A 91,590-nucleotide genomic window follows, 5' to 3' on the forward strand; every position below is an offset into this window, starting at 1 on the left:
CCAAGCGAACTCTCCAAGCCCCGGATGCAGCAATGCCCGACATTACCCTGACCGAACGCGCCGCCCACCGCATCAACGAGATCATGGCGTCGGAACCTTCCGGCTCGATGCTGAGAATCAGCGTCAACGGCGGCGGCTGTTCAGGTTTCCAGTATGCGTTCGACGTGGACCACGCGCGGCAGGAGGACGATCTTCTGGTCGAGCGCGACGGCGCGGCGGTCATCGTGGACCAGGTTTCGCTTCAATACATGGATGGATCGGTGATCGATTTCGTGGACGACCTCATCGGCCAGTCCTTCAAGATCGAGAACCCTCACGCCGTCGCTTCCTGCGGCTGCGGAACCTCATTCGCGCTCTAGTTTAGGCTTATCGGCCTAAACTTCTCTTTGCGTAAGGTGCGATTGATGCCAAAGGTAGGCGCCGCGCCTGCCTCAAGGAGAAGCCATGAGAACCCCATTCCGATCCAGCGTCTGCGCACTCGCCATTCTCGCTGGCATGGGGGGCCTCGCCTTCGAGCCGCCGCTGTTGCGGAATGTCACCAGTGAGTTTGGCTCGGGGCGCATCGCCATCGGCTCGGTTCGTGCTCCGCTCTGGAGCGCGGCCCTCGCGCAATCCGCCGACACCTTCACCCTTGAAAATGTAACCCTGGCCATCGGCTCAACTACTTACCGGGCGAAGCAGATCGGCTTCTCGGGCGTGTCGTCGCCCCGCGCCGATATCGAGGCCATTTTCGACGGGCAGGCGACGACACCGATGGCGGAGCGCCTCAAGCGCCTGAACGCAAAACAGATCGTCATTCCCGAACTCGTCGTCGAGCAGAAGCTCGCTGGCTTCGCGCAGCGCACGATTTACAGGAACATCGTCGCGTCCAACGTCACGCAAGGGCGCATCGCGACCATCGCAGCCGAAACGGCGATGCAGGAAATCACCCAGAAGAGCGGCGTCGACACGTTCACGCAGGGCCCCTCCACCATCGCTGAGCTGGACCTTGCCGCGATGGCGCGTCTCTATCTGGAAAAGGCCACCTCTCCGAACGAGCCGCTCACGAAGATCTACGGCGATTTCTCTATCAGCGACGCCGTCTTGACCGGAAGCAACGGTTCCGTTGCCAGGATCGCGAAGATCACCGGGCGGGACTTCACCGCGCGGCCCACGGAGGATTCCTGGTCGGGCACCCTTTCCCTTCTCACCGCACTGTCCGAGACGGACAAGGTGGCCAAGGAAGATCAGGGACGTCTTGCCTCATCGTTGGCGGATCTTCTGAGCGCCATGAATATCGGCTTCGTGGAAGCCTCGGGCATCGACATCACCGACCGCACCAAGGATGGCGGCAACGTCCGTATCAATCGCGCGGCCTATACAAGCGCGAGCAACGGCCAGCCGGCCGACATGCGCATCGAGGGTATGCTCTTCACCGCGGACGATGGTCAGGCCAAGATCGACACGATCAGCTTTACCGGCTTCTCATTTGAGCCGACGTTGAACGGATTGCGCGCCCTGCGCAGCAAGCCGCTTGAGGAATTCGACGCGACGACGTTGCGCAGTCTCGTGCCGACCATCGGCACCGTGCGCATCTCCGGCCTTGCCATCGAGGCGCGCGGCAAGGCGGAAAAGAATAAGAAGCCCGATCCCATCAAGGCCTCCGTCGAGGAAATTGAACTCACGGCGGACAAGCCGATGAACGGGGTCGCCACGAATGTGCGCTTCGGCATCAAGCACTACGCGATGGCGTTGCCGGCCGGGAGCAAGGAGGAAGGGATCAAGGATCTCCTCGACCTCGGCTACAAGGACATCGACCTCTCTTTTTTGATCTCGTCCGCCTGGGATGAGGCCCGCAACCAGATCGAAATCCGCGATCTTTTCTTCGACGGCAAGGACATCGGGCAGGTCTCCCTGCGAGGGACGCTCGGCAACGTATCGAAGGACGTGTTCCATGCGGATACCGCCGTCGCGAGCGTTGCGCTTCTGGCAGCGAAGGCGAAATCGGTGGAACTCTTCATCGAGAACAAGGGCCTCTTCGATCGTTACATCGCCAAGGAAGCCAAAGATCAGAAGACGAAGCCGGAGGCCGTGCGGCGCAACTACGGGATGGCGGCGGCGGTTCTCGTTCCCTCGCTGATCGGCAATTCCCAAAAGGCCCAACTCTTGAGCCAGACCATCGCGAAGTTCATCGCCAAGCCCGGACGTCTCACCATCAAGGCGCAGGCGAAGGACCCCGCCGGGCTCAGCGTGGTCGAACTGGCGGCACAGACGGAACCCGCCGCCGTTCTCGACAAGCTCGATATTTCCGCGAAGGCGGAGTGAGCGCCTTTAGATCATGCTCTAGGCGCTCTTTTCCACCAGCGCCTGCGCTTCCACCACTGCAATCGCCGTGATGTTCACGATGCCGCGCGCCGTCACCGACGGTGTGAGGATGTGCGCGGGCTTCGCAGGGCCGATGAGGATCGGGCCAACGGGGAGCGAATCCGCCAGGATCTTCGTGAACTGGAAGGCGATGTTCGCCGCATCAAGGTTCGGCATGATGAGGACGTTCGCTTCGCCCGTCAGGCGGGAGCCCGGATAGACGCGGTCGCGGATCATCTCGGACAGCGCCGCATCGGCCTGCATCTCGCCGTCGACTTCCAATTCAGGCGCGCGCTCGCGGATGATGGCGAGCGCCTCGCGCATCTTAACCGCCGAGCGCGTGTCCGCCGCGCCGAAATCGGCATGGGAGAGAAGCGCGATCTTGGGCGCGATGCCGAAGCGTTGCACATGGCTCGCGCAGGCAATCGTCATATCGGCGATCTGCTGCGCGTTCGGATCGAACTGCACATGCGTATCGGCGAGGAAGTACGCGCCCTTCGACGTGATGACGAGGGAGAGCGCCGCCATCTCGTGAACGCCGGGCGCGAGGCCGATGATGTCCTTGATGTGCTTCAGACGCGACTGGAAGCGTCCTTCGACGCCGCAGATCAGCGCATCCGCATCGCCGCGCCGCAGGGCCAGCGCACCGATGACGGTGCTGTTGGTGCGCACCAGCGTTTTCGCGGCATCGGGCGTGATGCCCTTGCGGCCCGCCGCCTCCACATAGGTCGCGACGTAGTCTCGGTAACGCGGATCGTCCTCGGGGTTGACGAGCTCGAAATGCTTGCCGATGGCGAGGGAAAGGCCGAACCGCTTGATGCGCGCCTCGACCACGTTCGGGCGGCCGATGAGAATGGGCTTGGCGATGCCTTCCTCGACGATGACCTGCACCGCGCGCAGAACGCGCTCTTCCTCGCCCTCGGCATAGATGACGCGCTTGGGGTCCGCCTTCGCCTTGGCCACCATCGGCTTCATGATGAAGCCGGAGCGGAAGACGAAGCGGGCGAGCGAGTCCGCATAAGCCTCGAGATCGTCCAGCGGGCGGGTGGCGACGCCTGAATCCATCGCGGCCTTCGCCACGGCGGGGGCAATGCGCAGGATCAGGCGCGGATCGAACGGGCTCGGGATCAGGGACTTGCGTCCGAACGGCAGCGCCTCGCCGCCATAGGCGCGGGCGACGACCTCGGACGGCGCTTCGCGGGCAAGGCTCGCAATCGCCTTCACGGCAGCGGCCTTCATCTCCTCGTTGATGGTGGTCGCGCCCACATCGAGCGCGCCGCGGAAGATGTAGGGGAAGCAAAGAACGTTGTTCACCTGGTTCGGGTAATCCGAACGGCCGGTGCAGATCATGGCGTCGGAACGGGCGGCCTCCGCCTCTTCCGGCATGATCTCAGGATAGGGGTTGGCCAGCGCGAGGATGAGCGGACGCGGCGCCATCTTCGTCACCATCTCGGGCTTCAGCACGCCGCCCGCCGAAAGGCCGAGGAACACGTCCGCATCCGGGATGACTTCCACCAGCGTGCGCGCGTCGGTCTTTTGCGCATAGACCGACTTCCAGCGGTCCATGAGCTTTTCGCGGCCCTCGTAGACGACGCCCTCGATATCCGTGACCCAGATGTTCTCGCGTTTGGCTCCAAGCGAAACCAGAAGGTTGAGGCAGGCGAGCGCCGCAGCTCCGGCCCCGGAGGTGACGATTTTCACATCGCCGATCTTCTTGCCGGCGAGTTCGAGCGCGTTAGTGACCGCCGCACCGACGATGATGGCGGTGCCGTGCTGGTCGTCATGGAAGACCGGGATGCCCATGCGAGCCTTCAGGCGCTCCTCCACCTCGAAGCATTCGGGGGCCTTGATATCCTCGAGGTTGATGCCGCCGAAGGTCGGCTCCAGCGCGGCGATGACCTCGACGAGCCTGTCGGCGTCCTTTTCCGCGATCTCGATATCGAAGACGTCGATGCCGGAGAATTTCTTGAAGAGGACGGCCTTGCCCTCCATCACCGGCTTTGAGGCCAGCGGGCCGATATCCCCGAGCCCCAGCACTGCCGTGCCGTTGGAAATGACGGCCACGAGGTTCTGGCGCGAGGTCAGATTCGCCGCCTCGGACGGATCGGCGGCAATGGCCTCGCAAGGGGCCGCCACGCCGGGGGAATAGGCCAGCGCCAGATCGCGCTGGTTACCAAGCGGCTTCGTGGGCTGGATCTCGAGCTTTCCTGGACGCGGGTAGCGATGATAGAAGAGCGCTCCCGATTTCAGATCCTGCGAGATGTTGTCAGCCATCCCAAACGCTCCTCTTTCCGCCCGTGTCGTTTATTTTACGAGGGCTCTTGTGCGCGCCCGGCCCTCTCTCGTCAACGGCCTTCCCGCTTGTGTGGTATGCGCGCCATGAGACTGAAGCACCGCTTGAAGAACTGGCGCAACCCTCACAACCAGACCCGGCTCCACCTGAGCCGGCTGGTTGAAAAGTATGGCTACGAGATCGGCGCTTTCAGCTATGGCCGCCCCAAGGTGCGGTTTCCGGAGGCCGGAAAGAAGCTCACTATCGGCCGTTTTTGCTCCTTCGCGGACAAGGTCGAGATCCTGCTCGGCGGCAACCATCGCGTGGATTGGGTGACGACCTACCCCTTTTCAGCCCTGCGCGAACTCTGGCCCTCGGCCCCCGAAAGCCATGACTACCATACGTCTCGCGGGGATGTGACGATCGGGCATGACGTGTGGCTGGGCTCAGGGGCCATGATCCTGTCGGGCGTCACCATCGGCCATGGGGCGGTCGTGGCGGCTCATGCGGTCGTGACCAGGGACGTGCCGCCTTACGCCATCGTGGGCGGGAATCCGGCCAGGATCATCCGTTACCGCTTCGATGAAACCACAATCGCCGCCTTGCTGGAAACGGCTTGGTGGGACTTGCCGCAGGAACAGGTGGCAGGCCTGATTCCGCTTCTGCAGAGCGGGCGTGTCGAAGAACTGATCGCCGCCGTCCGGGCGCTGCGGAAGGCTTGAGAGTCCTGTTCGGAACGGCGTTTCCGGAGCGCACTGGAACATCCTTCGAGACGCAGCCCTCGGCTGCTCCTCAGGATGAGGTGGGAGCTATGGCAAACTCCGGACCACCCAACCACGCAGCCTCACCCTGAGGAGGGCCGTCAGGCCCGTCTCGAAGGGCGAGGCGTCTCCAGTACGTGCTGGAACCTCCTTCGAGACGCAGCTGCGCCGCTCCTCAGGATGAGGGCTGCGCTGAGGCGATCAGGAGGATGATTGCGTTTCCAGACGCCCCCGGAGCGGGCGGCGGTTGAGCGCTCGTGCCTTCAGGCCGAGAGCCGGTTTCTCCACCGCGAACCATGACACAGCCGCCACAGCGAGAGTGATGACGAGCGAGGGGCCAAGCAGGACAAGGGCCGCCGCCGTCGGAAACAGCGCGTGGAGTGCCTGCTGGATCGGCCAGCCGTAGAGATACGTGCCATAGGACAGGTCGGCCTTGGGTTCCCAGGAGAACCGCGCAAGATCCGGCGTCATGGCGAGCCAGAGGATACCGTAGGCCGAACTTGTGAAAAGCAGCGCCTTGTATAGCGCCGTTCCGTGGGCGGACCATGTGATGACGGCAAGGGCCAGCACGAGCGGTCCGCACAGGCGCATGGTATCGCGCCACACATAGAGTGCTCCACCGATGGCGAAGATCAGCGGCAGGCGCAGCGCCGTCTCGATTCCTTTCGGCGCGTCGGGGCGCAGATGGTCGAGGGCGACGAGCGCGGCGAACAAGCCGATGACGAGGAGCGCCGCCGCGATCCGCGAACGCAGCAGGGTCATCAGGCCCAAAACAAAGACGCCGACATAGCACAGGACCTCGTATTTGAGTGTCCAGACAGTGCCCATCGGGAATTGAAGCGGGTTGTCCGCGAACACGCCGGGCAGTGCGATGTTGCTCTTGAAGCTCGTCAGCGTCGCGCTGATGAAACGCCACAAGCCCGCGCTGCCGAAGTAATCCCGCATGGGCAGGCTCGTTACGGCCGCGCCCAGCAGAAGTGCGACCGCGAGCGCGGCGACGATCAGCCCGGGCGCGATGCGCAAGGTGCGCGCGATCAGATAATCGCGCCAGCCGCGCCGGTCGAAACTCATGGTGACGAGAAAACCGGAAATGGCGAAGAAGCCGTTGACCGCATGTTCGCCCAGCGTGAACCCGGTCGAAGCGGCGAGCGGCTCGTCCGCGACGTTGCCCGACGTCACGCTGACCGCGTGCGAGACGACGACGGCGAGCGCCAGCAGCAGGCGGATGACGGTGAAATGATTGCGCTCCTGCGCCATCGCCGTGGAAACGGTGGGAGACATGGACCAGAGCGAACTCATGCCAGCCCCTCCTGTTCAAGAGCACTACGCCCACGCAGAAAAGCGAAGGCTCCCGCCGCCGAGCCGCCATAGCGCTCGATCAGGCCGCGCTGGAAAGTGAGCGCGACGCCAAGTGTCTTCAGGGCGTTGATGGCGAACATGCCGGGAGCCGGATTGGGAAGGCCGTATTTCCGGCTCACATAAGCCCGCGACCAAGCCTGATGCCAGCGGGACTTGAAGACACGTCCGGCCTTTGCCCCGCTCGACTTGCCGCGCGCATGGCGCACCGTGGCCTGCGGCACATAGATGAGCGCGGAGCCTGCATCTGCCACGCGGCGACAAAGGTCATCGTCCTCGTAGAACAGGAAGATGCTTTCATCGAACCCGCCGATGCGCAGAAAGAGATCGCGGCGGATGAGGAAACACGCGCCGGAGAAAAACGGCGCGCAGGCCTCGCCTTCTGGCAGAACGAGCTTGCCGTCGGGATTGGGGAGATAGGGCGAGAGCAGCGAGCGCGGTTGATAGAACACCCGCCCGTCCGGCTCGACGATGCGCGGCGCGAAGAGCCCCGCATCGGGATAGCGGCGCGCCGCATCGAGAAGGGCCGCAACGCTCCCCTCCCCGACGATGCAATCCGGGTTCACGATCAGGATGAACTCGCTTTGCGCCGCAAGCGCGCCGCGGTTGTTGGCGCGGCCATAGCCTTCGTTCTTCGCGCTGCGGACGACCTGCGCGCCGAAGCGCTCGGCCACCGTCACAGTGTCGTCCGTCGAGGCGTTGTCGACGACGATGACTGGCGCCCCTTCCGCCTTCAGAGCGCCGAGGCACTCCGGCAGCGCGTCGGCACTGTCGAAGGCCACGACGATGGCGGTGGTGGAGGTCATCGCGACGATGGCCTCACTTCTCCTGAACGTTCACGCGAATGTGCAGCTCGCGCAACTGCTTGGTCGTCGCCTCGGAGGGCGCGCCGAGCAGCAGGTCTTCCGCCTTCTGGTTCATGGGGAAGAGCGTGATTTCGCGCAGGTTCTGCGCACCGCAAAGCAGCATCACGATGCGATCCACGCCCGCTGCCATGCCGCCGTGGGGCGGCGCGCCGTACTGGAACGCGCGGTACATGCCGCCGAAGCGGTCCATCACTTCCTGCTCGCCGTAGCCTGCGATCTCGAAGGCCTTCACCATCCGGTCGGGGCGATGGTTACGGATCGAGCCCGAAGCCATCTCATAGCCGTTGCAGACCATGTCGTACTGGAAGGCCGTGATCTTGAGGATCTTGTCCTTGTCCGACGGATCAAGCGCCATGAAGGCGTCGTGATCCATGTTGCCCATGGAGAACGGGTTGTGGGAGAAGTCGATCTTCTTCTCGTCTTCATTCCACTCGTATTGCGGGAAGTCGACGATCCAGCAGAAGGCGTACTGGTCCTTGTTGCCAAGACCCAATTCGTCGCCGATGCGTATGCGCGCCTTGCCGGCCAGAGACGCCGCCTTGTCCTCGACGCCTGCCGAGAAGAACACCGCATCACCGGCCTTAATGCCGGCCTTCTCGCGAATGGCGGCCTGAGCGGCGTCCGGAATGAACTTGGCGATCGGGCCCTTGCCGACGATCTGACCACCCTCTTCCTCGAACACGATATAACCGAGGCCGGGCGCGCCTTCCGAGCGGGCCCAGTCGTTGAGCTTGTCGAAGAAGGAGCGCGGCTGCGTGGCAGCACCGGTCGCCGGAATGGCGCGCACGACGCCGCCGCCCTTCACCACGTTCTTGAACGCATTGAAGGTCACGTCCTCACGCTCGAACACCTCCGACACGTCAGCGATGATGAGCGGGTTGCGCAGGTCGGGCTTGTCCGAGCCGTATTTCAGCATCGACTCGAAATACGGGATGCGCGGGAACACGTCCGTCACCGGCTTGCCGTCCGCGAATTCCTTGAACGTGTCGCGGACCACGGGCTCCATCATCTGGAACACGTCTTCCTGCGTGACGAAGCTCATTTCCACGTCGAGTTGGTAGAACTCGCCCGGCAGGCGGTCGGCGCGCGGATCCTCGTCGCGGAAGCAGGGCGCGATCTGGAAGTACCGGTCGAAGCCGGACATCATGATGAGCTGCTTGAACTGCTGCGGAGCCTGCGGCAGCGCGTAGAACTTGCCGGGGTGGATGCGCGAGGGCACGAGGAAGTCGCGCGCGCCTTCCGGCGAGGACGCCGTCAGGATCGGCGTCGTGAATTCGAAGAAGCCGCCCGTCTTCATGCGGGTGCGCAAGGAATCGATGATCGCGCCGCGCTTCATGATGTTGTTGTGGAGCTTCTCGCGGCGGAGGTCGAGATACCGGTACTTGAGACGGGTCTCTTCCGGATATTCCTGATCGCCGAAAACCGGCATCGGCAATTCGTCCGCCGGGCCGAGCACCTCGATCTCGGTGATGTAGACCTCGATCAGGCCGGTGGGCAGTTCCGGGTTCTCGGTGCCGGCGGGGCGCTTGCGCACCTTGCCGTCCACACGGATCACCCACTCGGAACGCGCCGTCTCGGCCAGCTTGAAGGCCGGGGAATCCGGATCGATGACGCATTGCGTCATACCGTAATGATCGCGCAGGTCGATGAAGAGCACGCCGCCGTGATCGCGGATACGGTGGCACCAGCCGGACAGGCGGGTGATCTCGCCGACATCGGATTCGCGGAGCGCGCCGCAGGTGTGAGAGCGGTAACGGTGCATGGAGGCGGACATAATTCTCGGAGCCTGCTCGGGGATTCAGTGTTCCGCGCAACATTCATGGGAGGCCGGGGAAGTCAAGGCGGAAGGGTGAAATACGCCCCCTTTCACGGCCCGGAAGCGTGCACTTACGGGGGATTGATGCACTGCGGGAGTCGCATCGCCGCCCCGCTTCCGCTAAAACGGGGTCCATGAACCTGATTGCCACCACCGACGCCCTTGCCGACACCTGCGCCCGCCTTGCGGCCCACCCCTTCGTTACGGTCGATACCGAGTTTTTGCGGGAAACGACCTATTACCCGAAGTTGTGCCTGATCCAGATGGCGGGGCCGGATCCGGATGATGCCTATCTCATCGACCCCCTTTCGCCCGATCTCGACCTCGCGCCCTTCATGGCGCTGATGGCGAACGAACGCGTCACCAAGGTCTTCCACTCCGCCCGGCAGGATCTGGAAATCGTCTGGAATCTCGGAAAGATCCTGCCTCACCCGCTCTTCGACACCCAGGTCGCGGCGATGGTCTGCGGCTATGGCGACTCGGTCTCCTACGAGCAGTTGGTGAACGACCTCGCCAAGGCACGGGTCGACAAGTCCTCCCGCTTCACGGACTGGTCCCGCCGCCCGCTGACGGAGGCCCAGCTCGTCTATGCCCTGTCCGACGTCACCCATCTGGTGAAGGTGTACGAGGCGCTGATGGAGCAGTTGCAGGCCAATGGCCGCCTCGAATGGCTGGCCGAGGAAATGTCCGTCCTCACCTCCCCCGCGACCTATCAGGCCGACCCTGAGGGCGCCTGGAAACGCCTCGGCGGACGCCTGCGCAAGACCAAGGAAGTCGCGGTGTTGATGGAGATCGCCGCCTGGCGGGAGCGCGAGGCGCAAAGCCGGGACGTGCCGCGCGGGCGTATTCTCAAGGACGACGCCCTGATCGACGTCGCCGTTTCCGCACCCCGCAGCGTCGAGGCCCTAGGACGTCTGCGCTCGATCCCGAACGGCTTCGAGCGTTCCAAGACCGGCGGCGACATTCTGGAGGCCGTGGAGCGTGGCCTTGCCCGCGACCCCGCCAGCATTCCCATGCCCGAACGTCCCCGCGGACGCAGCGGCACGGGCGCGGTGGTCGATCTCCTCAAGGTGCTCCTGAAGGCCGTCGCCGAGAACGAGGGCGTTGCGCCCAAGATCATCGCCACCGTCGAGGAGCTGGAAGCTATCGCCGAAAGCGACACGGCGGACGTCCCTTCCCTCCACGGCTGGCGGCGTACGCTCTTCGGGGAAAAGGCGCTGGCGCTGAAGGGCGGACAGTTGAGCCTGGTGCTGGATCGCGGACGCGTGGCGCTGCGGGCGGTGGAATAATCGCTCCGAGCCCGTGTCGCCAAGCTTCTTCAGCTCAGCCCCCCCCCTCAGCCGCGCCAACCCTAGGGCCGCGACCGTCGCGGAATCCTTGATTTTGCCCTGTAAAATCATCGCATCGACCTCAGCGATGGGGAAGCTTCGGGAGATCATGTCCTGTTCCTCGTGCTCCCGCGCCATCTCGCCCAATTCCAGTCCCTCAGCCCAATAGATGTGATAGCCCTGCGTCGAGTAGCCGTAGCTATCGAAGAGGTGGCCGACATAGGCCATGCGATGGGCGATGAGACCCGTCTCTTCGCGCAGCTCTGCGCAGGCGAGATCAAGCGGGTCGATACCGGGCGATTGTTCCCATGAGCCTTGAGGCAGTTCCCAGTAACGTCCGCCGACAGGATAACGATACTGCTCCACGAGGTGGATCCTGCCGTCTTCCACCGGGACGATCACCGCGAAATCGGCTTTCTCGACGACGCCGTAGAGGCCACGAGAACCGTCGCGCCGGAGAATTTCATCCTCGCGCACGCGCATCCAGCGGTTCTCGTAGACGACCCGGCTGATTTTGGTCTTGATGTCCGACATGAAAAAGGGTCCTCGACGGAGAATCGAGAACCCAGATTCCGCGACAACATCGCATGTCGCAAGCGCAGGTTTGGCTAAGCGTTTACCGCCCGAAGATGCCCTTGAAGACCTGGGCGATGCGGTTGTGCTTCTTCTTGCGGTCGACGTCCGCCTGGCTCTTGACCCAGGCGATCTGAACCACCTTGCGCTCGCCGACAAAGGGACGATGGCCGTGCCAGGAATTGTCGGAACGCAGGAAGGCAAAGACCGTGCCCATGACGGGCGGCACTTCCATCGCATAGGGTTCAAAGTTCTCGCTGTCGTAGAGAACGCGCAGGCGGCCACCGTCATCGGTGCCCCAGTCGTCGTTCATGTAGACGAGCATGGTCATGACCTTGGAAGGGCCATCGGTGTGGATCGCGCCGTATTTCGGCTGCGAACGCTTCATGATCGTCGTCAGGCGCGGATATTGGTGCAGGTCCTGCCCGAATTTGCGGGAAAGCTCTTCCGTCAGTTCGGGGCCCTCAAGCTCTTCGATCAGCTTTTTGAAGCGGCCATGAAGATCGACTTCGTCCACGGTCAGGTAGCCCGGCTTCGTGATGTTGGGAAAATCACGGCGCAGGTCGTCGATGGCATCGGCCTTCAGGATGTTGGACCCGAGCAAGAAATCATAAGGATCGCTTGACCGTTTCGCGTTGCGGATGGCGTCGAGGTCGATGGTCGACATAGGTTCCCTCATGGCAGGTTCATATTCTCATTGCAGCGTATGGTAGCGCTTGGCGCGCAACTCAACTAGGGTCAATTTCAGCAAAGACAATGAGGTCGAATACGACAATAGTTGGACACCGTGGCCGTGGCCTTCTGCGATGGTAACGAGAATACGGACCTCAGACGATCTCAATCCGGGGCTCCAGATCGAGCAGTTTGCCAAGAGCCCTGACGCGCCCCACCAGCCGGTCGCTCGCCAGTTCCTTCAGATCGCCGGGCAATTGCAGCACGGCCTGCTGCCCCCGCGCGACGAGCGGGGTGCGGGGAAGGATTCCTTCCATCGCCACCGAAACCGGATAGGCGATGCGCATGAGCGCGGCGAGAATGCGCGCGCGCTCCATCAGCTTGATGCCCGCCAGCGTCTTGATGCGGGAGCTGACCTTGTCGGGCGAGAGCCCCTCGTGCCGGAAGAAGATCGAGAGCGCGAGATAGGCGCGGCCCGGATGGTCGATGCCGGAGAACGCGCCATAGGCGAGAAGGTTGAGGCTCTGCTCGCCGCGATAATCCGGATGCGCGCGCCATCCGATATCGGCGAGGAGGCAGGCCGCATGACGCAAGCGCTTGTCGTTCTCGGTTTCCGGCAGGCCGACGGTTTCGAAGAACCGGCAGGTCCAGTCCCACAACTCCTCGCCGTGGCGGGCGGAGCGCGAGCGCAGGAGATTGAGATCCCCCGCCGCCGAAAGCAGTGGATCGAGCGCGCGGGTTTCCGGGGCCAGCTTGTCGTAAAGCAGCCCTTCACGGACACCGAGCGCGGAGATCGCGACTTCCTTCGGCTGCCCGAGACGCAAAATCTCCTCCAGCACGATGGCGCCATAGGCGAGAAGCGGGCGGCGGGCTTCCGACACGCTCTCGATGTCCTTCAGCGTCCGCGCGTCCACGCGCTCGACCAGTTGCAGGAAGTCGAGGCCGTCATCGGGCTTGATGGTGTAGGCATGCATGACATGCAGCGGATAGTCGCGCGAGGCCTGGTGAAGCCGCGCCAGGGCGCGCCACGTTCCACCGACGGCATAGAAGGTTCGTCCGCGCAGATGTTCAAGTTGTTCGGTCTGGCGCTCGAGGGCGGCGCGAACGATCTTCTGCGCTTTCTTGAGAGAGCCGCCGCTAAGATCCTGCAGCGCAAGGCCGCCGAGGGGCATAGTGACGCCCTCCCCGACACTCGCCCCCTTCACGTCGACGAGTTCGAGACTGCCGCCGCCGAGATCGCCCACGAGGCCGTCCGGATCGTAGAAGCCGGAAACGACGCCATAGGCTGAAAATGCAGCCTCCTGCGCGCCGGAAAGCAGTTGGACCTTTTGCCCGCAGGCCGCCGCAGCGGCTTTCAGGAAGGCAGGCCCGTTCGTCGCATCACGGGCGGCTGCGGTCGCGAGGACGAAGACCTTCGACACGTCCATCGTTTCGCAAAGCACGCGAAACCGGGCGAGCGCCCGCAAGGCACGCTCGACGGCATCGTCGTCGAGCCGCCCCGTCGTCGCGACATGGCGGCCGAGGCCGCACAGCACCTTCTCGTTATAGATAGGCGTCGGCGCGCGCGTGATGCCCTCATAGGCCACCAGACGCACCGAGTTCGACCCGATGTCGATGATCGCAATCGGGCGGCCGACTTTAAGCCGCCCCTGTGCCTCGCGTGACGGCATCGCTTAACGCAGCCCCCGTTTCGCGAGCGCGCGCGGGCTCGATGTTTTCAGGGATTTGCCGCGGCCTGACAGGCTTGGATTGGTCATGAAGAACTTGTGTGCATTGAAGGGCTCTTCGCCCGGAGCGGAAACGATGCGCCGGCTCGTGCCGTTGGCCAGAAGCGTCCAGCTTTGTTCGTTGTCGAGGAGGTTGGCGAGCATGATCTGATCGAGGACCTGTTGATGCACAGTCGGATTCAGGATCGGCAACAGGGATTCGACCCGGCGTTCCAGATTGCGGGGCATGAGGTCGGCCGAGGAAATATAGACGTGAGCCTTAGGGTTTGGCAGGCCCTGCCCGTTGCCGAAGGCATAGATGCGGGTGTGTTCGAGGAAGCGCCCGACAATCGACTTCACGCGGATGTTCTCGGACAATCCCTTGATGCCGGGCCGCAGGCAGCAGATGCCGCGCACCACGAGATCGATCTGCACTCCCGCCGCGCTCGCGTCGTAGAGCGCATCGATGATGCTCGGATCGACAAGGGAATTGCACTTGAGCCAGATCGCGCCCGAGCGCCCAGCCTTGGCGTGTGCGATTTCCTCATCGATATGCTGCAACAGGCGCTTCTTCAGCGTCAGCGGAGACACCGCCATGCGCTCCATTTCCGCAGGCTCCGCGTAACCGGTGACGAAATTGAAGATACGCGAAATGTCGCGCCCGATCGCAGGATCGGCGGTGAAGAAGGAAAGATCCGTATAGATGCGCGCGGTGATCGGGTGGTAGTTGCCCGTGCCGACATGGCAATAGGTGATGAGCTGCCCGCCTTCGCGCCGCACGACCATCGAGAGCTTGGCGTGCGTCTTCAGTTCGATGAAGCCGAACACGACCTGTGCGCCGGCACGCTCCAGATTGCGCGCCCAGAAGATGTTGGCTTCCTCGTCGAAGCGGGCTTTGAGCTCAACGAGCGCGGTGACGGACTTGCCCGCCTCCGCTGCCTCGGCAAGAGCAGCAACGATGGGTGAATCCGGCGAGGTCCGGTAAAGCGTCTGCTTGATCGCCACCACGTTCGGATCGCGCGCGGCCTGGCGCAGAAACTGCACCACCACATCGAAGGACTCATACGGGTGGTGGACGATGAGATCCTTCTGCCGGATGGCGGCGAAGCAATCGCCGCTGTGCTCGCGGATGCGCTCCGGAAAGCGCGGAATATACGGCTTGAACTTGAGGTCCGGCCTCTCCAGTCCGACAAGCTGCGACAGGTCGTTCAAGGCCAGCATGCCTTCGACGACGAAGAGCTCGGTCTCGAAGGCGATTTCGGATTCCTCGGCGACGAACTGGCGCAGGTCCTCCGGCATCGCGGCCTCGACCTCGAGGCGGATCACGCTGCCGCGCCGGCGCTGCTTGAGCGCGGTTTCGAACAGACGCACGAGGTCTTCCGCCTCTTCCTCCACTTCGAGATCGGAATCGCGGATGACGCGGAAGGCGCCCTGCCCCTGCACGCTGTAGCCAGGGAAGAGACGGCCCGTGTAGAGCACAATCACCTGCTCGAGCGCGATGAAACGCGTCGCGCCGGTCTCGGCGAGATCGGGCAGGCGGATGAACCGCTCGACCTTCGAAGGCAGGCGGATCAGCGCGTTCAGCACCTTTCCGTCGCTCTGCCGCGCGAGCTTGAGGGCGATGGACAATCCGAGATTGGGAATGAACGGGAACGGGTGCGCCGGGTCGATGGCAAGCGGCGTCAGCACGGGGAAGACGTGGCTGAGGAAATAATCCTCCAGCCACACGGCCTCGGCCTTTGCGAGATCGGGCCCGTCCACGAGGACGATGCCCTCTTCCAGAAGAACGTCCTTCAGGTCGTGCCAGCGCCGCTGCTGATCGGAAGCGAGGCTCGAGACCTCGGCCGCGATCTTCACCAGCTGCTCCTGCGGGGACAGTCCGTCCTGCGACAGGGTGCCGACATTGGAGCGGACCTGGCCACGCAGACCCGCCACGCGAACCATGAAGAACTCGTCAAGGTTCGCCGCGGAGATGGAAAGAAAGCGCAGTTGCTCCAGAAGAGGGTGGTTCGTGTTCGACGCCTCTTCCAGCACACGCCTGTTGAACTGGAGCCAGGACAGTTCGCGATTCACGAAACGCTGCGGGAATTGCCGCAGGGCCGCGCCGTCGAGATCGATATCCGGCGGGGCCTTGGGCTGCGGCGCATCGCTGACGATCTCGACGTCCTCCAGGATCAGCTCCTTCACCACGACCTCGCCCTCCGCCTTTTTGCGCGGTTTCCGCTTTGCCTTGGATTTGACGACGGTTTCACGACGTTTCGACGACGGTGTCTTCACTCGATCTCTTCCGTATCCTGCGCGGAGCCGAGGATTTCGGCGGCGATGGCGCGGGAGACGCGCCGTCCACGGCTCAAGGCCTCCTTGTCCAAAGCCGCGACGAATTCGGCGGCCTTCGACAGGGATCGCTCGATCCTGAGGGCAATGTAGTCCACAACCGTCGTGTCGACCACGAGCTGGCGGTCGACAAAGAGCTTCACGAGAACCGCCTTCAAAAGCGCATCGTCTGGCGGATCAAGAACGGCGGTCGGCGCGAGGCGCAGGCGCGAGAGCAGATCGGGCGTTTTGAGCCCCCACCCGTCCGGCGACGTCTCACAGGTGATGAGGATGAAGGCCTTGCGCTCCCGGGCGAGGTTGAGCAGGTGGAACAGGGCCGCCTCGTCGAGTTCGGCCCGGTCGGCATCCTCGATGGCGAGAGCGCCGTTGGAGACAAGGTGAGGAACCTTGTCCCCCGTGACCTCGAAGGCATCGACGCTCCAGGCATGAGCGCCCGTCGCCCAGATCGCGGCGAGATGGCTTTTACCACTGCCGCGCGGGCCTTTCAGGATCAGGATGTTGTCAGGCCAGTCGGGCCACCGTTCGATCAAGCCATAGGCCAGTTCGTTGGAGGGGCTGACGAGGAAATCTTCCCGCTCGAACCGGGTTTCCACCGGCAGGTCGAGGGCGAGCTGCTTGGGGGCCTCACGCATCGAGATCGGCCTTGCGGTTTGTTCCGCGATAGAGCGGGCTCGAAAGATATTCCTTCAGGGCGTAGCGGGCGACAACGCCGATGGACGCCGCCAGCGGCACGGCGAGAAGAAGCCCGACGAACCCGAACAGGGTGCCGAAAGCCAAGAGCGCGAACATCAGCCACACCGGATGCAGGCCGACGGATTCCCCGACGAGCTTCGGGGAGAGGATGTTGCCTTCGACGAACTGGCCGAACACGAAAATGGCGAGCGTCGCCAGGATCCATGTCCAGTCCGGCCAGAACTGGACGATGGCGACACCGACGGACAGGATCAGGCCGGTGAGCGAGCCGACATAGGGGATGAAGCTCAACAGCCCCGAACCCATGCCGATCAGCACGCCGAAATTGAGCCCCACCACGCTCAGGCCCACGGCGTAGAACGTGCCGAGGATCAGGCACACCATCGCCTGCCCGCGCACGAAGCCGGCAATGGCGCGGTCGATGTCGCGGAAGATGGCGCGGATCGTGTCCCGCTGCTTCATGGGGAGCCAGGAATCCACCGTGCTCACCATGCGGTCCCAATCCACCAGCATGTAGAAAGCCACCACCGGCGTGACGACGAGAAGGGACATGATGCTCACCAGCGCCCGTCCGCCGGACAGGAGCGACTGGAAGACCCCGCCGAGCCATTGCAGGCCCTGGGAAACCAGATTGCCGACAGAGGTCTTGATTTCGGACAGGGCGCTCGATCCCCCGAGCCGCTCCAGAAGCGGCCCGCCCTCCTGGATCGCCAGTTGCTGCAGGCGGTCGACATAGCCGGGCAACTTTTCCACGAAAGCCTCGACCTGCTGCGCGACCAGCGGAATGAGAACGACGAGGGTAACGATGAAGAGGAGGACGAAGATAACGAGGATGAGGATGCTCGCCCCCAGCCGCCCGATGCCGATCCGCTGCAGCCGGTCCGCCAGCGGGTCGAGGAGATAGGCCAGTGCGAAACCCGCGACGAAAGGCAGAAGGATCTCGCGCAGGGTGGCCAGGAAAAACACCGTGACCGCCAGCGCGAGGCCCCAGAATACGAGCTGCCTTTGAAGCGACATCCGGCTTCTACCCCTAAGAAAAGCGAATTCAGGCCGCCATATGCCGCAGCCAGTCTCCGAGATAGGCACCGGCGGAGACGACGGTCAAGGCGGCCACGATGAACATGGCGATATCCTCAAGTCCTCCAAGGTTTATTCCGAAGGCGTTTGTCGCAAGAGCAAAGGCTGCAAAGGCGATCTGACCGACGGTGTTGAGCTTGCTCACAATGAGGGGCCTGATTTCCACCGGACGCCCCATGACCCAGGACAGGAGCACGGCGGAGACGATCATCGCATCCCGCGACACCACGACGATGGCGAGCCAACTCGGGATAGCCCCTACGATGGCCAGCGTCACATAGATCGAGACCAGAAGACCCTTGTCAGCAAGGGGGTCAATATAGGCCCCGAACTCGCTCTGCATGTTGAAGCGCCGGGCAATGAAGCCATCCACGGCGTCCGAGACGCCGGCCACGACGAAAAGGATGAAGGCGGAAACCCACCTCCCCTGCATGATCATGACGAGCACGATAGGCACGATGATGAGGCGGCCGATGGTGATGATGTTCGGAATGGTCATCCGGGCGATGATGGCCGCTCGCGCGGCGGAGTTCAATCACCCGGGTCTGGCGGGTGGGGATAATGCAGCCCCTTCTCGGCCATCCACGTCCCCCGGGGCTTAAGAGGCGGATCCCCGGGCGACGTGGAAGGGTCGCTCATGACGCTCGGCCATTCACACTCTGAACGTCTGGATCAGATTCCCATGGTGCATGAGGTTGAAGTCTGGATCGGCGAGCTTGACGAATTCTGCAAAGGACGGCGACTTCGAGAAATCGTCCAGGGCCTGAAGCGCCAGCTCCATCGTTTCCCATTCGACCACATCGATCCATACATCGCTCTTGTCGTCGTAATAGGTGCTCCGGGTCTTGAAGCCCGGCGCCGTGCGCAGGAACTCGTTCAGGCCGAGCGCCACGCGCTTGGCATCCTCGAAGCTAACGTCCTTGCGGAAGCGATAGAGGGGGATCTCGAAAGCCATTCTCGTTTCTCCTGTTAATCCAGGCTTGACTGCCTGGGCAGGGATGGACATGCCCGCCCCCTCCTGACAGTTTCCGTCAGGAGCAACCAGATATCCTCATCTCATGCGCGTCGTTCGCCTGTTCCAGATTCTCGACCGGTTGCGGGGTCTCCGCACGCCGAAGAGCGCCGAAGACCTCGCCGCGGAGCTGGGCGTCTCCATGCGCACGATCTACCGCGACATGGGAGTGCTGCAGGACCTGGGCGCTCCCATCGAGGGGCAGGCGGGCGTCGGCTACATGTTGCGCAAGGGCTTTTTCCTGCCGCCGCTCATGTTCGATGAGGACGAGCTCGAGGCCATCATCCTCGGCACCCGCATGGTCGCGGCCCGCGCCGATCCCGATTTGGCCGAGGCAGGCCATCGGGCCGCCGCCAAGATCGCGCAGGTGCTGCGTGGCGATGCGAAGCGCACACCCGACGAGGTGCCACTCAACGTGGCAAAACGCCGAAGCGATACCGCAGCAGACGAAGCCGGCGTGCTGCGTCTCCTGCGCCACGCCATCCGGAACCGGCGCGTCGTCAAAGCAGTCTATTGCGACCTTCAGGACCAGATCACCGAACGCCGGCTGCGCCCCGTGGGGCTGACAGCCTTCGACCTCCTCTGGCTGCTGACCGCCTGGTGCGAGGAGCGACAGGATTTCAGAAATTTCCGGCTCGAACGCTTCCGGAGCGTGACGGAGACCGAGGAGCGTTTCGCTCCCGAACCAGGCAAGCGCTTCGAGGATTTTCTCAAGCTCCTTCCTCCATGACGATACGGCTCGAGAGGGAACGCAAAAACCCTTGCCTCCCGCCCTCTCTCGCCTTACTCCCCAACGCAAGACGAGGTGTGCCATGACCGAGAAGAAGACGAACGGCCTGACTTATGCCCAAGCGGGCGTCGACATCGACGCGGGCAACGACATGGTCGACCAGATCAAGCCCCTGGTGCGATCCACCCGCCGCCCCGGCGCGGATGCGGAGATCGGCGGTTTCGGTGGCCTTTTCGACCTCAAGGCTGCAGGCTTCAAGGACCCGATCCTCGTCGCTGCCAATGACGGGGTGGGCACCAAAGTCAAGATCGCCATCGATACCGGCATTCATGACACCATCGGCATCGATCTCGTCGCCATGTGCGTGAACGACATCATCGTTCAGGGGGCCGAGCCCCTGCTGTTTCTTGACTATTTCGCCACCGGCAAGCTCTCGCCGGAGGTGGGCGTGCATATCGTCAAGGGCATTGCGGAAGGCTGCCGCCTCGCCGGTTGCGCGCTGATCGGCGGCGAGACCGCCGAAATGCCGGGCCTCTACGCCAAGGGCGATTATGACCTCGCGGGCTTTGCGGTGGGCGCTGCCGAGCGCGGGACGCTCCTGCCGAAGGCGGTGAAGGCGGGCGACGTCCTCATCGGCCTGCCCTCCTCCGGCGTTCATTCCAACGGATTTTCGCTCGTGCGCCGCGTTGTCGAGCGCTCCGGCCTCGCCTGGACGGATGCCGCTCCCTTCGCGACGGGCAAGACTCTCGGCGAGGCTCTTCTGGAGCCGACGCGGATCTACGTGAAGTCGCTTCTCGCCACGCTGAAGGCGACGGACGGCATCAACGCTCTCTGCCACATCACGGGCGGCGGCTTTCCGGACAATATTCCGCGCGTTCTGTCCGACGGCATCGGCGTGCGGCTCGATCTCGACGCGATCCCCGTCCCGCCCGTCTTCGGCTGGCTCAGCCGGACCGGCGGCGTGGTGGAAAGCGAAATGCTGCGCACCTTCAATTGCGGCATTGGCATGATCGTCTTCGCCGCCGCCGACAAGGCGGACGAGGTGATGAAGCAGCTTCAGAACGCGGGCGAAAAGCCGATCCGCATCGGCGAGGCTATCACCCATGACGGCGGCGAGCAGGTCCAGACCTCGGGACGTTTGAAACTCTGATGACCCGCCGCCGCATCGCCATTCTGATTTCCGGACGCGGATCGAACATGACCTCGCTTATCGAGGCCGCCCGCGCCCCGGATTTTCCGGGTGAGATCGCCCTCGTTCTGTCCAATCGCCCGGGCGTGGCAGGATTGGCGCGAGCTCAGGAAGCCGGGATCGCCACGCTCGCCATCGACCACAAGGTCTTTTCTCGTCGCGAGGGCTTCGAGGAAGAACTGGACCACGCCCTTCGCGATCACGCCATCGACATCATCTGCCTCGCGGGCTTCATGCGCGTGCTCACGCCGTGGTTCGTGGAGCGCTGGACGGGCCGGATGATCAACATCCACCCCTCTCTCCTGCCGCTCTTCCGTGGCGTCCACACGCACCAGCGGGCACTCGCCGAAGGCGTGCTCGTGCACGGCTGCACGGTGCATTTCGTGGTGCCGGAACTCGACGCGGGCCCGATCATCGCCCAGGCCGCCGTGCCGGTGGTGCCGGGCGATACGGAAGAAACCCTCGCCGCGCGCGTGCTGGCGCAGGAGCACATCATCTACCCGCAGGCCCTGCGCATGATCTGCGACGGTCACGCGCGGCTGGAAGGTGACCGCACGGTTTTCGCAAAAGGCTGGAACGCGGGCGGCGCGCTGCGCTCTCCGGCTTGAGCCCCCCAAAAAGCACATGGCCGGGACGAGCCCGGCCATGACTTCATGTAATCGTCGTGACGCTCAGATCGTCGGGCGCTGGAGCTTGCAGGCGTCGATGGCGCTGAGCGCCTTGGTGCGGGCTCCGTCATCGAACACGCCGGTATCGCGATAGGTCTGCACTTCCTCGGTGCTGAGCGAGCGCATGGTGCGTCCCGCATAGCAATCGCACTTGCGCCCGAAGGAGGCCTCATCAGCACTCTGGATCTTGGCCTGCGTGACGGCGCAGGCACGGCGCACGCGGGCCGTCAGCTCGCTCATGCTCTCCGTCTTCAGCGCGGGGTCCACTTGATACATCGTCGGCGTATTGGAGGCCGAGGCGAGAGCGACGGTTGCGGAGGCCGCAACGGCGAAAGCGGCCAGCGCCGCGCGGATGACGGAAGTCATGGAAACGCTCCAAGCAAGAAGAAAAGCATACAAGCTTTAAGGATAGGCTCGGTCCACGCCGGTCAAGGGCCCGGGTTGAAACAGGCTTAAGGCTTAAGTAACGGCGGGCTCTTCCTTGACCAGCGCCACGCGATTGTCGTGGAAGGCCGCGCCGCCGTAAGGCGCGACCTGATCCGCCCCGGTCAGCGTATTGATGCCCCGGCCGAAGGGATGGGCCGCATTCGGCCAGATCGATTCCGCGATCAGCACACCCCGCCGCACACCGTCATAGTGGCGGGCGCGCAGGAAGACCTCGCCGCGCGCATTCGCCAGCTTCACCCAATCGCCATCCGCGATGCCGTGCGGCTCGGCATCCAGCGGGTGGATCATCACCTCCGGCCTTCCCTCCTTCGCCTGAGATGTCGGGGTTTCCGTGAAGGTGGAATTGAGGAAATTGCGCGCGGGACTCGTGGCGAGACGGAAGGGGTAATCCGGCGTCGCCTCCTCGATCACGCCCCAATGGTCAGGCAGCGCCGGAATATCGGCCCACGGCCCCATCGGCCCATCGTTCTTGGAAGGAACCTTCGTCCAGTCCGGCCTGAAACGGAACTTGCCGTCCTTGTAGCCGAAGCCGTCGAGATAATGCGCCTCGCGGAAAGAGGGCTGCGCGTCGATATGGACCTGTTCTTCCAGATTCTCGATGGTGCCCCAGCCGGAATTCTGCAGCGTCCAGTCGATGATCTCGCGCGGCTCCATCTCGAAGCCGCGATGCTGCGCACCCACGCGCCGCGCGAGCTCGCGCACCACCTCATGGTTGGAACGGCATTCCCCGGGCGGCTCGACGAGCTTCAATCCGAGTTGGAAATATTGATGCCCGCCGCCCTGATAGAAGTCGTCATGCTCCATGAACATGGTCGCGGGCAGAACGATGTCCGCCATCAGTGCGGTTTCTGTCATGAACTGCTCGTGGACGCACACGAACAGATCCTCGCGGGCAAAGCCTGCCTTCACCAGCTCCTGCTCGGGCGCTACGGAGACAGGGTTGGTGTTCTGGATCAGCATCGCCGTCACCGGCCCGCCATGGCGCAGGGCTTGCGGCTCCCCAGTCAGCACGCGCCCGATCTGCGATTGATCGAGCTGGCGGATCGCGGGGTCGCGCACGTCGAGCCCTTCGATCAGCGTCTTGTTCCAATGATAGATCGCGCCGTTGTTGTGGAAAGCGCCGCCGCCTTCATATTGCCAGCACCCCGTCACCGCCGCGATGCAGGAGGCCGCGTGCATGTTGATCGCGCCGTTGCGCTGACGGCCAAAACCGTAGCCGAGGCGGAAATACGTGCGTTTCGTCTCGCCTACGAGTTTTGCGAAAGCCTCGATCTCTTCCACCGAAAGGCCCGTGATCGCGGCGGCCCAGGCGGGATCGCGGGTGCGCAGATGCGCTTCCAGATCGCGCGGGCAATCGGTGTAGCGCTCGAGATAATCCCAATCCGCATAACCATCGCGGAACAGAACATGCATGACGGCGCAGGCGAGCGCGCCGTCGGTGCCCGGCTTCACGAGAAGCGCCATGTCGGCCTGCTTCATCGTGGCGTTCATGTAGATGTCGATGGCGACGATCTTCGCGCCGCGTTCCTTGCGGGCGCGGGCGGCGTGCGTCATCACGTTGACCTGCGTGTGAACAGGGTTCGTGCCCCAGATCACCACGCAATCCGACAGCGCCATCTCGCGCGGATCAGGGCCCGCGAGCTTGCCCGTGCCGGCGATGTAGCCGGTCCAGGCCATCGTGGTGCAGATCGTCGAATACTGGCCGGAATAGTTCTTCACGTTGCGCAGGCGGTTGATGCCGTCACGCATCACGAAGCCCATCGTGCCCGCATAGTAGTAGGGCCAGACGGACCCGGCGCCGAAATCCTGCTCGGCCTCCAGAAATTTCCGCGCCACGATGTCGAGCGCCTCATCCCAGGAGATGCGCTCGAACTGGCCCGACCCTTTCGGGCCGATGCGGCGCAGCGGATGGAGGAGCCGGTCGGGATGATGAATCCGCTCCGCATAACGCGCCACTTTCGCGCAGATGACGCCCGCCGTGTAGCGGTTCGACTGCGCACCGTGCACGCGCCCGATGGTCTTGCCCTCGATCACCTCGACATTGAGCGAGCACGAGGATGGACAATCGTGCGGGCACACGGAAGGGCGATGTTCGATGCGGGGGGCCTGATTCATGGCCGGCATGATGGGGGAGAGGCCGGAAAATGAAAAGGCCGCCCGGAGGCGGCCTTAGGAAGCAGTCGGCAAAGACAGCCTGCCTTAGCCGACGATCTCGTTGCCCGAGAAGAACTGGGCGATCTCGATCTTGGCGTTCTCGGCGCTGTCGGAGCCGTGAACCGAGTTTTCGCCGATGGACTTGGCGTAGAGCTTGCGGATCGTGCCTTCCGCGGCGCTCTCGGGGTTCGTGGCGCCCATCACCTCACGGTAGCGGGCAATGGCGTTGTCGCCCTGGAGAACCTGCACGACGACCGGGCCGGAAACCATGAAATCGACGAGTTCGCCGAAGAAGGGGCGCTCCTTGTGGACCGCGTAGAAGGTCTCGGCCTCGCGGCGGGTCATGAGAATGCGCTTCTGCGCCACGATGCGCAGGCCGGCCTTCTCGATGACGGCATTGACGGCGCCGGTCAGGTTACGCTCGGTCGCGTCGGGCTTGATGATGGAGAAGGTGCGCTCGATAGCCATGAGAAACTCGCTGTTTTGCGGGAAAATTCGTTGAAAGTGGCGCGCTTATAGCGGTGGGGCCGCTAGGCCTCAAGGCTTTTCGGGACACGCGGTTAAAGGCCGTGTTGGAAAGAGCCGCCATCTCCCCTACTTTGTTACGCGACCGGCCCATTGAAGAGGCCGGCATCGGGAGTGAAAGATGAAATCTGCCAGCCTCTTGGCTCTCGCGGCCCCTTTGGCCGCCCTGAGCTTTTTCGTAGCGTCCCCCTCGGCCCAAGCGCAGTCAGCGGACCCCAGCGGAACCTATTTGAGCGAAAGCGGCGAAACCCGCGTGAAGATCGCCAAATGCGGGCCGGTCTATTGCGGCACCATTCTCAGCGTCTCAGGGGAGCCCAAGGACGTGAACAACGCCGATCCAACCTTAAGGTCCCGCAATCTCGTCGGCATCCAGATGATCTCCGACATCGAGCCCGCCGGGGAAGGGTTTTCGGGCCAGCTCTACAATTACAAGGACGGCAAGACCTATACCGGCAAGATGAGCTTTCAGGGCCAGGCCATGAAGCTCTCCGGCTGCGTCTTCGGGGGACTGATCTGCAAGACGCAGACCTGGTCGAAGGTGAATTGAGGAAAGCGGCTCAGCCCCAGTCACCGCGCCCTTGGGCATAGGCGGCCATCGACGCCGCCAAATGCTGGAACATGGCATGAATTCGCCGGCTTGCGCGCAAGTCCCTGTGCATTGCGATCCAGGTTTCCATGCTGGGGCGGAATGCTTCCGGGAACAGATGCACCAGATCCGGCTCCCGCCGGGCTATGCCGATCTGGCAGATGCCGATACCAAACCCTGCGCGGATGGCCGCGAGTTGAGCAAGGTGGCTGTCCGCCCGCAGCGAGAAACGGTCGCGGCGCAGGATTGTCCCGAGCTCGCGAATGTCGTCGATGCTGACCTCTTCCTGATCGAAGCCGATCAGGGCATGCCCTTCCAGATCATTAAAGGTCTGCGGATATCCCCTCGCGTCGAGATAGCGTCTGTGGGCATGAAAGCCGAGACCGATGCCGCCGACGCTCCGGACCAGCAGGGAGCCCTGGCTCGGGCGAGCCATGCGGATCGCGATGTCGGCATCGCGGCGGAGAAGATCCTCCATCCGGTTGGACAGGGACAATTCTATTGAAACCTCGGGATGGCTTTGTGCGAAAGCCGTCAAAATGGGCGGCAGCACCTCCACGCCGATCACCTCGCTCGCCGTGATCCTCACCGCGCCTCGCATTTCACCAGCGTTGCCAGATGCCGTTCGCACAAGAGCCTGCGCGGCGGATGACATGGCTTCCACGTGGGGCAAAATCCCCCGCGCGGCATCGGTCGGCATCAGACCACGCTGAGAACGGGTAAAAAGCGGCTTGCCGAGCGTCGTCTCCAGCCGATCGATATGATGTCCGATGGTCGGCTGGGTGAGTCCAAGGCTGCGTGCGGCGGCGGAAAGGCTACCCTCGCGCATGACGGCGAGAAAGGAACGGCAGAATTCCCAATCCAGTGTATCGAGCATCATAAATTTCTTTATAACTATCTAAAATATTATAGCAATTTTCTTTAGCCTCACACCAACCGATAACTCCCTCCGCGATTAATGGAGGTTCCCATGACGGATGAACGGATGGCGCTGGTTATCGGTGCGACTGGCGGTATCGGAGGTGAGGCTGCGCGGGCACTGCTGCGTCATGGATGGCGGGTCCGAGCCCTCACCCGCAGGCCAGAGGACGCCGTGCGGCGTTTCGCGTCGCTGGGAGCGATCGAATGGGTCAGGGGCGATGCCCTGGATCGGGAGAGCGTGATTGCAGCAGCCGATGGCGTGCAACTGATCGTCCACGCAGCCAACCCGCCGCAATATCGTGATTGGCCAAAGCTGGTCCTGCCCATGTTGAACAACTCGATTGCGGCAGCAGAGGCGTCAGGCGCGCGAATCTTTCTGCCGGGCACGGTCTATAACTTCTCTGCCGACAGCCACACCTTGCTCACGGAAGCCACGCCCCAAACGGCAACGACCCGTAAGGGCAAGATCCGCATCGACATGGAAGACGCACTGAAAGCGGCCAGCGCGCGTGGTGTTCGCACGCTCATCATCCGGGCGGGCGATTTTTTCGGTCCACATACGGGAAATAGCTGGTTCTCTCAGGGACTGATCCAGCCCGGAAAGCCCGTCCGTTCAATCACCGACCCGGGCCGGCCCGGCGTTGGGCATGCGTGGGCCTACCTGCCCGACGTGGGCGAAACCCTCGCGCGGATCATGGAACGTGAAAACTCCCTGTCCGACTTCGAGGTGTTTCACTTCGGCGGACATTGGTGCGACACCGGCAATGAATTCGCGGAAGTCATCGGGCGCGTGACCGGCAACCCGAAGCTCCCTGTCCGCAGACTTCCGTGGCTTGCCGTCGGCGCGGCGTCGTTCTTTGTGCCGCTGATGCGGGAATTGTGGGAGATGCGCTACCTGTGGCGCGTTCCGGTGCGGCTCGACAACCGCAAGCTCCTTGCCTTCCTTGGCCACGAACCGCACACGCCCCTGGACGAGGCGATCCGCACGTCATTGGCCGGGCTCGGCTGCCTGCCGGATCGCAGTGCCGCGCCGCTCGGCATGGAGACACCTAGACACACGTCTTAGGAGAACCCCTCTCGACCTGAAGTTGAAGCAATGTTACGCCCCTGCAAAACTAAGTGGCGTAATATGCGTAAATCCATTCTGATCCTGTTCTTGAGTCTGCTCTGTCTGCCCGCGCAGGCCGCAGAATGCTCCGCGCCCATGCGCGAGCGTTGGTCGTCGACCATCGGAGAGGTCCTCGATATCGCACGGCAACTCATGCGCGCGCGGGATATGGGAGAGGCTTACGACATGGCCGGCATTTGCCGGGCGAAAAAGAGAATGCCGACCCTGGTGGCGACCGCCAACGAGTATTTTCCCGCGTGCGACCCTATGAGCGCTCCTCGGGAGCTTGCGGGCATTCAGCGGCTGGAGACCACTATGGCCCGCTTCGACTGCTCGAAATTTCAGGAAGTGTCTGAGAGCAGAAAGAAGAAATAGCCTTTTCCTGACGGGACGATCCCGGACCGGGGAACGGTCCGGGGCAATTGCCGGGATCTTATCGCGCCTTCTGGCCGAACAGCATGGCCCGAACCGCCGGGTCCTGCATATCGGTCGACCCACGGCTTTCAGCGTTGACTTCAAGGCCTCGCTGCACGGCCGGGCGCGCAAGGACGCGCTCGAGCCAGGCCTTCACGTTCGGGAAATCCTCGATGTTCTGGCCCTGGCGCTCCCAGAGCTTCGCCCAGCCGACGATGGCCATGTCGGCGATGGAATATTCGCCCGCCACGAAATCCCGATCGGCGAGACGTTTGTTCAGCACGCCGTAGAGGCGGTTCGTCTCGTTGGTGTAGCGCTCGATGGCGTAAGGCACCTTTTCCGGCGCATAGATGCGGAAATGATGGGTCTGGCCGAGCATGGGGCCGAAGCCGCCCATCTGCCAGAACAGCCATTGCTCAACCTCGACGCGCTGGCGTTCGTCCTGCGGGTAGAACTTGCCCGTCTTGCGTCCGAGATATTGCAGGATCGCCCCGGATTCGAAGACCGAGATCGGCTTGCCGTCCGGCCCGTTCGGATCGACGATGGCGGGCATCTTGTTGTTCGGGGAAATCGCCAGGAATTCCGGCGTGAACTGGTCGCCCTTGCCGATGTTCACGAGGTGAACCGCGTAGGGAAGCCCGCATTCCTCGAGCATGATGGAAATCTTCCATCCGTTCGGGGTCGGCCAATAGTAAAGGTCGATGGGCTGTTGCGTTGAAGCCGCCATGAAAAACCTCTCAACGTTCGGGCGTCGAAGTTAGGACATAAGAGCGACAGGAACACTACTCCAGAGCCTGAATGCGGTGGATAGGACGCATGGCTCCCGAGACTCCCTTGCATGTTTCACTATTTCAGAATGGAATGCGCCGAAGCCTCGAGTTCGCAGGCGCATGGGAGTTTTCATGACGAACCGCATCCTTCAGACCATCCTTGCCGCGACGGCGGCAATTGCTCTCGCCGGACCCGCAATGGCGGAAACCAAGCCGAAGAAGGAGCCGACCGCCGGCCAGCTCGCCGCCCGCGAGCGCATGAACAAGTGCAGCGCCGAGTGGAAGGACGCCAAGGCCGGCGGCAAGGTCGCCAAGGATGCGAAGTGGCCGAAGTTCTGGAGCGAGTGCAACACGCGCCTGAAGGCCGGCAAGGCCTAAGCGGCATTTCCAGCATCACGCATTCAAGCCCGGTCGGCGGTAGCGCCGGTCGGGCTTTTTCGTCAGAGCTTCTTCTTGAAGCCCTCGTGACTGCGCGAGAAGCCGATGCGCTCGTAGAAGCGGTGGGCGTCCTTGCGGGTCTTGTTGGACGTGAGTTCCAGCATCGCCGCGCCGCGCTGGCGCGCCACCTCTTCCGCATGAGCCATCATGCGCGCGCCGATGCCCTGCGAGCGTTCGCTGGCGCGGACCTTCACGCTCTCCACCTTCACCCGCAACGCGCCGCGCCCCGTGAGGTTGGGAATGAAGGTGAGCTGGAACGTGCCGACGACTACGCCCTCCGCCACCGCCACGAACAACAGATTATCGGGGCTCGCGCCGATGGCGGCGAAAGCCTTCTCGTATGCGGGCACGTTCGCGGGCGTCCAGGCATCGCCATGGGCGCCCAGTTCATCTTCCTCATGCAGTCGGATGATCGCTTCGAGATCGTCCCTGCCCGCCCGCCGCATGAGAAGCGCCGCCATGTCTTTTTCCTCTGTTGCTCTTCGCGATACGGATGAGTTCGGCGTCGCGGACTTGCCGGCTGTCAGAATGTCTTGTCGAACCGGATTTCCGACGTGTTGGAAATATCGCCGATCTCGCGCGAACCTTCGGCGCGCACGTAGCCGAGACGCTCATAGAGCCGGTGCGCATCGGTGAAGCGCGTGTCCGACCAGAAGAGCATGCGATGCGCACCCCGCGCTTTCGCGTAATCCTCGACAAGGCGCACAAGCGCGACGCCGAGCCCCTTGCGGCGCTGGTCGGGGCGCACATAGAGCCGATGCAGCTCCCCCGCGCCCTCTTCGGGAAAGTCCACCGCCGCGCAGGCGCAGATGCGGCCCCGCTCATCCTCCAGCACCCAGAACGCCCCGCCCCTTCCGGCGAACGACGATCCGGGTTCGCGCAAATCGCGCAGGTCGTCATGCGGGTCGACGAAGCAGCCCGGATATTCCGCGAAGCACAGCGCGAAGAGACCGAACAGGTCCTGCGCATCGCTGTCGGCGGCAGGGCGCATGGGAAGAGAGGGGGACGCGTTCATCAGGCCTGTTTTCCTTCGGTATCCATCTCCGCAATCTTGCGTTCGAGCATGTCGCGCATGAGGCGATAGGCGGGCGGGGAGAGATGAATGCCGTCAATCGTCGCGCCCGCTTTCGCGTTGCGGTCGGGCGTGCTCAAGGCGCCATGCAGATCGATGACGCCATGTCCGTGATGGGTTGCGATCTGCACGACCTCGCGGGCTAGCGCGTGCATGGCCTCGCCCGAATAATAGCCCGTCAGGCGCTTGCCCTGCTCCACCGGCGGCGGCGTGATCGCGATCAGCCGCACGCCTGACGCCGAGAAGAGCCGCACGGTTTTCTCATAGAGCGTTGCGACGGTCGCGAGATATTCCTCGCCGCGTCCCTGCTTGGCATCGTTCGTGCCCACAAGAAGGGCCGCGAGGCGGGGCTTCGCGACGGTGAGCAGACGCTCGACCTTCGGCTCGAGCGCCTCCGTCCAGATGCCGGAATAGCCTGCATTGACGACGGCGTGGGAGCCGACGCTGTTCCAGTAAAAACCTTCGACGATGGAATCGCCGATGAAGAGCAGGCTCTCGGGACCCGCCACGCCGATATGCGATCCGATGACGATGTCGCGGATCAGCCAATGCGATGCGAAGGGATTGGGTTGCGCGTTCACCGGCATTTGGAGCTATCCGTTCCGCCCTCGTTCAAGCAAGAGCAAAATCAACCGCTGAGGCAGCGTGCAGAAGCGTGGAATCGAAGACAGGAAGATCAATATCCTCCTGACCGATGAGCATCGTGATTTCCGTGCATCCCATGATCACGCCGTCCGCGCCGTTCTCACGCCGCAGGCGCTCGATTTCGGTCAGATACGCGCTTTTGGAGGCGTCATTGACGATACCCTTGCACAGCTCGTCGTAGATCACATTGTGAACGAGGTCGCGGCCCGCGTCATCGGGAATGACGACATCGAGTCCGAAATTTCGGCGCAACCGTTCCTTGTAGAAATCCTGCTCCATCGTGAAACGCGTCGCGAGAAGAACGGGGCGCTTGACCTGTGCGCCAACCACGGCCCTCGCCGTCGCATCGGCGATGTGAAGAAGGGGGATACCCGTCGCGGCCTGCACGTCATCGGCCATGCGGTGCATGGTGTTCGTGCAGATCAGAAAAGCGTCCGCCCCGCCCTGTTCGAGCCGCTTCGCCGCATCGATCATCAGAGCAGCGGCCCCTTGCCAGTCGCCCGCGTGCTGACGCTCGGCAATCTGCGCAAAATCGAAGGACCAGAGCAACAACGATGCGGAGTGAAGACCACCGAGGCGCTTGCGCGTCATCTCGTTGATATGGCGATAGTAGAGCGCGGTGCTTTCCCAGCTCATTCCGCCTATCAGACCAAGCGTCTTCATTCCGTCTCCTCAGCGAGGCCCCACAATGAAATCGGCGCGCATGACGGCGTCGATATGAACGAAAGGGCCGCGCGCATAAATTGCGCCACGGCCCTTTCGCAATCCAGCGAAATCCTCACTCGATTCCGAGCTTGGACTTCAAAAGATCGTTCACGGCCTGCGGGTTGGCCTTGCCACCGGTGGACTTCATGACCTGACCGACGAACCAGCCGAGCAAAGTGGGCTTCGCCTTCGCCTGCTCCACCTTGTCCGGGTTGGCGGCGATGATTTCGTCGATGGCCTTTTCGATGGCCCCTGTATCGGTGACCTGCTTCATGCCGCGCGCTTCCACGATCTGGCGCGGATCGCCGCCCTCGTTGAAGACGATCTCGAACAGGTCCTTGGCGATCTTGCCGGAGATCACGCCCTCGCCGATGAGGTCGACAATCGCGCCGAGCTGCGCGGCGGAAACGGGCGAGGTCGCGATATCCTTGCCTTCCTTGTTCAGGCGGCCGAACAACTCGTTGATGACCCAGTTCGCTGCGGCCTTGCCGTCACGGCCCTTGGCGACTTCCTCGAAGAAATCGGCGGAAGAGCGCTCGGCGACGAGCACGCCCGCATCATAGGTCGACAGGCCGTAAGTGGAAACGAAGCGTGCCTTCTTGGCGTCCGGCAGTTCCGGCAAATCCTTCGCCAGCACGTCCACATAAGCCTGGTCGAATTCCAACGGCAGCAGGTCCGGATCGGGGAAGTAGCGATAATCGTGCGCCTCTTCCTTCGAGCGCATGGAACGCGTCTCGCCCTTGCCGGGATCGAACAGGCGCGTTTCCTGATCGATGGAGCCGCCATCCTCGATGATACCGATCTGACGGCGCGCCTCGTACTCGATGGCCTGGCCGATGAAGCGGATGGAGTTGACGTTCTTGATCTCGCAGCGCGTGCCGAGCGGCTCGCCGGGGCGGCGCACGGAGACGTTCACGTCCGCGCGCAGGTTGCCCTTTTCCATGTCGCCGTCGCAGGTGCCGAGATAGCGCAGGATCGTGCGCAGCTTCGTCACGTAGGCCTTCGCCTCTTCCGACGAGCGCAGATCGGGCCGCGAGACAATTTCCATCAGCGCGACGCCGGAGCGGTTGAGGTCCACGAAGCTCATGGTGGGGTGAAGGTCGTGGATCGACTTGCCCGCGTCCTGCTCCAGATGCAGGCGCTCGATGCCGACGGTGATGGTCTCCGTGTCGGAGACATCGACGATCACCTCGCCCTCGCCCACGATGGGGCTCTTGAACTGGCTGATCTGGTAGCCCTGCGGCAGATCCGGGTAGAAATAGTTCTTCCGGTCGAACACGCTGCGGTGGTTGATCTGCGCCTTCAGGCCGAGGCCCGTGCGGATGGCCTGGCGGACGCATTCCTCGTTGATGACAGGAAGCATACCGGGCATCGCCGCATCTACGAGCGAAACGTGGCTGTTCGGATCGCCGCCGAAGGCGGTGGAAGCGCCGGAAAACAGCTTCGCCTGGCTGGTCACCTGGGCGTGGATTTCCATGCCGATGACAATTTCCCAATCGCCTGTCGCGCCCTTGATGAGCTTCTTCGGATTGACCGGAGCGTTCATGCCGCCTCGCGCCTCAAAATGTCGTTGTTCCATGACCGGAGTAAGTGCCATCGCCCGCCCCGGTCAACCCCTTTCAACCTGAATGAATGTTCAGACAAGGGAGAAATCAGGGCAGTATTTTTCAGTAATATTTTCCATCGTTGAGGCTATCCAGTCACGCTTTCATGAAACCGCTCTGGATGTGAAGCGTTTATCTCATGTTCGCAAGTTAAGAAAGTCAACAATGCCGACGGACCGCGACCCGAATATCTATGACAAAGACCGTTATATATCCGATCCAGACAGCCGTGGATCCAACACACTCGCCTATATGATTGGCGGACTTGTGATTGCCCTCGGCCTTCTTGCTTTTCTTTTCTATGGCGGGAGCAATCGTGAAGTGACCACGACCGGCAGCACCACAGCGCCGTCTCAAACCGCTCCGACGGTTCCAATGCCGAACAAACCTCTGGCTCCGCCGGCCTCGCCCCTGAGCCCGCCGGCCTCCCCGGCCAACCCCACGGCTCCCCAATAGATTGAGGCAAGCTTTCTTCACAAAAGGGCCCGGACTGGAACCGGGCCCTTTTGCGCATCTCTGCGTCGTCTCAGATTCAATCCCCCAACACTTCGGTCGCCGCCGAAACGTTCTGGGCTGCAAGGCGCGGGGAAGCGGCGTAGGATCGGGGCATGACGACACTCGTTTCAGGCATCGTGCTCGCGGAAATCGCCGCTTCCATCGGGGATGTCTCCCGCGCCAACATTCTCTCCGCGCTGATGGATGGGCGTGCGCTCACCGCAAGCGAACTGGCGTGGCACGCCAATGTCAGCGCGCAGACCGCGAGCGGCCACCTCGCGAAACTGGTTGAGACGTCGCTGCTCGCTGTCGAGAAGCAGGGCCGTCACCGCTATTATCGTCTGGCCTCGCCGGAGGTCGCGCACGCCATCGAAGCCCTGATGGCCGTGGCCTCCGCTGGACCCAAGCGCTACCGCCCCGTCGGCCCCAAGGATACGGCGTTGCGCAACGCGCGTACTTGCTACGATCACCTTGCCGGGCGTCTCGGCATCGCCGTCACGGATGCCCTGACTTCCAGGAACTACGTCGTCCTCTCGGATAGCGCGGGCGCCGTCACCGAGGCCGGCCACCGATTTCTCTGCGACATGGGAATCGATCTGGCGGAACCGGGCCACAAGCGCGCCCTGTGCCGAACCTGCCTCGACTGGAGCGAGCGCCGCCCCCATCTTGCCGGGCGTCTCGGAGCGGCATTGTGCACACACATGTTCGAGCGGGGGTGGATCGAGCGCATCAAGGACACGCGCGCGCTCAAGGTGACGGCCCTCGGGAAGAATGAGCTCAAGGAGTTCTTCGGCATCGAGGAACAAATCGATGCCGGCCTGAGGTAGGTCGGCATCGATCCAGAGCTGCCGATCAGCCCGCTGTCTTGGCCAGTCCGTCGAGTTTGAGCCGGAGCGAGTCGATAGTGGGCTTGGCCACTTCCGCCACGCCCGGGGTTGCCAGAACCCTGTTGAAGAGCTCGTCCAGCTGTGGGCGATTATTGACGATCACTGTCACGAACGCCGCCTTGCTGCCAGCGGGAAGCTGGATGGCGAGGTTGTTGACCCGGTCGAGCTGGGTCGCGGCGTCCTGAAGCTTCGGCAAGGCAAGCCTTGCCGAATCCACATCGGTCATGCCCGCAAGGGTCTGGCGCAGGGTACCGACGGTAGTCTGGACCGTCGATCCGAGATCCACCGAACCGACGATGAGGCTCGGCGGCGTCACGGATTGGGTCGTGGTCGGGATTTGTGCGGTCTGGGTCGTTCGGGTCTGCTGCGCCACCTCGGTCGTGGGGCGGGAGAAGTACCACCAGCCCAAAGCGAGCAGGGCTATCGCAGGAAGGGCCCAGGCCCACGCCGGCGTGCCGGAGGCGGCGGGCCGCTTGATGGTTCGATCGACGGTTTCGTAGCTCATCGGACGGGCTGCGGTTTTGGCGGCTTGCCCTGCGGCGGCCCCGAGGCCGGAGAGCAGTCCCGTTCCGCTCAGGAGGTCGGAGAAGCCTGAAGGCAACGCGCGGGCAATATCGGCCTTCTGGGAGGTCAGCAGTTGCGACAGGCCGGATGAATCAAGCCCCGATGCATTCTTCTGCTGTCCGAGCACGCCCATGACGATAGGGGTCAAAAGGCCGAGCAAGGCCCCTCCCGTTCCCGAGCCGAGCCCGGCAAACTTACCGACAGCGGTTTCAAGCGCCGAAGCGGAGCTGCCGCCCAAAAGGGAGGATAACATGCCGCTCCCGCTTTCGATCAGGTTCTTCTGGCCGGATCCGCCGATCATGTCGGCGATCATGTTGAGGCCTCCCGGCTGCTGGGAGACTGCGTCGAACAGCCTTCGCGAGCCATCCGGCGTGGAGGCGACACCGGTCAGGCTGGCCAGGATGCCGGGCACAGCGGCGGTAAGTGCCTTTCCGATTTGGGTTTTATCGATCCCGAGTGCGGAGGAAATTCTGGCGATGACGTCAGGGGTCAGGAATTGCGTCACCAGCGAAACGAGATTGGTGTTCATTGAGGGCACTCCCGTGTGTCGAGAGTTTCCACGGGATTCATGAGCTGAATCGTGGAAACACGAATTGATTGCCCCCGCCTTCTGCCGACCGGCATTGCAGAAACGATGGTGCGGGAAATTCGGTTCCTCATTCCCTCCAATTGGTCACGCCCATACGCGCAAGGACGCCCGGCCCTCGCAGGAGAGCGCGGGAGTTATGAAACACCTTGGCTGAGGAAAGATTCGGGCCTATCGCCCCGAGAGCCGCCGCGCGGCATAGCCCGCGCTTGCCCAGATGACGGCCGCAACGGTCCTGATCGGCAGGAGCGTCGGCGCATCCGCGCCGATGGGGGCGATCCACGGCAACCCGGTGTTGTGGATCAGCCATGAGGTCACGACGGACACGGCCAACGCCGCGATAGCCGCGATGAAGACCTTGCCGAATTGCGTCGCTCGCCACCCGAGCCAGATCGCCACGGCGATCAGGACAGGGTCGAACGCGCCGAGAAGCCAGACGTGAAGCGGGACGGAAGGAGCCGCCACCCTTACCACCAGGCCTTCGGCAGGCTGATGCGGCCGGCGGCGTTCTCAATCACCTGACCGACGGCGAAAAGCGTCTCCTCGTCGAAGGCGCGGCCGATGAGCTGGAGGCCGAGGGGCAGACCCTGTGAGTCGAGACCGGCGGGCACCGCGAGGCCGGGAAGGCCCGCCATGTTCACGGTCACCGTGAAGATGTCGTTGAGATACATCTCCACCGGATCGCCCGAGCCCTTCTCACCGATGCCGAAGGCGGCGGACGGCGTTGCGGGGGTGAGGATGGCGTGGACGCCCGACGCATAAACCTTCTCGAAGTCCTGCTTGATGAGCGTGCGGATCTTCTGCGCGCGGACGTAGTAGGCGTCGTAATAGCCCGCCGAGAGCACGTAGGTGCCGATCATGATGCGGCGCTTGACCTCGCGGCCGAAGCCTTCGGCGCGGGTTTTCTCGTACATGTCCGCGATGTCCTTACCCGGAACGCGCAGGCCGTAGCGCACGCCGTCGTAACGGGCGAGGTTCGAGGAAGCTTCCGCAGGCGCGACGATGTAGTAAGCCGGAAGCGCGTATTTCGTGTGCGGCAGCGAAACATCAACGATTTCGGCGCCGGCCTCACGCAGCCACTGGATGCCCTGCTCCCAGAGCTTCTCGATCTCAGGCGCCATGCCATCGACGCGGTATTCCTTCGGAATGCCGATCTTCAGGCCCTTCACGCCACGCGAGACGGCAGCCTCGAAATCCGGCACCGGCAGATCGACGCAGGTCGTGTCCTTGGCGTCCGGACCGGACATGGAGCGCAGCATGATCGCGGCATCGCGCACGGTGCGGGCAATCGGCCCGGCCTGATCGAGGGACGAGGCGAAGGCCACCGTGCCCCAGCGGGAGCAACGGCCATAAGTCGGCTTGATGCCGACGGTGCCGGTGAAGGCTGCAGGCTGACGGATGGAGCCGCCCGTGTCCGTCGCCGTCGCGCCAAGGCACAGATGCGCCGCGACAGCCGCCGCCGAGCCGCCCGAGGAGCCGCCGGGAACGAGGTGCGCGCCCTCGACGGCGCCCGATGCGCCAGCGCCCACATTCGAACCCTGACGTCGCCAGGGCGACACAACCGGGCCGAAGGCGCTGGTTTCGTTGGACGAGCCCATCGCGAACTCGTCCATGTTGAGCTTGCCGAGCATCACCGCGCCGTCGTTCCAGAGGTTCTGGGTGACGGTCGACTCATAGGATGGCTTGAAGGTCTTGAGGATGTTGGAGCCGGCGGTGGACACAACGTCCTTGGTGCAGAACAGGTCCTTGATGCCAAGGGGAATGCCTTCCAGCGGACGCGCCTCGCCCTTGGCGATCTTCTCGTCGGAGGCCTTGGCCATGGCGAGCGCCTGTTCCGGCGTCTCCAGCACATAGGCGTTGAGCGCCCTCGCCTTCTCGATGGCCGCGATGTGGGCCTTAGCGATCTCGGTCGCGGAGAAGGTCTTGGCCTTCAGGCCGTCGCGGGCCTCAGTAAGGGTGAGATGGGTGAGTTCGGTCACGGGCTTGATCTTTCAATCAGCGTCTTGGCCGGGCGGTCCCGGCCATCCACGCCTTGTTCCTGACGGGATGGTGAGGCTCGAGGCTACTCGACCACCTTAGGCACGACGAAGAAGTGATCCTCCGTCACGGGGGCGTTGCGGACGATATCGTCGACGATCCCGCCATCGGTGACGCCGTCCTGGCGCTTCTTCATCGCCATCGGGGTCACGGACGTCATGGGTTCCACGCCGTCCACATTCACTTCGTTGAGTTGCTCGACGAAGGAGAGAATGGCGTTCAGTTCGCCCTGAAGGTGGGGAACGTCCTGCTCCGTCACTGCAATGCGTGCCAGCCGCGCGATGCGCCGGACCGTGTTCTGATCGACCGACATGGATGGCCAACCCCTTTTGTGTGCGTTTCGGCGGCTATAACACCCGGCCGCCTCAAGGGGCAATGTCGGAGTGTCACGGTTTCTCAATCCTCATCCTGAGGAGCCGCGCCAGCGGCGTCTCGAAGGAGGTTCCAGCGCGCACTGAAGACGCCTCGCCCTTCGAGACGGCCTGACGGCCTCCTCAGGGTGAGGCTATTTAAAAGTCACGCTTCCCTCAAATCCTCACGCCGACCGTCTTATGCGGCACGATGACCTGCGTGCCCTTGCCGTCGAGGGCCGCAACGAAGCGGTCGGCGTTGGGCAGAATCATCGGGAATGAGCCGTAGTGGCAGGGAATGGCCGCCTTGAGCTTGAAGTACCGCTGCACGGCGAGCGCGGCGACCTCCGGCCCCATCGTGAAGCGGTCGCCGATGGGGACCAGCGCCACGTCGGGCTGATGGATCTCGGCGATCAGGCCCATGTCCCCGAAGATGTCCGTGTCGCCCATGTGGTAGACCGTCGGCTCGCCGGGAGCCTTGACGATAATGCCGTTGGCGCTGCCGAGGGGAAAGTTCACCCCCATTTCCACGAGGCCCGCCGAATGGTCGGCCCTGACCAGCGTGACGCTGAAGCCGCCCTGCTCCGTGGTGCCGCCGGTGTTCATGGGGTCGAACTTCTCGAGCCCCTGCGAGGCGAAATACATGCACAGGTCGAAATTCGTGACGACGGTCGCGCCGGTCTTCTTGGCGATGTCGAGGGTATCGCCCACATGATCGCCGTGGCCGTGGGTGACGAGGATATGCGTCACGCCTTCGGTGGCCTTGTCCCTGCTGCCCTCGAAGGCGGGATTTCCGGTGAAGAAGGGATCGATCAGCACGACCTTGTCGGCGAAATCGAGCCTGAACGCGGAATGGCCGAACCAGGTGATCTTCATGCGCGGATCCTCGAGCTTGGGTTGAGGTCACAAATGGGGTGACCGGCGGGCGTGACTATATGCAGAACCGGAAAAGGCCGCAGGGATCAAGTCTCATCCCCTCTCTGGATCTTTCGCCGCCGTTCTGGCACTTCACAGATCCGGGAGGCGGATGCGCCAGGCTTCGAATCGTTGCCGTGCGAGGAGAGTTGGACCAGCCTCCTTTCAAAGAAACATCGCCTGAGCGCTCCCGAGGCGACCTCGCATCGAGGAAGTGGGGAACGAGGAGGCCTGTTCCATGACCGCCAAGGACAACGAATTGCTCAAGCTGATCGAGCAATTGCCGCCGAGGGCGCGCCTGATAGGCGTCGATCTCGGCACCAAGACCATCGGCCTCGCCTTGTCCGACATCGAGCGGCGGATCGCGACACCACTGGAGACGATCAAGCGCGTCAAGTTCACGCCGGATGCGCAGCGCATCAAGGAGCTGATCGAGCAGCACGACGTGGGCGGGCTCGTCATCGGCCTGCCGCTGAACATGGACGGCACGGAGGGCCCGCGCTCGCAGGCGACGCGGGCCTTCGCGCGCAACCTCGCCCCGCTGATTTCAAGACCGATCATGTTCTGGGACGAGCGCCTGTCCACGGTGGCCGTGACCCGCACCTTGCTCGACGCGGACACCTCTCGCGCCAAGCGCGCGGAGGCGGTGGACAAGATGGCGGCGGCCTACATCCTGCAGGGCGCGCTCGACCGTTATGAGCGGCTATGCGCCGAGCAGGAGGAATTATCCGACGAGTTCCTGACCGATACGGATGTGGAAACGCCGCCCACAGGCGGCGCTCTCGATCTCTAAGGGCGTTCCAAAAAGAAACGGCGGGTCGAAACCCGCCGTCTGAAGCTTAGAAGCCGTGCGTCTTGTTCCAGGTGCGGACGCGCTCTTTCTGGATTTCCTTCTGATTACGGCGGTAATCCTTCACGTAATCCTTGGCCGCTTCCTTGTCATAGTAGTAGCCGGGCGGCGGCGGAGCGCGGCGATAGCCATAGCGCGGCGGCGGGCCGTAATAGGCCGGCGGGGGTGGCGGCGGATAATAGGCGCGCGGCGGCGGGCCGTAATAGACCGGCGGAGGCGGCGGCGGCTCGTCGTCGAAGAACAGGAACTGAACGTCCTGGACAACCGGTCCCCATCCCGCCGAACCGGCGGCGGAAACGGGCGCGGCCTGAGCGCCGAGGCTCGCGAAGGTGAGCCCCGCGGCAACGGTGCCGGCAATCCACATGCCAAGTTTCATTTCGTCGTCTCCTCGCGCGAATCATGAGGTCATGACCGCGAATTGTGGATTTGTAGCTACACCAGCACTGTTGAACGAGTGATGAATTAATTGTTCAGGTTGGTCGGCAAAAAACCCTCCCCGGAGGCCGCGCACCCTAGAAGCCGTTGGCCTTGTTCCAGGCGCGGATCTGCTCCTTCTGGATCTCTTTCTGCGTCTCGCGGTAGTCCTTGACTGCCTCCTTCGCCGCCTCCTTGTCGTAGTAATAGAGGGACGGCGGCGGCGGATGATAGACGTACCGGCGTGGAGCCGGTCGGCGCTCCTCCTCTTCATCCTGGTAGACGATGTATTGTGCCCTCTGTGACGATCCTCCTGAAGAGATGGCTTCGACCGGAATAGTCCTGGGCTGCGCGCAAGCTGTCAGGAGTGTTCCAGCGGCGAAAGCGCAGGCAAGCAAGACCTCTTGCTTCATGGTCTTCTCTTTATGTGTTCTTGTCTTTTCGTGCGATCAAAGCCGCTCACGGCCTCGCAACGCTTTTCCGTTACGACTACGTCGTTGAACCGCGCATGAATCGAGCATTCATGAAAGCGTGAGCCGGAATGAAAAGCCCGAAGATTTAGAGAGGTCTGTCACATCCCCCAGTAGTACGGCATTCGCCAGTAATCGTGCAGCTCGCGCTCCCGCTCCCGGTCGGACCAGTCGTAGTCCCGCCCCGTGTCACGATAGAAGTCCGGAGCGCCGCTCAATTCCTCCTCGGTGATGTCGGTGCGATAGCCGCCGAGGCTGGTGTCGTATTTCAGCTTGGCCCAGGGGATGGTGTAGGCCTCCTCCCCAAGCCCGAGAAAGCCCCCGAAGGTCATGACCGCATAAGCGACCTTGCCCGTTTCCTTCTCGATCATCAGCCGGTCGACGGTTCCGATCTTGTGGCCATTCGGATCAAAGACCTTCGTGCCCTCGACACGGTCGCTGTCGATCAAAGGATTTGCCGAGACGGATTGACTCGCTGCCAGCGTTGCCATTGCCCAATCTCCTCTCACTGTGTGCCCGGGAGAAGCGCGTGAATGGCAGAGGGTTCCCGACATGCGGCACTAAGTTTTTCGCGGCACGGCACCCCAAAAGCAAAGAAGGCCCCGTTCCAACGGGGCCTTCCTGATACGCATCCGGAGATCAGTGCTTCATATCCTTGTGCTCACTCCCACCGGGGCTTCCCATCCCTTCCACGGCGAATTGCACCTGCACCGTACCCGCCTTCTCAAAAGTGAGCGTGCCCTGGAATGCCTCGCCCTCCTTGATGGGCTTTTTCAGGTCCATGAGCATGAGGTGGTAAGAGCCGGGCTTGAATGTGACGGAGCCCTTGGCCGGGACAGCGATGCCGTTCGGCAAATGGCGCATGGTCATCGTGCCGTTGTTCACCGCCATTTCGTGGATCTCGGTGCGCCCTGCGATTTCAGCGCTCACCGCGATCAGGCGATCTTCCGTATCGCCCTCATTCTTGATGGTGAGATAGCCGCCGCCGACCTGCGCGCCGGCGGGCGTGGCCCGTGACCAGGGATGCTTGATCTCGAGGGATCCGACTTTGAACTCGTGCGCCAGTGCGCCCTGCGCGGCCACGAGGAGGAATGCGCCGGCAAGGGCGGCACGGGAGAGAGACTTGTTGAACATGGTTTGCTCCGCATGAGCAGGTGCCTTGCGTTTCGAAACGCGCAGCACCGGAAAAGAATGATTGGTTGAGAATGTCCGGCCCCGGCATGGCGGCAGGACGATAGCGGCCTTAGCCCCTCAACGGCGGAGCGCGCGGATTGCCCGGCGTACGGAAAGAGATCGCGACGACCTGATGATCCCGCACGGGGATCGCGGCGGCGGACGCGACGATGGGAAGATCGAGAAACGTGACGAACTGAGGCGGTGGCGCAAGCGCCGAGCCGAACATGCCGCAGCCGAGAATGCAGCAATTGGGAAGATGCGTCTTTCCCGAAGACGCATCCCCATCCTGTTGGGCCACAGGGTTGGTGAGGCAGAGAACGGCGTGGGCATCGCCCGTCTGCAAGGGGGCGGCCGCACTTCCAAGCGTCAGGCCGACGAGCAGCGTCTGGACGGCAATAAGATAGGCCGCGGCAACCGCGACCCATGACGCCCATCCCTTTTTGCGCTGCGCTGCCACGCCGTGCGCCCCTTTTCGTGTTTCGTCATAGAAGAGGACTGTCGCATACCGGCATCGCCAGCTTTTCTCAAGCGTCCGCGCCGCGCTGCGTCACACAGGACAAGATGCCTCACCCTGCCACTGTGAGCCTGCATCGTCATTGACCTTTTGCCCATGGGCCCATTTCATGGGGGCTTAACGTTCCGGCGATCATTCAGGAGGGCGGGCAGCCGCTGAGAACCTCATGGTGGCAACGCGACTGAAGAAAGATCATCGGAACGCCAAGCGCCCGCCCTTCGAGTGCATCGCCCTGCTGCTTCAGGGTGGCGGCGCGCTCGGCGCTTATCAGGGCGGCGTTTATGAAGCCCTCACGGAAGCGAACCTCCATCCCGATTGGGTCACCGGTATTTCCATCGGCGCGGTGAACGCGGCAATCATCGCGGGCAATGCGCCCTCTGAGCGGGTCGCCAACCTGCGCAAGTTCTGGGAGACGGTGAGCGACCAGCCGGAACTCGACCCGTTCACGGAAACCTGGCACAGCATCTTTCAGGGCGACACGGCGCGCACCGCGGTCAACCAGTTCAACGCGGCGACGGCCCTGCTCAAGGGCGTGCCGGGCTTTTTCGAGCCGCGTGTCCCCTCCCCCTGGCTGGTGCCGCCCGGCTCGCCCAACGCGACGAGCTATTACGATACGAGCATTCTCAGGAGCACGCTCGAGTCGCTCGTCGATTTCGACCGCATCAATCGGGATGAAAATACGCGGCTGGCGCTCGGCACGGTCAACGTGCGCACAGGCAACTTCGTTTACTTCGACAGCCACACGCACAACATCGGGCCTCAGCATGTCATGGCGAGCGGAGCCCTTCCGCCGGGGTTTCCGGCTGTCGAGATCGACGGCGAGTTCTTTTGGGATGGCGGCCTGGTTTCCAACACGCCGCTGCAATGGGTGACGCAGGTCAGCGGCTCGCGCCTCGACACCCTCGTCTTCCAGGTCGATTTGTGGAACGCGCGTGGAGAGATCCCGCGTGATCTCGGCGAGGTCGCCGTGCGGCAAAAGGAAATTCAGTTCTCCAGCCGCACACGCGCCAACACGGACGAATTCAAGCGATTGCAGCAGCTTCGCGTTGCTCTCGCCAGCCTTCTGGAACAACTGCCGCCGGAACTCGCCACGAGCGACGAGGCTAGGCTCCTGCGCCCTGCCGCCGACAGGAAGGTCTACAACATCGTTCACCTCATCTACCGCTCACGCCAATACGAGCGGCAGTTCAAGGATTACGAGTTTTCACGCCTCAGCATGGAGGAGCACTGGCGCGCGGGCTACAACGATGCGGTGCGTACGCTGCGCCATCCTGAAATCTTCGAACGCCCGAGCACGCACGACGGCGTCGCGACGTTCGATTGCGCGCAGAGCGGTGTGGACTGACGGTTTAGCGCGTCGCCCCTTGAACACGAACGACGGCGCGCAACGGGCCGTACTCCATCTGGGTGCGGGCATCGATGCTCAAGCGCCCGTCTGCGCCGATGCGCGTGCTGTCGCCGGATCGCGACCGGGCGCTTCCCGTCACCACATCGGACCGGATGCGCCCTGAAATCCGGACGCAGGTTCTGGTCCCCTCCACGGCGATGAAACCCGGCATGCACGTATGCGAAATGCCGGGAGGTGCGGAAGTCCCATCACGCGGCGAGGCTCCGGCAGCGCCCGGCACAGCCATGAGGAGCAGCGCAGGAAAGGCCCAACCCAGCTTCATCGTCCATGCTCCGTCTCGGCCAATGGGATGGCCTCAAAGCCCAATTTAAACCAACGCGACCCGTTGTCTAATGCTGCGGGAGGATTAGTTCCCGTTTAGCATCCGGGCAATGCGGCATGTGGGGAGAAGGACATGAAGCGGATTTCAGGCGCTCTGGCCATCGCGTTCCTGCTCTCGGCGCAGTGCCTGCCCGCCTCGGCGCAAAACGCTTCCGCCGGTGCCTTCGGATCGATGTCCCCGGGCGCTTACGGCAACGGCGGCGGTGGGCAAAGCGACTTCCAAACGGTCCGGGAAAGCATGGTCAAGAAGATGCGGGACGGCACTTATGCCGATCTCGTTCGGCAGGGCCAGGAAAACATGGATGCCTTTGTGCGCCTGAAAGAACGCGAGGCCGCCCGGCGCTAGAACATCCCCGATAACCTGCCCCTAAACTTTCCCGCTACTCAAACGCCATGATAGCGCTGCGTCTTCTCACAAGAGTAGCGAGCGCTGTCTTTTTTGCAGTTCAAGTTACCGATGACAAGCCAAAGACTAATATACTCATTGTTAAATTGCGGTTGACATAATCATCATTCCAAGTTGATCTCCCAAGACATAACGGGCTCGCCCTCGTCTTAGGGAATAGTTGGAGTTCAGCCGATGACGTTTGCGAAGCGCCTTCTCGTCGGTTCCGCCCTCGGCCTTGCCGCAGCGGCTGGAGCGCAAGCTGCGGACCTTCCTGCCAAGAGTGCCCTCCCGGTCGAATATGTCCGCGTCTGCTCGGCCTATGGCTCGGGCTTTTTTTATGTTCCTGGGACGGATAGCTGCCTGAAGATCGGCGGCCGCGTGCGGGCGGAAATGCTTTATGTCGATCCCCTCACCCGTGCGGATGACACGCTCGGCTTCAGGGTTCGCGGGCGCATCCAGCTCGATAACCGCACCGCCACCGCCTATGGCCTGCTGCGGGCCTTCGTGCGGTTCGAGATCACCCGCGTTTCAGGCCTGCCATTCGGACAGTTGGGAACGATTTCTACAACCCCTGCGGTTGCCCAGGCCTATGTGCAATTCGCCGGCCTCACCGCCGGTCAGGTGACGTCATTCTTCTCAAATCCTGACCTGCCTGTGGTCCATATGGGCACCATTCGCTACGACGACGCGCCTGATGTGGCGCTGCTGGCCTACACCTATTCGTTCGGCAACGGCCTCTCGGCCTCTCTCTCGGTCGAGGATGGTCTTGGCCGGCGGCAGCTCAACTCGTTCACGCCCATCGCAACCACCGCCGCGCTCACCCCTGCCGGGCAAATGCTTCCGGATGTGGTAGCCAACCTTCGTTATGCCGGCACATGGGGTTCTGTCCAACTCGCGGGCGCTCTCCATCAGATCCGCGATGACGGCGTGGCAAACTCCACAGTCAACGGAGTCTTCGTCCCCGGCCGCCCCTTTGCCGGCACCGAGTACGGATACGCCGTCGGAGTCCAGGGCAGCGTGAATCTGCCGATGATCGCTCCCAGCGATTCCGCCTGGTATGCCCTGACCTATGTGGATGGCGCGCTGAGCTATCTCGGCTTCGGCACCTACAACGCGAGCCGCTTTGGTGCGGGCCTCGTGAGCACCCCCGCCGTCGATGTCTTCGTCAATCCGCTGACGAACGAGATCAGCAAGGCGAAGGGCTATTCCATCGCGGGTGGTTTCAACCATTATTGGACGCCGACATTCCGCTCCAGCGTCTTCGGTTCCTACGCGCGCGTCGAGTACTCCAACGGCGCAACGGCCATCGGCCCCTTGGGCAATGTCACCGGCCTTCCGGATTTCTCCGAGTGGCGCCTCGGCGCCAGCACGTTCTGGATGCCGGTTAGCGGCTTCGCGGCCGGCGCGGAAGTCATTTACATCAACGCCAATCCGCAAGGGCGCATTCTCACCACGCAGGCAGGGGCCGCCGGGTCTCTGACACGCCTGATCGGCGCCGACTCCGCCATCGAAGGCCGCCTGCGTTTGCAACGGGATTTTTGATACGAAAACGGGGCGCTCGAACGCCCCCTCAATTCCAAAGGCCGTATTCTTCCCAGCGGGCTTCCGGAATCTCGTCACCGGCTGTGTATTCGAAAGAGAGCGCCGATTTCTGGTCCGGCGTCAGCGTGCATTTGAATTCCATCCGGTACCAGCGCCCGTTCTCGCGGAACGCGCCGCCTTTGCCTTCCACGGTGCCCCCTTCGATGTCGGGGTTTTCCATCGCATCGACAATCACCCTGTCGACCTTGCTGAACTGAGCGCTGCGCCGAAGCTCCTGGGCGGCCTTGATGTCACACACCTGCATCATCCGCGTCGTGGGCTCGAGACGATCGAGCCCGCGCTCCATCCGGGGGCCGGACGCCAGGGCTGGCACGATAAGGGCAAGGGAGGCGGCAATGCCAGAAACCAACCGCACCGCGAACAACAACGGACTTCTCCTGAGAACATGCGGGAATCAAAGACTTAAAACGAGAGATCCCTGCTGCCGGACCGTGGCCAGATCATGGCTGAGACAGCCTTTCGATGTCCGTTGCAGCCGCGATACGCGAGTTGTATGTGAAGAGGCATGTCTGGCGCGGCGACCGCACGTCGCCGCTTTCTCAAGAAGAACAGCTTTTCAATGAGAATATTCGTCATTGTTTCAGCGGCCATATTGGCGGCCCTGGTCGGCGGAATAGCCGCCTTTTCATCTCACACCGACGACCGCTACTGGCCTTCCGCGATTACGCGTCTGAACCACAGTCTCGCTGGCAAGCCTTTCTTGTTCATCGCGCATGCCGGAGGTGGATACGACAATCTTTCATACACGGAATCGCTGGACGCCCTGGGAAGATCTTATGAAAACGGCTTCCGCTTCTTCGAGCTCGACTTCATGCGGACCAGCGACAGGCAGATCGTCTGCATCCACGATTGGCGAAACGGCCTCCTGAGCTTTGAGGAGTTCAACCGCCGCAAGTACGACAAGAACAATCCCCTGATGCGGCTCAACAACTGCGATGTAGCCTCGCTGGGTGAGTTTCTCGCGAAACACCAGGACGCTTCGCTCATCCTCGATACCAAGGAAAAAGACGCGCCTGCGGTGTTCTTCGAAATCACATCGCGCCTCCAATCCGAGCATGGCATCCAGACGAACCGCATCATCCCTCAGGCCTACAGCCTTCAGGAAACGCGGCTCTATCGCGCAGCCGGGTTTCCGAACATCATCTACACCATCTACAAGGCGCGTAACGCAGAGGATGTTTCGGCCGCATGCGATCTTGGCGGCGTTGCAATAACGGCCCCGATCGAATGGATTTTGGGAAAGCGCCTCCTGTCCGACTCGAAGACCAACCCCTTTTCAGCCCTGGGCGACAGGTGCCCGGTTTTCGTTCATCCGGTCAGCAAGAAGGAAGACGTGGCAAGGGCCCTTGAAAAGGTTCCGCAAATCCAGGGGGTCTACACCCACTTCCTGCGCCCGCAACTTCCGACGGCTCCTTGAGCGGAAGCGGCTTTCAGAACGGTTGAAGCAGTTGGAAAGCCCCCGCGCGGCCCAAGGCCTTGCGCGGGAAGCCCGGAAATGAATATTCTCCTCATCGGCGCGTTTGGAGAAAAAATTCCCCATCATGAGCGTTCTTAAAAAAGAACATTTTGATTGACGAGGCGATCAAAAACGCGCTATCCAGTAACAGTTCCGAAACGCCGACAGGCTGATCGGTTCCGCGGTGATTTGAAGTGTACAGCTTGCGCCGCGTCATCAAACGCTAAAGCGTCACGAAGCGCCCATGCGCCTCGTGATCCGCAGTCAAGGATTGCCGATCATGATCGTCATCGAAGCCTCCTCCTCCCTGCTTCGCCGAACCCGCCGCGCGCGGGCAAGCCGCGACTGTTGTCGCTTCTGAGAACGAAAACTCACGTCCCGTTTCAGATCATCGGCTTTACCGGCTCAAGACCCGGCAGCAGGAGAATTGCGCCATGACAACGCGCACCGCCACACACGCCATTGAAATCGACGATGTCATCGCAGGCATCGCCGTCGCCACAAGAGGCGGCTTCCGCTTCTTCGCGGCGGAAGCACCCTTCCGCCCCCTCGATCAGGAGGTCTTCCTCTCCATCGCCCACGTCAATCAGGCCGTACGCGCAAGGCTTACGGCCCCCCATCACTAGAGGTCGCTCGTGTCTCTTCGAAACACGACCAGCCTCTAGCTTCTGATCATGCTCTCGTCACGACCTCAAGAAAGTGCTCGACTGATGTCTCTCCTTCATTCCAACCTGCGAAAAGCTCTTCTCGGCTCTCTCGCCATTGCCGCGACATTCGGTTTGTCCGGCGTTGCGCAGGCCGCCAAGGACCAACTGGTCATCGGCGCCACGCAATATCCCTCGAACCTCAATCCCAATCACGAAGCGATCACCTCGAAGGATTACATCCTGGGCTTCGTGTTCCGTCAGGCGACGGCCTTCAATGGAGACGGCAAGAACGTCTGCCTGATCTGCACCGAGCTGCCGACCATCGAGAACGGGCTTGCGAAGATCGAAACCCGTGACGACGGCTCGAAAGGCCTCGCGATCACCTTCAAGATTCAACCCAAGGCCGCCTGGGGCGATGGCGTTCCGGTCACCGCGAAGGACGTTCTGTTCACCTGGAATCTGGGTCGCCAGAAGGAAGCCGGCTTCCTAAGCCTCGATGCCTATGCGCGCTACGAGAAGATCGATGTCGTGGACGACAAGACGGTCATCCTCCACACCAAGACCGTGCGCAGCGACTACAACGAGTTCGGCCGCTTCCGCATCCTGCCGGAGCATATCGAAGGCCCCATCGTGAAGAGCGTGGGCGTTGCGGAATACCCCAAGAACACGGCGTACAACCGCGCATCGACGACACCCGGTCTCTATAACGGCCCGTACCTCATCAAGGAGGTTCAGTCCGGCGCAGCGGTCGTTCTGGAGCCGAACCCCCATTGGTATGGCAAGGCTCCGTATTTCAAGCGCATCACCATCCGCACCATCGAGAACTCCGCCGCGCTGCAGGCCAATGTTCTCTCCGGCGATGTCGATTTCGCGCCTGGCGATGGCGTGGGTCTGACGACCGACCAGGTGATCGAGCTGGAGAAGTCGAGCAAGGGCAAGTTCGATTTCATCTACAAGCCCGGCTACAGCTACGAGCACATCGACTTGCAGAAGAACAACCCGATCCTGCAGGACAAGCGCGTTCGCCAGGCTCTCCTTTACTCCATCAACCGCAAGGCGCTCACGGACAAGCTGTTCGAGGGCAAGGAGCCTGTCGCGGATAACTTCCTCGCCCCCATCAGCCCGCTCTACAACAAGGACGTTTCGAAGTTCGCCTTCGATCCCAAGAAAGCGGCGGCGCTCCTTGATGAAGCCGGCTGGAAGGTCGGTGCGGACAAGGTCCGCGTGAATGCACAGGGTCAGCGCCTCTCGCTCGATTTCGGCACGACGGCGGGCAACAAGGTGCGCGAGCTTGTGCAGCAGGTGCTGCAGAGCCAATGGCGCGATGTCGGCGTCGAAGTCGTCATCAAGAACGAGCCCGCGCGCACGTTCTTCGGCGAGACGGCCCGCAAGCGTACTTATGGCGGCCTTGCCCTCTATGCCTGGACCAGCGATCCGGACGAGCCGCCGGTGCGCAACCTGCACACCAGCGCCATTCCGGTCGAGGCCAACAACTGGGCCGGCAACAACATCGCCGCCTTCTCCAATGCGGAGTTCGACGCCGCGCTCGACAAGATCCTCGTGGAACTGGACCCCGCCGCCCGCAAGAAGCTGTGGGCCGATCTCCAGCGCATCTATGTCGAAGAGCTGCCCGTTCTCCCGCTCTTCTTCCGCGTCCAACCCTTTGCGCTGCCGAAGTGGCTGAAGGGCGTCGAGCCGACCGGAAGCGGCGTGAGCACCCACTGGGCCGAAAACTGGCATGCGATCTGATCGCCTCGATGAAGCGCCTGGGCAGGACCTGCCCAGGCTCTCCGTTCCCCCTGTTCTCGAAGTCGACGGCCTGACCGTCGACTTTCCGTCTCCGCATGGCGGCAAGCGCGTGGTCGATGGCATCAGCTACTCGATCGCGCGCGGCCGCACGCTTGGGGTGGTGGGCGAGAGCGGCTGCGGCAAGTCGATGACGGCCCTCGCCCTTCTGGGGCTTGTTCCGTCTTCAGGCCGCATGACGGGCCGCATCACGCTCAATGGCCGCAGCTTGTCCGATCTCTCCGCGAAGGATTGGCCGGATGTGCGGGGGCAACGCATCGCGCTCGTCTTTCAGGAGCCGATGACCGCGCTCAACCCCGCCATGCGCATCGGCGACCAGATCGCCGAGGTTCTGACAATCCACGAAGGCTTGCGAAAGACCGAGGCGCGGGAACGCGCCATCGAGCAACTGCGCCTTGTCGGCATTCCCTCCGCCGCGGAGCGCGCGAAGGCCTATCCGCACCAGCTCTCCGGCGGCATGCGCCAGCGCGCGGTGATCGCGATGGCCCTTGCCTGCCGCCCGGACGTACTCATCGCAGACGAGCCGACGACCGCGCTCGATGTGACGATCCAAGCGCAGATCCTGGAATTGATGCAGCAATTGCAGGATGAGATCGGCATGGCCGTGCAATTCATCAGCCACAACCTCGCCGTTGTTTCCGAGATCGCCGACGACGTCATCGTCATGTACGCGGGCCAGATCGTCGAGCGCGCGAGTTCTGCCGATCTGTTCGCGGAGCCCTTGCATCCCTACACGCAAGGGCTGATCGAAACGCTGCCGGAGATCGGGCGTGCTCAGGATGAGTTGCCGGTGATCGCGGGCACCGTGCCGAGCCATTACCATGACATCCCGGGCTGCCGCTTCGCCGGACGTTGCCCGAAGGCCGACGCCTCTTGCCGCGCCGTTGCACCGGCGCTACGGCCTGTCCGACTGGGCCGCGAAGTGGCCTGCCACAAGGTTTCGTGATGCCGGCACTTCTCTCCGTTGACGGGCTCAACGTTTCATTCCCCCTCGACAGCCACAGCCTGCTGCCGGGGCGGCGGCGTGTGGTCCACGCAGTGCAGGACGTGCGTTTCGAGATCGCCGTCGGCGAGACGCTTGCCCTCGTCGGCGAAAGCGGTTGCGGCAAGACGACGGTGGGGCGCGCGATTGCCGGTCTCGGCAAGGTGCCGAAGGGCATCGTTCGCCTGCGCGGTGAATACCTGTCCGACCTGCCGCGCGCGCAACGCCGCGCCGCGCGTCAGGCGATCCAGATGGTCTTTCAGGACCCGTTCTCATCCCTCGATCCCCGCATGACCGTGCGCCAGATCCTGCAGGAGCCGCTCGACATCAACGGCATTGGCACCGCGCAGGAGCGCAACGCCCGCGTTGCGGATCTTCTCGGCCAGGTCGGCCTGCCAGCGGACGCGCTTGAGCGCTACCCGCACGAGTTCTCCGGCGGCCAGCGTCAGCGGATCGCCATTGCGCGGGCTCTCGCACCGAACCCTGCGCTGATCGTCGCCGACGAGCCGCTCTCGGCCCTCGACGTTTCTATCCAGAGCCAAACACTCAATCTTCTGCAGAAGCTCAAACGCGAGCGGGGCTTGAGCTATCTGTTCATCAGCCACGATCTGGCGAGCGTCTATCACCTCGCGGATCGCGTCGCCGTCATGTATCTCGGGCGTCTGGTGGAACTGGCGGACCGCGACACGCTCTTCGCCTCACCGCGCCATCCCTATACGCAGGGGCTTCTGGCAGCCGTGCCGCGCATCGGCCAGGGTCGCCGCCGCAGAACGCTGATCGAAGGGGATCTTCCAAGCCCCCTCGCCTTGCCGTCCGGATGCGCCTTCCATCCGCGATGCCCTCTCGCGAAGGACATCTGTCGGCAGAAGCGCCCCGAGATGAAACCGCTCGCATCGAGCCCCGCCCAATCCGTCGCCTGCCACTTCGCCGAGGAGAGCGCCGCGTGACTCTCTACCTGCTTCGCCGGTTGTTCGGCATGGCGCTGGTTCTTTTGGCCATGTCGTTCGTTGTCTACGGCCTCATCGGCCTGATGCCGGGAGACCCGATTGACCTCATGGTCATGTCGAACCCGGGCATGACCGCAGCCGATGCGGACCGCCTCCGCGCACTGCACGGGCTCGACCAACCGCTCATCATCCGCTACTGGCGCTGGCTCACGGCGGCGTTGAGCGGCGATTTCGGCTTCTCCCGCGTCTATGCCCGCCCCACTCTCGAAATCATCGGCCCGGCTTTGTGGCAGACGACGAAACTTGTCTCGCTCACATTGGTCATCGGCAGCCTTCTCTCGGTGCTCCTCGGCGTTGCGGCCGCAATACGCCCGCGCGGAAAGTTCGACACCATCGTAAGCTTCTTCAGCTTCGCCGGCATCTCGCTGCCGACGTTCTGGCTGGCGCTCATTCTCATCCTCGTCTTCGCCGTGCGGCTCGGATGGCTGCCTGCCAGCGGCATGGGTCCATCCGACCCGAGCAGCCTGTGGGATTCCTTGCGCTATCTCGTTCTTCCCGTCTCGACCCTCGTCATCGCGAATGTCGGCGGGCTGACGCGCTTTGCGCGCTCATCGATGATCGAGACGCTAAGGATGGACTTCATCCGCACCGCCCGCGCGAAAGGCGCGCGCAGCGCGCGCGTGGTCTGGCGTCACGCATTGCCCAACGCGCTGACCTCTGTCGTCACCATCATCGGCCTGAATTTCGGCACGCTGCTTTCCGGCGCGCTGGTGACGGAAACCATGTTCGCGCAGCGCGGCCTCGGCAAGACGATCTACGACGCCGTGCTCGGCAACGATTTCAACCTCGCCCTCGTGGCGTTGCTGTTCGCGACCTTCGCGACGCTTCTGGGCAACCTTCTGGCAGACCTCGCCTATGCGTGGCTCGATCCGAGAGTTTCTGTGACATGACGACGGCAACCCTCACAAGAGCATCGTCATCCCCCTGGCGGCTGCGCTGGCGGCGGTTCTACCGCAACAAGGCCGCTTTGAGCGGGCTGATCGTCCTTGGCCTCCTCATCGTGTTCTCGCTCCTCGCCGCGCCGCTGGAGAGTTTTCTTGAGATCGACGCCAACAATGCGGACCTCCTCTCCCGCTTCGACCCGCCTTCCGCACAGCATTGGCTGGGTAACGACGAACTTGGGCGCGATGTGCTGGTTCGCCTGATGTATGGCGGGCAGGTCTCGCTCGCCGTGGGCTTCGCAGCGACGCTCCTCGGTGCGATGTTCGGTGTCACTGTCGGCCTTCTCGCAGGCTATTTCGGCGGACGCACCGATGCGGTTCTCATGCGCCTCACCGATGGCGTGATCGCGCTGCCGCTGCTCCCCCTTCTCATCATTCTCGCGGCCATCGACCTCACCAAGCTCGGCTTCTCGACGGATTTCGCGCGCTCGGGCGCCGCGAGCTTCTACCGTATCGTCCTCATCATCGCCCTCGTCGACTGGACGCGCATCGCGCGCATCGTCCGGGCTTCGACCCTGAGCGTGCGCGAGCGGGAATTCATTCTCGCCGCACGAGTCTCGGGAGCGGGAACGACGCGCATTCTTGTGCGGAACGTGCTGCCCAACGTGATCGCGCCCATCATCGTCGCGTGCAGTCAGGTGCTCGGCAGCGTCATCCTCTTCGAGGCCGTCCTGAGCTTCCTCGGCTTCGGCATCGTGCCGCCGACGCCAAGCTGGGGCAACATGCTCAACAACGCCCAGGAACTGGTGACGACCGCCCCCGCGCTCGCCATCTACCCCGGCCTCCTGATCTTCATCACCGTCGTCGCGGTCAATTTCGTCGGAGACGGCCTTCAGGACGCGTTCGACCCGCGGGCGAATTGATGGGTCGATTGGCGTTAAAGTTTCAGTTGTTTGATACGAGTGCTCTTCATAGGCAACTCGAACATAGCGCCTCCCTCAACTCTTTCGGCGAGTGCCTCCATGCCCTCCCATAGAGCCAAGATCCGCTCCGCCTGCTTGATGAAGGGCGCCTTGTAGAGACCTTTGGATAGGAAAAATCCGATCAGGCGAGAGCTTCGAAAGATGGTGTACTCTGCCTTGTTGCGAGTGATGCGCCGGTCACCAGAGATTATAACCCAACGCCCCTCTCTATTGAGCACAGTGATCCACTCCGGATCCTTGACGCCAGCACTAAACCGTTCACGAAGATGAATGATTTCGTGCTGTCCTATGAACAGCGCATTTAGAGCTCTAGCGAGCGGAGGTGGCAAGTTTTCGTCAACGAGAACTTTCACGCGGCGCGCAGATATTCTTCAAACCTCATCGCGTCCCGGACGACACCAACCGGAACCTCGTAGAGGTGTGCCACTCGATCAACTGAGCCCTCGGCCTCGACCGCATCTGCAAGAACAACAGTTGGAACGCCGTAGTCCGCAACAATGGGCTGACCAAATGATCTCTGCGGGTCAATAACGACGGTATCCTTACCGTTGAATGGCCGCCAACGGGTCACAGCATCGTCTTCAATGTCGAGATCTTTGAAGGTGCGCTCGATTGTGACCTTGAACACATATTGGCGCTGCTTCAGATCAAGTAACTCTGTCTCACCCGTCGTGAGCAAACTATCCAGGAATACTGTGCGACCGTCGGTCTTGAACCGGCGAGTTGAGAAAGGCCTCTCGTCCTTCACGCACTCCCTCGCATAGTCGAGGCAGTGTCGGATCGTTTTGAGCCCGAGCCCAGCCTCGATAAAGGCATTCACGAATCGAAGTTCGATGAGATCGCGGAAGCCGAGTTCAAGATGATCGTCGAATGTGGGGAGTTCTGGCGTCCAGAGCGGAGGCATTCGCCCCCCCTTATAAGCATACCCTCCAAGCCAACGGTTGATATTGCGACCGGGCACTTTAAGCAGGCGCGCGGCCTCCGGGACGGTATAGTAACCGACCCCGAGCGGGACGTTCTGAGCAGAAGCATTCGCACGCGTAGCCATGTCTGAATAAGTACCTGACGGTTGTCCGAAACGCTAGAGGCTTGCAATGAGATCACGAAGCTTCGTCGCTCGAAGTTATCAAAACTTGAGCGTTAGACTTCTAAGATAATCAAGTAGCGGACTTAATAAGTTGAATTCTTGGCTGGGGGACCTGGATTCGAACCAGGACTAGCGGAGTCAGAGTCCGCGGTTCTACCGTTAAACTATCCCCCATCGAAGATGCTGATTTTGCTCGCCTTTTTGGGTTTCTTTCGCGAAACCGCAGGGGCAAAACCGTCCCGAACCTTCGTGGTGGGCGCTGAATATGACCTTTTTCGGCCCCGGTCAACAGGATCGACGATGAGATTTTCACTTCTGGCCTCCAGCGGAGTGGAAAGCTGCCGCTGGAGGGCATAACATCGCGCCCGGACCGGCTGCGCCCCTTCGAGACAGCGCGCGGCGAGGCAGGATGCGATGCACTTGCAGCAAGGAATGGGCGAACGCCGAACCTTCGCCAACCGCTACGCCATCTCAGTGAGGCGGGTCGTCGCTTCCGAGCGGACAGAAACCGCCGACATGCAACTGGGAATCACCCTCACCTTCGTCGCGGGGGCGATCAATGCGGGCGGGTTTCTGGCGGTGGGGCAATACACTTCGCACATGTCGGGAATTTTCTCCGCAATGGCGGACAATCTGGCGCTTGGCGCTTTCGGGCTCGTCGTCCTCGGCCTTGGGGCGTTCGTGCCGTTCATCGTCGGCGCGGCCTGTTCGGCGATGCTCATCAACTGGGGCCGCCGCCAGCGGAGGGGGAGCCAATACGCCCTGCCCCTGACTCTCGAAGCCGTCCTGCTCCTGTGCTTCGGCATCTTCGGCGTGATTTTTCGTCCAACACCGGAGTCGGGCCTCGCGGCCGTGCCGCTGCTCACCTTCATCATGGGATTGCAGAACGCCACCGTCACGAAAATCTCCGGCGCGCGGATGCGCACCACGCACATCACCGGCATCGTCACCGATATCGGCATCGAGCTTGGAAAACTGTTCTACTGGAACCGCCTCGCATCCGAGCCGGAGCGGCCCGCCGTGATGGCCGACAGGCGCAAGCTGCGCCTGCTGTCGTCGCTCCTCGGTTCCTTTTTCGCAGGCGGCGTCCTCGGTGCGCTCGGCTTCAAGTATATCGGCTTCCTGGCATGCGTGCCGCTTGCCCTGCTTCTGCTGGCGCTTGTCCTGCCGTCGCTGGCGCAGGACATGAAGCCGCAACGATAGCGCCGGGCGGTTTTTCGAAGCCGCGAAAGACTGGACGGATCCTCCCCGCGCCACAGATGAGGTTAAACGACAGCCCGCCCGGCTGCCCTCACGTTTGACTTTCAGCGGAAAAGGTTCACGTCATGGCGAAGACGATGCAAAAGAGTGCAACGGCTCAGAAGGTGCAATACAGCCAGCCCTGGCTGCACCAGCGCGGCGAGACCATTCAGGCGTTCGGCACCGTGCGGCAGTTCCCGATCGGCCTGTCATATGAGACACGGCTCTATTCCTGCCAGCGCCTCAACCAGATCCTGGCGGACACGCAAATCCTGCACGCGCTCTACAAGAAGCATCACTGGCTCATGCGCGGCCCGAGCTTCTATCAGCTGCATCTTCTGCTCGACAAACATGCGGATGAACAGATCGCCCTCGTGGACGAAATCGCGGAGCGCATTCAGACCCTCGGCGGCATCGCTGTCGGCGATCCGCGCCATGTGGCGGAATTCACGCGCATTCCCCGCGCACCCGATGGATGCGAGGAAGTGCCCGCAATGCTCTCGCGCCTTCTGGAGGCGCATGAGCTGATCCTGATCGATGCGCACGACGCCGCCTCGAAGGTGAACGAATACGGCGACGACGGCAGCAACGACCTGATCGTGTCAAACGTCATCCGCACCGGCGAGTTGCAGGCCTGGTTCCTCGCAGAGCATCTCGTCGACACGCCGCTCGTCCATGCGTGACGGGAAACGGAAGCGCGGAGCGTTCATGCTCCGCGCTTGAAGACTTTCGCTCGGTTAAAAACGATTCCGTGTCACGGATAATGCGTCACTGGCGGGGAAGGTTGCTTCAAGCGCCTCGTCAAGTAATGCATCGACATGCTTCTTCTTTGCGCCATTCCCCCGTCTCTTGACGGGAGGCGATTTCTTTCCGGGTTTCTTGCCGGCTTTCTTGGCGACCTTTTTAGCTGCTTTCCCGGCAGCGGCCTTTTGCGGCGCCTCAGCCTGCGCCACCGTGAAGGTCACGTCCCTCTTCGCCTTGTCATAGCTGCAGACAACGCGGTTGCCCTCCTTGATGGAGCCTTGCAGCATCTCTTTCGCGAGCTTGGTCTCGATGAGCTGGCGGATCTGCCGGCGCAGTTCGCGCGCGCCGAATTCAGGCTGATAGCCTGTCTCGGCCAGGTGTTCGAGAACGCTGTCGTCAAAGACGAGATCCACGTCCTGCCCCTGTGCCGTCTTGCGGACCCGCTCGAGCTGCATACCGACGATGGTCTTGATCTGCGTCTTGTCGAGCGCGTGGAAAATAATGATCTCATCGATGCGATTCAGGAACTCCGGACGGAAGTGGGAGCGCAGAACGCCCATCACGCCCTCGCGCATGCCCTCCGTGGGATGCGTGGTGAAACCGGGAGCCTGACGCCCGCCCATGATGACGTCTGAAGCGAGGTTGCTGGTCGCGATGATCAGGGTGTTGGTGAAATCGACCACCCGCCCCTTGCCGTCCGTCAGTCGGCCGTCGTCGAAGACCTGCAAAAGAACGTTGTAGACATCCGCGTGAGCCTTCTCGATCTCATCGAGCAGCACAACGCTGTAGGGCCTGCGCCGCACGCGCTCGGTCAGTTGCCCGCCTTCCTCATAACCCACATAGCCGGGCGGCGCGCCGATGAGCCGCGCAACGGAGTGGCGCTCCATGTACTCGCTCATGTCGAGCCGGACGATGGCGTCCTCATCTCCGAAGACGACCTCCGCGAGCGCCTTGGCGAGCTCCGTCTTGCCGACGCCCGTGGGGCCGAGGAACATGAAGGTGGCGATGGGCTTGCGGCCCTCCTGTAATCCTGCGCGCGCCAGCCTGATGGCGTCGCTGACGGCGCGGATGGCCTCCTCCTGCCCGATGACGCGCTGGTGAAGCCGCTCCTCCATCCGCAGGAGCTTCGACTTTTCCTCTTCCGTCAGTTCGGTGACGGGAATGCCGGTGAGCTTTGAGACGATTTCCGCGATGTGCTCCGCCGTGACTTCCGCCGTGCTCGATCCGATTTTCTGCTTCCACGCGTCGGTGGCAGCAGTCAATTCCTTGGTCTTCGCGGCAAGCTGCTCATCGAACTCCTTGGCGCGGTCAAACCTTTTCCGCGAAGTCGCATAAGCCTGCTCGCGCCTGAGTTGCGCAATCTCGGATTCGAGCTCCTGAATCTCCACCGGGCGGGAGGTGATGGACAGGTGCACGCGCGCCGCTGCCTGATCGATCAGGTCGATGGCCTTGTCGGGCAGGAAACGGCCCGTCACGTATCGGTCGGACAATTCCGCCGCCGCGACGAAGGCCTGATCCTGAATGGTCACCTTGTGGTGCACCTCGAGTCTATCTCTCAACCCGCGCAGAATGTTCACTGTCTGCTCAACGGTAGGTTCCGAGACGAAGACCGGCTGGAAACGACGCTCAAGGGCTGCGTCCTTCTCGATATATTTCTGATACTCGTTCAGCGTCGTCGCGCCGATCAGGTTCATCTCGCCGCGCGCCATCGCGGGCTTGAACACGTTCGCGACATCGAGGCCGCCCTCGCCGCCGCCCTGCCCCGCGCCGACGATGGTGTGAACCTCATCGATGAAGAGAACGAGCCCCTCCTTCTGCTCGGCGATCTCGTCCATCACCTGCTTCACACGCTCTTCGAACTCGCCGCGATATTTCGACCCCGCGACAAGGGAGTTCACGTTGAGCTCGATGAGACGCTTGTCGCGCAGCACCTCGGGCACATCCCGGTTCACGATGCGCTGCGCGAGCCCTTCGACAATGGCGGTCTTGCCGACGCCGGGTTCGCCGATCAGAACGGGGTTGTTCTTCTTGCGCCGGGCCAGCACCTCGATGGTGGTCTCCACCTCCTTGGAGCGCCCGATCACGGGATCGAGCTTGCCTTCGCGGGCGAGCCTGGTGAGATCGCGGCTGAACTTGTCGAGCTGCGGCGTGTTGGTGGGAATTTCGACGCGCCCCTCCTCCGCGCCCTTGCCGACGATGCGCAGCGTCTGCTGGCGCAAGGCCTGCGGCGTCAGGCCATATTTGGCAAGGAGATTGCCGGCGAAACTGTCCGGAACTTCCGCAAGGCCGAGCAGAAGATGTTCCGGCCCAACATAACTGTGCCCCAATTCGCGGGAGGCGATGAAGCCGCGGTCGAGCGCGCTTTTCACGCGCGGAGAAACCGCGATCTGCTCTTCACTCGAGGGCTCGGCCCCCTCTCCTTTCGTTGCATTCTGGTCGATATAGGCGCGCAGCTCATCCGGCGAGACCTTGAACTGCTGCAGAATCGTCTGCACCGCATCGCTCTCGGGCAACTCATAGAGCAGGTGCTCGGTATCCACGACGCGCTTGCCGAACTGCACGGCGCGCTCAGCCGCACGTTGCAGAATCTCTTTCGATTGCTCGCTGAAATGCTGTTCGAGATTGAGCGCCTCGCGCTCCTGCGCAGGGCCGCGCCGCGCCGAACCGCGCGGGATCGGAGGCACCTCATTCTGCGCGCCGAAAAAGTCGTCAAACAATCCGCCGCGAAAGAGCGATTCAAGCGGGGAGAGTGCCCTCTGGTGGCGGCTGAGTTGGGCATAATGATAATCGCAGACATCCAGTTGCTTGCGCTGTCCATTTTGGATGACGGTCACACGGACCGAAGCCGGACGGACCCCACAGATTTCGCACAAATGTTGCGCCATCGCTCATCCTCCATGCCGCAGCGAAGCGGGCACACGCCCACGCTCCTTGCATCGTGGAGAAGAGATCTATGGCTGACCGCCCTGCCGACAACCTCAGGCCACGGATAGCCATGCTCTTTGACCTGCGGCGTTATGATGCCGCGCCGCTTGCCGCCTTGCCGTGCACATCGCGCGCGAGCGCAAGCCACGCGCGCGCCGCGTGAGAGAGATAAGCGCCGCGCCGCCACACAAGCGCCATGTGCCAATCCGTTTCCGGCTCATCGAGTAGCAATCGTCGAACGGATGGGTGCGCGCGCTGTTCAGCGATCATGCGCGGCAGAAACGCAACACCGAGCCCCGCCGCGACAAGTTCGACGATGAAGTCGATCTGCCCGCTGCGCGCCGCCACATCCGGCGCAAATCCACGCCGCTCGCAGGCATCGAGAATGACCTTGTTCAACGCAAAACCGGATTCGAAGAGGATGAACGGAATATGCGCCAGATCGGCAAGGCTGATTTTCCTGCCCTTGGCGACAGGATGCCCGGACGGGAGGAGCGCCATCAACGGCTCCCGACGCACGGCCTGCGCCTCGAACTCGTCGGAGACCGGCAGGAGCGACCCGGCGAAATCAATTTCGCCTGCGAGCAGGATCTCTTCCTGCCTCTTGCTGCCATGTTCGACAAGGCGGATCTCGATGCCGGGATAGCGGCTGCGATACACGGCGAAGAGCGGCGCGAACAACGTGCTGCTGCCGAGCGGCGGAAGCCCGAGCCTGAGGACGCCGCGCTTCAACCCTCTCAATTCATCGAGTTCGGCAATCAGGTCGTCGCGCTCGGCGAGGATCGCCAGCGCGCGGCGATAGACGATCTCCCCCGCCGCCGTCATCTCGCTGCGGTGGCCGATGCGGTCGAGCAACGGCACGCCGAGTTCGTCCTCGAGCTGTTTGACAGCCTTGCTGACGGTCGGCTGCGTCGCGAATACGGCCTTGGCCGCCTGAGAGAAACCGCCCTGGCGGACCACCTCGACGAAGGCGCGGAGCGTGCGGAGTTCCATGTCTATTCCATATCAGAATTGATTGAATTCGATCAATTCATTTTCCACATGCCGCAACGCACCATAAGTTAAGGGCGTTCCCGGAACTTTCCAGGAATTCAGGAGCTTTCCATGAGCATCCGCGCCCGCAAGATACCGGTTCTGATCCGCTTTGCCCTGCACCACAGCCGGGTTCTGCAGATTGCCGTCATCATCGGGTTCTGGGCCCTGGGCGAAGGTCTGGTCCGTCGGTTCGACCTGCCGGTGCCCGGCGGGATCATCGGCATGGTGCTGGTCCTGGCGCTTCTCGCCAGCGGCGTCATCAGCCCCTTGAGCATGCGGCGCGGCGCTTATTGGCTGCTTGCGGAGATGCTGCTGTTCTTCGTGCCCGCCGTCATGGCGGTGCTCGATCATCATGAATTCGTCGGGCTGCTCGGCCTCAAGCTCCTCGCGGTGATCGTCATTGGCACGGGCCTTGTCATGGGCGGCACCGCATTGACGGTCGATCTGTGTTATCGCTGGCAGGTGCGCCATGCCCTTCACTGAAGCGACGGCGCTTGCAGTCTTCTGGTCCGCCGCCACCATCGTGTTTTACATCGGCGCGCGCACGCTCCACCGGCTTCGCCCGTGCTGGTGGCTCTCGCCCCTGATCGTGACGCCGACGGCGCTGCTTATCCTCGCCCTAACCCTGCACACCGGATACCGCGATTACATTCGCGGCACGCATTGGCTGGTGGCCCTGCTCGGCCCTGTCACCGTTGCATTCGCCCTGCCCATCTATGAGCAGCGCGCGTTGATCCGCCGTCAATGGCCCGTGCTTCTCATCGGGGTTCTGGTCGGCAGCGGCATCGCCATGACGACAGCCTGGGCGCTCGCGAGTGTTCTCGGATTGTCGGACAGCCTGCGCCTGAGCCTCATGCCGCGTTCTGTCACGACGCCCTTCGCCATGGCCGTGTCGAGCGACATCGGCGGCCTGCCGGATCTCACTGCCCTCTTCGTCGTTCTCACCGGCGTGTGCGGCGCGGCTCTCGGCGATGCCATGCTGAAATGGCTCCCGCTGCGCTCCAGCCTCGCGCGCGGCGCTCTCTTCGGCATGGGCGCGCACGGCGCGGGCGTCGCCAAGGCGCACCAGATCGGCTCAGAGGAAGGATCGATTGCAGGCCTCGTGATGGTGCTCGCAGGGCTGTTCAACGTCCTCGTCGCTCCGCTCCTCTCCTATTGCCTGCGAGCCTTCGCATAAAAAAACACCCGCCTTGCGATGGGTGCCCTCATATCGAAATCGAGACCGCTCAGTACCACCAGGGCCCAGGGCCCCAGGCGCCCCAGTAGTTCCAGCCCGTATCCTGCATCATGGTCGCCGCGATGAGGTTCTTGTCGGCGATGCGCTGCTGGAACGCCATCTGCTGGTAAGCCTGATAGGCGTTCTGGTCCCCATAATAGATGCACTGGCAGATGGTCGGATCGGCGTAGAGATAGATGACCTGGCTGCCTTGCGTCTTCATGACGAACTTGTGCGGCGGCAGCGCCTTGAGCGCGTTGACCTTGTCCTGGCTGTCGACCGTTTTGACCTTGAACCCCGCCGCAGCCAGCATGTTCACCGTGTTCTCGGTCGCCGTGACACACGCGGCGAGGGAGAAGGCAGCCGCGAGAGCGACACCGACGAGCGCTGATTTCGACATGATGCGAGCCTTTCCGATGGTAATGGGTCGCGCGCCGCAAGCCGGCTAACGGAGGCCTCCGATGGCTCCCGGAAGAACATCGTTTCCGAAGCGGCCGTCCGAGATGCCGGGCCTTTGGTAAATCTGTGCTCTCACGTAGTCCGCCTCCCCGGTCTGGACGCCCGAAGACATGCAGGCGCCGAGATTGAAAGCGATACCGACAATCACCAGACAGGTCAGTTTTTGAAACATGGTCTCTCGCCCCTTCGCTGATCCCGGTGCGATAGCCTGCGCACCGGGCACCCGTTTTCATATCTAACGCTCAAGCTGCGTTGGGAAATAGGCACCTCCCAATGCGCTCATGCGACCGGCCTGGAACCGGAGAAAGCGAGAGGTCTCCCACACCTTTCTCCTGAGATCACCGACACCGGACTTGCATCGGCTCGAAATTCCGGAAGAAACCGCTAAAGTCGCATCGCGACGCGGGGGAGACTTAAGGGGCATGGCGGCATCGGGAATGTTGAGGGCATCTGCTGCGGTGACGGCGCTTTGCGTTTTAAGCGCATGCGCCCTCGTTCCGCGCGCTCCCTACACCGAGACCGAGGGAACAAGCGCCACCCTGCCGGGCCTGCCGCAAGTGCGGAGATGGGCCGACTCTCCTTACCTCGCGAAGGACGCAAAGGTCTTAGCGCAGAAGATCGGCAGGAATTTCAACTATCTCGCCCTTTCGGGCGGCGGCGGAGATGGCGCCTACGGCGCCGGCGTTCTGAACGGATGGACGGCCGCGGGCACCCGTCCTCAATTCGACCTTGTCTCCGGCGTGAGCACGGGCGCGCTGATCGCTCCCTTCGCCTTTCTGGGGCCCGCTTACGATGAAATCCTGCGGGACTTGTATACGAGCGGCTATGCGGAAAGTCTGATCGAGTCCCCCAACATCTTCAATGTGTTTTTCAGTTCTGGCCTTTTCGGCAACGAGCGCCTTCTGACCCTCGTCACACGTTACATTACCGACGATCTCATCGCGAAAGTCGCGGAGGAGCACCGCAAGGGCCGCCGCCTCGTCGTCGTGACGACCAATCTCGATGCGCAACGCCCCGTGCTCTGGGACATGGGCACGATTGCCTCCGCAAAGGCTCATGCGCTGTTTCGCGAAGTCATGACAGCATCCGCCAGCGTTCCGGGCGTGTTTCAGCCGATGCTGATTGATGTTTCGGCGAACGGTCGGGCCTTCCAGGAAATGCACGTCGACGGAGGGCTGACCTCGAACATCTTCACGATCCCGCAGCATCTTCTGGTGCGTGACCCGCACCTGCCGGGGCAAAGGCAGCGCGGCTCCATATACGTACTGATGAACGGCAAGATCGAACCGTCTTTCATCGTCGTCGAAAACAGCACGGCCCAGATCGCGGGCCGCGCGATCTCGACGATGACCCAGGCCCAAAGCCGCTCGACCCTGCATGCCACCGCCGACTTCGCACAGCGCAACGGCTTCCGTTTCAACATCACCGCCATCGACAGCGACATGCCGGATGGCGGGGCGACAGGCTTCGAAACCCAGTACATGCGAAAGCTCTACGAATACGGATACGCTAAGGGAGCATCCCAGGCCCTGTGGAGCCGGAGCGTCCCCCTCGCCGCGGCGAACACTGCCGGCGAGTGAAGGAAGGCGCGCCGGTTCGAGAGACCTGCGCCTCGCCGATAAGCCCCGTCAATCGCAACACGAGCGCGATTCGAGCAGGGCTGCGCCTGCCCGTGAAGACGAAAATCCGCCAGTTTGACGCGTTTCCAGGAAGCGCCTCTTAGCCCGCCTCGTCAGCACAGAGTGCCAGTGACGAGCCCTCGACACCGGCTCCAGCCGCTGCCGCCTCAAGCGCAATCAACGCAAGCTCCAAAGCAAGATATTGCAGTTTAAAAATACTAAAAACTGTTCTTTGTAAAAATTCTAAACTTATCGCCGTCGATGATCTTTTTTAGATCAATTATCAATTACTATAGCGCGACTCGACATCAACTTAAAACAACAATATGAAACCCCCGCTTTCCTGAGGGAGTGAACGGCAATGCGCTCATGCGCTGCGGCCGGGGAGCCAGGGCCTCAGCGCGAACGCGACACTCCGGCGCCGGGGACGGCGCCACGACAGCAACAGTTTCAGATTTGAAGGCACGGATTAAAGCCATGACTGCGAAGGGCACGATCACGATCACTCCGGTATCGACCGGCGGCGACTTCAACGACTTCCTTGCGAACTATTTCACTTCGGCGGCGGCCTTCAAATTCTACGGTGGCACCGATTATCTCGGCACCACGCTGATCAGCGGCGAGCAGATCGTTTTCTCCATCGGCGACAAGCTGCTGATCCTTCAGGCAAGCGAAGGCGAGCTGAAGTACAACCCCACGGCGTCTCACACCCTCTCGGGTACGGCGACGACGGTCATTCTGGCCAACAAGGGCTCCGCGACGGTTGACGAGACGACCGGCCTTCTCACCGGCTACGAAACCCTCGCCACAATCGACGGCGTTTCTATCTCCGGCACCGCCGGCGACGCCACGAGCCTGCTGCAACAGACTTTCACAGGTCTTCGCGCCGGCAACATGTCGGTCCTCACGAACGAGATCCGCAACTACGCGGCGATCTTCAACGGCGCGGCCGGCGACGACATCACCCGCGGCTACGGGTTCGACGACATCATCGACGGCGGCGAGGGAGCGGACACCATCGTCTATACCGGCAAGCGCGAGAATTACGACATCGTCCACAATGCCGATGGCACCTTCACGGTGACGGATCTGCGCCTCGCCACCGAGCTCAATCAGGGCAAGGACACGGTCAAGAACGTCGAGACGTTCCAGTTCTCCGACGGCGCCGTCGACGCGGCGGACGCCGCCGGCGCAGGCGTCAAGCAGATCGTCATCGACGCTTCCGGCGCGACGGCGGGGATGGACTTCGAGGCCTTCATCCGTGGCGGCTTCATTCCTGCGGGCGCCGCGCGCACCATGCCCGTCTTCGACAATGGCGGCACATTCTCCGGAAAGGAGATGTTCATCGGATACGGAGCCGATGCGGCATCGAAATACGTTTTCGCCCACGGCAACCTGCAATATGCGTTTTCCACCCACACCGTCGCCGGCTTGATGAACACCATCGAATACGGCACGCGGGGCAGCGGCTCTTTTGACTCGAACGGCTATTTCGTCGGCGGCAACGCTGAATTGCGGATCACCGGACTTGATCTTTCGAACCCGGTGCCGGGCAACGCCACCGAAGAGGCCGAGATCGAGCTCAACGGCGCGGTCCACAACTTCGCCGTCGCCTACATGGCGGGCGCGGCAGCCGACGTTACGCGCCTCAACACCTATGCCAACGCGCTCGATGCTTACGCACAGCACTTCATCGGTTCGGCGTTCAACGATGTCTATGCCGGCACGAGCCATGACGACACCATCGAGGGTGGCGGCGGCGACGACGTATTCATCGCCTCCGGCGGTGACGATATCGTGGACGGCGGCGCCGACAACGACCGCATCTATTTCTCCGGCGGCATCGCGAACTACACCCTGACCAAGCTGGCCAGCGGCGATGTGACCGTCGTGGACACGCGGACAGGCGCTGTCTCCACCCTGAAGAACATGGAATCCGCCCGCTTCGGGGACCGTAAGGTGGACCTCGCGACGATGGAGGAATCCGTCCTTAACGCAGCGCCGGAAAACCTGCAGCTGATCGGCCATACCGTCACCGAGAATGCGGTTGCCGGCACGCCGGTCGGCGAGTTGTCGGCCACCGATCCTGAAGGAGCCGCGGTGTCCTTCTCCCTTTCCGATGACGCGGGCGGCCTGTTCGAGATCGTGAACAACCAGCTCCTCGTGAAGGGGCCCATCGACTACGAGAAGGCGAAGACCCTCTCCATCACGGTCGTCGCGAAGGATGCCGATGGTGAGCAAAGCTCCAAGACTTTCGCCATCACGGTCAACGATGTGAACGAAGCTCCCACCGCTCTGACACTGTCGAAGACCAGCATTTCCGAGAACGCCGCCATCGGCGCGCGCATCGGAACAGTCTCGTCCGTCGACCCGGAGGGGCAGCAGGTTTCCCTCTCGCTCGCAAGCAATCCAGGAAAGCTGTTCAAGCTCGTCGGCGACAAGCTCGTTCTCGCCAAGAGCCTGAACTACGACAAGGCCCAGAGCCACACGGTGACGCTGCAGGCCAAGGATGCCCATGGCCAGATCTCGACGCAGCAGATCACCATCAACGTGATCGACGTCGCCAAGACCACCCTCGGCACCGACGGGAACGACGTCCTGAACGGCAAGGCCGGTGTCGAGATCTTCAAGGGCGGTGCTGGCAGGGACAAGCTCTACGGCGGTGCTGGCGGCGACAAGCTCTACGGCGGCGCGGATGCTGATACCTTCATCTTCAAGTCGATCAAGGACAGCACCGTCGCTTCCTCGGGGCGCGACACGATCTACGACTTCTCGCGCAAACAAGGGGACAAGATCGACCTGCGCACCATCGACGCCAACACGACGGCCTCGGGCAACCAAGCCTTCAAGTTCATCGCCAAGAAGGACTTCTCCTTGAACGCGGGCGAGCTTCGCTACGAGAAGATCAAGGGCGGGCTGATTGTCCATGGCGATGTGAACGGCGACGGCGTTGCCGATTTCAGCATCCACCTGAAGAGCATCGCCTCTCTCGCGAAGGGTGACTTCTACCTCTGAGACGAGGGACTTCCACGCCGATCCCGGGGGCTTTTCTGCCCCCGGGCCTTTCCATTTCAGGACCTCAGCAGAACTCGCACCGTGCCGACCACACGCTTTCTTGGAACAACCGCGATCCTCACCGCTGCTCTTCTTGCGACCGACCCCGTTTGGGCACAGGCCACCGCACCGAATGGCGAGGCGGAGAGCACTCCCATCGTGCTCGACCAGATCACGGTGACGGCGACCAAGGCGGGCGAGAATGTCTATGAATCGCTGTCCCCCTCGAGCGTGCTCACGCGCGACGAATTGCAGAGCCAGGTTCAGCCGAGTTCCGTCTCCGACGTGCTGCGCCTCATCCCCGGCGTCACGACCCAGGTCGGCGCAGGCGATTCAGGGACCGGCGTCAACATTCGCGGCCTGCAGGATTTCGGCCGCGTCAACGTGCTGGTGGACGGCGCGCGGCAGAACTTCCAGCGTCAGGGCCATGCCGCTAACGGCACCTTCTACTTCGACCCGGAGATGATGAAATCCGTCGATGTCACGCGCGGCCCGGTCTCTTCGATCTACGGCTCCGGGGCCATCGGCGGCGTGGCGAGTTTCACCACCCTCGACGCCGACGACGTGATCGGCGAAGGCCGGCTGATCGGCGCGCGCCTGAAGACCGGATTCGAGACCAACGGCAGCACGCCGGTCCTGCACGGTGAGGTCGCGACAAAGCAGGGAGCCTTCGACATTCTCGGAGCCGCCACATGGCGCTCTGCGGGCGACTACACCTCCGGCGACGGAAGAGTGGTGAGAGACACGGCGCAGGATCTGCTCTCCGGCCTGTTCAAGAGCCGCATCCGGCCTGCGGACGATCAGGAACTCACGCTCTCGGCCCTGCGCATCCGCAACACGTTCGACGGCGGCCTTTCCACAAATTACCACACGGACGCTATCGCGGACACTTACACCGCAGGCTATCGCTGGACGCCGGTTTCGGACCTCTGGAACCTGAGTGCCAAGGTCTATTTCACCGGCACGGACGTGAAGCAGACCGTAAACGACGGGATTTTCGCCGGGGCGACGAAATCCTTTCGCATCGGCACTACGGGCTTCGACCTCTTCAACACCTCGCGCCTGACGACGGGCGCGTTCTCACATGAAATCACCTATGGCGGCGATTTCTTCGAGGACAACGTCAAGACCCGCGACTCTTTTGGCACGAGCGACCAGCTCACCCCATCCGGCACGCGCCTCGCTTATGGAACCTACCTCCAGGACAAGGTGAGATATTCCACCTGGCTCGAGGTGATCGGTGGCCTGCGCTACGATTCCTACCGCCTTTCCGGAAGCGGAATCGAGAATGACGGCCAGCGCGTTTCGCCAAAGTTCACCGTCGGCGTCACGCCATGGGATCCCATCACCTTCTATGGCACCTACGCAGAAGGTTATCGTGCGCCGTCCCTCAACGAGACCTTGATCGACGGCTTCCATCCGCCGCCGGTCAGCGCCGGGCGGTTCTTTCCCAACCCCGACCTCAAGCCCGAAGTTGCCCACACCGTCGAAGCAGGGACGAACCTGCGGTTCAACGGGCTCTTGCAGGACACCGACAGGCTACGCCTGAAGCTCGGCGTGTTCCGCAACACTGTCGACGATTATATCGAGCAGGTCTTCACGCCCTTCCCCATTCCCGGCGGCTATCAATACCAGAACATCGCGAAGGCGAAGCTGCACGGCTTCGAGGCGGAGGGGATCTACGACGCCGGCACGGTCTTCCTCGGCCTCGGCGGGCAGATCATGGAAGGCAAGAACGCCATCACCGGCGATCCGCTGAACAAGGTTCCACCGAACCGCCTCACGACGACGCTCGGCTTCCGGCTCTTCGAAGAAAGGCTCGAACTGGGTACCCGCGTCACTTGGGTTGCGGAAAAGAAGAACGCCGCCGCCCTCGGTTTCATCGGGGAGCCTTACACGCTCGTGGACCTCTTCGCGGATTGGAACGTGAGCGAGAACGTCAAGGCAGGTCTCGTGATCGAAAACCTTTTTGACGTCCAATACACGCAATACCTCAACGCCCAGCCAAGCCCCGGCCTCAATGCGAAGGCCGCCCTCACCGTCAAACTCTACTGAAGTTTCGCGAAGGAGATTTTCATGGCCATCACCATCAAGCTGACCGCGACCGAAGCGTATTCGAAGGGCGTCAACGTCAACCAATATCTGGTGAACTATTTCGCCGATTTCGCGTTCGAGGGCTGGCCCTACATTCTGGGTGGCGGCAGCACCTACAAGGGCAATCAGCTCGTCCTGCTCGACAACCTCACCGGACGAAGCACCAAGACGATCGTCCTCGACGGCTCCAATTTCGAATATTACTTCGCAAGCCACATCATGACCGGCACGCTCAAGAGCCTCAAGCTCGCGACGCTGGGCGACAGTTTCGTTTCGTCCTCCAACTCTTTCACGCAGGACGCTTCTGGCCGCATCGTCAACTATGCCGCCCCCGTCGAGATCTCAGGGCTCTCGGTCACCGGCACGTCGGCAGGCGGCCTCTTTCACGAGCTTGTTTCCTCGCTCATGGGCGGCGTAAGCGACGGATCGCGCGGGGCTGACCCGTCTGTTCTCAAAGGCATTCTCTCTAGTCAGGCCCAAAGCCTCATCGGCTCGAAGGGCGCCGATACGTATACCGGCACGAAATACAACGACACTGTCCGCGGCAACGGTGGAAACGATACCCTGAACGGAGGCGCGGGAACGGATACCGCCGTCTATTCCGGCCGCAAGAGCGATTATACGATCACGAGATACACCAGTGGCACGATCAAGGTCGTCGACAAACGCTCAGGTGCTCCGGACGGCAGCGACACGTTGAAGAGCATCGAGAAGCTCAAATTCTCGGATGGAATGCTCGACCCTTCGTCCCTCCCCAGTGTCTCCTCGATCAGGACGATGACCGGCAACGACGGTAACGACGTTCTGAACGGCTCGTCCTCCGCGGATCTCATCAAGGGGCTGGCGGGCAAGGACAAGATTTATGGCGGACGCGGCGGCGACAGGCTCTATGGCGGCGCGGATGCTGACACCTTCGTCTTCAAGTCGATCAAGGACAGCACCGTCGCGTCCTCGGGGCGAGACACGATCTATGATTTTTCACGCAAGCAAGGGGACAAGATCGACCTGCGCACCATCGACGCCAACACGACGGCTTCGGGCAATCAGGCCTTCAAGTTCATCGGCACGAATGATTTCTCCCTGAAAGCGGGCGAGCTTCGCTACGAGAAGGCTTCCGGCGGCGTCACCATCCACGGCGACGTGAACGGCGACGGCGTTTCCGATTTCAGCGTCTACCTGAAAAGCATCGCCTCTCTCGTGAAGGGCGACTTCTACCTCTGACGGAAAACGCCGCGTATCAATGAACCAGCGCACGAACACCCCCGAAGCCGAGACGATGGAAGAGCCCTTCGTGGCGCTTCACACGGAGAGTCTCGACGCCAGACGGTTGCTCGATCTTCTCGACCAGTTGAACGAAACCACCGTCGCCAAGGCGTGGATGCAGTTCATGGTCGCGCGGGCGTATTTCGCCCTGACCGACAACCGCAATGTCAGTCGCGCCGACAAGACGCGCATTCTCAAGATGCTGGCGCGCAGCGCCGGCATCAGCACAACGCGCCTTCACGCCCTGCTCAATCAATATTTCTACGCCCGCTCCATCGACGCCTTTCTGCCCATGACGGAGAACGATGGACGCCGTGTCGATCCCCGCGTCGAGGAGATCATCGCGGAAGAGATCGAGCGCGCGCAAGGCGCGCCTCAACCGCAGACCAGAGTCGCGCTCATGGCGCAGATCCGGCAGCGGTGTCAGGAGGAGGGTCTCAATCCTCCCGCACGGAATACGATCTTAATGCGCATCAGGCTGTCTTTGCTATGACTTGTATCTGACGATTCTCGGCAGAATCGACCGCATCGCCGGGGCTGCTGCGTCAGAAGATCAGAGGAGGGGCTTGTGGCCGAACTGGAATTCGAGTTGTCAAAGCGCGTTCTTCGTTGGTCCTATGCCGCACTGGCGGCGAGCGTTCTTGTGGCCTCGTATTTGACACTTGGCTAAGGCAAAGACCGCCAACGCCTCCAGCCTGTCTGAACCTACCTGACGGGCAACTTGATCCGCGCCACGAACAGGAAAGCCGCCCGCTTCGCTCTTTAGGGCGCTTGAACAGTGACGCTCCGCCTCCCCTGATACACTCTTACAAAAGCAACCCGAGGCTTGAGGCCGAGGTGGAAATCGTCTCTTCTTTCTGGAATATCGTCGGCACTGTTTCAAAGTTTGCCGCGCACATTCTGGAGGAGACCGCCTGACGATGACCTGGATCGAAGCTCTCGGATGGTTCGGCGCCGTTCTTGCCATCACCGGCAGCGCGATGAGAACAATCATCCCGTTGCGTTGCGTCGGCATCATCGCGAATGTTGTATCATTTACCTACAACCTCGCGCTCGGCCTTTATCCGGGCATGATCGTCAACATGATCCTGCTGCCGCTCAACAGCATGCGCCTCATCCAGATGCTGCGCCTCATCCGCAAGGTGAAGCACGCATCCCAGAGCGATCTATCGATGGATTGGCTCAAGCCCTTCATGGCGAAGCGCAACGTGAAAGCCGGCGAGATCCTGTTTCACAAGGACGATGAAGCCGATTGCATGTTCTACACCCTGAGCGGCCAGTTCCGGCTGCGCCAGCTCGGGATCGACGTTCCGCCGGGGCGCGTGGTCGGCGAGATGGGTTTTCTGTCGCCGGACAACAAGCGCACCCAAACCCTGGAATGCATCGAGAGCGGCGAGGTCCTCAGCATCACCTACAACCAGGTTAGGCAACTCTACTTCCAGAACCCCGAATTCGGCTTCTACTTCCTGCGGCTGACCACGGAACGCATGTTCGCGAACATGGAAAGGCTGGAGGCCGAGCTCTCGCAATTGCGCGCGGGCAGCGAAGAGACGCACACCAGCGAGGCTCCCGAGACCGACAGGGAGAACGTGCCCGTCACAGTTTAGAACTAGTCTAAATAATTGAATTGATTACGTTTTTTCTTGACCAGCCCCTCTCCTCATGCTTTTTGCGCGGCATCGTCGGGCGGCCTTGACCCGCTGCGGCTCAAACTCAAGCAGGAGGCAAGATGTCGGTTCGCACACTCGTCAATCGTTTCGTTCTCGGAGCCCTCGGGTCGACGGCCCTGATCGCTGCCGGCGCGCCCGCTTCGGCGCAGGGCGTCGTCAACGTCTATACGAATCGTGAGCCCGGCCTCTACTCGGCCACTCTCGACGACTTCACCAAGGCGACCGGTATCAAGGTCAACGCCATCTTTTCCGAGCAGGGCCTTTCCGAACGCATCAAGGCGGAAGGCGAGAACAGCCCCGCCGACGTTCTGATTACCGTCGATATCGGCCGCCTGCAGGAAGCGCTCGACCTCGGCATCACGCAGCCTCTCAAGTCGCAGGCGCTGGAAGCCGCGATCCCCGCGCAGCTGCGCGATCCGGAAGGTCGCTGGTTCGCGCTCTCCATGCGCGCCCGTGCAGTCTACGCCTCGAAGGATCGCGTAAAGGACACGGCGATCACCTATGAGGATCTCGCCGACCCGAAGTGGAAGGGTAAGCTCTGCACCCGCTCCTTCCAGCACCAGTACAACCTCGCGCTCACCGCCGCGATGATCATCAAGAACGGCGAGGCCAAGACCGAGGAATGGCTCAAGGGCATCAAGGCCAACCTCGCCAAGAAGCCCTCCGGCGGCGACCGCGACGTGGCGAAGGACATCATGGCCGGCGTTTGCGATATCGGCCTCGGCAACACCTATTACGTGGGCCTGATGACCAACGGCACGAACCCGGACCAGAAGAAGTGGGCCGAGGCGATCCACGTCATTCTGCCGACGTTCCAGAACGGCGGCACGCACGTCAACGTTTCCGGCATCGCGCTCATGAAGCACGCGCCGAACAAGGCGAATGCCGTGAAGCTCATGGAATACATGACCTCGCCCGAGGCGCAGCACGTCTTCGCGGATGTGAACTACGAGTATCCGGTGCGCGCGGGCGTCGCCGTCAATCCGCTCGTGAAGTCCTTCGGTGACCTGAAGCGCGATACGATGTCGATGTCGGATATCGGAAAGGCCCGCGCCAAGGCGAGCGAGCTCGTCGACAAGGTTGGCGTGGACCGCTAACCCTCTCGCGAGGATAGGATCGAGGATAGGACACGGTGCAGCACATGATGAGGATCGCCTTCACATGAGCACGCTCGCCGTGTCCTCACACCTCTCTCTGACCGCCATTCGGCGCGCCTGCAACGGCGCGCCGCTCTGGTCTCTGGCGGTTGTGTTTTTCGTTGCCTGCATCGTGCTGGCTCCCCTCGCCTCGCTGGTAAGCATCGCGCTGAGCGGCGATCCGGCCCAATTGCCGGGCCTCGTTTCGGATGTTCTGCCGTCGGCGTTGTTCGACACAGGCGTTCTTCTCGCAGGGGTAGCGATCCTTGCCGGCTCCATCGGCATCGGCACCGCCTGGCTCGTGACGGCGCATCGTTTTCCCGGCCGCAACGCGCTTGCCTGGCTTCTGCCGCTGCCACTTGCGGTGCCGACCTACATCACCGCCTATATCTACGTCGAAATCTTCGATGCCGCCGGGCCGCTACAAATAGCGCTGCGCGGCCTGATGGGCTGGAAATCCCGCGCGGATTACTGGTTTCCCGAGATCCGCTCCCTCTCGGGCTGCATTCTCGTCATGTCCTTCGTGCTCTACCCTTATGTCTACATCGCCGCCCGCACGATGTTCCTGACGCAAGGGGCGAACATGATCGAGGTGGCGCGCACATTGGGCGCGGGGCGCTTCCGGCTGTTCAGCGTCATCGCCGTTCCCCTCGCCCGCCCCGCGCTTGCCGTCGGCCTCTCGCTCGCGCTCCTCGAAGCGCTGAACGATATCGGCGCGGCGGAATATCTTGGCGTGCGCACGCTCACCGTCTCCGTCTTCACGACATGGCTCAACCGCAACAACCTCGCGGGCGCGGCGCAGATCGCCTGCGTGATGCTCGCCATCGTGATCGTGCTCATCATGATCGAGCGGCGCGGGCGCAAGGACCGGCGCTATGCGCTCTCGACCCGCCGCCCGCGCGTCACGCAGCCGATGCCGCTTCCGCCCATCGGGCGCTGGATCGCCACGCTGTTCTGCGCCCTGCCCGTCATGATGGGTTTCGTGCTGCCTCTGAGTTTCCTGCTGCGTGAGGTTCTGCGGCGCGATCTTTCGAGCCAGATCGATGCCGCTTTCATCGATCATCTCTTCACGACGCTCGGTCTTTCGATTGCCGCGACAGTGACCGTTCTCGCCCTCGCGGTCGTCGTTGTCACGGCGTCTCGTCTTGCGAAAACGCGCTTCACGAAAACCGCGCAAGGCATCACCGGCATCGGCTATGCGGTGCCGGGAACCGTGCTCGCCCTCGGCTTGCTCACGCCGCTCGTGACAGTCGACAACTGGATCGGCTCGGCGTGGCGCGCATTCACTGGCGTTCCGCTCGGCCTGATTCTCCTCGGTTCGGTCGCTGGCATCGTGATCGCCTACACCATCCGCTTCCTGCCAATTGCCACCGGCTCCCTGTCCGCGGGCCTCGAGCGCATTTCATCGAACCTCGAGGATGCCGGGCGCATTCTCGGCGCGCGGCCACGCGAACTGGTGCTGAACGTCCAATTGCCGCTGCTGCGCCCAGCCCTGGCCAGCGCGGCGCTGCTCGTCTTCGTGGATTGCATCAAGGAATTGTCGGCGACGCTGCTTTTACGCCCCCTCAACACGGAGACGCTGGCGACGCTGGTCTATGGCAACGCATCGCGCGGGGCTTTCGAGGACGGCTCGTTCGCCGCCCTCGTCATCGTTCTTGTCGGGCTCCTGCCCGTCATTCAGCTCGTGCGGAGCGCCGAGGTGCGGCGCAAGGCCGCGCCCTCGACAGGTTCCGACGCCTCATCGACTCAAGCCGCCGACTGACGGCCCTCGCCCAGCGCCACGCGGAAATCGGCTTCCGTCTTGGCCTTGATCTCTTCGAGCGTCACGCCATCGGCGAGCTCGATGAGGGTGAGGCCCGTGCCGCCCTTCTTGTCGATGGAGAAGACGCCAAGATCGGTGATGACTATGTCGACGACGCCCGCGCCGGTCAGGGGCAGGTTGCACGTCTTGAGCAGCTTCGGCTCGTCCTTGGCGGTGTGTTCCATGACCACGACGACGCGCTTGACGCCCGCCACGAGGTCCATGGCCCCGCCCATGCCCTTCACCATCTTGCCGGGGATCATCCAGTTGGCGAGATCGCCCTTCTGGTCCACCTGCATGGCGCCGAGGATCGACAGGTCGATGTGGCCGCCACGGATCATCGCGAAGGAATCCGCCGACGAGAAATAGCTCGTGGTGGGCAACTGCGTGATCGTCTGCTTGCCGGCATTGATGAGGTCCGGATCTTCCTCGCCCTCGAACGGGAACGGGCCCATGCCGAGCATGCCGTTCTCCGACTGGAGCTGCACGTCCATGCCTTCCGGAATGAAGTTCGAAACGAGCGTCGGGATGCCGATGCCGAGATTCACGTAATAACCGTCGCGCAGTTCCTTGGCGGCGCGGGCGGCCATCTGTTCACGGGTCCAAGCCATGTTCTTCTCCCTTATGCCGCCGCCCGAGGACGGGTGGTGCGCTGCTCGATGCGCTTGATCGGGTTCGCCACATGCACGAGGCGTTTGACGAAAATGCCGGGGGTGTGGATGCAATCCGGGTCGATCTCGCCCGGCTGAACCAGGTGCTCGACTTCCGCGACGGTGATCTTCGCGGCGGTCGCCATCATCGGGTTAAAGTTGCGGGCGGTCTTGCGGTAGACGAGGTTACCCTCCGTATCGCCCTTGAAGGCGTGGACGATGGCGATATCCGCGAAAAGGCCGCGTTCCATGACGTATTTCTCGCCGTCGAACTCGCGCACTTCCTTGCCGTCGGCGATGATGGTGCCGACGCCGGTCTTGGTGAAAAAGGCCGGGATGCCCGCGCCGCCGGCCCGGATGCGCTCCGCCAGCGTTCCTTGCGGGTTGAATTCCAGCTCGAGCTCGCCCGAGAGGTACTGCTGGGCGAACAGCTTGTTCTCGCCCACGTAGGACGAGATCATCTTCTTGATCTGGCGGGTTTCGAGAAGGCGGCCGAGGCCCACGCCGTCGACGCCGGCGTTGTTGGAGATGAAGGTCAGGTCCTTCGCCCCCGAATCACGAATCGCCTCGATCAGGGTCTCGGGAATGCCGCACAGGCCGAAACCGCCGGCCATAATGGTCATCCCGTCCTTCACGAGCCCAGCGAGCGCAGCGCGCGCATCAGCATGAACCTTATTCATAAATCCTCCGAGAATTTCCTCAGCATGTCGCCCAAGGGCGTGATCGGGCGCACCCTGCATGGCGGCCTCAATTTAGACAATCCCTTCGTATGGATATATGCAGGTTCCCGCATATGGCCGGTTTCCCTCCCGGAAACCTGCACTAGTTTTTATTCCTCACCTGCGACGTTCCAAGGACAACCGGTCCGAATCCCGATCAGCTCATGTCTCGCCGCGCCGTTCTCACCATCGCTTTGATCGCGCTCGCGCTCCTAGGGGCCGCGGCCTTTCCCTGGACTTTGTCCAGCGACAGCCTCTCGGCGGCGCTCACGCGGCATCTGGAGAGGGATTACGGCCTGTCCTTCCAGGTCAACGGGCGCAGTACCTTCGCGCTCCTGCCGACCCCGCGGGTCAAGTTCGAGGATGTGGCCTTGAAATCGGCCGACGGGCGGACCCAGGTGCAAGGCGGTTATCTGCGCGGCGAATTGCGGGTGCTGCCCCTGATGTTCGGGCAGATCGAGCTGTCGGAGATCGCCCTCAGCGACACCCGCATCACGGCCCCGTTCGAACAATTGCGATCCCTCGACTGGGCGCGCGGGACTGAGGACCGCAAGGGCGCGGAACGTCCGGTGCGGGCCAAGCGCCTGATTTTGACCGGCTCCTCCGTGCAATGGTCGGATTTTCCCAGCGCCCGACTCGACCGCGTGAATCTCGTGGTCAGCTGGCACGGCGGCCAGGAGGAGCTGGCCATCGCGGGCTCCGCCGCATGGCGGGGGGAAGACATTGAAATCGGTGAGGTTTCCTTCACCCCGGCCCTGCTCGCAGCGGACGCGGCCAGCCCCTTCACGGTGAAATTGAAGTCCCTTTCCGGCAGGGTGGCCGTGACGGGCGAGGCGCAGCTCGGCGCAGATCCGCGCCTTTCCGGCAAGGGCACGTTCGACGCCCGGTCGATCCGCGACTTTGCGCGCTGGAGCGGCGTCAGTCTCCCCTTGAGCCCCCTGACGGGGGCTCTTTCCATTGCCGGCGAGTTCTCGGCCAACAAGCGCCGGCTCTCCTGGCCCTCCGTGGCGGTGACGCTGGGGGATGATCGCCTCGACGGCACGCTTTCCCTCCGCCTCGACAGCGACAGGCCCGTCATCGCGGGCACTTTGGCAGCCGACAAGCTGGACCTGTCTGATTTCTTCGCACCCTTCATCCAGACCCGGACCCTCTCGGGAGCCTGGAACGACGATACGCTGAACCTGACCCGGATGACGGCGGGCGATCTAGATATCCGTCTGTCGGCCACATCCGCGAAGCTCGGATTTCTCACTCTCGGCGACATGGCGGCGAGCATCCTGGTGAAGCCCGGCCAGATCGAGGCGTCGCTTGGCCGCGCGAGCTTTCATGACGGGTCCCTGAAAGGCCGCCTTTCCCTCAATCAGGTCGAGGGCAAGCCGGACCTCAAGGGACAGGCCGCTTTCGACCGGATCGACATCGCCGCGTTCCTGTCCGCCGTGGGAGAGCCGCGCTGGATCACCGGTCAGGCGGGAGGACAGATCCAGATCGAAGCGACAGGCGGCACGGTTTCCGAACTCGTGCGCTCGAGCCACGGCCGCACGTCGGTTTCCGTCAAGCGTGGTGAACTGATCGGGATCGGCCTCAACGATGCCCTCAAGCGGATCGAGAAACGCCCCCTCGCCGCCTCCCTCGATTGGCGCGGCGGTAGAACCGCCTTCGATCTCGCACAGGTCAACCTGAACATCGTCTCCGGCACGGGCGAGATCGTCGAAGGCCGGCTGACGGCTCCCGAAGTGCATGCGGCGCTGCAGGGCGCGGTTTCCCTGGCCGATAGAACGCTGGACGTGAAGGCGCTCGTCGATTCCGCGACGCCCAACCCGAACACGTCACCGCTGATCGTGTTCGACGTGGATGGCGGGTGGGATACGGTGAGGATCACACCGGACGTGAAATCGCTGATCCAGCGCTCGGGCGCGGCAAAGCCCCTCTTCGGGCCGGAGCGCGCCACTCAGGCGGCGCCGACCCCGTAAAGCACTCGCGCTCTGGCATGGTCCGGGGAACGCCCCTCGGACATGTCCAGAAAGTATTCGATCTGCCATTTCTGCGTCTGCAACGCCTGCCGGCTCGTCGGCTTGTCCCAGGGCGGGTAAACGCGGATGCCCCGCTTGCCGCCCTCACCTTCCCGCGCGACGATATCCCGCTCGCACAAGACGGATTTCGGAAACACAAACTGCCCCCAGAGCCGGTCGTGCCGACAACTGACGATAAAGAAATCGACCGGGTCCGACATGTCGAAGGGCTGGATCGGGCCGCGCCCGATCCGCTTCCACAACGTTACGAACTGCCCAACCTTCGTGGGCGTGATTTTGGAAATCCGGAACTGCACGGCCAAGTCGCTGAGCCCGAACGCGCACGCGCCATATTCGGCACTCTCGGGTTGCATGATCGGTGCCGAGCATGAAAGCCCGTTCGGCTCGTAGACAAGCCGCTCGGCGGCGATGAGATCTTGAGGGATCTCACGCCCTAACGGATCCAACGTTTGCATGAATGATCGGCCCGGAATTTTCAGAGAGCGTTTCTCTCGGCGCGCGCCAGCGAGCGCTTGCTGAGGATGGTGGCGATGGTCACGCCTATGGTCACGATGCCGATGAGGATCGCGGACGCGGCGTTCACCTCCGGCGAGAGGCCGAGACGCACCTGGCTGTAGATCTTGATCGGCAGGGTCGTCGCACCGGGCCCGGTGTTGAAGCTCGCGATCACGAGGTCGTCAAGCGACAAGGTGAAGGCCAGGAGGAAGCCCGCGGCAATCGCAGGGGAGATCAGCGGCAGCGTCACGGCGAAGAAAGTCTTGAGCGGCGGCGCGCCGAGATCCATCGCGGCTTCTTCCAGCGAGCGGTCGAAGGTCAAGAGCCGCGCCTGCACCACCACGGTCACGAAGCACATGGTCAGCGTCGTGTGCGCCAGCGTGATCGTCCAGAAACCACGGTCGAAGCCAATGGCGACGAAGAACAACAACAGCGACAGGCCGGTGATGACTTCCGGCATCACCATCGGCGCATAGACCATGCCGGTAAAGAGCGTGCGCCCTGTAAAACGCCCGTAGCGCGTCAGCGCGAGAGCGGCGAGCGTGCCGAGCACGGTCGCAAGCGACGCGGAGAGGAACGCGATCCGCACCGTCACCCAGGCAGCATCCATCAGCGCTTCATTGCGGAAGAGCGCCCCATACCACTGCGTCGAGAACCCGCCCCACACAGTCACGAGACGTGACGCGTTGAAGGAATAGACCACGAGCAAGAGGATCGGCAGGTAGAGGAACGCGAAGCCGAGAGCCAGCGACGTGACGTTGAAGAGGCTAAGACGGTTCTTCATCGCTGCGTCTCCAGCCGCCGCGCTTCCACATCGCGATAGATCACGATCGGGACGACGAGGATGATGAGCAAGAGGATCGCCACGGCCGAAGCCAACGGCCAATCGCGGTTCGAGAAGAACTCGCTCCACAATTGACGGCCGATCATCAGCGTCTCGGAGCCGCCGAGCAGGTCTGGGATCACGAACTCGCCGACCGCCGGGATGAAGCAGAGAAGCGAACCGGCGATGACGCCCGGCATGGCGAGCGGCACGGTGATGGCCCAGAACGCACGCCAGGGCGGGCAGCCGAGATCGAGCGCCGCCTCGATCAGCGTGTTGTCCATCCGTTCGAGCGAGGCATAGAGCGGCAGCACCATGAAGGGCAGATAGGCATAGACGATGCCGATATAGACCGCCGCTTCCGTGTTGAGGATGATGATGGGATCATGGATCAGGCCGATACCCATCAGGGCTTGATTGAGCAGCCCCTCCGGCTTCAGGATCGCGACCCACGCATAGATGCGGATGAGGAAGCTCGTCCAGAACGGCAGGATGATGAGCGCGATCAGAAGCGGCCTGTGCCGCACGGGCGCGCGCGCCATCGCATAGGCGATGGGAAAGCCGACGATCAGGAGAAGCAATGTCGAGATGCCGGCGATCCGCACGGACGAGAGCGTCGCATCGAGATAGATGCCGTCCTCGACCAGCATTTCGAAGTTCTCGAGATCGAGTTTCCCGAAGAAGCCGCCGATATCGCTCCAATCGAAGACAGGCGTATAGGGCGGCTGCGCGACCACGGGATCGGAGAGGCTGATCTTCAGGACGATCAGGAACGGCACCAAGAAGAGGACGACGAGCCATAAAAACGGCACCGCCGGCACCACACCCGACACCAGCCTTTTCGTGAGCGAGCGCGCCATCGTCATTCCGCCAGGATGACCGCCGCGTCGGGAGCGAAGGTCAGGTGGACCTCCTCATCCCAATCGATGGGGTTCTCGACGAAGCGCGAGGCATTGGCGCGCGACACGCGCAGGATCTCGCCGGAAGCGAGCTTGACGCGATAGACCGTCCAATCGCCCAGATAGCCGATGTCCCACACCTCGCCGGTGACGGCGTTCTGCGTGCCGGGAGCGGCGGCGCCACGGCGGATCACCATCTTCTCCGGGCGGATCGCGATGGCGACAGCCTGGCCCGCGTGAAGCACCTCATCTGGATCGTCGATGGTCAGCGGCGTCGGAGAGGCAGCGGTTTCGACCCGCCACAGGCCGTTCTCCTGCCCGATGACCTTGCCTTCGAGGATGTTCACGTCGCCGACGAACTCCGCGATGAAGCGGGTCTTCGGCTGCTCGTAGATCTCGCCCGGCGTCGCGACTTGTGCAATGCGCCCGTGGTCCATGACCGCGATGCGGTCGGCCATCGTCATCGCCTCTTCCTGATCGTGCGTGACGACGACGAAGGTCATGCCGAGTTCGTGCTGGATGTCCATCAGCTCGAACTGGGTTTCCTCGCGCAGCTTCTTGTCGAGCGCGCCGAGGGGCTCGTCGAGAAGCAGCACCTTCGGGCGCTTGGCAAGGGCGCGGGCGAGCGCCACGCGCTGGCGCTGACCGCCGGACAACTGGTCGGGATAGCGCTTCGCGAGCCGCTCGAGCTGCACGAGGCGCAGCATCTCGTCCACCCGCGCGGCGATATCGGCCTTGGGCAGGCCATCCTGCTTGAGGCCAAAAGCGATGTTCTTCTCCACGCTCATGTGCGGAAAGAGCGCGTAGGACTGGAACATCATGTTCGCCGGTCGCCGATAAGGGGGCACGCCCGCGAGATCCTGTCCGGCGAGCGTGATGCGACCCTCGGTCGGCTCCTCGAAACCGGCCAGCATCCGCATCAGCGTCGTCTTCCCGCAGCCCGAGGGGCCGAGCAGGCAGAAGAACTCGCTTTCGTAGATGTTGAGAGACAGGTTATCGACGGCCACAGCGTCCCCAAACCGCTTCGTGACGTTCTCGAAGCGGATGAGCGGCACGGCGGCCGGATCGGACCAGGGCGAGAAGGTGCGGCGCACGGCGCCGACGGAGGACGTTTTGGGAGGCAATGCGGTTGGTGCTTCGTCTCAGGTGGTTATGAGGCGCAACCTAGGCTGAGAGCCGGGCAAGAACAATACTTTCCAGCAGTCATCCCCGACTTGCGAAGCCCGTCGATATCAAGGGTCCGCCAGTGTCGCGAAAAGGTGACGGTCGCGGACGCCGCCCAAGGGCAAAACGCCCCCTCTCTCCTGCATGAAGATCGCCGGGGCGGACCGGCGAGGCCCTGTCATCGTGGCCAGCCCTCTCAGAGCCTGTTTCGCAGACCTCATCCTGAGGAGCAGGCTTCAGCCTGCGTCTCGAAGGAGTGTCCAGCGCCCGCTGGAGACGCCTCGCCCTTCGAGACGGGCCTCTCGGCCCACCTCAGGGTGAGGCTGCGGGGAGCTCTATCGGGACGACACAGTTTCCAAACAGCCCTCTCTCAATCGCGCGGCGGCGATGACGTCCCACTACTCGTCTCGACTATCTCCGCGCGGTCCCGCCCAGCGTTCAAGTCCCGCATTTTGTTGATGAAATCAGGTGGGTAGAGCAGTGTCGAGGATGGCGTTTGAAGCCCCATGAATTTCGCGATATCCGCGACGAACGCATTGCAATTGTAGGTAACCGCGTTCCAGAGCGGTGAATTCGCCTGCAGTTTCTTGATGTGGGTGGTGACCTTTGCATATTCCGCCTCGCTCAGAACGACCCGGTAGCGCGCCGAAACGTACTTTTCCTCGAGATCGCCATCGCTGGGTCCGGTCTCTGACTGTACCGGGATCACATGCCCAATCATCCAGGGAACGGGGCTGTCGCCCGCCGGATGAAGGCCGGCAACCTCTCGCGAGGCAATTTGCCCCCGAGAATCCAGTCGCCCGAACATTGCGAAGGTATGCCCGTAGCTCAACGCATACCGGGAGCGAAACTCGATGAAGTATTGCCCCGCCGGGGCTCGAGCCGCTTTCTTGTTCTTGGAGTTCTGAGATGCGGCGACTTCCACCCGGTCGGTGCCGGTCGCATTGGATGCCCGGGCACTCATTGTCGTCGCCAGCAACGCCGTTGTCAGCACAAGCGCCCAGATCGAAAGAGAGCGCCTTTCCGTCAGTTTGTGATCGGCGTACCGCATGTTCGCTCCCACGTCATGAAACGTGCGCTCGGAAGACGCGATCCCTTACGCACAACAACAGGAGAAGCATTCTGAAGTAGAACCAATGCTTACAAAAGCAAGAGGGCCAGCTTGCGACTGGCCCTCTTTCAACTTTTATCTACCCCTTAGTGACTACTGGCGCAACAGGAGGGGGAGCCTTTCCTTTACCAAAACCAGCACAAGCCGCCGTGGAAAGAACCACAAGGGTCGTGAGTCCAACAAGAGCAATCTTCTTCATAGCGAGATCCTCTATAAACCTGGCCAAGTTACCACAAATGCCAAGTTATTTCTAGTATAAAATAAATAAAATCCCAATTTTGGATTATAATACTAAAAAGACAAAAGCTATTACATAGTATGCGCGAGCAAAAGCCAGCTCCCATCCTGGCAATGCTAGCGTTATTGGTTAAATAGGCCTGTTTCAGAAATTTCTAGAGGATTCGCGGAATCAAGCGCCCAGTTCGAGCCATGTAAGCCCGATATGGCTCGCCGAAGGCCTCGATCATGAGGCGCTCCTCCTCCGCGACCCGGAACAGGTAAAGCGTTCCGAAACCGACGATCCCCGAGAGGCCCGCCACGAAATTCGGCAGCAGCAGCGCCTGCGCGACGGCCCAGAGCCAGAAGGCCGTATACATGGGATGGCGGATGCGCCGATAGACGCCCTCGGTCACGAGCTTATGGTTCTCGCGCACTTCGAGAGTGACCGACCAGTTCCGCCCCAGCGCTTTATGCGTCAGGCGAAACATCGCCAATGCGGCGCAGGTAACGATAACCCCGACGAAGGCCTGAACGGGGTTGAAAGTATAGGCCGCGAATTTGGGGAACCCCGTCGCAACATAGACGAGTGGCACAAGGCCGAGCCCCGTGAAGGATATGGACAGCAGCGTAATCTCACGCACGCCCCGCGCGCTGCGGGCGATAGGTGTCCGACGGGATTTGCGCGCGAACGGAACGCGGATCAAGTACCAGCCGACAGCGAGCAGGACGAAGGCGGCCTTGGCAATCGTGGGCGTCATCAGAAACTCTTTTCCATCGCGAGCGTCGCAATGGGCGAAACATCGGCCGCCATCTCCGGAAGCCCTCCGTCGGAGCCGATCGCGGACATGGCCCCATCCGCATACCTGACCTGCCGCTCGACGGAAAGTGGCCCGCAAAGCAGCATGAAATAGTCATAGGCAGCACGCTGATCGTTGCCGCTGACGAACTGGCAATGCACCTTGAAGAAATTGCGGCGCATGCGCCGGTATCGAGGCGCATGCACCATTCTCCTGATGCGTTCGATACGCACGATAGGACGCCCCGCCACATCGAGCCCCATCTCGGCAACAGGATTCGTCTTGTAGAAATTCATCACGTCCGTCAGCGCCTGATACTCAACCCAGAAAATCTGGGTCGCCGACGCCACGCGCTTGACCGCCTCACGAAACCTCTTCGCCTTGCGGTGCAGCCCGATCTTCAGGAGCGATGACCCCACGGACGCGAAGGCGATGGGCGGACAGGACTTCCCGAGATCGGGATCAATACGCAAGGCCTGATCAAGAAGATCCACGGCCAGAACGGCCCCGAGGCTGTGGCCGATAATCAGGATTTCATCGGCCTGTTGCTCTTTCGCGCTGGCAACAAGGCCGCGGGCGACGCGCTCAAGCCGGGCATCGAGCACGGCGTTATGCCGCCTGATGTATTCGCGTGAAAAAATCCAGTCGTCGAACAGAAGCGGAAGAAAGAGCCACCGCGCCGGCCAGCGCATCAGAAGCAGGAAGGCTGCAATGCCGACGCCGATTCCGACCAGAAGAGAGCCGGCGGCTTTTGCGGCGAGGGCCTCCACGCCCCATGCGAAGGCGACGAACAGGGAAAGTATGACGAAGGGGTAGAGAAAGAACCCGGCATAGCGCCAGTTGGAGCGTAGATATCCCCAAAGCGTTCCCGACACCGTAAAGTCCAGGAAGGCCCGCAAGGCACAGGGCAATCGGCTCCACATGGGCCTTCGCGCTTCGGCGGCGATGACATCATCCCAGCGCAACAGCCGGAAATCGGTCTCGACCCCCCAATTGGGGCCGGAGGTCATGACGCGCCAGGACGTCAAATCGTCTTCGACGACAGCTTCCGAAGCCGTCGCGGCAACAGACCAGGTCGTCTCGAATCGCTGCAGCTCACGCGCGAAGCGGCGATGCGTGCACTGGGGCGATACAGGGTCGTATCCGCCTAGGTGATAGACGAGCCGCTTGGTAATCTTCCCTTCCAACATCCCTTCACCATGACCGTTCCCCGCAAAGAGTGCTTTTGTATGGTGGTGGCTTTTGTTCATCTGCCAAGGGTCACAGGAATCAATTCCCTGAAAGACGATGCTCACCTTAGGCACATGTGTGACAGCGAGCGGCCGCGCACGCAAGCGACACGCTTGAGGGGTAAAATGAAATCCCCTCGACCAATAGTAGTATTTCTGGCGGCACTGAACATTCAGGCCAGAGCGGCCTTCTTCGCCCTCTCCTCAACGTCGCGCTCAGAAGGCGGGATCCCGCAAGGGCCGGCGGCCAGCTCGCAGCCGCATGATTCATCCAGCAGGAACTCGCGCATGGCGACGACACGGGCATCGTTCATGAGAGATTCTGGCCAGATGGCTACGTAGCTTTTCGTCGCCATCATCTTCACGTCCCCGAACGGACGGACCAAGCGGCCGGCAGCCAGTTCGGCGTCGATCATCGGGGAGCGTCCAAGGACGACCCCGGCGCCCTCGATGGCGGCGCGGAGCGCCAGGCCGAAATGGCTGAACCGGGGGCCGTGAATCATCTGCGCGTCGGCAAGCCCCAGATAAGGCAACCAAGTGTTCCAATCGAGTTCGGGGCGGCTCGGATAGAGGCTGGCGTGCAGATAGCCCGTCTCGTGAAGGAGCGGATGCCGCTTCAGGTCGTCGAGACTGAACGTGCCGTCCGGGTTCAGCAGGGCCGGGCTGCAAACCGGAAAAACCTCCTCGCGGACCAAAGGCATGCAGGTCGCGCTGTGCTTCACCTTTTCCGAGGGCTGCCCCACGATGGCGATATCGACCCCGTCCCGGGAGAAATCCGGCATCTCGTCCATCGCCGCGAGGCGCACCTCGATCTGCGGATGGCGTGACGCGAACCGCCCCAGACGGGGGACCAGCCACCACGTTCCGAAGGATGTCGAGGCGGCGACGGTCAGGACACCGACCTGACCGCGAGCACGCACGCGCTGAACCCCCATGCGCATCCGCTCGAGCCCGTCGGCGATTCCGGCGAAGAGGAGGCTTCCCTCATCCGTCAGCGCAATCCCCGGATTGTTGCGCACGAACAGGCGGCAATCGAGGAACGCCTCGAGCTGGCGCACCTGATGGCTCACCGCGCTCTGCGTCACGCACAATTCCTCGGCGGCCCGCGTGAAGCTCAAGTACCGCGCCACTGCCTCGAAGGTGCGAAGCCACGGCAAGGGCGGAAGTGTGGAGGGTCGTTGCGCCATGAGCTACCCCATGAATGTGACTCATGCGAACGTGAGAAAACGCCATTCGCTCGCCTCATCGCACAACCGTAACGTGGCCCCACCTGAACAACAAGAGGTTGGCCATGAGCTGGCGAGAATGGGCCGAGACACTGGGAGCTGTCTTCAGCGGCAGGCACACCGCACGATACACCGACCTGGGACATCTCGAAGATCACCTTTTGCGGGACATCGGCATCGTCCGGGAATGGGACGGAACCCTGTCGGCAGAAAATACGCAGCGACCTTCGGGACTCCTCAGCGCGAATCTAATGCCCGCCGCCGCCACCCGCCGGGGCGGCGCGTGGCTTGCGGACGAAGGGCAAGGCTAGGGCGAGACCCACGAACAGCACCGTGAGCACCAGGAAGATGTCTCCGAAGGACATGACCAGGGCCTGCTTGCGCACCATGTTCGACATCGTCCTGATCGCGGCGCGGTTCGCGTCCGAGCCAAGACTCTGGAAGTTCATGGTCATGTTGTTCAGGGTTTCGACCGCTGTGGCGCGGCCCCATTGCACGTTCTCGCGCAGGCGCAAGAGATGCAGATCCCATCGGTTGTTGAGGATGGTGTTGATGAGCGCAAGCCCCACCGCGCCACCGAGATTGCGCGTCAAATTATAGAGGCCCGAGGCGTTCTTCAGCCGGTCCGGGGGCAAGGTGCCGAGAGCGATGTTGTTGATCGGCACCATGCAGATCATGAGCCCCGCGCCGCGCAGGATCTGCGGCAGGAGAAGCTCGTTGAAATCCCAATCCTTGGTGATCTCGGAAGCGAGCCAAGTGCCGGCGGCGAAGCTCATGAAGCCGACGCCCATCATGATGCGCGGATCGAGGGACCGTGAGAGCCTTCCCGCGACGGGCGCCATGAGGAACATGCAGATGCCGGTCACGAACATCGTCTCGCCGATCTGCAGCGAGGAATAGCCCCGCACGCGGCCGAGATAGAGCGGGTAGAGATAGGTCAAGCCGTAGAGTCCGATGCCCATGACGAAACTGAAGGCGCAGCCGACGGCGAAGTTGCGGTCGCTGAAGGCTTTCAGGTCCACGATCGGGTGGCGCGCGGTCAACGCGCGGAAAAAGAAGCCGATGCCCGCGACGACGCAGACGATGGCGAGGATCGCGACGATCTCGTCCTGGAACCAGTCATTGTTGGCCCCCTCCTCCAGCACATATTCGAGCGAGCCGAGGAACGCAGCCATCAGGCCAAGGCCCGTCCAGTCGAACGTCTTGAAGAGATCGAATTGCGGCTCGTCGAAATCGACCAGAAAATACGTCGACACCGTCACGAAAATGCCGGGCACGATGTTCACCAGAAACAGCCAATGCCAGGAGAACAGATCCGTCAGGTAGCCACCGATGGTCGGGCCGACAGTGGGCGCGAGGGTCGCGACGAGGCCGATGACCGGCGAGATCACGGGGCGTTTCTCAGGCGGAAAGATGGTGAAGGCCGAAGCGAAGACGGTCGGAATCATGCCGCCGCCGATGAAGCCCTGAAACGCGCGCCACAAGATCATCTGCTCGATGGTGGTAGACGTCGCGCACATGAAGCTCATGAACGTGAACCCGCCCGCCGAAATGACGAACATCCAGCGCGTCGAGAGCACGCGCGACAGCGTTCCCGAAAGCGGGATCATGATCACTTCCGCGATCAGGTAGCTCGTCTGCACCCACGAGATTTCATCGGACGAAGCGGAAAGGCCCGCCTGGATTTCGGCGAGCGATGCCGAGACGATCTGGATGTCCAGGATCGCCATGAACATGCCGAACACCATGCAGAAGAAAGCGAACGTCCGGCGGGTGCCGGGCGCGCTCGACTCTGTGGGTTTCGGCGCTGCAATCGTGGCGGTGGCGGACATGGGCCTTCAGGTCAGGGCTGTGCGGTTTTCGTCGCTGCGGGCGCGCGGGTATCGACATTGACAACTACCGACAGGCCCGGGCGCAGCAGTCCTTCGCGCGCGACGTCGGGGGCGACGCTCACGCGAACGGGCACGCGCTGCACGATCTTGGTGAAGTTGCCGGTCGCGTTCTCCGGCGGCAGCAGGCTGAACACTGCGCCCGATGCGGGCGACACGCTCTCGACCGTGCCGATGATGTCATGATCCGGGAAGGCATCAACCTCGATAAAGACCTTCTGCCCGGGCTTCACGGAAGCAAGCTGCGTTTCCTTGAAGTTGGCATCGACATGGACGCTCGTCAGCGGCACCAGCGCGGCAAGGCGTGTTCCCGGCTGGAGATAGGTGCCGACCTCGGCCGCCTTGTTGCCGATCACGCCGTCCACCGGCGCGCGGATTTCCGTGAACGAGAGATCGCGCTGCGCCTTTTCGACAGCCGTCTGCAACTCGGCGGCCACGCGCTGGCCTTCGATCTGCTGCGCGAGCAGAACGTCCACATTGGCTTGCGCGGCGGTGTAGGCCGCCTCGGCGCTCTTCACGTTCGCATCGGCACGGTCCCGCGCGGCCTTGGCCGTGTCGAGGGTCGCCTTGCTGGCGTAGTTGGACTGGGAGAGCTGAAGCTGGCGGGCATAATCGGCGTCGGCACGCTCGGACTCCGCCTTGGCGGCGGAGACCTGCGCTTCAGCCTGCACCACGGATGCCCTGCCCGCCTCGATCTGCCGGCCGATGCGCTGGATGGTGCTGCCCTGCGTCGCAAGCTTGTCCTTGGCGGACTGAAGCGCAAGGCGATAGTCGCCATCGTCGATCCTGGCGATCAGGTCCCCAGCCTTGACGCTTTGGTTGTTCACCACGGCGACGGAGGACACATAGCCCGAGATCTTGGCCGAGAGAATCGTGATGTCGGCCTGCACATAGGCATCGTCCGTCGAGACCATGAAGCGCCCCGTCGTCAGCCAATGCGCGCCTTCGTAGCCGCCGAACGCCAGAACCACCCCGAGGACAGCAAGAAGAACAGGCTTTTTCCCGATCTTGCGCTTGGGCTTCTCGACAGGGGTGGAGGTCCCGGCAGACTTGGCGGAAACGGCGGGCGTATCGGCCGCCGCAGGCGCGGCTTTCGCGCCCGGCGCCTTGCGCTCCAGGCTCTCGCCCTCTGGAGCGGGCGCGTTCGTGCCTGCCTTTGCAAATTCTTCCCGATAAGCCATCGCCTCGTCCCTGGACTGCAAAGCCCTCTCCCTTGACCGAACGGTTCGGTCAACGTAGGTGAAAGGACCTAGAAGAAAAAGAATGCAACGCCCATATGATTTGACTGAACGGTTCGGTCAATAGCCTTGATGTGATAAATCGCACATGTCCGAGATGCAGGAAACACAACCCCAGACGGCTCCCGCCAGCACGGATGGCGGTTTGGAAAGCACGAAGCGACGCCAGATTCTGGAAGGCGCGCGAGAGGTGTTCCTTGCCCGGGGCTTCGATGGCGCAAGCATGGGCGAAATCGCCAAGACAGCAGGCGTTTCCAAAGGCACGCTCTACGTCTATTTCGACAGCAAGGAAGCCCTTTTCGAGGCTTTGACAGCGGAAGAGAAGCGCGGACTGGCGGAAGTCCTGTTCAGGCTGGATGCGGACGACCCCGATGTCCGCGGCGTTTTAACGCGGCTTGGGCACAGCTATCTCGAACACATGGGCCGCCCGGAGCACATTTCCTCCGTGCGGATGGTGATCGGCGCCGCCGAAAAGTTTCCGCGCATCGGCCAGATCTTCTATGAAGCGGGCCCCTGCCGGGGCATCGAGCGCCTTGGAGCCTATCTCACCCGCCAGGTTGAGGCCGGCCGCCTGACCATCCCCGACACCGCCGTCGCAGCCCAGCAGTTCCTCGACCTGTGCAAATCAGGCATCATGCACCGCCTGCTTTTCGCGGCGGGCGCCCCTCCGACGGAGGAGGAAATCCGCAAGACAGTGGAGAGCGCGATCTACGTGTTCTTCTCGGCCTATGGGCCACAGGCGGGATCACGGTAAGGGCGCGCCTACCCCTCCTCGCGCAAAGCCTCGGCCACGCGCTCGCGCAACAGGTCGGGGCGGCGCAGTACGAGCGCGCCTCGTGTGCGTTCGATCAGGCCTTCTTGCGCCATGACCGTAAATTCGCGCGTTACCTGCTCGCGGCGGCAGCCGATGCGGGCGGCGAGGATGTGGTGGAACGGCGGAGGTGTCACCACTCGCTCGACGGAGGCCCCGCGCGGGATCGAGAGTCGCAGAAGCTCCGAGTAGAGGCGATGCCGTAGGTCCAGAACCGTCTGCTCGACGAACCTCTCGTTCAACTCGCGAATGCGCGAGGACATGAGGCAGAACAGGCGCTCAGCGATGGGCCGGTTGGCGAACACGAGCTCCCGGAAGACGGATGAGGGCATCACACAGGCTTCCCCGCGCGTGAGAGCCGTCACGTTGGCGGACCGCTTGATCCCGTCCATTGCGGCCAATTCGCCGAAAAGCTCGCCTGCCCGCATTTCGTCGAGAATGACTTCCTTGCCCGCCGCCGTGCGCATGAGAACGCGGACATCCCCTGAGAGCAGGAAATAAACGTCCGTGGAAGGATCATCGAAATCGACGAGGATCTCCTCCGGCTCAAACCGACGCCACGAGCATCGCGCCTCGAACGAAGCGAGGTCGATCTCCAGATCCTTTAAAAGGAAAATGCTTGCAAGCCGCGCCATTAGGCCCCCCAGACGCCGCTATCGTTGAACCGCACTAATGCCAAGGTCAAGTTCAACTCCGACAGCAACACTCTCTCGTAAGGGAAGATCTACGCGAAGGCCCTATAGGGAAAACTAGGTCGCGTGGCGAATTACACTGGGAGAAGATGCAGCCATTCCCAAATCCCGTCCCGAGCAGTCATGGTGCGGCAGATATTGGTGGCCGAAGTATCGTCTTGAGTCGCCTCACACCCCGCTCCATTAATTCCGCTTGCTCCGCCTTGCCCTGTCGGACGCGCCCTGCAACAACCGCATCGCAGCCGAAAGGAGCCGCCCCGGGGAGCAGCTCCTTGCGTGTACCGTCAAGTCTCCACCCTCAGATGGTGTAGAGGCTGAAGCTGGCGGCGATGAGGGTCAGGCCGGCGCTGAGCTGGGCGAACTGCACCTGCGCGACCGCTCCCGAGCCGTCCGCGTCGTAGTACAACGCGCCCGTCGCGCTGTTGTACACGATCCGCTGCGCCGACGTCGTCGCCGCCGCTCCGATCGTGAACGCGTTCGTGCTCAGCGCGCTGTTCACATAGGTCAGCCCCGCATCCGTCTCGTAGATCACCACGTCCGGGAACGCACGGAACACATGCGTCTCAAGCTCAATCTTGTCTTCCCCGACCTTGAAGTCCACGATCCGGTCCACGCCAGACCACGGCGAGGCGTCGAACCGGAACACGTCACGGCCCGCGCCGCCCTCAAGCAAGTCCGCGCCTTCGCCTCCCACCAGCGTGTCGTGGCCGTCCCCGCCGTTCAGGTAGTCGC

90 protein-coding genes, 1 tRNA gene and 1 pseudogene are annotated in these 91,590 nt (G+C 62.5%); 38 read left to right on the forward strand and 54 right to left on the reverse strand.

What is annotated here, in order from left to right:
- The first annotated feature begins 32 nt into the window (after positions 1 to 32).
- Together erpA and DQW91_RS13905 are read left to right on the forward strand one after the other, a co-directional pair.
- The gene (gene erpA / locus DQW91_RS13900) at positions 33 to 359 is read left to right on the forward strand and encodes an iron-sulfur cluster insertion protein ErpA (RefSeq protein ID WP_112664245.1); all 327 of its coding nucleotides are present in this window, start codon (positions 33 to 35) and stop codon (positions 357 to 359) included.
- Between the two features lie 85 nt (positions 360 to 444).
- Positions 445 to 2,304 carry a hypothetical protein gene (locus tag DQW91_RS13905; protein WP_112664246.1) on the forward strand — a complete coding sequence of 620 codons (1,860 nt, stop codon included), beginning with the start codon at positions 445 to 447 and terminating at the stop codon, positions 2,302 to 2,304.
- Between the two features lie 18 nt (positions 2,305 to 2,322).
- On the opposite strand, the gene DQW91_RS13910 is transcribed toward DQW91_RS13905, so the two are convergent.
- Positions 2,323 to 4,617, reverse strand: a complete 2,295-nt coding sequence (locus DQW91_RS13910) for an NADP-dependent malic enzyme (protein WP_112664247.1) — start codon at positions 4,615 to 4,617, stop codon at positions 2,323 to 2,325.
- A 105-nt stretch (positions 4,618 to 4,722) separates the two neighbouring features.
- Here DQW91_RS13910 and DQW91_RS13915 point away from each other — a divergent pair, with 105 nt between their 5' ends.
- Positions 4,723 to 5,337 carry a CatB-related O-acetyltransferase gene (locus DQW91_RS13915; RefSeq protein WP_112664338.1) on the forward strand — a complete coding sequence of 205 codons (615 nt, stop codon included), beginning with the start codon at positions 4,723 to 4,725 and terminating at the stop codon, positions 5,335 to 5,337.
- Positions 5,338 to 5,577: 240 nt separating this feature from the next.
- Here the strand turns inward: DQW91_RS13915 and DQW91_RS13920 are convergent, their stop codons facing one another.
- The 3 genes from DQW91_RS13920 to aspS are packed head-to-tail and all read right to left on the reverse strand — an operon-like array spanning position 5,578 to position 9,360.
- Positions 5,578 to 6,675 (reverse strand): acyltransferase family protein, encoded by a 1,098-nt coding sequence (locus DQW91_RS13920; protein WP_112664248.1) that lies wholly within the window; start codon positions 6,673 to 6,675, stop codon positions 5,578 to 5,580.
- Entirely contained in the window at positions 6,672 to 7,538 is an 867-nt protein-coding gene (locus tag DQW91_RS13925) for a glycosyltransferase family 2 protein (RefSeq protein ID WP_112664249.1), read from the reverse strand. Before DQW91_RS13925 ends, DQW91_RS13920 begins: the two co-directional genes overlap by 4 nt.
- Positions 7,539 to 7,551: 13 nt before the next feature.
- Positions 7,552 to 9,360, reverse strand: a complete 1,809-nt coding sequence (gene aspS, locus DQW91_RS13930) for an aspartate--tRNA ligase (RefSeq protein WP_112664339.1) — start codon at positions 9,358 to 9,360, stop codon at positions 7,552 to 7,554.
- A gap of 188 nt (positions 9,361 to 9,548) precedes the next feature.
- Here aspS and rnd point away from each other — a divergent pair, with 188 nt between their 5' ends.
- On the forward strand, positions 9,549 to 10,703 hold the full coding sequence (gene rnd / locus DQW91_RS13935; protein ID WP_112664250.1) for a ribonuclease D: 1,155 nt from the start codon (positions 9,549 to 9,551) through the stop codon (positions 10,701 to 10,703).
- A gap of 120 nt (positions 10,704 to 10,823) precedes the next feature.
- Here rnd and DQW91_RS13940 read toward each other — a convergent pair.
- From DQW91_RS13940 to DQW91_RS13975, 8 genes and pseudogenes are all read right to left on the reverse strand, one after another.
- A pseudogene (locus DQW91_RS13940) lies at positions 10,824 to 11,276 on the reverse strand (NUDIX domain-containing protein); the annotation flags it as partial.
- 82 nt (positions 11,277 to 11,358) lie between these two features.
- Positions 11,359 to 11,982, reverse strand: coding sequence for a 2OG-Fe(II) oxygenase (locus DQW91_RS13945; protein ID WP_112664251.1), 624 nt, complete (start codon positions 11,980 to 11,982; stop codon positions 11,359 to 11,361).
- Positions 11,983 to 12,142: 160 nt separating this feature from the next.
- Positions 12,143 to 13,657, reverse strand: coding sequence for an exopolyphosphatase (gene ppx, locus DQW91_RS13950; protein WP_112664252.1), 1,515 nt, complete (start codon positions 13,655 to 13,657; stop codon positions 12,143 to 12,145).
- Between the two features lie 3 nt (positions 13,658 to 13,660).
- Positions 13,661 to 15,850 carry an RNA degradosome polyphosphate kinase gene (locus DQW91_RS13955; protein ID WP_245411047.1) on the reverse strand — a complete coding sequence of 730 codons (2,190 nt, stop codon included), beginning with the start codon at positions 15,848 to 15,850 and terminating at the stop codon, positions 13,661 to 13,663.
- A gap of 116 nt (positions 15,851 to 15,966) precedes the next feature.
- Positions 15,967 to 16,659, reverse strand: coding sequence for a P-loop NTPase family protein (locus DQW91_RS13960; protein ID WP_112664253.1), 693 nt, complete (start codon positions 16,657 to 16,659; stop codon positions 15,967 to 15,969).
- On the reverse strand, positions 16,652 to 17,737 hold the full coding sequence (locus DQW91_RS13965; RefSeq protein ID WP_112664254.1) for an AI-2E family transporter: 1,086 nt from the start codon (positions 17,735 to 17,737) through the stop codon (positions 16,652 to 16,654). The genes DQW91_RS13960 and DQW91_RS13965 overlap by 8 nt, the downstream gene beginning before the upstream one ends.
- 28 nt (positions 17,738 to 17,765) lie before the next feature.
- On the reverse strand, positions 17,766 to 18,296 hold the full coding sequence (locus DQW91_RS13970) for a CDP-alcohol phosphatidyltransferase family protein (protein WP_112664341.1): 531 nt from the start codon (positions 18,294 to 18,296) through the stop codon (positions 17,766 to 17,768).
- Between the two features lie 153 nt (positions 18,297 to 18,449).
- Positions 18,450 to 18,752 (reverse strand): hypothetical protein, encoded by a 303-nt coding sequence (locus DQW91_RS13975; protein ID WP_112664255.1) that lies wholly within the window; start codon positions 18,750 to 18,752, stop codon positions 18,450 to 18,452.
- Between the two features lie 103 nt (positions 18,753 to 18,855).
- Between DQW91_RS13975 and DQW91_RS13980 the strand changes: the two genes are divergently transcribed.
- The 3 genes from DQW91_RS13980 to purN all read left to right on the forward strand — a co-directional run bounded on the left by DQW91_RS13980 (position 18,856) and on the right by purN (position 21,336).
- Positions 18,856 to 19,539 carry a helix-turn-helix transcriptional regulator gene (locus tag DQW91_RS13980; protein WP_112664256.1) on the forward strand — a complete coding sequence of 228 codons (684 nt, stop codon included), beginning with the start codon at positions 18,856 to 18,858 and terminating at the stop codon, positions 19,537 to 19,539.
- An 82-nt stretch (positions 19,540 to 19,621) separates the two neighbouring features.
- Positions 19,622 to 20,689 (forward strand): phosphoribosylformylglycinamidine cyclo-ligase, encoded by a 1,068-nt coding sequence (gene purM, locus DQW91_RS13985; RefSeq protein WP_112664257.1) that lies wholly within the window; start codon positions 19,622 to 19,624, stop codon positions 20,687 to 20,689.
- Complete coding sequence (gene purN, locus DQW91_RS13990) at positions 20,689 to 21,336, forward strand: phosphoribosylglycinamide formyltransferase (protein ID WP_112664258.1); 648 nt, start codon at positions 20,689 to 20,691, stop codon at positions 21,334 to 21,336. Before purM ends, purN begins: the two co-directional genes overlap by 1 nt.
- Before the next feature lie 63 nt (positions 21,337 to 21,399).
- Here the strand turns inward: purN and DQW91_RS13995 are convergent, their stop codons facing one another.
- The 3 genes from DQW91_RS13995 to ndk form a co-directional block, all read right to left on the reverse strand.
- Entirely contained in the window at positions 21,400 to 21,762 is a 363-nt protein-coding gene (locus DQW91_RS13995) for a hypothetical protein (protein ID WP_112664342.1), read from the reverse strand.
- A gap of 93 nt (positions 21,763 to 21,855) precedes the next feature.
- A complete protein-coding gene (locus DQW91_RS14000) occupies positions 21,856 to 23,958 on the reverse strand; it encodes a molybdopterin-containing oxidoreductase family protein (RefSeq protein WP_112664259.1) in 2,103 nt (700 codons plus the stop codon).
- Between the two features lie 84 nt (positions 23,959 to 24,042).
- Positions 24,043 to 24,465, reverse strand: coding sequence for a nucleoside-diphosphate kinase (ndk, locus tag DQW91_RS14005; protein WP_112664260.1), 423 nt, complete (start codon positions 24,463 to 24,465; stop codon positions 24,043 to 24,045).
- Positions 24,466 to 24,643: 178 nt separating this feature from the next.
- Here ndk and DQW91_RS14010 point away from each other — a divergent pair, with 178 nt between their 5' ends.
- Positions 24,644 to 25,069 (forward strand): DUF2147 domain-containing protein, encoded by a 426-nt coding sequence (locus DQW91_RS14010; RefSeq protein ID WP_112664261.1) that lies wholly within the window; start codon positions 24,644 to 24,646, stop codon positions 25,067 to 25,069.
- Positions 25,070 to 25,079: 10 nt separating this feature from the next.
- Here DQW91_RS14010 and DQW91_RS14015 read toward each other — a convergent pair whose 3' ends face one another.
- Entirely contained in the window at positions 25,080 to 25,988 is a 909-nt protein-coding gene (locus DQW91_RS14015) for a LysR family transcriptional regulator (RefSeq protein WP_245411039.1), read from the reverse strand.
- A 90-nt stretch (positions 25,989 to 26,078) separates the two neighbouring features.
- Here DQW91_RS14015 and DQW91_RS14020 point away from each other — a divergent pair, with 90 nt between their 5' ends.
- Entirely contained in the window at positions 26,079 to 27,095 is a 1,017-nt protein-coding gene (locus tag DQW91_RS14020; RefSeq protein ID WP_112664343.1) for an SDR family NAD(P)-dependent oxidoreductase, read from the forward strand.
- Between the two features lie 63 nt (positions 27,096 to 27,158).
- Positions 27,159 to 27,512, forward strand: a complete 354-nt coding sequence (locus DQW91_RS14025) for a hypothetical protein (RefSeq protein WP_112664262.1) — start codon at positions 27,159 to 27,161, stop codon at positions 27,510 to 27,512.
- 58 nt (positions 27,513 to 27,570) lie between these two features.
- Here DQW91_RS14025 and DQW91_RS14030 read toward each other — a convergent pair whose 3' ends face one another.
- The gene (locus DQW91_RS14030) at positions 27,571 to 28,278 is read right to left on the reverse strand and encodes a glutathione S-transferase N-terminal domain-containing protein (protein WP_112664263.1); all 708 of its coding nucleotides are present in this window, start codon (positions 28,276 to 28,278) and stop codon (positions 27,571 to 27,573) included.
- A gap of 175 nt (positions 28,279 to 28,453) precedes the next feature.
- On the opposite strand from DQW91_RS14030, the gene DQW91_RS14035 reads away from it, so the two are divergent.
- The gene (locus DQW91_RS14035) at positions 28,454 to 28,699 is read left to right on the forward strand and encodes a hypothetical protein (RefSeq protein WP_157961453.1); all 246 of its coding nucleotides are present in this window, start codon (positions 28,454 to 28,456) and stop codon (positions 28,697 to 28,699) included.
- A 62-nt stretch (positions 28,700 to 28,761) separates the two neighbouring features.
- On the opposite strand, the gene DQW91_RS14040 is transcribed toward DQW91_RS14035, so the two are convergent.
- The 5 genes from DQW91_RS14040 to gatB all read right to left on the reverse strand — a co-directional run bounded on the left by DQW91_RS14040 (position 28,762) and on the right by gatB (position 32,727).
- Positions 28,762 to 29,220 (reverse strand): GNAT family N-acetyltransferase, encoded by a 459-nt coding sequence (locus DQW91_RS14040; RefSeq protein WP_112664265.1) that lies wholly within the window; start codon positions 29,218 to 29,220, stop codon positions 28,762 to 28,764.
- A gap of 62 nt (positions 29,221 to 29,282) precedes the next feature.
- Complete coding sequence (locus DQW91_RS14045; RefSeq protein ID WP_112664266.1) at positions 29,283 to 29,774, reverse strand: GNAT family N-acetyltransferase; 492 nt, start codon at positions 29,772 to 29,774, stop codon at positions 29,283 to 29,285.
- Complete coding sequence (locus DQW91_RS14050) at positions 29,774 to 30,418, reverse strand: SGNH/GDSL hydrolase family protein (protein ID WP_112664267.1); 645 nt, start codon at positions 30,416 to 30,418, stop codon at positions 29,774 to 29,776. Before DQW91_RS14050 ends, DQW91_RS14045 begins: the two co-directional genes overlap by 1 nt.
- Before the next feature lie 25 nt (positions 30,419 to 30,443).
- Positions 30,444 to 31,139 (reverse strand): aspartate/glutamate racemase family protein, encoded by a 696-nt coding sequence (locus DQW91_RS14055; RefSeq protein ID WP_112664268.1) that lies wholly within the window; start codon positions 31,137 to 31,139, stop codon positions 30,444 to 30,446.
- A gap of 115 nt (positions 31,140 to 31,254) precedes the next feature.
- Positions 31,255 to 32,727, reverse strand: a complete 1,473-nt coding sequence (gene gatB / locus DQW91_RS14060; protein WP_112664269.1) for an Asp-tRNA(Asn)/Glu-tRNA(Gln) amidotransferase subunit GatB — start codon at positions 32,725 to 32,727, stop codon at positions 31,255 to 31,257.
- 82 nt (positions 32,728 to 32,809) lie between these two features.
- Here gatB and DQW91_RS14065 point away from each other — a divergent pair, with 82 nt between their 5' ends.
- A complete protein-coding gene (locus DQW91_RS14065; protein WP_157961454.1) occupies positions 32,810 to 33,241 on the forward strand; it encodes a hypothetical protein in 432 nt (143 codons plus the stop codon).
- A 152-nt stretch (positions 33,242 to 33,393) separates the two neighbouring features.
- On the forward strand, positions 33,394 to 34,107 hold the full coding sequence (locus DQW91_RS14070; RefSeq protein ID WP_112664271.1) for an ArsR/SmtB family transcription factor: 714 nt from the start codon (positions 33,394 to 33,396) through the stop codon (positions 34,105 to 34,107).
- Positions 34,108 to 34,132: 25 nt separating this feature from the next.
- On the opposite strand, the gene DQW91_RS14075 is transcribed toward DQW91_RS14070, so the two are convergent.
- The 5 genes from DQW91_RS14075 to DQW91_RS14095 form a co-directional block, all read right to left on the reverse strand.
- Entirely contained in the window at positions 34,133 to 35,260 is a 1,128-nt protein-coding gene (locus DQW91_RS14075; protein WP_112664272.1) for a DUF937 domain-containing protein, read from the reverse strand.
- 228 nt (positions 35,261 to 35,488) lie between these two features.
- Entirely contained in the window at positions 35,489 to 35,782 is a 294-nt protein-coding gene (locus tag DQW91_RS14080; protein ID WP_112664273.1) for a hypothetical protein, read from the reverse strand.
- A gap of 2 nt (positions 35,783 to 35,784) precedes the next feature.
- A complete protein-coding gene (gene gatA, locus DQW91_RS14085) occupies positions 35,785 to 37,296 on the reverse strand; it encodes an Asp-tRNA(Asn)/Glu-tRNA(Gln) amidotransferase subunit GatA (RefSeq protein WP_112664274.1) in 1,512 nt (503 codons plus the stop codon).
- 83 nt (positions 37,297 to 37,379) lie between these two features.
- Positions 37,380 to 37,667: an Asp-tRNA(Asn)/Glu-tRNA(Gln) amidotransferase subunit GatC gene (gatC, locus tag DQW91_RS14090; protein ID WP_112664275.1), complete on the reverse strand. Its 288-nt coding sequence runs from the start codon at positions 37,665 to 37,667 to the stop codon at positions 37,380 to 37,382.
- Between the two features lie 214 nt (positions 37,668 to 37,881).
- Positions 37,882 to 38,580 (reverse strand): metal-dependent hydrolase, encoded by a 699-nt coding sequence (locus DQW91_RS14095; RefSeq protein ID WP_112664276.1) that lies wholly within the window; start codon positions 38,578 to 38,580, stop codon positions 37,882 to 37,884.
- A 277-nt stretch (positions 38,581 to 38,857) separates the two neighbouring features.
- On the opposite strand from DQW91_RS14095, the gene ruvX reads away from it, so the two are divergent.
- Positions 38,858 to 39,412 carry a Holliday junction resolvase RuvX gene (gene ruvX / locus DQW91_RS14100; protein WP_112664277.1) on the forward strand — a complete coding sequence of 185 codons (555 nt, stop codon included), beginning with the start codon at positions 38,858 to 38,860 and terminating at the stop codon, positions 39,410 to 39,412.
- A 46-nt stretch (positions 39,413 to 39,458) separates the two neighbouring features.
- Here ruvX and DQW91_RS14105 read toward each other — a convergent pair whose 3' ends face one another.
- The 5 genes from DQW91_RS14105 to DQW91_RS14125 form a co-directional block, all read right to left on the reverse strand.
- Complete coding sequence (locus tag DQW91_RS14105; protein WP_112664278.1) at positions 39,459 to 39,845, reverse strand: hypothetical protein; 387 nt, start codon at positions 39,843 to 39,845, stop codon at positions 39,459 to 39,461.
- 136 nt (positions 39,846 to 39,981) lie between these two features.
- Positions 39,982 to 40,296: a hypothetical protein gene (locus DQW91_RS14110; protein WP_112664279.1), complete on the reverse strand. Its 315-nt coding sequence runs from the start codon at positions 40,294 to 40,296 to the stop codon at positions 39,982 to 39,984.
- A gap of 158 nt (positions 40,297 to 40,454) precedes the next feature.
- Positions 40,455 to 40,844, reverse strand: a complete 390-nt coding sequence (locus tag DQW91_RS14115) for a PRC-barrel domain-containing protein (protein WP_112664280.1) — start codon at positions 40,842 to 40,844, stop codon at positions 40,455 to 40,457.
- 148 nt (positions 40,845 to 40,992) lie between these two features.
- A complete protein-coding gene (locus DQW91_RS14120) occupies positions 40,993 to 41,487 on the reverse strand; it encodes a copper chaperone PCu(A)C (RefSeq protein ID WP_112664281.1) in 495 nt (164 codons plus the stop codon).
- 109 nt (positions 41,488 to 41,596) lie between these two features.
- Entirely contained in the window at positions 41,597 to 41,986 is a 390-nt protein-coding gene (locus DQW91_RS14125; protein ID WP_112664282.1) for a hypothetical protein, read from the reverse strand.
- A gap of 223 nt (positions 41,987 to 42,209) precedes the next feature.
- On the opposite strand from DQW91_RS14125, the gene DQW91_RS14130 reads away from it, so the two are divergent.
- Positions 42,210 to 43,388: a patatin-like phospholipase family protein gene (locus tag DQW91_RS14130; protein WP_112664283.1), complete on the forward strand. Its 1,179-nt coding sequence runs from the start codon at positions 42,210 to 42,212 to the stop codon at positions 43,386 to 43,388.
- Between the two features lie 4 nt (positions 43,389 to 43,392).
- On the opposite strand, the gene DQW91_RS14135 is transcribed toward DQW91_RS14130, so the two are convergent.
- On the reverse strand, positions 43,393 to 43,713 hold the full coding sequence (locus DQW91_RS14135; RefSeq protein ID WP_112664284.1) for a porin: 321 nt from the start codon (positions 43,711 to 43,713) through the stop codon (positions 43,393 to 43,395).
- Positions 43,714 to 43,845: 132 nt separating this feature from the next.
- Between DQW91_RS14135 and DQW91_RS14140 the strand changes: the two genes are divergently transcribed.
- Positions 43,846 to 44,118, forward strand: coding sequence for a hypothetical protein (locus DQW91_RS14140; RefSeq protein ID WP_112664285.1), 273 nt, complete (start codon positions 43,846 to 43,848; stop codon positions 44,116 to 44,118).
- A 234-nt stretch (positions 44,119 to 44,352) separates the two neighbouring features.
- Positions 44,353 to 45,702, forward strand: coding sequence for a porin (locus DQW91_RS14145; RefSeq protein ID WP_112664286.1), 1,350 nt, complete (start codon positions 44,353 to 44,355; stop codon positions 45,700 to 45,702).
- A gap of 28 nt (positions 45,703 to 45,730) precedes the next feature.
- Here the strand turns inward: DQW91_RS14145 and DQW91_RS14150 are convergent, their stop codons facing one another.
- Positions 45,731 to 46,117 carry a DUF930 domain-containing protein gene (locus DQW91_RS14150; RefSeq protein WP_245411048.1) on the reverse strand — a complete coding sequence of 129 codons (387 nt, stop codon included), beginning with the start codon at positions 46,115 to 46,117 and terminating at the stop codon, positions 45,731 to 45,733.
- 345 nt (positions 46,118 to 46,462) lie between these two features.
- Between DQW91_RS14150 and DQW91_RS14155 the strand changes: the two genes are divergently transcribed.
- From DQW91_RS14155 to DQW91_RS14185, 7 genes are all read left to right on the forward strand, one after another.
- Positions 46,463 to 47,179 (forward strand): PI-PLC domain-containing protein, encoded by a 717-nt coding sequence (locus tag DQW91_RS14155; protein ID WP_157961455.1) that lies wholly within the window; start codon positions 46,463 to 46,465, stop codon positions 47,177 to 47,179.
- Positions 47,180 to 47,652: 473 nt separating this feature from the next.
- The gene (locus DQW91_RS14160) at positions 47,653 to 47,844 is read left to right on the forward strand and encodes a hypothetical protein (RefSeq protein WP_112664289.1); all 192 of its coding nucleotides are present in this window, start codon (positions 47,653 to 47,655) and stop codon (positions 47,842 to 47,844) included.
- Positions 47,845 to 47,928: 84 nt separating this feature from the next.
- Positions 47,929 to 49,614: a peptide ABC transporter substrate-binding protein gene (locus tag DQW91_RS14165; RefSeq protein ID WP_157961456.1), complete on the forward strand. Its 1,686-nt coding sequence runs from the start codon at positions 47,929 to 47,931 to the stop codon at positions 49,612 to 49,614.
- Positions 49,604 to 50,617, forward strand: coding sequence for an ABC transporter ATP-binding protein (locus tag DQW91_RS14170; protein ID WP_112664291.1), 1,014 nt, complete (start codon positions 49,604 to 49,606; stop codon positions 50,615 to 50,617). Before DQW91_RS14165 ends, DQW91_RS14170 begins: the two co-directional genes overlap by 11 nt.
- Positions 50,617 to 51,600, forward strand: a complete 984-nt coding sequence (locus DQW91_RS14175; RefSeq protein ID WP_112664292.1) for an ABC transporter ATP-binding protein — start codon at positions 50,617 to 50,619, stop codon at positions 51,598 to 51,600. Before DQW91_RS14170 ends, DQW91_RS14175 begins: the two co-directional genes overlap by 1 nt.
- Positions 51,597 to 52,550, forward strand: coding sequence for an ABC transporter permease (locus DQW91_RS14180; protein WP_245411040.1), 954 nt, complete (start codon positions 51,597 to 51,599; stop codon positions 52,548 to 52,550). The genes DQW91_RS14175 and DQW91_RS14180 overlap by 4 nt, the downstream gene beginning before the upstream one ends.
- The gene (locus DQW91_RS14185; RefSeq protein ID WP_112664293.1) at positions 52,547 to 53,464 is read left to right on the forward strand and encodes an ABC transporter permease; all 918 of its coding nucleotides are present in this window, start codon (positions 52,547 to 52,549) and stop codon (positions 53,462 to 53,464) included. The genes DQW91_RS14180 and DQW91_RS14185 overlap by 4 nt, the downstream gene beginning before the upstream one ends.
- Before the next feature lie 14 nt (positions 53,465 to 53,478).
- Here the strand turns inward: DQW91_RS14185 and DQW91_RS14190 are convergent, their stop codons facing one another.
- From DQW91_RS14190 to DQW91_RS14200, 3 genes are all read right to left on the reverse strand, one after another.
- On the reverse strand, positions 53,479 to 53,877 hold the full coding sequence (locus DQW91_RS14190) for a DUF5615 family PIN-like protein (protein ID WP_112664294.1): 399 nt from the start codon (positions 53,875 to 53,877) through the stop codon (positions 53,479 to 53,481).
- Positions 53,874 to 54,572: a hypothetical protein gene (locus DQW91_RS14195; protein ID WP_112664295.1), complete on the reverse strand. Its 699-nt coding sequence runs from the start codon at positions 54,570 to 54,572 to the stop codon at positions 53,874 to 53,876. The genes DQW91_RS14190 and DQW91_RS14195 overlap by 4 nt, the downstream gene beginning before the upstream one ends.
- Before the next feature lie 139 nt (positions 54,573 to 54,711).
- Positions 54,712 to 54,785 (reverse strand) — tRNA-Gln (locus DQW91_RS14200).
- 258 nt (positions 54,786 to 55,043) lie between these two features.
- Here DQW91_RS14200 and DQW91_RS14205 point away from each other — a divergent pair.
- Positions 55,044 to 55,814, forward strand: coding sequence for a YoaK family protein (locus tag DQW91_RS14205; protein WP_112664296.1), 771 nt, complete (start codon positions 55,044 to 55,046; stop codon positions 55,812 to 55,814).
- A 122-nt stretch (positions 55,815 to 55,936) separates the two neighbouring features.
- Entirely contained in the window at positions 55,937 to 56,533 is a 597-nt protein-coding gene (locus tag DQW91_RS14210; protein ID WP_112664297.1) for a Dps family protein, read from the forward strand.
- Between the two features lie 54 nt (positions 56,534 to 56,587).
- Here DQW91_RS14210 and DQW91_RS14215 read toward each other — a convergent pair whose 3' ends face one another.
- Together DQW91_RS14215 and DQW91_RS14220 are read right to left on the reverse strand one after the other, a co-directional pair.
- Positions 56,588 to 59,479 carry an ATP-dependent Clp protease ATP-binding subunit gene (locus DQW91_RS14215; protein WP_112664298.1) on the reverse strand — a complete coding sequence of 964 codons (2,892 nt, stop codon included), beginning with the start codon at positions 59,477 to 59,479 and terminating at the stop codon, positions 56,588 to 56,590.
- A gap of 130 nt (positions 59,480 to 59,609) precedes the next feature.
- Entirely contained in the window at positions 59,610 to 60,512 is a 903-nt protein-coding gene (locus DQW91_RS14220; protein ID WP_112664299.1) for a LysR family transcriptional regulator, read from the reverse strand.
- Positions 60,513 to 60,623: 111 nt separating this feature from the next.
- Here DQW91_RS14220 and DQW91_RS14225 point away from each other — a divergent pair, with 111 nt between their 5' ends.
- Both DQW91_RS14225 and DQW91_RS14230 read left to right on the forward strand, forming a co-directional pair.
- On the forward strand, positions 60,624 to 61,037 hold the full coding sequence (locus DQW91_RS14225; protein WP_112664300.1) for a CidA/LrgA family protein: 414 nt from the start codon (positions 60,624 to 60,626) through the stop codon (positions 61,035 to 61,037).
- Positions 61,024 to 61,731 (forward strand): LrgB family protein, encoded by a 708-nt coding sequence (locus DQW91_RS14230; RefSeq protein ID WP_112664301.1) that lies wholly within the window; start codon positions 61,024 to 61,026, stop codon positions 61,729 to 61,731. The genes DQW91_RS14225 and DQW91_RS14230 overlap by 14 nt, the downstream gene beginning before the upstream one ends.
- 49 nt (positions 61,732 to 61,780) lie before the next feature.
- Here the strand turns inward: DQW91_RS14230 and DQW91_RS14235 are convergent, their stop codons facing one another.
- Complete coding sequence (locus DQW91_RS14235) at positions 61,781 to 62,170, reverse strand: hypothetical protein (RefSeq protein WP_245411041.1); 390 nt, start codon at positions 62,168 to 62,170, stop codon at positions 61,781 to 61,783.
- A gap of 496 nt (positions 62,171 to 62,666) precedes the next feature.
- On the opposite strand from DQW91_RS14235, the gene DQW91_RS14245 reads away from it, so the two are divergent.
- The 8 genes from DQW91_RS14245 to DQW91_RS14280 all read left to right on the forward strand — a co-directional run bounded on the left by DQW91_RS14245 (position 62,667) and on the right by DQW91_RS14280 (position 74,827).
- Positions 62,667 to 63,809: a patatin-like phospholipase family protein gene (locus tag DQW91_RS14245; RefSeq protein ID WP_245411042.1), complete on the forward strand. Its 1,143-nt coding sequence runs from the start codon at positions 62,667 to 62,669 to the stop codon at positions 63,807 to 63,809.
- A 516-nt stretch (positions 63,810 to 64,325) separates the two neighbouring features.
- Complete coding sequence (locus DQW91_RS14250) at positions 64,326 to 66,863, forward strand: cadherin domain-containing protein (protein ID WP_198411869.1); 2,538 nt, start codon at positions 64,326 to 64,328, stop codon at positions 66,861 to 66,863.
- 81 nt (positions 66,864 to 66,944) lie between these two features.
- Positions 66,945 to 68,957, forward strand: coding sequence for a TonB-dependent hemoglobin/transferrin/lactoferrin family receptor (locus DQW91_RS14255; RefSeq protein ID WP_112664305.1), 2,013 nt, complete (start codon positions 66,945 to 66,947; stop codon positions 68,955 to 68,957).
- 21 nt (positions 68,958 to 68,978) lie between these two features.
- Complete coding sequence (locus tag DQW91_RS14260) at positions 68,979 to 70,217, forward strand: calcium-binding protein (protein WP_112664306.1); 1,239 nt, start codon at positions 68,979 to 68,981, stop codon at positions 70,215 to 70,217.
- Between the two features lie 19 nt (positions 70,218 to 70,236).
- Positions 70,237 to 70,752, forward strand: coding sequence for a hypothetical protein (locus DQW91_RS14265; RefSeq protein ID WP_112664307.1), 516 nt, complete (start codon positions 70,237 to 70,239; stop codon positions 70,750 to 70,752).
- Positions 70,753 to 71,179: 427 nt separating this feature from the next.
- Positions 71,180 to 71,866 (forward strand): cyclic nucleotide-binding domain-containing protein, encoded by a 687-nt coding sequence (locus tag DQW91_RS14270; RefSeq protein WP_112664308.1) that lies wholly within the window; start codon positions 71,180 to 71,182, stop codon positions 71,864 to 71,866.
- A 122-nt stretch (positions 71,867 to 71,988) separates the two neighbouring features.
- Positions 71,989 to 73,026, forward strand: coding sequence for a Fe(3+) ABC transporter substrate-binding protein (locus DQW91_RS14275; RefSeq protein WP_112664309.1), 1,038 nt, complete (start codon positions 71,989 to 71,991; stop codon positions 73,024 to 73,026).
- A 64-nt stretch (positions 73,027 to 73,090) separates the two neighbouring features.
- The gene (locus DQW91_RS14280) at positions 73,091 to 74,827 is read left to right on the forward strand and encodes an ABC transporter permease (protein WP_112664310.1); all 1,737 of its coding nucleotides are present in this window, start codon (positions 73,091 to 73,093) and stop codon (positions 74,825 to 74,827) included.
- On the opposite strand, the gene DQW91_RS14285 is transcribed toward DQW91_RS14280, so the two are convergent.
- Complete coding sequence (locus DQW91_RS14285) at positions 74,812 to 75,477, reverse strand: CoA transferase subunit B (protein WP_112664311.1); 666 nt, start codon at positions 75,475 to 75,477, stop codon at positions 74,812 to 74,814. The genes DQW91_RS14280 and DQW91_RS14285 overlap by 16 nt on opposite strands.
- Positions 75,478 to 75,488: 11 nt before the next feature.
- Positions 75,489 to 76,196, reverse strand: a complete 708-nt coding sequence (locus DQW91_RS14290; RefSeq protein ID WP_112664312.1) for a CoA transferase subunit A — start codon at positions 76,194 to 76,196, stop codon at positions 75,489 to 75,491.
- Positions 76,197 to 76,399: 203 nt separating this feature from the next.
- Between DQW91_RS14290 and DQW91_RS14295 the strand changes: the two genes are divergently transcribed.
- Positions 76,400 to 78,205 carry an AsmA family protein gene (locus DQW91_RS14295; RefSeq protein WP_112664313.1) on the forward strand — a complete coding sequence of 602 codons (1,806 nt, stop codon included), beginning with the start codon at positions 76,400 to 76,402 and terminating at the stop codon, positions 78,203 to 78,205.
- On the opposite strand, the gene DQW91_RS14300 is transcribed toward DQW91_RS14295, so the two are convergent.
- The 10 genes from DQW91_RS14300 to DQW91_RS14350 form a co-directional block, all read right to left on the reverse strand.
- A complete protein-coding gene (locus DQW91_RS14300) occupies positions 78,184 to 78,720 on the reverse strand; it encodes a MepB family protein (RefSeq protein WP_112664314.1) in 537 nt (178 codons plus the stop codon). The genes DQW91_RS14295 and DQW91_RS14300 overlap by 22 nt on opposite strands.
- 20 nt (positions 78,721 to 78,740) lie before the next feature.
- Positions 78,741 to 79,544, reverse strand: coding sequence for an ABC transporter permease (locus tag DQW91_RS14305; RefSeq protein ID WP_112664315.1), 804 nt, complete (start codon positions 79,542 to 79,544; stop codon positions 78,741 to 78,743).
- The gene (locus DQW91_RS14310) at positions 79,541 to 80,443 is read right to left on the reverse strand and encodes an ABC transporter permease (RefSeq protein ID WP_112664316.1); all 903 of its coding nucleotides are present in this window, start codon (positions 80,441 to 80,443) and stop codon (positions 79,541 to 79,543) included. The genes DQW91_RS14305 and DQW91_RS14310 overlap by 4 nt, the downstream gene beginning before the upstream one ends.
- A 2-nt stretch (positions 80,444 to 80,445) precedes the next feature.
- Positions 80,446 to 81,606, reverse strand: coding sequence for an ABC transporter ATP-binding protein (locus tag DQW91_RS14315; RefSeq protein ID WP_245411043.1), 1,161 nt, complete (start codon positions 81,604 to 81,606; stop codon positions 80,446 to 80,448).
- 410 nt (positions 81,607 to 82,016) lie between these two features.
- Positions 82,017 to 82,709: a hypothetical protein gene (locus DQW91_RS14320; protein ID WP_157961457.1), complete on the reverse strand. Its 693-nt coding sequence runs from the start codon at positions 82,707 to 82,709 to the stop codon at positions 82,017 to 82,019.
- A 440-nt stretch (positions 82,710 to 83,149) separates the two neighbouring features.
- Positions 83,150 to 83,734: a protein-S-isoprenylcysteine O-methyltransferase gene (locus DQW91_RS14330; protein ID WP_112664319.1), complete on the reverse strand. Its 585-nt coding sequence runs from the start codon at positions 83,732 to 83,734 to the stop codon at positions 83,150 to 83,152.
- The gene (locus tag DQW91_RS14335; RefSeq protein WP_112664320.1) at positions 83,734 to 84,963 is read right to left on the reverse strand and encodes a hypothetical protein; all 1,230 of its coding nucleotides are present in this window, start codon (positions 84,961 to 84,963) and stop codon (positions 83,734 to 83,736) included. Before DQW91_RS14335 ends, DQW91_RS14330 begins: the two co-directional genes overlap by 1 nt.
- Before the next feature lie 212 nt (positions 84,964 to 85,175).
- Entirely contained in the window at positions 85,176 to 86,189 is a 1,014-nt protein-coding gene (gene gcvA / locus DQW91_RS14340; RefSeq protein ID WP_112664321.1) for a transcriptional regulator GcvA, read from the reverse strand.
- 287 nt (positions 86,190 to 86,476) lie between these two features.
- Positions 86,477 to 88,060, reverse strand: coding sequence for a DHA2 family efflux MFS transporter permease subunit (locus DQW91_RS14345; protein WP_112664322.1), 1,584 nt, complete (start codon positions 88,058 to 88,060; stop codon positions 86,477 to 86,479).
- 11 nt (positions 88,061 to 88,071) lie between these two features.
- A complete protein-coding gene (locus DQW91_RS14350; protein ID WP_112664323.1) occupies positions 88,072 to 89,298 on the reverse strand; it encodes an HlyD family secretion protein in 1,227 nt (408 codons plus the stop codon).
- Positions 89,299 to 89,443: 145 nt separating this feature from the next.
- Between DQW91_RS14350 and DQW91_RS14355 the strand changes: the two genes are divergently transcribed.
- On the forward strand, positions 89,444 to 90,109 hold the full coding sequence (locus DQW91_RS14355; RefSeq protein WP_112664324.1) for a TetR/AcrR family transcriptional regulator: 666 nt from the start codon (positions 89,444 to 89,446) through the stop codon (positions 90,107 to 90,109).
- Positions 90,110 to 90,117: 8 nt separating this feature from the next.
- Here DQW91_RS14355 and DQW91_RS14360 read toward each other — a convergent pair whose 3' ends face one another.
- The gene (locus DQW91_RS14360) at positions 90,118 to 90,801 is read right to left on the reverse strand and encodes a Crp/Fnr family transcriptional regulator (protein WP_112664325.1); all 684 of its coding nucleotides are present in this window, start codon (positions 90,799 to 90,801) and stop codon (positions 90,118 to 90,120) included.
- 355 nt (positions 90,802 to 91,156) lie between these two features.
- A partial coding sequence (locus DQW91_RS14365) for a M10 family metallopeptidase C-terminal domain-containing protein (protein ID WP_198411870.1) occupies positions 91,157 to 91,590 on the reverse strand: 434 nt, incomplete at its 5' end.

Origin of the sequence: Microvirga flavescens, assembly GCF_003290125.1 — a bacterium.
GTDB lineage: Bacteria > Pseudomonadota > Alphaproteobacteria > Rhizobiales > Beijerinckiaceae > Microvirga > Microvirga flavescens.

Bases quoted from the DNA above. Each gene is read 5' to 3' on its own strand.
- DQW91_RS14230 (WP_112664301.1), top strand. From the start codon at position 61,024: ATGCCCTTCACTGAAGCGACGGCGCTTGCAGTCTTCTGGTCCGCCGCC.
- DQW91_RS14075 (WP_112664272.1), bottom strand. From the start codon at position 35,260: ATGAACACCAATCTCGTTTCGCTGGTGACGCAATTCCTGACCCCTGAC.
- DQW91_RS14045 (WP_112664266.1), bottom strand. From the start codon at position 29,774: ATGAACGCGTCCCCCTCTCTTCCCATGCGCCCTGCCGCCGACAGCGAT.
- DQW91_RS14130 (WP_112664283.1), top strand. From the start codon at position 42,210: ATGGTGGCAACGCGACTGAAGAAAGATCATCGGAACGCCAAGCGCCCG.
- DQW91_RS14250 (WP_198411869.1), top strand. From the start codon at position 64,326: ATGACTGCGAAGGGCACGATCACGATCACTCCGGTATCGACCGGCGGC.
- DQW91_RS14270 (WP_112664308.1), top strand. From the start codon at position 71,180: ATGACCTGGATCGAAGCTCTCGGATGGTTCGGCGCCGTTCTTGCCATC.
- DQW91_RS14195 (WP_112664295.1), bottom strand. From the start codon at position 54,572: ATGGCTACGCGTGCGAATGCTTCTGCTCAGAACGTCCCGCTCGGGGTC.
- gatC (WP_112664275.1), bottom strand. From the start codon at position 37,667: ATGTCGGTCGATCAGAACACGGTCCGGCGCATCGCGCGGCTGGCACGC.
- DQW91_RS14205 (WP_112664296.1), top strand. From the start codon at position 55,044: ATGGGCGAACGCCGAACCTTCGCCAACCGCTACGCCATCTCAGTGAGG.
- DQW91_RS14120 (WP_112664281.1), bottom strand. From the start codon at position 41,487: ATGTTCAACAAGTCTCTCTCCCGTGCCGCCCTTGCCGGCGCATTCCTC.
- DQW91_RS14050 (WP_112664267.1), bottom strand. From the start codon at position 30,418: ATGCCGGTGAACGCGCAACCCAATCCCTTCGCATCGCATTGGCTGATC.
- aspS (WP_112664339.1), bottom strand. From the start codon at position 9,360: ATGCACCGTTACCGCTCTCACACCTGCGGCGCGCTCCGCGAATCCGAT.
- DQW91_RS14245 (WP_245411042.1), top strand. From the start codon at position 62,667: ATGTTGAGGGCATCTGCTGCGGTGACGGCGCTTTGCGTTTTAAGCGCA.
- DQW91_RS14335 (WP_112664320.1), bottom strand. From the start codon at position 84,963: ATGTTGGAAGGGAAGATTACCAAGCGGCTCGTCTATCACCTAGGCGGA.
- DQW91_RS14040 (WP_112664265.1), bottom strand. From the start codon at position 29,220: ATGGCGGCGCTTCTCATGCGGCGGGCGGGCAGGGACGATCTCGAAGCG.
- rnd (WP_112664250.1), top strand. From the start codon at position 9,549: ATGAACCTGATTGCCACCACCGACGCCCTTGCCGACACCTGCGCCCGC.
- DQW91_RS14305 (WP_112664315.1), bottom strand. From the start codon at position 79,544: ATGAAGAACCGTCTTAGCCTCTTCAACGTCACGTCGCTGGCTCTCGGC.
- DQW91_RS14025 (WP_112664262.1), top strand. From the start codon at position 27,159: ATGCGTAAATCCATTCTGATCCTGTTCTTGAGTCTGCTCTGTCTGCCC.
- DQW91_RS13920 (WP_112664248.1), bottom strand. From the start codon at position 6,675: ATGAGTTCGCTCTGGTCCATGTCTCCCACCGTTTCCACGGCGATGGCG.
- DQW91_RS14135 (WP_112664284.1), bottom strand. From the start codon at position 43,713: ATGAAGCTGGGTTGGGCCTTTCCTGCGCTGCTCCTCATGGCTGTGCCG.
- DQW91_RS14310 (WP_112664316.1), bottom strand. From the start codon at position 80,443: ATGGCGCGCTCGCTCACGAAAAGGCTGGTGTCGGGTGTGGTGCCGGCG.
- purM (WP_112664257.1), top strand. From the start codon at position 19,622: ATGACCGAGAAGAAGACGAACGGCCTGACTTATGCCCAAGCGGGCGTC.
- DQW91_RS14115 (WP_112664280.1), bottom strand. From the start codon at position 40,844: ATGGCAACGCTGGCAGCGAGTCAATCCGTCTCGGCAAATCCTTTGATC.
- DQW91_RS14210 (WP_112664297.1), top strand. From the start codon at position 55,937: ATGGCGAAGACGATGCAAAAGAGTGCAACGGCTCAGAAGGTGCAATAC.
- gatB (WP_112664269.1), bottom strand. From the start codon at position 32,727: ATGAACGCTCCGGTCAATCCGAAGAAGCTCATCAAGGGCGCGACAGGC.
- DQW91_RS14020 (WP_112664343.1), top strand. From the start codon at position 26,079: ATGACGGATGAACGGATGGCGCTGGTTATCGGTGCGACTGGCGGTATC.
- DQW91_RS14345 (WP_112664322.1), bottom strand. From the start codon at position 88,060: ATGTCCGCCACCGCCACGATTGCAGCGCCGAAACCCACAGAGTCGAGC.
- DQW91_RS13925 (WP_112664249.1), bottom strand. From the start codon at position 7,538: ATGACCTCCACCACCGCCATCGTCGTGGCCTTCGACAGTGCCGACGCG.
- DQW91_RS14275 (WP_112664309.1), top strand. From the start codon at position 71,989: ATGTCGGTTCGCACACTCGTCAATCGTTTCGTTCTCGGAGCCCTCGGG.
- DQW91_RS14175 (WP_112664292.1), top strand. From the start codon at position 50,617: ATGCCGGCACTTCTCTCCGTTGACGGGCTCAACGTTTCATTCCCCCTC.
- DQW91_RS14280 (WP_112664310.1), top strand. From the start codon at position 73,091: ATGAGCACGCTCGCCGTGTCCTCACACCTCTCTCTGACCGCCATTCGG.
- DQW91_RS13980 (WP_112664256.1), top strand. From the start codon at position 18,856: ATGCGCGTCGTTCGCCTGTTCCAGATTCTCGACCGGTTGCGGGGTCTC.
- DQW91_RS14290 (WP_112664312.1), bottom strand. From the start codon at position 76,196: ATGAATAAGGTTCATGCTGATGCGCGCGCTGCGCTCGCTGGGCTCGTG.
- ruvX (WP_112664277.1), top strand. From the start codon at position 38,858: ATGACCGCCAAGGACAACGAATTGCTCAAGCTGATCGAGCAATTGCCG.
- DQW91_RS14295 (WP_112664313.1), top strand. From the start codon at position 76,400: ATGTCTCGCCGCGCCGTTCTCACCATCGCTTTGATCGCGCTCGCGCTC.
- DQW91_RS14285 (WP_112664311.1), bottom strand. From the start codon at position 75,477: ATGGCTTGGACCCGTGAACAGATGGCCGCCCGCGCCGCCAAGGAACTG.
- DQW91_RS13905 (WP_112664246.1), top strand. From the start codon at position 445: ATGAGAACCCCATTCCGATCCAGCGTCTGCGCACTCGCCATTCTCGCT.
- DQW91_RS14220 (WP_112664299.1), bottom strand. From the start codon at position 60,512: ATGGAACTCCGCACGCTCCGCGCCTTCGTCGAGGTGGTCCGCCAGGGC.
- ndk (WP_112664260.1), bottom strand. From the start codon at position 24,465: ATGGCTATCGAGCGCACCTTCTCCATCATCAAGCCCGACGCGACCGAG.
- DQW91_RS14110 (WP_112664279.1), bottom strand. From the start codon at position 40,296: ATGAAGCAAGAGGTCTTGCTTGCCTGCGCTTTCGCCGCTGGAACACTC.
- DQW91_RS14215 (WP_112664298.1), bottom strand. From the start codon at position 59,479: ATGGCGCAACATTTGTGCGAAATCTGTGGGGTCCGTCCGGCTTCGGTC.
- DQW91_RS14010 (WP_112664261.1), top strand. From the start codon at position 24,644: ATGAAATCTGCCAGCCTCTTGGCTCTCGCGGCCCCTTTGGCCGCCCTG.
- DQW91_RS14070 (WP_112664271.1), top strand. From the start codon at position 33,394: ATGACGACACTCGTTTCAGGCATCGTGCTCGCGGAAATCGCCGCTTCC.
- DQW91_RS14140 (WP_112664285.1), top strand. From the start codon at position 43,846: ATGAAGCGGATTTCAGGCGCTCTGGCCATCGCGTTCCTGCTCTCGGCG.
- purN (WP_112664258.1), top strand. From the start codon at position 20,689: ATGACCCGCCGCCGCATCGCCATTCTGATTTCCGGACGCGGATCGAAC.
- DQW91_RS14185 (WP_112664293.1), top strand. From the start codon at position 52,547: ATGACGACGGCAACCCTCACAAGAGCATCGTCATCCCCCTGGCGGCTG.
- DQW91_RS14260 (WP_112664306.1), top strand. From the start codon at position 68,979: ATGGCCATCACCATCAAGCTGACCGCGACCGAAGCGTATTCGAAGGGC.
- DQW91_RS14160 (WP_112664289.1), top strand. From the start codon at position 47,653: ATGACAACGCGCACCGCCACACACGCCATTGAAATCGACGATGTCATC.
- DQW91_RS14355 (WP_112664324.1), top strand. From the start codon at position 89,444: ATGTCCGAGATGCAGGAAACACAACCCCAGACGGCTCCCGCCAGCACG.
- DQW91_RS14360 (WP_112664325.1), bottom strand. From the start codon at position 90,801: ATGGCGCGGCTTGCAAGCATTTTCCTTTTAAAGGATCTGGAGATCGAC.
- DQW91_RS14350 (WP_112664323.1), bottom strand. From the start codon at position 89,298: ATGGCTTATCGGGAAGAATTTGCAAAGGCAGGCACGAACGCGCCCGCT.
- DQW91_RS14235 (WP_245411041.1), bottom strand. From the start codon at position 62,170: ATGTCGAAATCAGCGCTCGTCGGTGTCGCTCTCGCGGCTGCCTTCTCC.
- DQW91_RS13975 (WP_112664255.1), bottom strand. From the start codon at position 18,752: ATGGCTTTCGAGATCCCCCTCTATCGCTTCCGCAAGGACGTTAGCTTC.
- DQW91_RS13945 (WP_112664251.1), bottom strand. From the start codon at position 11,982: ATGTCGACCATCGACCTCGACGCCATCCGCAACGCGAAACGGTCAAGC.
- erpA (WP_112664245.1), top strand. From the start codon at position 33: ATGCCCGACATTACCCTGACCGAACGCGCCGCCCACCGCATCAACGAG.
- DQW91_RS14015 (WP_245411039.1), bottom strand. From the start codon at position 25,988: ATGATGCTCGATACACTGGATTGGGAATTCTGCCGTTCCTTTCTCGCC.
- DQW91_RS14300 (WP_112664314.1), bottom strand. From the start codon at position 78,720: ATGCAAACGTTGGATCCGTTAGGGCGTGAGATCCCTCAAGATCTCATC.
- DQW91_RS14225 (WP_112664300.1), top strand. From the start codon at position 60,624: ATGAGCATCCGCGCCCGCAAGATACCGGTTCTGATCCGCTTTGCCCTG.
- DQW91_RS14265 (WP_112664307.1), top strand. From the start codon at position 70,237: ATGAACCAGCGCACGAACACCCCCGAAGCCGAGACGATGGAAGAGCCC.
- DQW91_RS13970 (WP_112664341.1), bottom strand. From the start codon at position 18,296: ATGACCATTCCGAACATCATCACCATCGGCCGCCTCATCATCGTGCCT.
- DQW91_RS14000 (WP_112664259.1), bottom strand. From the start codon at position 23,958: ATGAATCAGGCCCCCCGCATCGAACATCGCCCTTCCGTGTGCCCGCAC.
- DQW91_RS13910 (WP_112664247.1), bottom strand. From the start codon at position 4,617: ATGGCTGACAACATCTCGCAGGATCTGAAATCGGGAGCGCTCTTCTAT.
- DQW91_RS14330 (WP_112664319.1), bottom strand. From the start codon at position 83,734: ATGACGCCCACGATTGCCAAGGCCGCCTTCGTCCTGCTCGCTGTCGGC.
- DQW91_RS14030 (WP_112664263.1), bottom strand. From the start codon at position 28,278: ATGGCGGCTTCAACGCAACAGCCCATCGACCTTTACTATTGGCCGACC.
- DQW91_RS14095 (WP_112664276.1), bottom strand. From the start codon at position 38,580: ATGAAGATCACCTGGTTCGGCCATTCCGCGTTCAGGCTCGATTTCGCC.
- gcvA (WP_112664321.1), bottom strand. From the start codon at position 86,189: ATGGCGCAACGACCCTCCACACTTCCGCCCTTGCCGTGGCTTCGCACC.
- DQW91_RS14170 (WP_112664291.1), top strand. From the start codon at position 49,604: ATGCGATCTGATCGCCTCGATGAAGCGCCTGGGCAGGACCTGCCCAGG.
- DQW91_RS14145 (WP_112664286.1), top strand. From the start codon at position 44,353: ATGACGTTTGCGAAGCGCCTTCTCGTCGGTTCCGCCCTCGGCCTTGCC.
- DQW91_RS14165 (WP_157961456.1), top strand. From the start codon at position 47,929: ATGTCTCTCCTTCATTCCAACCTGCGAAAAGCTCTTCTCGGCTCTCTC.
- DQW91_RS14035 (WP_157961453.1), top strand. From the start codon at position 28,454: ATGACGAACCGCATCCTTCAGACCATCCTTGCCGCGACGGCGGCAATT.
- DQW91_RS13995 (WP_112664342.1), bottom strand. From the start codon at position 21,762: ATGACTTCCGTCATCCGCGCGGCGCTGGCCGCTTTCGCCGTTGCGGCC.
- DQW91_RS13960 (WP_112664253.1), bottom strand. From the start codon at position 16,659: ATGCGTGAGGCCCCCAAGCAGCTCGCCCTCGACCTGCCGGTGGAAACC.
- DQW91_RS13965 (WP_112664254.1), bottom strand. From the start codon at position 17,737: ATGTCGCTTCAAAGGCAGCTCGTATTCTGGGGCCTCGCGCTGGCGGTC.
- DQW91_RS13915 (WP_112664338.1), top strand. From the start codon at position 4,723: ATGAGACTGAAGCACCGCTTGAAGAACTGGCGCAACCCTCACAACCAG.
- ppx (WP_112664252.1), bottom strand. From the start codon at position 13,657: ATGCCGTCACGCGAGGCACAGGGGCGGCTTAAAGTCGGCCGCCCGATT.
- DQW91_RS14065 (WP_157961454.1), top strand. From the start codon at position 32,810: ATGAATGTTCAGACAAGGGAGAAATCAGGGCAGTATTTTTCAGTAATA.
- DQW91_RS14055 (WP_112664268.1), bottom strand. From the start codon at position 31,139: ATGAAGACGCTTGGTCTGATAGGCGGAATGAGCTGGGAAAGCACCGCG.
- DQW91_RS14105 (WP_112664278.1), bottom strand. From the start codon at position 39,845: ATGAAACTTGGCATGTGGATTGCCGGCACCGTTGCCGCGGGGCTCACC.